The sequence below is a fragment of the Thermorhabdus hydrogeniformans genome (genome assembly GCF_049310025.1).
Classification (GTDB): Bacteria; Bacillota; Thermosediminibacteria; order Thermosediminibacterales; family Tepidanaerobacteraceae; genus JBJYKD01.
Map to the genome: position 1 here is coordinate 1 of NZ_JBJYKD010000003.1, position 115,343 is coordinate 115,343.

Below are 115,343 nucleotides of genomic sequence, written 5' to 3' on the forward strand. Positions count from 1 at the left end.
CTTTCCAAAACATTCCTTATGAAATTTTCAAGGTTCGGGAAAAGAAGTAAAAAAGTAGGGTTTCTACACTAGAATCAATTTTTCTTTGATAAAAAATACAGAGTTCTGTAAATTGGACATAACACCTGGGGGTTGATGAAAATGAAAATATTTCCTTTAGAGTCATTAAGCTTAAATGAAGCCAGAGAGCTTCAATTTAAATTGGTAGATATAATTGTGCGGAATTTTACCGGGTCCGAGTTTTTAAGTGCGGGCGACGTTGGAGTCGTGCCCGGCCTGGGCAGGCCAAGGACCACTGCCAGGGTGGAAAAGGTCATATCAGAATTCTTCGGGGCTGAAGATGCGGCGCTGGTCAGAGGGGCGGGGACCGGTTCCATCCGCTTTGCCCTCCAGGCTCTCTTAAAGCCGGGGGATAAAATCCTGATCCATGATGCGCCCGTTTATTCCACTACCGCCACCACTATTGAATATATGGGCCTTAATACCGTGAAGGTTGATTTTAACGATGAGGATAAAGTATTAAAGGCTGTAACCCCCGATATTAAGCTGGTGTACATCCAGCATTCCCGACAGAAGATTTCGGATAAATACGATATGTATGAGCTAATAAGGGCTATAAGGAAAATTTCCAATGTTCCAATAGTTACCGACGAGAATTACACTGTACTGAAGACAAAGTATATCGGTACCCAGGTAGGAGCCACGGCCTCATGTTTTTCCATGTTTAAACTCCTGGGCCCCGAGGGCGTGGGGTGTGTTGTCGGAGATAAAGGCGTCATTGCAAAAATCAGGGAGATGAACTATTCCGGCGGCGGGCAGGTGCAGGGGCACGAAGCCATGGATGCGTTGCGGTCTATGGTATATGTGCCCGTCATGATGGCCATACAGAGCGAGGAAATAGATAAGGTGGCAGATGCCATCAACAGTGGGAAAATCAGCGGCGCAAAAGCCGCACATATCGCCAATGCCCAGTCCAGGACCATCCTTGTGGAGCTTGAGGAACCCATTTCTTCAAAGGTCGTTGAGGAGGCCGATAAGCTCGGCGCCGCATCCTACCCCGTAGGGGCGGAATCCAGGTACGAGATAACACCTATGTTTTACAGGGCATCCGGGACATTTATTAAAGATAACCCCAGAATGAAAGACTATCTGATAAGGGTAAATCCTATGAGAGCCGGAAGTGAGACTGTATTGAGGATACTAAAAGAGGCTATAGAGAAAGCCAGGTGATAGTGTGTTTTTAGAAGTTACTTTGAAGAATAATCCGGCGCTCATAGATGCAGCAGCAAAACTCCACAGGGAAGGATTGATTGAACCCAACACTTACTGTATCGACCTGGATATGGTCAGAAAAAATGCGGAATTGCTTTCAAATACGGCCCAAAAATACCGTGTAAATCTGTATTTTATGACAAAACAGTTTGGAAGGAATCCCGTCGTCTCCAGGGCCATTATGGATTCAGGCATAGAAAAAGCTGTGGCTGTGGACCTGGACGAAGCCAGGCTACTTTATAAAAACGGCATAAAGATAGGGCACATAGGCCATCTGGTCCAGGTACCAAGGTCCGGTATAAAAGAAGCCCTTGGCATGAACCCCGATTTTATCACCTGCTTTAGCACAGATAAGGCCAGGCAAATAAACGATGCCGCGAAGGAATTGGGCCTCGTCCAGAATATACTGCTCAGGGTCGTAGACGATGGCGACTATATTTACCCGGGCCAGGAAGGCGGCATAAAATTAAGGGACCTTGAAAGGGCGGCCCTGGAGATAAAAAAACTGGATAATATCAAAATCAAAGGTGTAACCTCTTTCCCGTGCTTTTTGTATAACTACAAGTCGGGCGGGATAGAGCCTACTAAAAACTTATTTACAATTAAAAAGGCTGCAGACATATTAAAGGGTCTGGGGTTTGATATTTCACAGATTAATGGGCCCAGCGCCACATGCACATCTTCCATACCGCTTTTAAAAGAGATGGGCGTAACCAGCGGTGAGCCGGGTCATGCCCTGACGGGAACCACTCCGCTTCATGCGGGCGGCACGGAACCTGAAGTGCAGGCCATGGTTTACGTGACAGAAGTCTCCCACACGGCAAAAGGTAAAGCCTATGTTTTCGGCGGCGGATTTTATTCAAGGTCGAGGATGAAAAAGGCCTACATTCCCGGTAAAAACCTGGTGCTGAATGTAAAAGGGATTTCCCCGGAATCCATTGACTATTACGCTGCAGTGCTGGATGGCGGCAATGAACTGGAGGTAGGCGATACCGTAATATTTTCTTTCAGAACCCAGGTATTTGTGACCAGATCAAAAGTTGCGGTGGTAGAGGGCATACAGGAAGGCAATCCAAGGCTGGTGGGAATTTTTAATCATCTGGGAGATGAGATAAAGTGAAAAGGGCAATTTTGCTGGTTATTGACAGCCTGGGTGTGGGAGAGATGGACGATGTGTATAAGGTGAGGCCTCAGGACAGAGGGGCTAACACCTTAAAACACGTGGCGGAGGCCGTTAAAAACTTCAGGTTGCCAAACTTAGAAGCCCTGGGTGCAGGGTATCTTGTGGATTCAGACAATATTAAAAAGGTAGAAAATCCCCTGGCCAGCTACGGAAAGAGCATACTTGCCCACTTCGGCGCCGACACCTATCAGGGTCATCAGGAGATAATGGGGAGCAGGCCTAAAATGCCTGTGGTCAAACCCTTCATCCATTATATAGACAGGGTGGAAAAGGCTTTAAAGGAAAAGGGTTACGAGGTCAAAAGGCCGTACCCGGCTCACCCGCTTCTCCTTGTAAACGGTCTTGTTACAGTGGCGGACAACCTGGAAGCGGACCCCGGGCAGAACTACAACGTTACCGCTCCGCTGGATTATATATCCTTTGAGGATGAACTTGCTGTAGGCAGGTTGGTAAGGGAAAACGTGGAGGTCGGCAGGGTAATAGTCCTGGGCGGCAGAGGCATAACGGTGGAGGATATATTGCATGCCGTGGAAGTAAAAGACGGAGATATAATCGGAGTCGATTGCCCGAAGTGCGGGGTATATAAAAGAGGCTATATGGTAAGGCATCTGGGCTATGGTGTGAACCCCGATGCCCAGGTTCCCACGCTATTGAAAAAGGCAGGGTTTGCGGTATCCCTTATAGGTAAAATGGCCGATGTAATTGAATGTGAGGGGGCAGACTATCACCCGAGAGTAGAGACCGATGGAGTGATGGAACTGGTGCTGGAAAAAATGAAAAGTCAACCGGGCGGCCTTATAGCGGCAAACGTCCAGGAAACGGACCTCGCCGGCCACTCCCGGGACCCAGAAAAATACGCCGAAAAACTCATGTCGGTCGATGAATACCTGAGAAGGGTTTTGGATGAGATGAAGGAAGAAGATATGCTTATAATCACCGGCGACCATGGGAACGACCCTACCATCGGGCACAGCCATCATACCAGAGAAAAGGCGCTGTTGCTGGTATACGGGAAGAACTTCCGTTCTGTCGACTTGGGGGAAAGAAAGACACTTTCGGATATAGGTGCGACAATAGCCGAATTCTTCGGGATTAATAGCCCGGAGAACGGCGACAGCTTTTTAAAAAATATTTGCTGAAGGGGAAGTTTCAATGGATAGGGATATTATGGAAAGATTGGAAATACTTTTAGAGTCAGGGCAAATTACCAAACAGGACGTGGAAAAAACCGTTCTTGCGGTTGACATTGTAGAAAAAAAATTCGGAATCAAAGTGGAGAATGAAGTGGGCGGCATGTTCGTCACTCACCTGGCGAAAGCTTTGACCCGCATTGCCGCCGGTGAAGGAATAGAGGAAACCACGGCGGAAGTAGAAGCCGCCGTTAAAGGCAATCAGGAACTAGTTAGGGAATCACTGTCTTTGTTTGAAAAAATTTTGGGAACCAGAGATATCCCGGAAGGGGAGATAAACTTTATTGCCATGTATTTAAATTTACTTTTGAAAACTTAACTTCAACTTGCGGGAGGTGGTGATAAGAGATTTTCCGGTTTTAAACTCAATAAAAAATATTTAGAAAGGAGTTGTTGTAGCATGCCTATACGTATAGTTGTGGGCGGTCTCAACAAAGACGTTATTGAAAGGGCTGCCCGGGCAGCCGGAGGAGATAATGTAACCGTCACGGCCATGTCGGATTTTGAAGCGGCCAAGAAGATAAAACAGGGCCAGGCAGATTACTATTTTGGCGCCTGCAACAGCGGCGGAGGTGCGGCTCTTTCGATCCCCATAGGTATACTGGGATATGCCAACTGCGCGACAGTGGCCAAAGCGGGCGGCAGGCCGAAGGCCGAGGAAATCGAAAAACTGGTGCAGTCGGGCAAGATAGCCTTTGGCATGTCCGTGGAAGCCATTGAGGAAGCTGTGCCGTTGCTGGTGAACAGCATCCTCAAAAAACACGGCATTAAAAAAGAATAGATGAATGGAAAGGGGAAATGATTTATGGCGGTAAAACTGGGTATTGTGGCCCTTCTTTGTGCTCTGACTTCACTGGCGTCTCATTTCGGGCGGGCTGTATTTCATGATGGCATACGCCCCATTATGCCGGAGTATTATGAAGGGCGGATGAAAAGGGCTGAGATGAGCTCGATAGCCTTTGGATTGAGCGCGGGCTTTATAGTGTCGGTAGGTTTTGCTTTTACCCTGTCTTCGAATTTGCTTAACCCGTGGCTGTTGTTTTTGCCAACGGATATTCTGGGCGTTGTAGCACCATACTCCTGGCTTGCGGCGCTTTTGGGTGCCGGCTGGGGTATCGGGGTGACAGCATTTTTTGGCGCTTTGAATACCCTGTTTAAAGCAATGCCGATTAATATGCTGGATGCCCTTGGAGCATTGTCTTCACCCGTTATCGCCGGGTTCGCACTCTTCCCGGTGCTGGCCATATTTTCCCAGTTTGGGTGGAAAAAAGGCGTCATTACTCTTATCCTTGAATTAGTCGCACGGCAGCTGGCCGCATTAAAAATTATCACAGTTGGCGGCACCCCCATTTACGCGGAAGCTCTGGAAATGTTTGTGGGTGTAATCATGCTGGTCATTTTCGCCGTAGCCAAGGACATGAAAGCACCAGAGGAGAATGTTTCCGGTGAAAATATATTTGAAGCAAATACCAGACGCATATTTAATTCACTGCCCTTATTGATGGTCATCGGCGGTCTAGTATCCTTGATCAGTAATTTGAGATGGTTTGCCGGTTCTGAAGTAGACTTCCAGCTGTTGCACCAGATATATGAAACCGGAAACACGGCCCAGCTTTTCAGCGTGGCCGCAGCGGACTTCGTTAGGGGTCTGGCCTTTCTCCCACTGATAGTTACGACTTCTCTGGCCTCGGGTGTTTACGGTGTGGTTGGTCTCACGTTTGTTTATCCGGTTGGCTACTGGCTTGCTCCAACCCTTTTTGGTGAAAGCTTTTTCGGCCATGTGATGGCTTTTGTGCTGGGAGCTTTAATGATTCTGATTGAAGTCTCGGCTCTGCGCCTGGTGGGTAAGGGCCTGGAAAAATACCCTTCCATCCGCGAAGCTTCCGATAACATCCGGACAGCTATGAACAATGTTCTGGAAATTGCGCTGTTAATCGGTTCAGCTATGGCGGTGCTCAATATGAATCCTGCCGGAGTGCAGGGCCAGAACTGGCTGGCCTTTGCCTTGTTTGCTTCCCTCTATATGATTAACGAAACTCTAGGACGTCCAATCATAAGGCTTGCTTCGGCGCCTCTGGCCGCTATTATAACGGGAATCTTAGTGAATGTTTTCTACCTGCTTCACCTGTTATAAAAATAAAAAAGTTGCGGGGAGGAGTAAATTTCTCCTTCCCTGCTGTTTTTTAAAGGAGGTATTAACGTTGGTCAGGAAAATTCGCACGGTGACAGGTGACATCGATGGATCTGATATAAAAAAAGTCATGGTCCACGAACACCTGGCCTTTGATTTATCCCGTGTGCGGGGTGATAATACATCGATACTGGGCGATGAAGAGACGCTGCCGGCTATATGTGAAGAAATGCAGCAGCTTAAGGAATACGGTTTCAACACCATTGTAGAGCTGACGAACATGGGTATGGGAAGAAACCCTCTCACTCTTCAACGGATGGCGCAAACAACCGGCTTCTTTATAGTGGCGGGTACCGGCTTTTATAAAGAAGATTTTTACCCGAAGGAAGTTTTTGCGATGAAAGATACAGAACTCATTGATAAGTTGACGGCCGAGATTCTCGAAGGCATAGATAATACAGGGGTTAAAGCAGGCGTTTACGGCGAAATCGGTACAAGTTTCGGCCGCATTACTCCCGCCGAAGAAAAAGTTTTCCGCGCGGTAGCCAGGTCCCATAAGATAACGGGAGCTCCTATCAGCACTCACTGCGAATTGGGGACGATGGGCCTTGAGCAAAGAAAAATATTCGAAGAAGAAGGGGTGTCGCCGGACCGGGTGTCTTTCGGCCACCAGGATTTAAATGAGGATATGTCTGTACAGCTGGAACTCTTAAGGTGGGGCGCCTATATACAGTTTGACACCATAGGCAAGGCGGGGTATCGTTCCGATGAAGCCAGAATTCATAATTTGCTGCACCTTTTGGATAAAGGTTATGAGAATCAAATAATGCTTTCCTGTGATATTACCAGGAAATCGTATTTAAAAAAATTTGGCGGCTACGGTTATACTCACTTGCATACAAACTTTTTAAGCGAACTGAAAAAACGGGGTGTGCCCGGCGGGGTGATAGAAAAAATGACAATTGAAAATCCGCGCAGGTTTCTGGCTTTCATACTCTGAGAAATTTTACCCCGCGGGTTTTATGAAAGATTATACCGGCAAGAAGTTTCGCTTTTCTTTGCCCGTATATTTTTTTGTAAATCTTGAAGGGAAAAAGCTGCACGTGTTGAATATATTTTTAAAAAGGGTGCATTACAAATAAGGAGCTTGAGCTATGTATCGCCCCTTCCTTTTTATTGTTGTTTTTTTAATTCCCGGAATTGTGACCGCCGGCTTTATAACGGCTCCGGGGTTTTTCTTATTTTTGGCGTCGGCAAGTCTGGTTTCATGTGTAGCTGTCGGTGAAGGGAAAAAAAGGGTTGTTTTTGCAGCGGCTTTCATATTTTTCTTTGGGGCATATTACTTCGGTTACAGAGCGGAAAAAGCATCGGGAACCATTATAAATTATGCAGGAAGACAGCAGACCATTGTCGGCGTGGTGTGTGACGTGCCTGAGGTTGAAGCCGATAAAATTACATACGATATAAAAACATTATACCTCGTTCATGGTAACACATATCAAACGGTATCGGGAAAAGTACGGCTTTCAGTATTGAGGGACTTCAAGCGAAACATGGCATTTGATTACGGGGACCTTGTGAAGTTTTCGGGAAAACTGAAGTTGCCACAGGTCAAGAGGAACCCCGGAGGTATGGACTACAGGGCCTATCTTCTGCAAAAGGGCATATCAGCCACAATGTTTTCGAAGCAGGCGGAAAAGCTGGGAGTTTACAGGGCAAACCCCTTTATTAAAGCCGCTTATTTCCTGAGAGAAAGGTTGACTGCTTTTTATAACAAGAATTTACCCCACGACCTTTCGGCACTTCTTGCCGGCATAGTTATCGGGATTAAGGGAAGCATGCCAAAAGAGACGATGCGCGCTTTCAGCGATGCCGGCGTAATCCATGTGCTGGCGGTTTCGGGGTTGAACGTGGCCGTCATATACGGCGTACTCCAGAGATTTTTTGACATTTTTTATGTTCACCGCCTTTTTTCCTTTATTGCCGGAAGTTTTGCCATTATTTTTTACAGTTTTATGGCAGGGCTTTCGCCTTCGGTGATCAGGGCCGCCGTTATGGTTGGAGTATTGATGCTGGGGCGTGTGGCGGGAAGAGAAAGCGATCCCCTGAACAACCTTTGCCTGGCTGCTGTGGTATTGCTCCTCTTGAATCCTCTAAACCTGTATTCCATAAGCTTTCAGCTGTCTTTTTCCGCCACTCTGGGAATAATACTTTTTTACAATACTTTTCAAAGGCTTCTTTCAAAGCTCCCGGGGTTTTTGCGTGATTCACTGGCGGTAGTACTGTCTGCCCAGCTTATGGTATGGCCCTTTTCGGCTTATTATTTTCACAGGGTGTCTTTAATCAGTTTTGTTTCGAACCTGGCGGTGGTCCCACTGGTAAGCCTTGTTTTACTGCTGGGTTTTGTAGCGGGTTTGCTCGGTATGCTCCTGCCGCCGGCTGGAGTGGTTGTTGTCAAAATGGCGGGAGCGATACTGCTGGCCGTGGATAGACTTACATTATTTTTCTCCGAACTGCCCGGTGCCGCTCTCGCGGTGCCGGAGTTTCCGCCGGCTGTTTTTGTATTTTACTTTTTATCACTGGCGTTGATATTTGACATGCCGGCAGGGGCTTTTGGTATAAAAGGCAAATTAAAAAAGACGGCCGCAGCTGTTTTGTTATCGGTGACCGTATTGTTGATAATTCCCATGAATACCGGCCTGGAGGTGACTTTTATTGATGTCGGCCAGGGGGACTCAATATTTATCAAAACTCCCGGTGGTAAAACGGTTTTGATCGACGGCGGGGGAATGCCGCTCTATTACACAGGCGATTTTGATGTGGGAAGAGACGTGGTGGAGCCCTTTCTGTACGGCAGGGGTATAGGCCGCCTTGACCTTGCCGTCTTTACCCATTTTGACGACGATCATGCCAGGGGCCTTTTGTCCATACTGGAGGATATGAAGGTGGGGGCGGTGATGTACGGCATGCACGACAATTCGGATATTTACAACAAAATGAGAGAAATTGCCCGGCAAAGAAAAATAAAAATTTTACAAACCGCGAGGGGAGACAGGTTTAACCTTGGAGGCGCCGTTTTTGAAGTTTTGAATCCGCCCCGCAACACCAGATTTTCAAACTCGGACAACGACAATTCGGTGGTCTTAAAAATGGCATATGGAGGAATCAGTTTTTTATTCACCGGTGATCTGGGATTTTATGGCGAGCGGGATTTGATTGATTCCGGCTGTGATTTACGGGCTGTGGTACTAAAGGCCGGCCATCACGGCAGCGCAACCTCTACCTCCGAGGAGTTTCTGTCTCGCGTAAGACCCGCCGTAGCGGTGATTTCGGCTGGCAGGGACAACGCTTTTGGCCATCCCTCGGCTAGAGTGCTTGATCTTTTGAAAAAGTATGATGTCAAAGTTTTAAGAACCGACCTTCAGGGAGCCATAACCTTTAAAGTCGTCGGAAAAAATGTTAAAATATTTACATCAATCCCCGAGGAGATGTGACCCATGGGAAGCCTCAGCCTGTTTTACGGAGAGGAAAAACTTCCGATAAGAGAAGAGATCGAAAGGATAAAAAAAGAAATTGTACCGGATTACCTGGAAGCCGTAAATTACATTGCTCTTGACGGAAAGACGGTTACGGAAGACGAAATAATCAATGCGGCGACCACTGTGCCAATGCTGGAAAAGAACAAACTGGTGGTGGTGTACGACGCCCGGTTTTTTGAGGGCGGGAGTAATGAGAAGGAGGCTGAAGCGGAAGAAAGGGGCCGGCTGTTAAGTTTTCTGGAAAATATTCCGCCTTACACCAGCATTATTTTTACCTGTGAACAACCCGATAAAAGAAAAAAAATATTCAAGCTCATCCAGAAAAGCGGAACAGTCAGGGAGTTTTCCGCTCCGTCCCAAAAAGACAAAGCCCTGTGGATACAAAAACGGGCCCGGCTCTACGGCAAACAAATTGATTTATCCACTGCTTATTATCTTGCGGGCAATACCCGGGACCTGTATCAGACCGATGCTGAACTTAAAAAAGTCGCTGCGTTTACGGGAGAAACGGAAAGTATACAAAAAAAGGATCTGGAGCTTATTTCTTCTAAATCCATTGAGAGCAACATCTTTGAAATGATGGACTTTGTCGGCATGAAAAAGGCCGCCCGGGCCATTAAAGTTTTAAATGACCTGATATTGCAGGGCGAAAAAGGAATTGTCATTTTATTTATGTTGTCCAGGCACATCGCCCAACTGCTCTCGGTCAAGGCCATGGAAGGCGCCGCTTTCCAGGAACTGAAAGATAAGCTGGGCCTTCACCCTTTCGTATTGAAAAAGGCGGTCGAACAGGCAAAAAATTTTTCGGTGGATGAGCTAAAAAGGGCCTTAAATTTATGCCAGAAAACGGACCTGGACATAAAAATGGGAAAAATCGATGAAAGGACGGGCATTGAATTACTGATAATGTCAATAGCTAAATTGTGAAACGCCATGGGGCGACTAAAAATTAAAGCGGTCACCTTTTCGAAAAGAAAAGGTGACCTTTGCTTTTTACTGATACCTGGAAGGTTGCTGCTGGTATGCAGGGGCCACGGGTTTTGCCGTATGCTGGCCGAATTCCTGGTTGTAGGCCGAAGTCCTGTATTGGTCCTGCTGCCCCCTGGCCGGCGCCGCCGCCTGGACCGTATGCTGGCCGAACTCCTGCCTGTAGGCGGAATCTCTGTATTGAGCCAGATCGGGCCTGGCGGGGGTTACCGGTTTTGCCGTATGCTGGCCGAACTCCTGCTGATATGCGGCATTTCTTGCCTGGGGGGTGCCTGTGGCATATGACGTCTGACTCGCCTGCTGCTGGTACTGAGGCCAGGTTTGCTGTCCGGCATAAGCCGTTTGACCGGTCCTGCGCTGCGCTTCCATCTGAGCTACATTAGACGCCAGAACGCGAGTTGCCGAAGTCAGCTGCTGCAGCTGCCTGGAAAAATCGTTGCACATTCTCTGCATCATGCTAAGCTGTTCGGTGGCTTTTTGTTCAGCCTGCTGTAACTGCTGAAGCTTTTGAGTTGTAGTCGACTCAGAGGAAGAAAGCTGTGAAAGTTGTGCTGCATTATTTTGCTCCGCGCGGGAAAGCTGATTGATCATCTGGGTGAAAGAGTTTAAATTCTGCTGCAACTGTTGAAGCTGCTGTTGAAGCTGATTTACCTTATCCAAGCCAACCACCTCCAGGTATTTTTAGAGATTAGATATTCTAATCTCCGTTAATAGTTTTTCTTTATAGCGGTTAAATTAAACTGGGAAAAAATAAAAAACGCGTAAGCGACGGCTTACGCTGTTTAACTTACTGCAATATTGGACGCTGAAAGTCTTTTGTAAAGACTTGACTTTTTGCGGGCTGCGGCGTTTTTGTGGATGACGCCCTTGGAAGCTGCTTTGTCTATAATTTTTATGGCGTTAACCATAGCGGTTTTTATGTTTTCGGCATCCCCTGTTTTTAAGGCTTCGCCAAATTTTTTTATGGCCGATTTCATTTTGGATTTTACCAGGTTGTTGCGGAGCGTCCTCTTTTTGGCCTGACGCGCCTTCTTTTTGGCTGATGCTATATTTGGCAAACCTTTTCACCCCCTTAAAAATGCTATGCCTATTTTATCATTTAGTTCCCCAAAATGCAAGGGAAGGCAAAAAGATTTCAGTTCTGTATATTATAAAAATCTTAAGGTTAATATAATAAAAGAATATTGATTGGAGGTGATAAATCATGATTGGCATGATTATCAGGTTTATCGTATCGGCGCTGGTTTTAATGCTGATCAGTTTCATCTTACCCGGATTTAAAGTGGCAGGCTTTACCGGAGCCCTGATTGCCGCCATAGTTATAGCGATTCTGGGCTTTATAGTGGAAAGCCTTCTGGGCAATAAGATCTCTCCGCAAAACCGCGGTATTGTGGGCTTTATCACGGCAGCCGTGGTCATTTATTTTGCACAGTTTCTGGTTCCGGCTATGAATGTTACATGGTGGGGAGCTTTGCTGGCGTCTCTTGTGATAGGAATAATTGACGCCTTTGTCCCTACGGAGCTTCGGTGAGGAGGGGTAAATTATAAATATACGAACCGATCTCGCCATCGAAGCACGAGAACTTACCGGGGGCGAGGAGATTCCCGGCGTGCTGGTGGATACGGAAAAGTCAGATGAGATGGTAATAAGCCGTGTCAGGATAGAAAACGAATCCGGAGCGAAGGCCATGGGAAAGCCCGTGGGGTATTACGTTACCCTGGAGGTGCCCAGGCTTAAAGAAAAAGACCCGGAACTTGCCGAGGAAGTCAGTAAAAACCTGGCCGACGAGCTGAAAAATATGATAAATCTCCCGGTGGAAGCAACGGTTCTGGTTATCGGCCTGGGTAATTGGAACGTTACCCCGGACTCTCTGGGGCCAAAGGTGGTGGAAAGACTCATAGTAACAAGACACCTTATAGATATCATGCCGGATAAATTCAATACCAAAAAGGGCATTCGGCCGGTGTGTGCGCTGGCGCCCGGTGTGCTGGGGATAACCGGTATTGAGACCGGAGAAATAATCAAAGGTCTTGTGGAAAGGGTTAAACCTGACCTGATAATAGCAATAGACGCCCTTGCGGCCCGGAGCATGGAACGCATAAGTACCACCATACAAATTGCCGACAGCGGAGTTTTCCCCGGTTCCGGCGTCGGAAACAAGCGCATGGGGATTACCAGAGAGACGGTAGGGGTGCCGGTTATAGCAGTGGGGATACCTACGGTGGTCGACGCCGCCACGATGGCCAGTGACACCCTGGATATGCTCATCGGGCAGTTTACCAGGCAGGCAAAACCCGGAAGCGAATTTTACAAGTTGCTGCAGGAAATGGATAAGGAGGAAAAATATCGCTTAATCCAGGAAGTCATGTACCCTTTTGTGGGCCAACTGGTGGTAACCCCCAAAGAGATAGATTCTTTAATCGAAAACACCGCCAGGACTCTGGCCGGAGGTCTGAATCTGGCCCTTCACCCCGGAATATCTTACGATGAAGTCAGCACATTTCTTCAATGAGCAATGAGGCAAAAAGGCCTCATTTTTTTTGTTTTTAATGAATATGTTTAATGGGAGGGTGTGATGACCTTGATAAAATTTAAAGTCATAAAAGTAAAAAGATACGTCCTGTATTTTATGGCGGCTTTGCTGATCACATGCCTGGCAGCGGTCTTTCTCAGGGTCGACAGAGACAGCGACGTCATACCGGCCTTCGGTTGGATTCAGTTGTCAAGAACGGAAAGGAGTATAATCGAGAACCTGAGGGTAGATGTCTTAAAAAGATTCCTGTCGTGGGGGTTGCCTGTTTTTGACATTTTTGATGACGGGGATTCGAGTATTATAAATTTTTCTTTACTGGTTGAGGGCGTTTCGCGCCTTGCGACCAGCGTCGATATATACAGCCCCAGGAGCTATTTTTCTCTGCAAATACCTTTAATCAGTCTGATAGAAACGCAGATGACCATCACTCCAGGGGTGGAGGTTATGCCCGACGGTACAGGCGTGGAAAACGAACACGAACCGGTTAAAAATCCTCCGGTGGAGCCGCCGCCAGACATGGAAAAAACCGAGGTTGAAAAAATCATCCCCGTGCGGGGCAAGCCTCTGGTGCTTATTTATCATACCCATACCACAGAGTCTTATATGCCGTCAAAAGCTTTTAATTATAACCCGCGGGATAAAGCTTATCATACCGACGACCTCAACTACAGCGTGGTAAAAGTGGGCGAGGTGCTGGCCGGGGAGCTTAATAAACTTGGGATTCCAACCATACAAAATAAAACGGTTCATGACGTGCCTACATATATGACTTCATATTCCAATTCGATGAAGACAGTCCAGGAAGTGCTTAAAAAAAATCCTTCCATTAAAATAGTATTAGACATCCACAGGGACGCGCCCGTACCCGACCCTCAGAGATCCAGGGAACTCACCACGGTAAAGATTGAGGGGAAAACCTATTCCAGGATAATGTTTGTAATCGGCAGCGACAAAATCTTCCCCCACCCTTACTGGAAAGAAAACTATCGTTTTGCCCTTATGCTTAACGATAAGCTGGAGGAGCTATACCCCGGCATATCCAGGGAGATTGACCTGAGGGAACAAAGATTTAACCAGCACCTGTCTAAAAAGGCCGTTCTGGTCGAGATAGGAAGCCACGGCAACACCATGGAGGAATCCATCGAATCGGCAAGGGCCTTTGCAAGGGCTCTGGCGGAAGTGGTTAAAGAACTTTCTATCCTGAATTAAAAAGAAAATAGTGGACAACAATAAAAAAGATTTAACATGCATGAATCCCAGGCAAGCCTCGATGCTGCCGGAAAAACTCGCGGGTGGGCGACGATAACGCCGCCCCAGCTCAATCTTGCTGAACAATAAAAAGAATTTTTACATTTGATCCGAATTAATAAAGAGGGGTTGCCGTGATATACAAGGATTTGATTACATTGATAATCGTGTTTCTAATAATCCTGGTGCTGGGCCTCCGGATTGCCGAAGAAGGGGTTTATTCCACAATGGGGCTGGATGTCGGGCCGAGAAGTTTTGCTTTTGAAATACGCGATGACAGGAGTTACGGAATAAGCATTTTGGGGAAAAAAATCAATTTGCGCTCGGTATACAGGATAGGCGATTTTTACGCCGACAGGGGGCGTATTAGCATTGAAATAGCCGGCAGGAAATACTCCTTTTGCCCCATGGTAAAGGCCGGGTTCCCTCCAATGCGCGGCCATAATCTTGATAAAAACTTCACCAAAATGTATAATTGAATTTAAATGAGCTTCAGCTTTATTAATGGGGAGGAACCTTAATGCCCATACCTCGGGAAAGGATAAGGAATTTCTGCATCATCGCTCATATAGACCACGGGAAATCGACGCTGGCCGACAGGCTCCTGGAATATACCGGAACCATTTCAGAGCGTAAAATGGAAGACCAGGTGCTGGACAAAATGGAGCTGGAGAGGGAAAGAGGCATTACCATAAAGGCCAAGGCGGTCAGGATGATTTATCGAGCCGACGACGGCCAGGATTACCTTTTGAATTTGATAGACACCCCAGGCCACGTGGATTTTACTTATGAGGTTTCAAGGAGCCTTGCTGCGTGCGAAGGGGCATTGCTGGTGGTGGATGCCACCCAGGGCATAGAGGCTCAAACTCTTGCCAACACCTATCTCGCCCTGGAAAACGATCTGGAAATCATACCGGTCATAAACAAAATAGACCTGCCGAGCGCCAACCCCGAGGAAACCAAAAGGGAAATCGAGGAAATTATCGGTCTTTCAGCACAGGAGGCCATTTTAACTTCGGCCAAAGAAGGTATAGGCATAAAAGACGTTCTGGAGGCTGTGGTAAAGAAAATCCCCCCGCCCAAAGGCAGGGTCGAAGATCCGCTCAGGGCTCTTATATTCGATTCTTTTTACGATTCTTATAAAGGGGCGGTGGCATATGTGCGGGTTATGGAGGGCGAAATTTTTCCCGGAAAGATAATTAAAATGATGTCTACAGGCAAAACTTTTGAAGTTACTGAAGTGGGCGTATTTAAACCCGATATGGAACCGATAGAAAGTCTGCGGGCGGGAGAAGTGGGGTATGTGGTGGCCAGTATAAAAAACGTTACCGACAGCCGCGTGGGGGATACCATTACCGACGCCGAAAGGCCGGCCGAAAAGCCTTTACCCGGTTACAGGAAGGCAGTCCCCATGGTTTTTTGCGGCATGTACCCCGCCGATGGTGAGGACTATGAAAAATTGAAGGACGCCCTGGGAAAATTGCAGTTAAACGACGCCTCGCTGTTTTTTGAACCGGAGACGTCGGCCGCCCTTGGGTTCGGCTTTCGGTGCGGATTTTTGGGCCTTTTGCATATGGATGTCATACAGGAGCGGCTGGAGCGGGAATTTGATTTAAATCTCATCACCACAGCACCCAGCGTTGTTTATAAAGTGAAAAAAACCAACGGCGAGCAGCTGGAGGTGGATAATCCTACCAATTTTCCCCATCCCACCGAAATAGAATACATCGAAGAACCCTATGTGGACGCCTCAATAATGCTGCCCACCGAGTACGTGGGGGCCGTTATGGAGCTTTGCCAGGAAAAGCGCGGAATTTTCAGGGACATGCAGTACATCAATGAAAAAAGGGTAATCCTGCATTACGAAATGCCTCTTTCGGAAATTATATACGACTTCTTCGACCAGCTGAAATCCCGCACAAGAGGATATGCCTCTCTTGATTATGAGCTGTCGGGATACAAAAAATCCAATCTTGTGAAGCTGGACATTTTGATAAACGGTGAAGTGGTGGATGCGCTGTCCTTTATAGTCCACAAGGACAAGGCATACAGCAGGGGCAGGCAGATGACAGAGAAGCTTAAGGAAGTTATACCCAGGCACCTGTTCGAGATTCCCATCCAGGCCGCCATAGGCGGGAAAATCATAGCCAGGGAAACGGTGAAAGCCCTCCGGAAAAACGTGCTGGCCAAGTGCTACGGAGGAGATGTCACCCGAAAGAAAAAACTTCTGGAAAAACAAAAGGAAGGGAAAAAGAGAATGCGCCAGCTGGGCAATGTGGAACTGCCTCAGGAAGCTTTTATGGCGGTATTGAAGATGGATTAAAATGGAACCAATCGCACTGTACATTCACATTCCTTTTTGTGTTAAAAAATGCGCATACTGCGATTTTAATTCTTATGCGGCACCGGAGCTAATGCCGTCGTATCTTTCGGCTTTAAAAAAAGAGATGGCCGGCTATAAAGCAGCAGGCTACGCCGTAAAGACGGTGTACATGGGCGGGGGTACCCCCACCATTTTGAGTAAAGAAGATCTTGCCTCTTTAATCCAAAATATTCATTCCAGTTTTTATATAGCCCCCGGCGCGGAATTCACAGTCGAAGCAAATCCCGGCACGTTGACGAAGGAAAAACTTTTACTTCTAAAGCATATGGGCGTCAATCGATTGAGCATTGGGCTTCAGGCCTATCAGGACAGGCTCTTGAAGGTCATGGGCAGAATTCACACGGTGAAGGATTTTGAAGAAAGCTTCGCCCTCGCAAGACAGGCCGGGTTTGACAATATCAATGTGGATGTCATCTTCGGTCTGCCCGGGCAGACGCTTTTCGATTTCAAAGAAACCCTGAAAAACCTTGTAAGGCTTTCTCCGGAACACATATCCTGTTATGCGTTATCCGTAGAAGAGGGGACGGAATTTTACAATCGCCTCGAGCAGGGGAGGCTCTTTTTACCCCCGGAAGACGAAGAAAGGGCCATGTATCACGAGGCTGTGACTTTTCTAAAGAGCCGGGGATTTGTTCACTACGAAATATCAAATTTCGCAAAACCCGGCAGGGAATCAAGGCATAACCTGGCTTACTGGCGGTGCGAGGAATACCTGGGGGTGGGGGCGGGGGCCCATTCCTTTCTGAATGGCGAGAGGTTTTACAATCGCAGTTCTTTAAAAGAATATATCGATTGTCTGGAAAGCGGCCTGAGTCCGGTGGAGGGAAGAGAGGTTATGGATATGGAAGCCCTCCAGGCTGAGTTTTGTTTTTTGGGACTGAGGCTTACAGAAGGAATAAGCAAGACCGATTTTAAAATCCGGTTTGGTCGGGATCTCAAAGAAGTTTATGGGAAGGCCATACAGAGGTTAAAGGACTCCGGCCTCCTTCAGGAAGACGGCGAACGCTTTAGGCTCACCTCAAAGGGCCTTGATCTGGCCAATGAGGTGTTCATGGAATTTTTGCCCTGAGATTCTTGACAAAAAAAACCCCAAGTGATATTTTTTAAATTAGAATTTTAGCACTCTTGGGTTAAGAGTGCTAATGAGGTGTTGTGCAATGATTTTGGATGAGAGGAAAATAAAGATCCTTTCGGCTATCATAAACGACTATATAGCAACCGCCGAGCCGGTGGGTTCCAGAACCATTGCCCGAAAGTATCGTATGGGCATAAGCCCAGCCACCATAAGAAACGAGATGGCGGATCTGGAAGAGCTGGGTTATTTATCCCAGCCCCACACTTCCGCCGGACGGATACCTTCCAATAAGGGTTACAGGTTTTACGTAGATTTTTTGATGCCGGTGAAAAAACTCAGTGAACATGAGCAGGCGGTGATAAGACAGGTCTTCAAAAGGCGCATAAAAGAACTGGAGGATTTAATTGAAGAAACCGGCCAGGTGATATCCAGACTCACCAGCTATACCGCCATCATACTTGGCCCCCAGCTCGAGACCAGCAGGATAAAGCATATCCAGTTAATCCGCCTGGAAGAGGGAAAAGGGCTGATTATAATAGTTACAAATTACGGCACCATCAGCCACCACATTATAGAGATACCGCAAAACCTGACGGATTCGGACATCACCCGGATCTCAAATTTGCTGAACACATATCTTGCTGATAAAACCTTCTCTGAGATAACTCCTGCACTTCTGGCTTCTATTAAAGAGGAGATGCTGGAATACGAGGGGGTTTTAAACATACTCCTGGAAATACTGCTGGAAAACCTTGATGAAGCGAAAGAGAGCACAAAGGTGTATTCCACCGGGAGTTCCAAAATGCTGGAGTTTCCCGAATTCAGAAACGTGGAAAGGGCGAAAAAATTCCTGTCGCTTTTGGAAAAACACGACCTTATTACAAGGGCCATTAAATTTTCAGCCAGGCCCAATGCCATTACGGTAACCATAGGCAACGAAAATCCCTGGAGTGAGTTCCAGGAATTCAGCATAATCACCGCCAGCTTCTCCATTGAAGACAAGAATCTGGGCATATGCGGCGTCATGGGGCCAACCCGAATGGAGTATTCAAAAGTTATATCAATCCTTGAAAAGGTATCAGATTATCTGACAAAAACCCTTTCCAATCTTTTATAAAATAGACTCAAATCCCGTGGATAAATCCATAGAAGTTTAGGCGTGAACCCGATTTCTGCAAAGTAAAATCGTATTGCTGACTTATACGGTGAATCCCTGCCGGAACAGGCAGGTTTTCACTATGCCTTTGTAGCAGTTGTAAAAATTTAAGGAGGTTGTTAATTTGGCATTTAAAGACGGCAATAACCAGGAAGTCGATGAGAGACTGGCGGCGCTGATTACCAATTCCAACGCCATAAGAGCGGTTGCATCGGCGGTAGAAGGCACCATCGGGCCAAAAGGTCTTGATATAATGCTGGTTGACCGGTTTGGAGAGGTTACCATTACCAATGATGGCGTCACCATACTAAAGCAGATGGATGTGAATCATCCGGCGGCAAAAATGCTCATAAATATAGCCAGGGCCCAGCAGGAAGAAGTGGGTGACGGAACCACCACAGCCACCATTATGGCTGGAACCCTGGTATCCGAAGGAGTTAATCAGATTCTGAAAGGAGTGCCAGTGGCCAGGGTTATCGAAGGGATAAAATACGGAGTGAAACGGGCCCAGGAAATATTGGAGAGTAAAATCATACCCGTAAAGGACATAAACGATCCCGCTTTAAAGAGCGTCGCCCTTATAGCAGGAAGGGAGCACGAGGATATCGCTGAACTTGTAACCCAGGCGGCAAAACTCATAGGTGAAGAAAAACTCAAGGAAAAGAATTTCAAGTTGAAAAACACTGTTATGGCCAGGGCGGGAGCCGAAAATGAGGTCTTTATGGGCATAATAATTGATAGGGAAAAAATGAACAAACAAATGCCGGGGGAAATCAACGACGTCAGGGTCCTGTTGATAGATGACGCCCTGGAGGCGGAAGAGATAGCTCCAGAAGCCCTCAGGACGGAAGCGGGTTTTAACCGGTATCTTCAGCTGAAAGAAGAGTTCAGGAAGAATCTGCAGAAGTTAATAGACCTGGGCGTGAATTTGATACTGGTGGATAAAAACGTCAGTGACGAGGCGGAAGAAATATTGACAGATGCGGGAGTTATTGTGCTCGAAAGAGTTTCCAGGACTGACCTGGAAAAGGTTTCGGAACACACCGGCGCCCGCATTATAAAGCGGATTGGCCTTAAAAAGCCCATTGAAGATATAAAGAACTATATAGGCAGGGCTGAAAGGGTTTACGAAGATGAAAAGCTCGAGCAAATAAGGATAGTGGGCGGCAAAGGCAAACCGATGGCCACCATTCTTGTGGGAGCCGCTACCGAGGAAATCGTGGGTGAAAGGGAGCGCATCGCCAAAGATGCCGCCTCTTCGCTGCAGGCCGCCGTACGCCACGGGATGGTTCCGGGAGGCGGCTCTATAGAAATAGCCATATCCCGGGAAATGGAAAAAGAGAGAGACAAGATAAAGGGCATGGCTTCTTACGGTATAGATTGTGTTATAGCGGCACTGAAGAGACCGCTCGGCCAGATAGTATACAATTCCGGGTTTAACCCGCTGGAAAAGATAGAGGAAGTCATATATACCCAGGCCCAAAAAGACAGCTGTTCTATCGGCATAAACTGCGATAATGGGGAACTGGCCGATATGCTGGAGCTGGGGGTGCTGGACCCCGCTCTGGTTAAGCTTCATGCCATCAAAGCCGCGGGAGAGGTGGCCGAAGCCATACTGAGAATCGATACAATCATAAAAAAGCGGGATGAAGGCGCCCCTATTCAGAAGACAGGTCAGGATGCGACAGGCGGTGTAGGAGAAATGGATTTTTGAACTTTAAAGAGGTGATAGAAATTGACTGAGATGTCGGATAGGGAAGCAAATAAGGAAAAATGCCCGCAGGAGGAATGTCCGCAGGCGCCGACGGAAAAATTGAATGAAATGCCTTTAAACCATGCGGAAGGCGGCGTTCAAGCGGGCGAGAGCCAGGAACCCGAAGCTCAGACAGAAGGCGGCCTATCGGAGCAGGAACTCCAGAACAGGATACAGCAGCTGGAAAAAAATTTGGAGGATAAGCAAAAGGAGGTTGAAAAATATAAAAACCTGTGGCTGAGGGTTCAAGCCGATTTTGACAACTTCAGAAAGAGAACTCAAAGGGATATCCAGGAAATACATCTTTACGCGGGGGAGCAGTTAATTAAAGACCTTTTACCTCTTGTGGACAATTTTGAAAGGGCTCTGAACTCCATAGAAGACAAATCCAGTCCCATTTACAAGGGGATAGACCTCATATATCAGCAACTAAGGAAAATGCTGGAGAAGTATAATGTGAAGGAAATCGACGCTCAGGGCAAACCCTTTGACCCAAAATTCCATGAAGCTGTCATGATGGTCCAGAGCGATGAATACGAAAGCGAAACGGTAGTGGAGGTCCTTCAAAAAGGTTATTTATATCATTCAAAAGTGATCAGACCAAGTATGGTCAAAGTTGCAAAAAAATAGCTGAGGTGAATCTATAATGGGAAAAATTATAGGCATTGACCTTGGTACTACGAACTCTGTGGTGGCGTATATGGAAGGAGGTCAGCCTGTCGTAATACCAAATGCGGAAGGTTCGAGGCTTACTCCTTCTGCCGTAGCCTTTACAAAAGACGGTCAGCGCCTGGTAGGTCAGCTGGCAAAACGCCAGGCCATTACCAATCCTGAAAGGACTATCCTTTCTATAAAGAGGCACATGGGCACCGATTATAAAGTTCATATAGACGGCAAAGCTTACACGCCGCAGGAAATATCGGCGATGATATTGCAAAAATTAAAACAGGATGCCGAAAGTTACCTTGGTGAAAAAATAACTCAGGCGGTTATTACCGTACCCGCTTATTTTACAGACAGCCAGCGCCAGGCTACCAAAGACGCGGGCAGGATCGCCGGCCTGGAGGTGCTGAGGATCATAAACGAGCCTACCGCCGCGGCCCTTGCATACGGTCTGGATAAAGGAGAGGACCATACAATACTCGTATTTGACCTGGGCGGCGGTACCTTTGATGTATCCATTCTTGAACTGGGCGACGGCGTTTTCGAGGTCAAAGCCACCAGCGGCAATAACCGCCTGGGGGGCGACGATTTTGACCAGCGCATCATCGACTATGTTGCAGATGAATTCCAGAGAGAGCACGGCATAGATCTCAGAAAAGACCGCATGGCTCTCCAGAGACTCAAAGAAGCGGCAGAAAAGGCCAAGATTGAACTCTCAAGTATGCTTTCCACCAATATCAACCTGCCGTTTATCACAGCCGACGCCAGCGGCCCCAAGCACCTGGATATTACTCTTACAAGGGCGAAATTCGAGGAATTGACGCGCGACCTGGTGGAAGCCACCATGGGGCCCACCGAGAGAGCTTTAAAAGATGCGGGTCTTAAGCCTGGGGATATAGACAAGGTCATCCTTGTGGGAGGTTCTACAAGGATACCGGCGGTTCAGGAGGCCATCAGGAAATTTATTGGGAAAGAACCCCATAAAGGCGTTAATCCGGACGAAGTGGTGGCCATGGGTGCAGCCATTCAGGCCGGAGTTCTGGCGGGAGAAGTTCATGACGTGGTGCTGCTGGATGTAACTCCGCTGTCCCTCGGAATAGAGACGCTGGGCGGCGTATTCACCAAGATAATCGAGAGAAATACCACCATCCCCACTTCCAAGAGCCAGATCTTCACCACCGCCGCCGACGGACAGACGGCCGTGGATATCCATGTACTGCAGGGAGAAAGGCCAATGGCAGCCGACAACGTCACACTGGGGCGGTTCCAGCTTACCGGAATACCTCCGGCGCCAAGGGGAGTACCCCGCATCGAGGTAACCTTCGATATAGACGTTAACGGAATAGTCCACGTCTCGGCCAAGGATCTGGGTACCGGCAAAGAGCAGAAAATCACCATCACATCTTCTACGAACTTAAAGGAAGACGAAATTCAGAGAATGATTAAAGATGCCGAGAAATACGCCGAAGAGGATAAAAAGAGAAAGGAAAAGGTAGAGGCTAAAAACCACGCGGATTCGCTGATTTACCAGTCGGAAAAAATGCTCAATGACCTGAAAGATAAGATAAGCAACGAAGAGGCCGACAAAGTCAGGAAAGAAATAGACAACGTGAAGAAAGCACTGGAATCCGATGATGTGGAGAAAATCAAGAAAGCCACCGACGACCTTACAAAGGCTTTTTATGACATTTCTTCCAGGCTATACCAGTCCACCGGGTCAAACCCCGGTGCCGGGCCGAACTTCAGCGCCGGCGGGCCGAATCAAGGAGGGGCTGGGCCATCGGCCAACAGCGGCCGGGATGAGAAGGTAGTGGACGCCGATTATAAAGTAGTGGACGACGACAAAAAATAGGCGGCTCTTTCGGGCTGACTTAAGTGGAGTGATGCCCATTGGCCAAGAAGGATTATTACGAAATCCTGGGAGTTAGCAGGGATGCATCGGAAGAGGAGATAAAAAGAGCATACAGGAAACTGGCCCGCCAGTATCATCCCGATGTAAATAAAGACGACAAGGACGCAGCTGAAAAGTTCAAGGAAATAAACGAGGCCTACGAAGTATTGAAAGACCCTGAAAAGCGGGCGAGGTACGACCAGTTCGGCCATGCCGGAGTTGGCCAGGGCGGCTTTGAATCCGGAAATTTCGGCGACTTTGGAGATTTTGGGAACTTTGGCGGCTTTGGCGGAGATTTCTTTGAAGACATATTCGAAAACTTCTTCGGCGGCGGTTTCGGCCAGTCCAGGCGCCACGCTCCCGTCCGGGGGGCCGATGTCAGATACGACCTGGAGATTTCCCTGGAGGAAGCCGCCTTGGGGGCGGAGAAGGAAATTGAAATTCACCGGATGGAGAGGTGCGACAGATGTCAGGGCACAGGAGCAAAACCCGGGACCAGGCCGAGGACCTGTCCGGCGTGCGGAGGTAGCGGCCAGGTTAAAAATGTGCAGAATACCGCTTTTGGAAGGTTTGTAAATATAACTACATGCTCCAGGTGCAGAGGACAGGGGGTCATTATTGAAGAGCCGTGCCCTCAGTGTCATGGCAACGGCCAGGTAAGGGTCGGCAGGAAGATAAAGGTCAAAATTCCGGCCGGCGTGGATACAGGTTCCAGGCTCAGGATGAGCGGCGAAGGCGAACCCGGGGAGCGGGGAGGGCCGCCGGGAGATCTTTACGTAATCATTCGAGTAAAACCCCACAAACTTTTTACACGCCAGGGGGACGATTTGATATACGAGGCGCCCATTTCGTTTGTACAGGCGGCTCTGGGCGATGAAATTGAGGTGCCTACTCTTGAAGAAAAGGTCAAGCTAAAAATCCCGGAGGGGACACAACCGGGCACCATGTTCCGTATTAAAGGAAAAGGAATACCGCATTTGAGAGGTTACGGTCGTGGGGACCTGCACGTGAGGGTTAATGTTGTGATACCAAAGAAATTGAACGAAAAACAGAAAGAAATCCTTAGAAAATTTGCCGAGGTAAGCGGTGAAGAGTTGAAGCAGCAGCCGCGGGGGTTTTTTGACAAAATGAAAGACGCCTTTGGGGTGTAACCGGGAGGAGAAAATGAACTGGGTCGAAATTAAAGTGAAAACTTCTACCGAGGCTGTCGAAGCGGTGGCAAACATATTTTATGAAGCGGGTGTAGCCGGGGTGGTCATAGAAGACCCGAGGGATTACCTGCGCCCCCAGGACGAAAATGACTGGGATTATGTGGAAATCCCTGAGGGCCTAGATTTCGAAGAAGCCATAATAACCGGCTACCTGGTGGTAGACAGCAGCCTGGCAGAGAGAGCCCAGGAGATTCAGAGAAGGATAAGGCAGCTGCCCGATTACGGTCTCGACATAGGAAAGGGCGAAATAAAATGTACTACCGTTTCGGAATCCGACTGGGCCAACGCCTGGAAAAAATACTACAAACCAACCCATATAGGCAAAAAACTGGTAATAAAACCTTCCTGGGAAATCTATGAGCCAAAGGCGCAGGAAGTGGTGGTGGAACTGGACCCAGGTATGGCTTTCGGTACAGGTACCCACGAAACCACCATGCTATGCCTGGAACTTCTTGAAAAATATATCAGGAATCAATGTACGGTGATTGACGTGGGCTGCGGCTCCGGGATTCTTTCCATTGCGGCAGGTAAGCTGGGGGCGAGCCGGGTAATAGCCATCGACAGAGACGAGATGGCGGTAAAGGTGGCCCGGGAGAATGTGGACAGAAATAATTTGAATGCCATAGTTCGGGTGGTAAAGGGCGACAAATTGAAAGGCGTAAATACCAAAGCCGACATCATCGTGGCCAACATCATTGCGGATGTGGTGATAGAATTGAGCCGGAGCGTTCCTCTACATCTCAAGGAAGGTGGCATTTTTTTAGCTTCGGGTATAATAAAAGACAGGAAGCTTTCCGTTATTGAGGCCCTGGAAAAAAACGGCTTCGATCTGGTCGAAGAGGCGGAAAAAGGCGAATGGGTTGCGCTGGCTTCAATGCAGGCCCCCATCGGGAATTGATGGGGGTGAATTTTATGCCCAGGTTCTTTATTTCCCATGAGCCCGAATTATATGAAACGGTGATAATATCCGGAGATGACGCCCGCCATATTGTCAGGGTCCTGAGATTAAAGGAGGGGGACAGCCTCAAACTCTCCGACGGAAAAAATACAGAAATCATCGTCATAATGGAAGATGTGGATTATAAAAATCTAAAAATAAAAGCGAGAGTAATTGAGAAAAATAAGATGGAAGGCGTGAGCCCCGCCGTAACCCTATTTCAGGGGGTGCCGAAGGGAGACAGGTTTGATCTGATTGTTCAAAAGAACACCGAAATCGGTGTTTCCAGGTTTGTACCTGTCATCACTCAAAGGACCGTGGTGGAGCTGTCCGGAGAAAAACCCGCCAGGCGCCGAGAGCGATGGCAGAGAATCGCCAGAGAGGCGGCCAAGCAATGCATGCGCCTGGATATACCAGAAGTGAGCACGCCTGTGGATTTTGAAAAAAGCCTGGAAGAGATAAAATTCCACCAACTGGCCGTAGTGCCGTGGGAAGAAGAAAAATCCGCCTCCTTGAGGGAACTGTTGCAGAGTCTCGGCAAAAAAAACATATCCAAAATCGCCGTATACATCGGCCCCGAGGGAGGATTCTCTAAAGAAGAGGTTGAAAAGGCGAAAAAGGCCGGGGCTTTTACGGTGAGCCTGGGCCCGAGGATTTTGAGGACCGAGACTGCTGGCATTGTGGTATGCAGCATTTTAATGTATGCCCTTGGCGATTTGGGAGGTCTGAAATGCCGAAAGTAGCTTTTTACACCCTGGGATGTAAGGTAAATCAATACGAATCCGACGCCATGGCCGAGCTTTTTTCAAGGCGCGGCTATGAAATCGTCGATTTTGATTCTGAGGCCGATGTATATATAATAAATACCTGTGATGTGACAAACGAGAGCGCAAGGAAATCGAGACAGATCATAAGAAAAGCATCACGAAAAAACCCCCGCGCGAAAGTTGCGGTGGTGGGCTGTTACGCCCAGCTGGAACCCGATGAAATATCCCGAATACCCGGGGTGGACGTTATTGTGGGCACCAGGGACCGCCACCGAATCGTGGACCTGGTGGAGGAATCCATCAAAAAGGGCGAACGGGTCGTAGCGGTAAAAGACATCATGAATGAGCGGTCTTTTGAAGAGATTGCCTTTAAGGGCTTCAGACACAGAACCAGGGCGTTTCTCAAAATCCAGGAAGGTTGCAATATGTTCTGTTCCTATTGCATTATACCCTACGCCCGGGGCCCCGTCCGGAGCAGGCCGCTGGAAAGCATTATTGAAGAGGCCCGGAACCTTGCAAGAGAAGGTTTCAAGGAAGTGGTGTTGACCGGCATCCATCTCGGGCTTTACGGTCAGGATATGAAAGGCCGGGGCGCGCATCTCTTTGATGTGATTTCTGAAATTTCCAGAATCCATGAAATTAAAAGAATAAGACTGAGTTCCATAGAGGCCGTCGAGCTGACCGATGATTTTGTTACAGGGCTTTCTCGGATAGAAAGCTTTTGTCATCACTTTCATGTCCCCCTGCAAAGCGGCAGCGACGAAGTGCTCAAACGCATGAACAGGCGTTATACCGTCGGGCAGTTCAAAGAAAGGGTGGAATTTATCCGGCAGGTGATGCCGGACGTTTCTATAACCACCGATGTGATAGTGGGTTTTCCCGGGGAGACCGAAGAGGATTTTGCAAGGACCGTCGATTTTATAAGAGAAGTTGAGTTTTCAAGGCTTCACGTATTCCCCTTTTCCCCGCGAGAAGGGACGCCGGCGGCGCGGATGCCCCACCAGGTGACAAAAAGCGTAAAGGAGAAAAGAAGCCGCAAACTCACAGATTTGAGCCGGGAGCTTGAAAGAAAATTTCGGGAGCGTTTCCTGGGCAGGGTTATGGAAGTATTGTTTGAAGAAAAGGTCGAAGGTGATATTTATGAAGGCCTGACCGGAAATTACATCAGGGTTCTGGCGCCGTCTTCTCAAAACCTGCACAACAAATTGCTGGATGTGATTTTAAGAGAAAACCGGGAAGACTGCGTTTACGGTGATATTTTGGAAAAAAATTTACGCGAAGCAGGAAATTGAGGAAGCAATGTGGAATTTATATCTTGTTTGAAATTGATAAGAAGGAGGTGGAAGACGTGGACTGCATATTCTGCAAGATTGCCGGTCATGAAATACCGGCCGGTGTAGTTTACGAAGATGACGATGTGATAGCCTTTAAAGACATTAACCCCCAGGCGCCCATCCATCTCCTGATCGTCCCAAAAAAGCATGTGGCATCCATAATGGAAATCAATGCTGGCAATGAAGATGTTATAAGTAAAATTGTGAAAGCGGCACAAAACCTGGCCCGGCAAAATAATATAGATAGTAAGGGTTTCAGGCTGGTGGTCAATACCGGGAACGACGGAGGGCAGACCGTGAATCACCTGCATTTTCACCTCCTGGGCGGCAGGTTCATGACATGGCCTCCAGGTTGATGTTGACGCGGGAAGGGTTTAGCTTTATAATTAATTATATTTATCAGTTAACAGATAAGCGGTGCAGTAGAAAGAGCAGCGGAGGGAGGGAGTAAGTGATGGCGGAAATAAGAGTGGGGGAAAACGAAACGCTCGACAGCGCACTAAGAAGATTCAAGCGTCAGTGCCAGAGAGCCGGAGTTCTTTCGGAAGTCAGAAAAAGAGAACACTATGAAAAGCCAAGTGTGCGCAGGAAGAAAAAGTCTGAAGCAGCCCGACGGAGAAAATATCGTTGATGCCGAGGAGAGATTGATGTGTCTCTGAAAGATGTGTTAAACCGGGATATGAAAATAGCGCTCAAAGAAGGTCAGAAGGAAAGGCTTTCGGTGATCCGAATGGCCAAATCCGCTATTTTGTACGCCGAAAAAGAGAGAATGCATGAATTGGATGACGGAGAAATCATAGAAGTCTTGTCCAGAGAAGTAAAAAAGCGCAAGGATGATATGGCCGAATACGAACGGCTTGGGAAAAAAGACGTCGCTGAAAGTTTGGCTCGAGAGATTGACATTTTGTTGAGTTACCTCCCTCAGCAATTAACCGATGACGAAGTGGAAGAGATTGTTCGTCAGACCATTTTTGAAATCGGCGCGAACAGTTTAAAGGATATGGGCAAGGTCATGAACGCCGTCATGCCAAAGGTTAAAGGCAGAGCTGATGGCAGGGTGGTAAATACAATCGTTAAAAAGCTGCTTCAATAAAAACAAAAGAGCTTGGTGTCTTTTTGATGCCAAGCTTTATTATTAGGTGGGGACAAGGGTATGAAACCGAAAAGCATTTTTTTCCTGGCAGTGTTATTTTTTCTCATCGCCGGTGTTTATGTACCGGCCGTGGAAAATCAAAGCGATGCCGTGTATGTGATCCCCGTTAAAGGCGTGATAGACAGAGGCCTTGCAAAATTCGTCGAAAGGGGGATAGTGGAAGCACGAAGGGCAGAGGCCAGAGCCGTCATCTTTGAGATCGACACACCGGGAGGTGAAATTTACTCAGCCCGGCAAATAAGCGACGCCATATTGAATTCTCAGCTTCGCACCGTAAGCTTCATTAACGATGAAGCCACTTCCGCGGGGGTACTGGTGGCCATTTCGGCGAAAACCGTCGTCGTCGCCCCCGGGGCCACCATTGGCGCCGCGGAACCCAGGCCAAAGGAAGAAAAATATGTTTCGTACTGGACATCCATATTAAGAAATGTGGCGGAAAGAAATGGAAGAAACGGGGAAATAGTGGCCGCCATGGCCGATTCCGATACAGTTATAGAAGGCCTGAAGGAAAAAGGCAAGATACTTTCTCTAACCGCCCGTCAGGCGCTGGAATGGGGCCTCGCCGATAAAATGGCGCGGGACAGGGCCGAACTGCTCGCTTTGGAGGAGTTAAGGGGTGCCAGGGTTATTGAACCGAAGCCCACCCTGGCGGAAACGATAGCCCAGCTGGCCACCAACCCTTTCGTTTCCCCCGTGCTTCTCACCGTGGGCATCGTCGGCGCCGTCACGGAAGTTTTAACCCCGGGCTTTGGATTCCCCGGAGTCATAGGGCTCATCGCCTTCAGCCTGTTTTTCGGCGGGAACCTGCTGGCCGGAGCCGCGCAATACTGGGTCCCGGGTCTCTTCGTGCTGGGGATACTGCTGCTGGCAATCGAGACGTTTGTGCCGGGGTTCGGGGTTTTTGGGCTGGCGGGGATTATTTGTATAGCCGGCAGCATTATCATTGCTTTTCCCGATCCAGGGCAGGCGCTCGTTTCCCTTATTATTGCCGTCATAGCCAGCGGCTTTATTATGTATTTCGTGGCCAGATACCTCGTTAAAACGCCGGCCTTCGACAGACTCATTCTTGGTACGAAGCAGGATAAAAGCCAGGGGTATGTGGCGTCTCATGAAGATCTTTCGATATACCAGGGGAAAAAAGGTACTGCGCTCACACCGCTTCGCCCGGCTGGGGCTGTGGACTTTGACGGCAGGAGGCTGGATGTGGTAACAGAAGGTGAGTTTATCCCCGCGGGTTCCCCTGTGGTCGCCGTTAAGGTGGAGGGGAGCAAAATTACTGTAAGGTTACTTGGAAAGGAGAATAAATGATGGGAGCGTTGGTTGGATTATTGCTGATTTTGGTACTCATATTTATTGCCCTGGCGGTTATTTTGAGTTTTGTGCCACTGGGCCTGTGGATTTCGGCCCTGGCCGCCGGAGTAAGGATAGGTATTTTTAATTTAATCGGCATGAGGCTCAGAAGGGTGCCGCCAGCTAAAATTGTTAACCCCCTTATAAAGGCGGTAAAAGCCGGGCTGGATGTGGGGGTAAATAAGCTGGAAGCTCATTTCCTGGCGGGCGGCAATGTTGACAGGGTGGTCAACGCCCTTATTGCCGCCCAGAGGGCGGAAATTCCCCTCACCTTTGAAAGGGCGGCGGCCATAGACCTTGCCGGGCGGAATGTGCTCGAAGCCGTCCAGATGAGCGTAAACCCGAAAGTGATAGAAACTCCGGTGGTGGCTGCGGTGGCCAAAGACGGCATAGAGGTAAAAGCCAAGGCCAGGGTAACGGTGAGGGCCAATATCGACAGGCTGGTAGGTGGAGCCGGCGAAGAGACCATCATTGCCAGGGTCGGCGAGGGTATTGTGACAACGGTGGGATCCGCCGAAAGCCACAAAGCCGTGCTGGAAAACCCCGATTCCATCTCCCGCACTGTGCTCAACAAAGGCCTGGATTCCGGCACCGCATTTGAAATTCTTTCCATTGACATAGCCGATGTGGATGTGGGAAGAAATATCGGCGCCCAGCTGCAGATGGACCAGGCCGAAGCCGACAAGCGTATCGCCCAGGCGAAGGCCGAGGAGAGAAGGGCCATGGCGGTGGCCAAGGAACAAGAAATGAAAGCCATGGTCCAGGAGATGAGGGCGAAGGTGGTGGAGGCGGAGGCCGAAGTGCCCAAGGCCATGGCCGAGGCCCTTAGGCAGGGCAAGCTGGGAGTGATGGACTACTACAACATGAAAAACATCATGGCTGATACTCAGATGAGGGACGCAATTTCAAGACTCGGCTCCAAGGATGAGCCCGGTCAGCAAGAAAAGAGCAGGTGACTGACATGAATTTTGACACCCTCCTTATGCTGTTTATTTTATTCATCCTGGGGCCCGTAGCGAAAGGTTTACTGGAGGCCCGTAAATCCCGAAGACAGTGGGAAGAAAGAAAAAGGCAGGTGCCGGATCTGACTGAACCGCCGGCTTTTAAAGGGATGGAACATGCACCCCGGCCGCTGAAATCCGAATTTCGCAAGAGCCGTGCGGGCAATGCCGGCAGGCCGGAAAACTTCACCTCTGACGGCATGCCCGCGCCTGCCGGAATAATTGAAAAGTCCCCGGAAGACATGCCGCCGGACGTCGCTCTGCAGGAGCAGGGGGTTTATGGAGAGGGGGGAGCTTTTGGGCTGAAGGACGGCGAAATTTTGCGGAAAGAAACCTTTACGCCGGAGTGTTTTTTAAAAAAGGAGAATTTGCTTTTGGGTTTTGCTTTAATGGAGATCCTTGGGCCTCCCAGAGCCGTATCAATGGCAAGGTCTTTAGGGGAAAAAAATTAAGCCCGCTCTGTCGGGCTTTTTTATTTTGTAATTAAAAGGTTTTGGGTGGAATAAATTTTTTAGAGAGATATTTTTAATTGCTTGTAGAAGGTGTTTATTATGGGTGACAACTTAAAGCGCAGGATTTCGGACGCCCTGGATCTGCCTAAAGATATAGTCCTGGACCTTCCCCGGATTGTGGTGACCGGCCGAATTGCCGTTTTTATAGAAAACCACAGGGGGATAGTGGAATACAATTCGGAGAACGTGCGTATCAATACCGCTGTAGGTGTGCTGGGTGTAAAGGGCGATGACCTGATTATAAAGTCCATAGTGGCGGACGAAATCACCGTGGAGGGGCGGTTAAAGGCCATAGAATTTGAGGATTGACGGAGGGAACAGGGGTGCTGCTAATTAGACTCTGGAATTATCTTCAGGGATATGTTATTATAAAAATAACGGGAGAATACGGCGAACGGCTTCTGAACCAGGCGGCTTTAAAAGGCCTTTACCTCTGGGATGTCAGGAGAGAGGGAAGGGAAGCCTTGACGGCCAAAATAAGCGTAAAGGGCTTTTTCTCCCTTTACCCTCTGGCGAGAAAAACCCGTTGCCGAATTTTTATTTTGCGGCGGGTCGGCCTTTTCTTTTTGACGTATAGATTGAAAAAGAGAAAAATGCTCTTGGCGGGTGCGATACTGTTCGTGGCGGCGGTTTATCTCCTGTCGTGCTTCGTCTGGAGTGTGGAAATAGATACGAGCGATGACGAGCTCAAAGGGGCCGTAAAAAAAGACCTGGAACGGTGGGGCTTGAAGGAAGGCGTTTTTAAATACACTATCGATAGAAAGAACTATACAGACATGATTCTCGCCAAATACAGAGAAGTGGCATGGGCACAGATACATGTCAGGGGTTCCAGGGTTGTTGTAGAACTGGTAAGAAAAGAACTCCCCCCGGAACTTGAAGAAAATATTCCTTGTGATATAATAGCTTCAAAAGACGGCATAATTGAAGAGATAATTGCGCTGAGAGGTGAACCCCTTGTAAAGCCTGGGGATACGGTGAGTGCGGGAGATGTCTTGATTACCGGAAGAGTGGCCATTAACCCCGGGCAGGTCCGGGGGGAGGAGGACGGTGAGACAGGCACCCTGCTGGTTCATGCCAGGGGCATTGTAAAGGCCAGGGTGTGGTACCAGAAGGTTGTAAGAATCCCCCTGGTGAAGATAGAAAATAAGTATACCGGCAATGTAAAAAAAGCTTTCAAGCTTCAGATAGGAGAGCGCGTATTGAGTTTTCAATGGGGAGATGTGGGATTTTCCCTGTACGAATCCGAGATTTCGGGCCAAAGGCTTCTGCTTCCGAGATTTCTCGGGGATGTGAGGCTTATTACCGTCATTTACAGGGAAGTGGAAAAGAAAAAAGAATTTCTGGGAGTGGAGGGTGCGGTAGAGGAAGCCGAAAGAGAGCTCTTAAAACAGCTCGGCACCCTTCCGGATGGCGTTAATGTTACACAAAAAAAGATGGACTTCACAGTAGATGCCGATAAAAAAGCCGTTATAGGCTCTATGACATTAGAAGTGATTGAAGACATAGGCAAAGAAAGACAAATCAATTGACAGGGAGGAAAAAAATTGGGAGAGAACCTGGCAGAGGCAAAAGTGACTGTTGATAACATCAACAGCCTTGCCTTTTTGTTTGGAAACCGGGATGAAAACGTAAGGTTTATAGAGGAAGAATTCAATGTCAGAGTTCTGACCCGCGGCGGCGATATTACCATACTGGGTGACAGAGAAAATGTGGAATCGGTGAGAAGGCTTTTCAACCGGTTGATAGAGGTTTTAAAAGGAGGAAATCAATTGACCTCGTCGGAAGTAAAGTACTTTGTGCGGCTGACAAAAGACGGGCAGGAAGAAAAGATCACCGATTTATATGATGATGTTATATGCTTTACTCACAGGGGCAAACCCATAAAACCCAAAACCATCGGGCAGAAACTATATATCCAGGCCATAAAGCAAAACGACATCGTATTCGGTATCGGCCCCGCCGGGACGGGTAAGACTTACCTTGCTATGGCCATGGCGGTGACGGCTTTTAAGGAAAAGGAGGTCAGCCGCATAATACTCACAAGGCCTGCGGTGGAGGCCGGAGAAAAGCTTGGCTTTTTGCCCGGTGACCTGCAGGATAAGGTGGATCCGTATCTTCGGCCGTTATACGACGCTCTTTACGACATTCTGGGCATAGAGTCCTTCCAGCGCTTCATGGAAAGGGGCCTGATAGAAGTGGCGCCTCTGGCCTATATGAGGGGCAGAACTCTGGACGATTCCTTTATTATCCTTGATGAAGCCCAGAACACCACTTCCGAACAGATGAAGATGTTCCTGACACGGCTGGGTTTTGGGTCGAAAGCGGTTGTAACGGGAGACCTTACCCAGATAGACCTTCCCAAAGGGGTTTATTCCGGGCTGGAAGAGGTCAGGGAAATATTGAGGGAAGTGAAGGGAGTAAAGTTTATTTATCTGAATGACAGAGACGTGGTGCGCCATGAAGTGGTTCAGAGGATAATAAAAGCCTATGAGAAATTTGAAGAGAGTCGCTCTTCAAAATAGGGAGTGGTTCTGTGGCTCTAAACAGAAGCTTCCAGCTGCAAAAATTCAAATTGCTGCACAACAGCACGGTCCAGAGGGTGGCTCTGGGGCTTTTTTTCTTTTTTGCGCTGACGATCCTGATTTTTGCAAGTTCTATTCCACAAAAATACAACATAAAAGTGGGAGATGTGGCACAGGAGAACATTGTGGCGAGAAAAGACGCCATAAACACTATAGCCACCCGGAAGCTGCAGCAGGCAGCAGCCGACGCCGTGCCCAAAAAATATACCCTTGACCATAATATAACGCTGGAAGTAAAAAGCGATATAACCCACATCTTTCAAACCATCAGAGAAGTGCGGTCGAGAGATTACCTTGACGATAGGGAAAAGGTGGAAACCTTAAAGAAACTGATATCAAAGGATCTGTCCGAAGAGACCTATCTTTCCGCCATAAAGATGGATGATACGGGCCTTAGGGAATTGGAAACCATTACAAAAGCCGTTATGGAAAAAATTATGGAAGACGGGGTCAAAGAAGACGCCATAGACAGGGCGAAAACCTATATAATCGAAGAATTTAAAAGCATAAAGATTCCGCAGGAAATGAAAAACATCGGGGAGGATATTGCCTTTTCGGTTATTAGATATAATATGGTTTACGACCGTGAAGCCACCGAACGGCAGCAGCAGGAAGCCATGAATGCGGTGGAACCCGTCAAAATAACCAAAAATCAAATATTGATAGAAAAAGGGACCACCATCACCAGTGAGCACATGGAGCTGTTAAAAGAACTGGGGCTGCTGGCCCAAGACAGGGTGTCCAATTTTAGTTTTATGCTTGGGACCATGCTCCTGGTTGGAATCCTGGAGGGGATTCTCTTTTTTTCAATATATTTTTACCACAGGAAACTGGCCTTCAATAATATGTACCTGTCCCTGATGGCTTTGATCATCCTGGCAACACTTGTCATTTCTCTTGGTGTAAAAACCATCTCAAATTACATGATCCCGCTGGCCGCCGGCAGCATGCTGATTTCCATTTTGATAAGCCCTTCCGTGGCTTTAATTTCAAGTTTTGTAATGGACATTGTTATCGGGGTCATGCTCGGCAACGACTTCACCCATTCCCTGGTGGCCTTTTTAGGAGCCGTAACGGGTGTGTTTTGCACCGTTAAAGTCGCCCAGAGATCCGACCTGACCAAAGCCGGCGGAATAATAAGCGCCGTTAATTTCGTGCTGATATTCGCACTGGGGCTTTTGAACAACAATTCGCTTTGGGATACAATGAGGCAGATTCCATGGGGTATAATCAACGGGATTTTGTCCTCTGTACTGGCCATCGGTACACTGCCCTTTTTGGAAAGCGTTTTTGGAATTACCACCTCCATAAAATTATTGGAGCTTTCGAATCCGAACCAGCCCCTTTTAAGGAAGCTCATGATCGACGCTCCGGGCACCTATCATCACTCCATAATCGTCGGCAATCTGGCGCAGGCCGCCGCCGAAGCGGTGGGCGCCGATCCTTTGCTAGCCCGGGTGGGCGCCAATTACCATGATATAGGAAAGCTGAAACGGCCTTACTTTTTCATAGAAAACCAGCTGACTGCAGACAACCCCCATGACAAATTAAATCCATCATTGAGTTCCCTTATAATTACTTCCCACGTAAAAGACGGGGTGGAGATTGCCAGGGAGTACCGCCTGCCTTTGAGCATACAGGATTTCATAGCCCAGCACCACGGGACAACCCTGTTATCGTATTTTTATAAAAAGGCCGGTGAAAATTCCGGCGAAAACAGGCTCGACGAGGACGGCTTCAGGTATGACGGGCCCAAACCCCAGACCAGGGAGGTGGCCATCGTCATGCTGGCCGATTCCGTAGAGGCGGCGGTCAGGTCCATGTCAAGGCCGACGCCCGGCAAGATCGATGGCCTCATACGCCAGATCATTAAAGACAAGCTGGCAGACGGCCAGCTGGATGAAAGCGATTTGACTCTGAAGGACCTGGACCGGATAGCAGCAGCCTTTTCCAGGGTGCTGACGGGAATATTTCATACCCGCATTGAATACCCGGACAAGTTAAAAGAACTGGAAAGAAGGGGAACAAAAGATGCCTGACATACTCATAAGCAATTTGCAGGATAAAATCGATGTGGGCGGGAGCACGGAAAAGCTCCTCAGGGAGGTTGTGGCATTTGCGCTTGCCGGGGAAAACGCTCCCGAAGACGTCGAAGTGAGTCTCGCTCTTGTGGATGATGAGTATATACAACAACTGAATAAAACTTACCGGTCAAAGGATGCCCCGACGGATGTGCTTTCCTTTGCCATGGGAGAAAAAGTTGCGGGAGAAGAATTTGACGGGGTACCGGAAGCGGAGAGGCTTCTGGGCGATATTGTCATTTCCGTGGAGCGGGCCAAAAGGCAGGCGGAGGAATTTGGCCATTCTTTCGAAAGGGAGTTGGCCTATCTAGCGGTGCACGGAACCCTTCACCTTTTGGGGTACGACCATGAAATCGAAGAAGAAAAACGAATCATGAGGCAGAAGGAAGAACAGATTTTAAAGGCTTTTGACCTTACAAGAGGAGAATTTTAAAATGGGCGGGTTTGATTCATGGCGGCGGGGTGAAAGAGTGTATAAAAAGCTAAGAAATTATTTTTTAACGGGCATAATCGTGCTGCTACCCATCACAGCCACCCTGTACATACTGTACTGGCTTTTTAAATTCGTCGACGGGTTCCTGGGCGGATTTTTCAAGGCATTTTTCGGAGTTTCGGTTCCGGGGTCCGGCGTGCTCTTTACACTGGTGATTATTTTAGTTTCCGGATTTTTGGCCACCAATTTCCTGGGGAAAAAAATGATAGGCTTTGCAGAGACGATAGTCTCTAAAATTCCCCTGGTTAACACCATATACACCACCATAAAGCAGATCGTAGACGCCTTTTTATATGCCAATAAGATGGCTTTTACAAAAGTGGTGATGGTGGAATATCCAAGGAAGGACTGCTATGCCCTGGGTTTTGTCACCGGGGAGTTTATTGTGAAGGACAGAAGGCTTTTATCGGTTTTTGTCCCAACTACTCCCAATCCAACATCGGGAATACTTCTCATATTCCCCGAGGAGGATGTAAACTTTTTATCCATTTCTGCCGAAGAGGGGATAAAGCTTATTATATCGGGAGGACTGGTAGGCGATAAAAAAATCAACATTGTCGGGGAAGAGGGGGAGAATGATGCGGAATAACCGCTGGATTTTACTGATATTGACGGCTTTGATGCTGATTATGCCTGCCGGTTGCGGCAAAAAGGAAAGCGGTGTTCAAACCGGGGACGAAAAATTAGATGGCAGCGCTCCGGCAGGTGTCAACGAAAAACAGCGGGAAACCGGTGAGCCGCCGGCGTCCATGGTAAAAAACCCCCTGACCGGCCTTGACATGGATGCGGAATTCGAGAATCGAAGGCCCATGGCGGTTATGGTGGAAAACGAGGCCGGTGCAAGACCCCAGTCGGGATTGGATAAAGCCGACGTTGTCTACGAAATCCTGGCCGAAGGAGGCATTACCAGATTTCTGGCCATTTATTTGGGTAAGCAGTGCGAGGAGATAGGGCCGGTCCGCAGCGCCAGACCGTATTTTGTCGATTATGCCACGGAATACGACGGGATTTACGTACACTACGGCGCAAGCCCTCAGGCGTATGCGGATTTGAAGAAGTTGAACGTAGATGCCATAGACGGCATTTACGATGGGGTTACATTCTGGAGGGATAAATCGAGGAGCAAGCCCCATAACGCATATACAAGCACCGAAAGGATATTGAAGACATCCGAAAAACGCGGTTTTTTAAAAACGACAAGGCTTAAGGTGTGGAACTTTACCGATGAAAGCACGCCGTCGAATGGGCAAGAATTGAGAAGTTTTAATCTAAAATACTTTAACAATTATTACGTCGGCTATGCATACGATCCATCGCGAAAGGTTTATAAGCGTTTTATAAACGGGAAGCCCCATACCGACAGGAGGACAGGCGAAACTCTTTTAGTCAAGAATATCATAGTGCAGTTTGCGGATAGCAAAGTGATCGACGAAGTGGGGCGGATGGATATAAAGACAACGGGTTCAGGCAAGGGATACTATATAAGCGAGGGGTTTTTTACAGAGATACGCTGGCAAAAGGGAAGTAGGGTCGGAAGGACAAAGTACACCCTGGCCGACGGGACGGAGCTCAGAATAAATCCAGGCAATACGTGGATTCAGGTAATGCCCCAGTGGGGGAAATTTGAAATAGAAAAAGAGCGGTGAGCTAAATGGGATTGTACAGGACTGAAGCCATAGTTTTGGGATACAGAGATCTGGGAGAAGCGGACAAAATACTGACCCTCCTATCGCCCCAGCGGGGCAAAATACACGCCGTAGCCAGGGGCGTTCGCCGGCCGAGGAACAGACTGGTGGGGGGGACGCAGCTTTTTTCTTACAGCAGCTTTCTGCTCATGGAAGGGAGGAATCTGGACATCGTAAGCCAGTGTGAGATTAAAGAGTCTTTTTACAGAATTCGAGGAAATTTAGACCTCATGGCTTACGGGCTGTATTTCGCCGAACTGCTCAGGGCTTCCACCCCGCTGGAGGATAAAAACCAGGAACTTTTCAGGTTTTTTTTAAAGACGCTGTACGTCATGCAGGAGTGGGAAGACCTGGAACTGTTCAGCCGCATTTTTGAGATAAAGTTAATGGCCATTCAGGGATTTGCACCGGAAATACAAAGGTGTGTAAGCTGCGGGGGCGCGCCCTCGGGTGTGGTGCGATTCAGTCCTCAACTCGGGGGTATTCTCTGCCGGAAATGCCTTAAAAAAGACGAAAAAGCCCTTTTCCTGGCGCCGGCCGCCCTGGAAGCCATGAAAAAAATGTTAAAAGAGACCTATGAAAGTTTAATAACTTCAAATGTTGAAGAAGACGTCAAGAAGCAACTGAAAAGCGCCATGCGTCCTTTTGTGCTGCATCATCTGGATCGCAAGCTCAAAACAATTCAGTTTATAGACGATATTAACAACCTTAAAGCCGGCGATCAAAGCACTGTTTAAGAAAAATTGCGGGGTGAACTGAAATGGAAGTTATATGGGAAGCCTTTAAAGGGAAAAATAAATATATCGCTTTTGCGTTGACGTTATTTATTCTGGGTGCCTTATCGGGATATTTTGTTTTCTGGCATAATCCTCAATTTGTCCTTTCAAACCTGGAAAAATTGTTGGGGAATATTTTGAAAATAGGGAGGGCCATGACGAAATCGAGCAGAATATATGTAACGGGTTTGATATTTCAAAACAATATTAAAGCCCTGCTTTTAATAATGTTCGGCGGAGCGGCCTTTGGAACGGTGCCATTTTTTTACATTTTGTTAAACGGATTTGCGGTAGGTCTTGTTATGGCCATGAATTTTTACCACGGAAAGACTCTGGCGTTTTTCCTCGCGGCGACAGCGCCCCACGGAATACTCGAATTGCCCGCCATACTGGTGGGGGGCGCCTTTGGGCTTAAGACGGGTGTCGACCTTATTTTTCCCCGGAGTCAAAATCGACTGGCTTTGCTTAGGGAAAACCTTCAAAAAAGCGTATTCGCCCTGACCTTGCTGGTTCCCGTTCTCTTCGTGGCCGCCTTCATCGAAGCCGTAATCACCCCGCACATCGCAAAATTCTTTATATAGATTTTTTGTTAAATATTTGTAAAAAAAGAGGAACTTTTTTCATTGATGTAGTAATATTAAATATAACTGCCTATTGAAGGGAGTGAGGGCAAATAGAATTAACGCCGAGGCAGGCTTTGATTGTGGATATTGTAAAAAAACACGAGCCCATCACCAGTGAGCAGATAGCCGAAAAGCTTAATTTGACAAGGGCAGCCTTGAGGCCTGACCTATCAATACTGACCATGTCCGGTATCCTGGACGCGCGACCCAGGGTGGGGTATTTTTATGCTGGCAAAAATACGAGAAACATTGTGGCGGAAAAAATACAGAGCATAAAGGTGGATGAAATAAAAGCGGTGCCGGTGGTCATAAAAGAAGAAACTTCCGTATATGATGCAATAGTGACACTCTTTCTGGAAGATGTCGGAACTCTTTTTGTGGTCCAGGATGACGGTAATCTCGTCGGGCTGATTTCCCGAAAAGACCTGCTAAAAATAGCCATAGGCAATGCGGATATACATAAAATCCCGGTGGGGATAATTATGACCCGGATGCCCAATCTTGTGACGGTCATGCCTGAAGAAAGCGCCTATGATGCGGCTTGCAAAATAGTTGATCACCAGGTGGATGCGTTGCCGGTGGTAAAACCCGAAGAGGATCAGGGCAAAATAAGATATAAAGTGATAGGAAAAGTTACCAAAACAACGATTACCAAGCTTTTTGTGGAGCTTGGCAAAAATTAGAAAGGAGGGGAATAAGATAGAAGAAAAAAAGAACAACCCTGTGGTTTATGCGGTTTCCGACTCTATTGGGGAAACCGCGGAACTCGTAACCAGAGCCGCCATGATTCAATTCAATTCGGGCCATGTGGATATCAGGAGAGTACCCTACGTCACCGATAAGGAATATGCCAGAGAGGTCATTGAAGAGGCAAAGTATATTGAAAACTGCGCCATAGTGTGCACCATCGTTTTGCCGGAAGTCAGGCGCTATCTTGTGGACCTGGCGCATGAGAATAATATACCCATCGTGGATCTGATGGGGCCGATGATGGAAACCCTTTCTAAAATAACGGATTTTAAGCCCCGACTGGAACCCGGCCTTGTACATAGAATAGATGAAGATTACTTCAGGAAGATGGAAGCCATTGAATTTGCGGTAAAGTACGACGACGGAAAGGACCCGCGCGGCCTTGCCCGGGCCGATGTGGTGCTTATAGGAGTCTCGAGGACGTCCAAAACCCCCCTGGCGCTGTATTTGGCTCACAAGCGGTTGAAGGTTGCCAATCTGCCGCTGGTGCCCGAAGTTGCTCCCCCGGAGGAATTGTTTCAACTTCCGCCCAGGACCGTCATAGGCCTTACCATAAGCCCTGAAAAGTTAAACGAAATCCGGCAGGAGAGGTTAAAAGCACTCGGATTAAGCTCAGATGCAAGTTACGCCAGCCTTGATAGAATTATGAAAGAGATAGAATACGCCGAAGGCATAATGAAAAAAATCGGCTGCCCAAGGATTGACGTTTCAAATAAGGCGGTGGAAGAGATAGCCACCAGAGTATTGGAAATAATAAGGAAAGGAGAAGATTGACATGGCTAAAAAATACGTCTACAGTTTCAAAGAAGGAAGAGCAGAAATGAAAAGCCTTCTCGGCGGTAAGGGAGCAAACCTGGCCGAGATGGTGCACATCGGGTTGCCGGTGCCCATGGGATTTACGGTTACCACCGAAGCTTGCCTGCGCTATTACGAAGAGGGTGAGAAAATCTCCGACGAAATACTGGCTCAGATCTTTGAGGCATTGGAAAATCTGGAAAAGGACATGGGCAAAAAGCTCGGCGACCCCCGGGACCCCTTGCTGGTGTCGGTCAGATCCGGGGCGGTTATCTCGATGCCCGGCATGATGGATACCATTTTAAATTTGGGTCTCAACGACCAGAGCGTGCAGGGGCTTGCCGGAGTTACCGGAAACGAGCGTTTTGCCTATGACAGCTACCGCCGTTTTATCCAGATGTTTGGAAATGTGGTGCTCGGCATTGAACATGACAAGTTCGAAGCCATCATAGATTCCGTTAAACAGAAGAAAAATGTTACCCTTGACACAGAACTGGAGGCTTCCGACTGGAAGGAAGTCATCAGGTCTTATAAAGAGATGATAAAGGAAGAAATAGACAGAGATTTCCCGCAGGATCCGAAGGAGCAGCTGTTGATGGCTGTCGAAGCCGTTTTTAAATCCTGGAACAACCAGAGGGCCAAAGTATACAGGAGGATAAATAAGATTCCGGACACACTGGGAACCGCCGTCAATGTTCAGACCATGGTCTTCGGCAACAAGGGAGACGATTCCGGGACGGGCGTGGCTTTTACGAGAAATCCATCCACCGGCGAGAAAAAGGTCTACGGCGAGTTCCTCTTGAACGCGCAGGGTGAGGATGTGGTGGCCGGCATAAGGACGCCGAAGAACATTTCCGAACTTGAAAGCGTCATGCCGGAAGTGTATGAGCAATTTACCAACGTATGCAAGCTTCTGGAAAATCATTACAGGGACATGCAGGATATAGAATTCACCGTTGAAAACGGAAGGCTTTATATGCTCCAGACCCGTAGCGGCAAGCGGACCGCCCAGGCAGCCGTTAAAATCGCGGTGGACATGGTGAAGGAAGGCCTCATAAGCAAGGAAGAGGCACTGCTGCGGGTCTCGCCGGACCAGGTGGTGTCGCTCCTTCACAGGAGAATAGACCCCGATGCCAAAGTGGAGATTATAGCCAAGGGCTTGCCCGCGTCCCCCGGAGCAGGTTCGGGCCATGTGGTCTTTGACCCCGATGAGGCAGAAGCCCTTGGGTCCCAGGGCCAGAAGGTCATCCTGGTGAGGACCGAGACGACGCCCGATGACATTCACGGCATAGTTATGGCCCAGGGAGTGCTAACCAGCCGGGGTGGAATGACAAGCCACGCAGCGGTGGTGGCGCGCGGCATGGGCAAGCCATGCGTATGCGGATGCGACGCTATAAGAATCGATCCGGAAAAAGAAGAATTTACGGTGGGGAATCTGGTCGTCAAAAAAGGTGACGTAATAACCATTGACGGCGCCACCGGGCAGGTCATGCTGGGCGACGTGCCGATGATAGACCCGGTGTTATCCGAAGAATTTAAGGAGCTCTTAAAATGGGCCGACGAAGTGAGAAGGCTTTCCGTCAGGGCCAATGCGGATACACCGCTTGACGCCAAAGCGGCCAGGGAATTCGGCGCCGAGGGTATAGGTCTCTGCAGGACCGAGCACATGTTCATGGCTCAGGACCGGTTGCCGGTGGTCCAGGAGATGATTATGGCCGAAACCAAAGAAGAAAGAGAAAAGGCGCTGGCAAGGCTGCTGCCCTTCCAGCAGGAAGATTTTGAAGGCATACTGGAAGCCATGGAAGGTCTGCCCGTTACCATAAGGCTTCTGGACCCGCCTCTGCATGAATTTCTGCCCAACGCCGAGGAGCTTATCACCGAGATTGCGGAATTAAAGGCCGGTGGAAATACAAAAGAGCTTCAAAAGAAACAGGAAATGCTGAAAAAAGTCAGGGCTTTAAGCGAATTTAACCCGATGCTGGGATTGAGAGGATGCCGCCTGGGGCTCATGTATCCGGAGATATACGCCATGCAGGTGAGGGCCATATTTAAGGCCGCCTGTAAACTTGCAAAACGAGGCGTAAAAGTGGAACCTGAAGTGGAGATCCCGCTGGTGGGCCATGAAAATGAGCTCAAAGTAATGAGGGAACTGGTGGAGAAAACCGCCGCAGCCGTTATGGAGGAGGAAGGCATAAATGTTCCCTACAGGATCGGAACGATGATTGAAATCCCAAGAGCCTGCGTCACCGCCGACGAGATAGCAAAACATGCGGATTTCTTCTCCTTTGGGACCAACGACCTGACCCAGACCACTTTTGGTTTCAGCAGGGACGATGCGGAAGCGAAATTCCTGCCCCATTACATAAATGAAAAAATACTGACGGAGGATCCTTTCATCGTCCTTGACAGAAAAGGTGTTGGGGCCTTGATGAAGATGGCGGTAAAATCCGGCCGTGAAGTGAACCCGGATCTTCTTGTAGGTATTTGCGGCGAGCACGGGGGAGAGCCCAGCTCGGTAGAATTCTGCCACATGATCGGGTTAAACTACGTAAGCTGTTCTCCTTACAGAGTGCCCGTGGCAAGGCTCGCCGCCGCCCAGGCTCAACTGAAAGAAAAGATAAAGTAATTAGATAAAGAGGCGAATACCGCCTCTTTTTTAATTGTGGATGCATGCGGTTGAGAGCAGCGTGCACTCAAATTTTGGGCGCTCCTGATTTTTGGGGTGCGAAATATAAAAACTACAGAGGAGAGAGGAAAAATAAAAAAAGTATAGAATAAATATATGAAATTTAAACGGGGGATGGTCTTAAATGAATTTTAGAGAAAGAACCGAGGAATTGGAAAGGAAGAACCTTTCCCCGTATGCGGTCTTAAGTTCGCAAAGTAAGGGCAGGCGGGTTCCTGAGGAAAAATGCAGCGTGAGGACCGATTTTCAAAGAGATAGGGACAGGATTCTCCATTCAAAGGCTTTCAGACGGCTGAAGCACAAAACCCAGGTGTTCATATCCCCGGAAGGGGATCACTACAGGACCAGACTCACTCATACACTGGAAGTGGCGCAAATAGCGAGGACGATAGCAAGAGCCCTGCGGTTAAATGAAGACCTGACCGAAGCCATAGCCCTGGGCCACGACCTGGGGCATACGCCCTTCGGTCACACGGGGGAGGATGTCTTAAACGGGCTGATGAAAGCGGGCTTCAGACACGAAGAGCAAAGCCTGCGGGTGGTTGATGTCCTGGAACAGGGCAAAGGGCTTAATTTAACCTGGGAAGTGCGGGATGGAATATTGAATCACACCAGCAGGGGCAGCCCCCAAACCCTTGAAGGCCAGGCGGTAAGGATTTCGGACTGGATCGCATATATAAACCACGATATCGATGATGCGCTAAGGGCCGGCATACTTGAACCGGACGACCTGCCGGCCGACATTATACAAATTCTGGGCAAAACGCATGCCGACCGGATAGATACCATGATAAAAGATGTAATTATGGAGAGCATTGATAAACCCTTTGTAAAAATGAGCCAAAGGGTGTATGAGGCGACCGCCGGTCTCAGGGAGTTCATGTTTAAAAAGGTGTACGTAGGTTCCAGCGCCAAGGCTCAGGAGAAAAAAGCGAAGATCATGTTGAAACTTCTTTTTCAATATTTTATGGACCACCCTGATTTTTTACCTCCGGAGTTTAACAAAATTGCTGAAAAGGAGGGAATTGAAAGGGGAGTATGCGACTATATTGCTGGCATGACCGACAGTTTCGCCCTGGCCAAGTTTAAAGAGCTGTTCATGCCATCTTCCTGGGCGGTCCTATGAAAAAAATTGTCAACAATTTTGCGCGTAAAAAGAAGGAATATTAGATATTAACGTAGAATAATGTGTATGGAAAAATAAATGGGAGGAGAAGAAGCTTTTTATCGTAATTTAAGGCTTTGAACTGGACTCCTCTTTTAAAGGCCGGGGAGATTTTTTTTAAGCCGGGTGATGCGGGTGGGGTTATATTCTGATGAGATAATCAGGGAAATTCAATCAAGAGCGGATATCGTAGAAATTGTTTCGGAGTACGTTTCTCTGCAAAAACGCGGCGAAAATTATGTAGGTCTTTGCCCTTTTCATTCGGAAAAAACTCCTTCGTTTAACGTAAGCCCGGGAAAGCAGCTGTTTTACTGTTTTGGATGCGGCATAGGCGGAAATGTGTATACTTTTTTAATGAAAAAGGAGAACCTGAGTTTTCCGGAAGCCGTAAGATGGCTGGCGGAAAGACTGGGTATAAAGCTGCCGGGCAAACTCGACCATGAGATGTCCGAGAAATTCAGGGAAAGGCTCTGCCTTCTACAGGTCAATCGCATGGCTGCGGAGTTTTTTCATCACAATTTGCTAAACACCGCAGAGGGCCGGCGGGCACTTCGGTATCTTGATGAGAGGGGAGTTACGGCCGATACCATTGAAGCCTTTTACCTTGGCTATGCGTTACCGGCTTGGGACGGATTAATCAGGTTTGCGAGGTCGAGGGGGCTGGAGGTGAGCCACCTCGAAAAGGCGGGCCTGGTTATACCGAGAAAGGATAACAGCGGATATTACGATAGATTTAGAGACAGAATTATTTTTCCTATAGAGGATTCGGCCAGAAATATTATCGGGTTCGGGGGAAGGGTGATAGACCACGGCGAACCCAAGTATTTAAATTCGCCGGAAACACCTGTTTTTTCCAAGGGCAAAAACCTCTATGCCCTGTCGAAGATAAAAAAAGACCCCGAACTGGATGTTATAGTGGTCGAAGGCTATATGGATTGCATTTCACTTCATCAAAGCGGATTTACCCAGACAGTGGCTTCTCTGGGCACAGCTCTGACCGGGGAACAGGCAAATACGTTGAAAAGGTTCTCAAAAGGAGTGGTCCTGGCTTATGATGCCGACAGCGCAGGCCAGGCCGCGACACTGAGAGGGATGGACATACTTGCCAGGGAGGGCTTGAGGGTCAAGATCCTCCGGCTGCCCGAGGGTAAGGACCCCGACGAGTTTATTCGCCTCAGGGGGAGGAAAGCCTTCCAGGAGCAATTGACAAAAGCCATCGACCTGGTGAGTTTCAAACTTGACCTGGCCAGGAATGGTCTGGATATCAAGACTCCCGACGGCAAGTTGCGATTTTTAAAGAAATCCGTAGAGATTTTGTCGGTGCTGAAAGACGAACTGGAAAGGGAGGTATATGTCCAGAAACTTGCAGAAGAATTAAATATCCCGGCTAAAACCATAAAGGATGAAATAAAGAAGAGAGAATTTCCAGACACTGGATTTAAGTATAAAAACAGGCAAACAAGGGATAATAATAAAGAATTTAGCAAAATATTACCAGTAAAGGGCTTTTATAAAGCAGAGAGGGATATCTTAAAACTGCTGATTGAAAATGAAATTGCCAGAAGAAAAATAATAAAAGATCTTGTTCCGGCACATTTTATCGGTAAAAATACCAGAAAAATCGCCCAGGTGGTTTTTGAGATCATAAACAGGGGCCAGAACGTAACGGTTTCGGACTTGTTCAACTATCTGGATGACGAGAGTGCCGCGGAACTTTCAAAAATTCTCGTGGAAAAAGTGGAATTTCAGAATGATGACATGATAGATTCCCTGATAAGGAAAGTCAAAGAGGGCTATCTAAAAGTTGCCATAAGACAGGTGCGCGAACAAATAAAAAAGGCGGAGACCGTCGGTGAAAGAGAGGAGACCATAAATCTTTTGAACACTTACCAGAAGCTTAAATCCGAAATGAATCAATTAAAGGCATATTTAACTCCAGGGAAGGGGGGAATATGATGGCAAAAGAAAAAAATCCGTCTGGCAGGGAAAATGAAAAGAAACCGCAGGGCGATAAAATGAAAGCGGTAAAGGAACTCATTGAAAAGGGCAAGAGAAACGGCGTGCTTACCTATAAAGAAATTATGGATACTCTCGAAGACATCGAAGACCTCGATGTAGACCAGATCGACAAAATCTACGAGTCCTTTGAAGAGATGGGCATTGAGGTAATCAACGATGCCGACGACATTCCTGAAGAAGTTTCACTGGAAGAAATTCCCGAAGAGGAAATAGATCTTTCGGTCCCCGAGGGTGTTGCGATAGACGATCCCGTCAGGATGTACTTAAAAGAAATAGGCAAGGTGCCTTTGCTTTCCGCGGAAGAGGAAATTGAACTGGCCAAGCGGATAGAAAAAGGTGACAAGGAGGCAAAAAGGCGGCTGGCGGAGGCCAATTTGAGGCTGGTGGTAAGCATTGCAAAGAAATACGTGGGAAGGGGAATGCTTTTTTTAGACCTCATTCAGGAAGGCAATCTGGGCCTCATCAAGGCCGTTGAAAAATTCGATTATCGAAAGGGATATAAGTTCAGCACGTATGCCACCTGGTGGATAAGACAGGCAATTACCAGGGCCATCGCCGACCAGGCCAGGACCATACGCATTCCTGTCCATATGGTGGAAACAATAAACAAGCTCATAAGGGTGTCAAGGCAGCTCCTGCAGGAATTGGGGCGTGAACCTTTGCCGGAGGAAATTGCCGAAGAGATGGAAATACCGGTGGAAAAGGTGCGCGAAATAATGAAGATAGCGCAGGAACCGGTCTCGCTGGAGACGCCCATTGGTGAGGAAGAAGATAGTCACCTGGGGGACTTCATCCCCGACGAGGACGCTCAGGCTCCGGCCGACGCCGCGGCCTACCTGCTTTTAAAAGAACAGCTGGAGGATGTTTTGGAAACTCTTACGCCGAGAGAGGAAAAAGTTTTAAGGCTGAGGTTTGGCCTGGACGACGGCAAACCCAGAACTCTGGAAGAAGTTGGTCAGGTATTTGGAGTCACCCGGGAGAGGATCCGCCAAATTGAAGCCAAGGCTTTGAGAAAGCTTCGCCATCCCAGCAGGAGCAAAAAGCTGAAGGATTTTCTCGAGTAGTTTTATTCAGTGGGGCTGTGTCTCCACTTTTTTATATACGTGGTTTCCTTTAATTAAATCATACGAATGTGTTTACCATTTTCTTTTTTCAAATGGCAAATTCATATACGGGCTGGTAAGAGGTCGAGAGATGGAGTTGGGAAAAAGACTTCAAACTGTTGCTTCACTGGTTCCAAAGGGGCATGTGGTGGCGGATATAGGGACCGATCATGCACATCTTCCCATATACCTGATAACAAAAGGGATAAGCCCGAAAGTCATCGCCACCGAAATAAGGTGCGGGCCGTACAAAAAGGCGCTTGAAAATATAAAAAAAGCCGGCCTTCAAAAAGTAATAGAACTTCGCCTGGGGGCTGGGCTTAAACCCATAAGCCCCGGTGAGGCAAGAACCGCCGTAATATCAGGAATGGGCGGCGAGGCCATCATAGAGATCATAAAGGAATCAAGAGAAGTGGCCCTTTCGCTGGATTTTTTGATACTTCAGCCCATGAGGAACCAGGCGAACTTGCGAAGAGAACTATTTCAAATGGGGTTTAAAATAGAAAATGAAAATGTGATTGCCGAAGGAAAAAGGTTCTACGAGGTGCTGGTGGCAAGAAAGGCTTGTCAGGGCCGCTATGATGAAATCGATGTTGTGGTGGGGCCGGTATTGCGCCTGCAAAAAAACTCCACAGTCACCGATTATATAAAAGAGAGGATTTCAAGACTTGAAAGTCTGATAGAACTTTTAAAAAAAATGGAGACAGAAGCGGGCCGGGCGGCTCTGGAAAAGTATCAAAAAGAGTTGAATATCTTAAGGGAGGTCATCACATGATTTCCTGTCAGACCGTTGCGCAAATAATAGAGAAACTCGCTCCGAAAAGACTGGCGCTGGAATGGGATAGTCCGGGGCTGGCGCTGGGGGACTTTTCAAAAAAGATTTCAAAAATTTTGCTTGCGTTGACGGTGACACCGGAGGTGATAGATTACGCTGCGGACAACGGCTTTGACATGGTGGTGTCCCACCACCCCCTTTTGTTTAAGCCTTTGAAATCCCTGAGATGGGATTTGCCTTCCGGTAAAATTATTTACAGGGCCGTAAAGCACGATATTGCGGTCTACTCGGCTCATACCAATCTGGATGTGGCGCAGGAGGGAGTAAACGACCTGCTGGCGAGGGTTCTGGAGTTGGAGAACGTGAGCGTGTTAAAGGAAACGGAACGGGAGGCATTGAAAAAAATAGTGGTATTTGTGCCCCGAGGATACGAAGAAGCCGTGAGAACCGCCATGGGGGACGCGGGGGCAGGCTTTATAGGCAATTACAGTCACTGCAGTTTTAATGTGGAAGGCGTGGGCACTTTTAAACCCCTGGAGGGAACAAATCCTTTTATAGGAAAAGCGGGCAGGCTGGAGCGGGTGGAAGAAACAAGGATTGAAACAGTCGTTCCCGAGAGCCTGGTAAAAAAGGTCATAAGTGCCATGCTCAGGGTTCATCCTTATGAGGAGGTAGCCTACGACATCTATCCGCTGGAAAACGCCGGCGGGACCTTTGGTCTCGGACGCCTCGGGTATCTGAAGAATTCAATGAGTTTGAGGGATTTTTGCGAGGTGTTAAAACGCAAACTGGGGGCCGGATTTTTACGAGTGGTTGGGGACTTATCCAGAGAGGTGTCAAAGGTGGCCCTGTGCGGCGGAGCCGGAGGTGATCTGGTCTCTGCGGCGGCTTTTTCGGGAGCGGACGTTTTTGTCACCGGAGACGTGAAATACCACGACGCAGAAGAAGCAAAGGCTTTAGGTCTTGCCGTTGTCGATGCGGGGCATTTTTCTACGGAAAATCTCATGATGGGGGTGCTCGCCGACTTTTTGGCCAGAGAAACAGCCCTTTTGGGCGAAAAAATAGAGATAAAAATATATCCAGCCCAAGATCCTTTCAGGATTTTATGAGAATAGGTGACTCCTATTCTCTTTTTTATTAAGAAAAAGGAGGGGTGAAAATGCTTGCCGACCAGTTGAACATGCTTTTTCAGCTGCAGGAGGCGCAAAGACTGCAGGAAAAACTGGAGATGGAGCTGAAGAATCACGCGGGTAAAAAGCGGCTGTGCGAGTTAAAAAGAGCCGTAGAGAGTCTGGAAGAACTTTATAACCGAAAAAATGAAAGGTATACCGTGTTAAAAAAAGAACTGGCTCTGGCAGAGCTTAAATCCAGAGAAATGGATGAGGAAATTCAGCAACTGGAAAAGAGAATATACAGCGGGGAAATACGGTCTGTTAGAGAACTGAAAAGGCTGCAGGAAAAACAGTGTATCGCCAGGAGAAAGGCCTTGGAGATCGATGAAAATGCATTGAAACTTATGGAAGAGATGGAGGATCTGAAAAAGACACTCGCCGGGGATAAAGAAAATATAATGAAAATTAAGAGAGAATTCGACAGGGAGCGATTGAAAACAAAACAGGAAATTGATAAAATAAGTGATGAATTAAAGAAAGTAATGATGGAAAAGGAAGAATTGTCAAAGAAGATTCCTTCAGAGCTATTGGACAAATTTGAAAAGATCAAAAAACAAAAAAAGGATCCTGTTGCCCATATCCATAACGGAAAATGCAGCGGATGCAGGATGGATGTTTCGGTCATGGTAGCCCAGGAGGTGAACCGTTGCGAGAAAATAGTTTACTGTGAAAGTTGCGGGAGAATACTTATTTAAATTTTCCTAAGGAGGTCTTATGAAAAAGATTACAGCGTATACCGATGGAGCTTCCCGGGGCAACCCCGGTGATGCCGGCATTGGAATTGTCTTTGTAGATGAAAATGGGAATGTTGTAAGAGAAATAGCTGAATACATCGGCCAGACCACGAACAATATAGCCGAATATACCGCCCTCATTACCGCGCTTAAGGAAGCCGTGGAAATGGGCTATGAGGTGATCGAGATCGTCTCCGACAGCGAGCTCATGGTAAAACAGTTAAACGGGGAATACCAGGTTAAAAATGAAGGGATTAAGCCTTTGCATAAGGAAGCCGGTGAGCTGTTAAAAGAATTTAGACAGTACAGTATAAGACATGTTCGAAGAGAGCAGAATAAAAGGGCGGACGAACTGGCGAACCAGGGGATCAATGAAGCCCTTGATGAGCAGGAAATTGATATATTATGATGTTATAAAAGCCCTTATAATTATGTTGATAAAGCAAGCTCCTGTACAAAGCATTGGTAAAGCATTGGTTTGAGCCCTTGACATTCAATTTCTTTGTGCTATAATGAAAGTCCAGTTGAAAATAGAAAAAAGTAATGAGTAGGTCGGATGGTCGCAAGCGTAAAGCTTGAGGAAAGTCCGAGCTCCACAGGGCAGGGTGCTGGGTAATACCCAGTGAGGGCGACCTCAAGGATAGTGCAACAGAGATATACCGCCCCTTGGAAGGTGGGAAGCATGATGTGTGAAGTTTAAAGCGGGGTCTTTTCCCGCATCCACATCAAAGGAGGCTCTTTACGAGCCCGCTTCCGGGGGTAAGGGTGGAAAGGTGAGGTAAGAGCTCACCAGCGGGAAGGCGACTTTCCGGCTATGTAAACCCCACCTGGAGCAAGACCAAATAGGGGAGCGTATACGGTGGCCCGCCGTGCTCCCGGGTAAGGTCGCTAGAGGTGTCAGGCAACTGGCATCCGAGATAGATGACCATCCTCGACAGAACTCGGCTTATAGACCTACTCGTTAAAAGCGCAAAACTCAAGGCGCGAGGCCTTGAGTTTTTTGTTTGTTTAATTCCTTTTCCGCAAGCTCGTTAAAAATTTCCGCTGCGCTTTTTTTCAGAACGGGGTGTACGAAATCCGGAGCGATTTGCGCGATGGGCCCCATCACGAAAATCCTGTTATGGACGTCGGGGTGTGGTACCTTTAATTCCTCTTCATCTATTACAAAATTTTCATAAAATATTATATCGAGATCTATATTTCTCGGGCCCCAGTGTATCGTTCTTTCTCTTCCCATCGCATTTTCGATTTCAAGCAGGGCGGTCAGGAGCTCGCGGGGTGAAAGCTCTGTTTCCACAAGACATGCTCCGTTCAAAAATTTATTCTGTTCCTTGTAACCATAGGGTTCGGTTTCGATTATGCTAGATAGCTTCAGTATTTTTATCCCCTTTTGCTGCTCCATCCTCCAAACGGCCTCAAGAATATTTTTTTTTCTGTCCCCTAAATTACTGCCGAGGGCGATGAACACCCTTGCCATTTTATCATCTCCAGCACGTTGATAATCCGCCGGTTTTCCTTTACGTCGTGCACTCTTACAATATCGACTCCTTTCAAGGCACACAGGGCGGTGACCGCAAGGGTGCCTTCCAGCCTCTCATCCGCCGGCAGGCCCCCCAGGGCCTTTCCAATAAAAGATTTTCTGGAGGCTCCGATGAGGAGCGGCTTTTTGAGGCTTTTAAATTCTTCAAGCCTTGCCAGTATCTCGAGGTTATCTTGATACCTTTTTGCAAAACCTATGCCCGGATCGAGGATTATCTTGCGGGGATTAACCTGGCGTGAGACAGCAAATTCCATCCTCTCCAGAAAATACCCGATTAATTCTTTGATCACATCTTCGTAATACGGGTTTTGCTGCATTGTGGCAGGAGTCCCCTTGATGTGCATCAGTATCAGAGGAGCGTCAAATTCAGCCACGACATCCACAAGGTGCTCATCAAACGAGAGTCCGCTTATGTCGTTTATAATATCCACTCCGGCTTCCAGGGCCATTTTCGCAACACTGGCCCTGTATGTATCCACCGATATGGGAACTTGAGGAAAGTTTTCCCTGATGATCTTAATTACCGGCATCACCCTTTTTAGTTCTTCCTCTTCGCCTACCGGCTCCGATCCGGGGCGGGTTGAAAGACCGCCTATATCTATTATGTCCGCACCGTTTTCAATCATCTCCGCCGCAGCCTTCAGGGCCTCTTCAGCTCTTTGCTTTCTCGAATTTTCATAGAAGGAGTCGGGGGTGGCGTTTATGATGCCCATTATGAGGGTTCGGTCGAAAATGAGTTTCCTGTGCCAGGGGCTTTCAATAAAATCGACTTTTTTTGTTTCAAAATAGCGCTTTAAGTCGTTTCCGACGGCTTTAAGCCCGAAGTAGGGCATTTTTTCGAGTTTATCCATCAGAGCTTTATAATGCTTCTCGGTCCCCAGAAGTATAACATCCGATTCGGGCACCTTGCAGTCCACGGCGTTTTTATGGACCACCGCATCGCCGCCAAGGCCCAACATCTCCTGTTTCAGGATATTGGCGGCTGGAGAAGGCACCCCGTAAAGTTTGAGCGGAATTATCCGGCACTTTTTTTTAAAGATGGGAAATGAAGCCGGGTGAGCGTTGACCTTTTTCATCTCTGCCTTTAAAAATTCCTGGCTCAGCTCTATCAACATCTTCCAAACACCCCTTTTCAACACATGCAAATGCTTCATGATTGTGAATGCTTTCAAAACTGGTGACTTCCACCCTGTACCATTCTATCCTGTTATCTTTTTCAAGCTCCAGAGCAACATCCCTGGTTACATCTTCCACAAACCTTGGATTCCTGTAGGCGGTTTCGGTAACGAACTTCTCATCGGGCCTTTTCAGCAGCGTATATATGGGGCAACTGGCGCTTTTTTCAGCGATTTCAACGAGATACTCAAACCATATCATTTTCTTAGATCTTACCTGTATCTCCACTATGGCCCTCTGGTTATGGGCACCGGCTTCGCTTATCTCTTTTGAACACGGGCAAAGGGTGTGCACCGGGACTTTCACACCCATGGTTATGGAAGAATGCGTCCCTTTCTCCGCCTTTATTATGGCTTCAATCTTAAAGGGAGAGGTGCTTCCGGAAACCGGAGAAGCCTTCCAAATAAAATAAGGCATGGTTATTTCTATATGACTGCTTTCGGCCTCGAGCCTTTCTTTCATATGAGTGAGAACATCCTCCAGGGCCTTGGGATGCAGCATTTCGAAATTATTTAATACTTCGATAAACCTGCTCATATGCGTGCCTCTGAGGTCGTGTTTCAAATTCACCGAAAGGCTCATTTTGGCCACGGTGTACTGGTAACCCTTTTGCCGGGAAAGTATCTTCAAGGGCCATTCAATGTTTTTTACGCCCACCTTCTTGAGGGGGACCATCCTTTCGTCTCTTTCACTCTGTACATCCTTCAATTCGTTCACCTCTGTAAATAACCCCGCATTTTTCCGTCTCCCACACCTGTATCTCATAAAGCCGGCAGTTTTTTCTTTTTACGCTATCCTTCAATCGTTCCCAAATCCATATTGCTATGTATTCCGCCGTAGGCTGCGATATTATCTGGTTTATATAGGAATGGTCGAGATATTTTAGAACGTTTTCTTCGACAACCTTTTTTAACTCTGCAAAATCCATTATCATGCCCTCATGGTTCGGGCTGCCCGTCAGGGTAACCACCAGCCTGTAGGTGTGACCGTGGAGCTGTTCGCACTTGCCGTGATATTTTACAAGGTTATGAGCGGCATCGAACTTAAATTCCCTTATTAAAAACAATCTCAGCGCCCCTTTCTTTCCTGTTTTTTCCGGGAGGCCTCCATCCGAACAAGTCAGGTTGTTTTTTTTTCATTATAACAGCAAGTCAGAAAAAGATAAAGTTCCAATTCTGGGGCGCGCAATATGTTACACAGGGGATATCGACTGCTTTCCCATCCCCTTACTGCGAATTCTAATTAAGATGTTATCACCGTATATATATCCAAATTATTCAGCAATTTGGGGCTGAAAAAGAAGGAATAATAGCTTTTCAGTAAAGCCGTTCAGAACGAACAAAATAAAAAGGCGCTTTGGTGCGCCATCATCTTGTTGAAGTTTAGCGGAGTCAGCTGTTAACTGGCTTTCTTTTCGGCTTTAAAATCGCTGTCCTTGTTTGCATTTTCACCTTCTGAAGCAGTTTTAGATTGTTTCTTTTCATCCTTGTGGACATAGTCGGTTATATGAAAACCTGAACCTTTAAAGACCAGTCCCACGTTATGGCTTATCAGACGCTTGACCGGCCCGCCGCAGGTGGGACATGTTTTTAAAGGATCGTCTTTTATCGACTGTTCCTTTTCAAAATCCCCGCATTTACTGCATCTGTACTCGTAAACAGGCATAGCATATCCCTCCGTTTTTTTGTGTTTCATAAAATTTTTTATACACCGATTTTTACATTTTGTCAAGGGCCGGAGAGCAACCGGTATAATGCATGGTAAGTTTATGTCTTTCAATAACGGTTCATTTATGTTTGTTTTAAGACGGGCGGTTTTGGGTGAAGTTATTTTTGGATGAAGTTTGGCTGGAGCTATTTATTCGAAGGAAGATTTGTGGTAAAATGAGTGCTGCCGTTATATGCTCCGACTTCAAGGGCATAATTTAGTGTGCGGTAAATGACTTGCTACACTTTAAACCGCAGAAAATTAAAAAAATGGGAGAGGATATATTTTGGCCTGCCAGGTACATAAATTCCGAGTATTTGACAAAAATCTTGTCCTCGACGTCAACAGCGGCACGGTAATGGAAGTGGACGATCTTTTCTATGAATTGCTGGATCATTACCCGGAAAAGCCAGCCGAAGAAGCCGTCCGGGTTCTTGGCAAAAGATACCCCGAGCAAGACATTATAGAAGCGATGGCTGAACTTGACCGCTTAAAGGAACAAAATCTTCTTTTTTCCGATGAGGATTTTTCTTTTGCCTTAAACTCACTTAAAAACAGGCAGAACGTTAAAGCCCTTTGCCTCAACGTGGCCCATGACTGCAATCTCAGGTGCAGGTATTGTTTTGCGTCCAGGGGGGATTACCGGGGAAAGAGAGGATTGATGACCGCGGAAGTTGGAAGAAAGGCCGTGGATTTTTTGGTGGAACGTTCGGGCGATCTGAAAAATCTTGAAATTGATTTTTTTGGCGGTGAGCCGCTGATGGCTTTCGATACTATAAGGGAGGTTGTCTCTTACGCGAGAAATCTGGGAAAAACTCAGGGCAAAGTATTTCATTTTACCGTCACGACCAACGCCACACTTTTAAACGACGAAATAATAGAGTATCTTCATGAAAACATGGACAATATAGTCCTGAGCATGGACGGACGTAAGGAAGTCAATGACTTTATGAGAGTGGGAACCGATGGTTCCGGCACTTATGATAAAATTGTGCCGAACATCAAAAAGCTCGCGGCCCTCAGGGAAAGAGACCATAAAGACTATTACGTGAGGGGGACTTTTACCCGCTACAATCTGGATTTTTCAGAGGATGTATTTCATCTGGCCGACCTGGGATTTAAAGAAATTTCCATAGAGCCGGTGGTGGGAAGGCAAGGGGAATACCTTTTAAAGGACGAGGATGCCGGGGCTGTTTACCGGCAGTATGAGAGAATCGCGGAAGAATTATTAAATAGAGGGGACGGCAGAAAATCTTTCAGGTTCTATCACTTTAATATAGACATTTATCATGGACCTTGTATATACAAAAGACTTTCCGCCTGTGGAGCCGGAAGGGAATACCTGGCCGTTACTCCCGGAGGAGAAATCTACCCCTGTCACCAGTTCGTTGGGCAGGAGGAGTTTGCCATGGGAAATGTGTTTGAAAAAATACTCGACGAAAGGGTTATCGAGTGCTTTAAAAATACTCATGTATTTTCAAAACAGAAATGTACCGATTGCTGGGCCAGGTTCTTATGCAGCGGTGGATGCAATGCCAACAACTATTTGATGAACGGCGATATGAACATTCCGTATGAAATGACATGCAAGCTGCAAAAAAAGAGAATCGAATACGCCATTTATCTGGGCATAAAGCGGGGGGAAGCCGGAAAAAAACCAATGAACATCATGTGTTAACCGGTCCCCTGCGCATTACGTCATTGTAATTCCGTTTTCGGGATGATATACTTAAGTTGGTTTATTGATTGTTTATAGCCTGAAAGCCTTGCGGGTAACGTATTGGTGCAGCTCTTTTTAAATTTTTCCGGGTCGTTTTCTAGCGCCATTCTGTTATGCGCATCTCAGGCGTTTGGTTTATGGTTCCGGCCGTTGAAAAACGAATAGTGAACGCCGCACTGAGATGAGGGCCGTAACAGAAAAGGGGCAAGATGTGTTCAAGGGGTGAACCTATGGGCAGGGTAAAATTGCCTGGTTTGTTGAAAGAGGTATGGATAGCACTGAAATATGTTCTTGATCCCAAAGTGCCGCTTTCAGGGAAAATATGGATAATATTTTCGCTTTTGTACCTCATTTCGCCGATAGATATTGTTCCCGACCCCATCTTTGGCGTTGGAGCGATTGACGACATCGCCATCATTCTTCTTATACTATCTTTTATGGAAAACAGACTTGCGAGATACTATGAAAACGAGAGAATTACTAATAATAAATCACGGGAAAAAGATTCAACAACTATCGATGTGGATTATGAGATAGTGGATGAAAGAAAAAAATGATTTTTTTACAGGAGGGATATTAAGTGAATGATAAAATCAAATTGATTACCCGGACTGCATTGCTGCTGGCGTTAACCGTGGCCTTTCAGGGAATAAAGCTGGGGCAATTCGTTACCGGTCCCTTGGTAAATGCGGTTTTATATATATCCGCTTATGCCGTTGGCTGGCCGGCGGGAATATTTATCGGCGCCGTTACACCGTGGATTGCTCTTCTTACGGGCATATTAAAACCGGCCCTGGCTCCCGCCGTTCCTTTCATAATGCTGGGGAATGCGTTGCTGGTGGTCGGTTTTTCACTATTAAATACCTTCAACTCCTATGTCGCCGTTTTATGTGCTTCTGTGGTAAAATTTTTGATTCTTTACGTGTCGACAAGGTTTCTGCTGCAATTAAATCCTGCCATAGCTTCTGCTCTGCAATTGCCGCAGCTTGTAACGGCCCTTATTGGCGGTGCGCTGGCGATGATCGTAATTTCGGCACTGAATTCCATTGACGTGGCGCCAAAACTGGGGAAAGTAAAAAACAGAATACATAAATTGTAAATTCTTACAAAATGCGACATTTTTTTCAAAATATAGTTATAACTTTAAGTAAAAATGGGATATCACCTCATAAAAAGTAGGATTATCAATTTTAATGAAGCAGATGGGATAAACAGGTAAAAAATATGTTTGAAGTTGCCGATGTGCTGTGATAAAATCTTTTTCGAATTAAAGCTGCAAAGGAGCAATACAATGACACAGTTTCTACACCGTTTATCCCACGAGATAAATGCTTTGAAAAAGGAGTTGAACAGCAGACTGGAGGTTAACCAAAATTTGAATAACCGCGAAGTTTATATGCTGAGCGTCAAACTGGATAAGCTTATTTTTGAGTACCAGATCACATCTTGCAAAAAGAATTATTTAAAGAAAAACCGCGTTTAGCGGTTTTTTGTTTTACATCACAAAGGTGAATATTGCCCCCGCCTTTTGAAAAACTAAACATAGTAAGATTATATTGATATATTGACTGGAGGTTATAAAATGGCTTATGTGATAAACCGTGAATGTATAGCCTGCGGTTCGTGCGAACCCGAATGCCCCACCGACGCCATTAGCGAGGGCGAGATTTACAAAATAGACCCCGAAAAGTGCATAGAATGCGGTGCTTGCGCCGATGTGTGCCCGGTTACAGCCATTTCTCCCGAAGAGTAAAAAGTCCTTGTTTTACAAGGGCTTTTTTAAAAACATTTTTTGACAGGCTTTTGCCGCTCATATATAATTTATTTAGAAAAGTGAAAGCGAGGTGCCCTCAATTGCTTTACAAATTGGAGGATGTGGATAAACTCTCCCGGAGCGATATTAGGAAGTTGTATTCCGAATACGTTAACCCAGGGCTTGCTTCTATGATGGGCCTTTTGAACTTCGACAAGTATTTCGTAAAGGCCGAAGGATGTCACGTATGGGATTCCGACGGAAAAAAGTATGTGGATTTTTTGGGGGCCTATGGCGCCCTCAACCTGGGCCATAACCCGCCGGAAATACTGGAGGCGCTGGAAAAGGTAAAAGAACGGCCCAACCTGCTTCAGGCTTCTCTGAGTACATATGCGGCGGTGCTGGGGCACAATCTCGCCCGGATAACCCCGGGCGGCCTGAAACATAGTTTTTTTTGCAACAGCGGCACCGAGGCGGTGGAAGGTGCTCTAAAGGCCGCCAGGGCTGCTACGGGAAAGCAGAAAATAATATCCTGCGAGGGGTCTTTCCACGGCAAGTCGATGGGATCTTTATCCGCCACCGGCCGGGAAAAGTATCAGGCTCCTTTTTTGCCGCTGGTCCCCGCATTTGAAAAGGTGCCTTACGGGGATCTTTCAGCCCTGGAGGAAAAATTAAAGACAGGAGATGTGGCGGCCTTTATTGTTGAGCCCATTCAGGGTGAGGGGGGGGTTATAGTACCGCCCCCGGGGTACTTAAAAGGCGCCAGGGAGCTTTGCAGTCGCCATGATGCGCTTTTAATTATCGACGAGATTCAGACCGGCTTTGGGCGAACCGGAAGGCTGTTCGCCTGCGAAGAGGAAGAAGTGGTCCCTGACATAATGTGCGTGGCAAAGTCTCTGGGTGGCGGGGTCATGCCAATCGGCGCTTTCATCACCACGGAAAGTGTGTGGGACAGGGCATTTGGAGGCATGGAAAAATGCCTGTTACACACATCGACTTTCGGCGGGAACACCTTCGCATGCGCCGCCGGCATAGCGGCCATCAACGCCATAGTGGAAAACAACCTGCCTCAAAGGGCGAAAGAGCTTGGAGATTACATGCTTTCGGGTTTAAAGGCGCTTAAAGAACGTTTCAATATAATAAAGGATGTCCGCGGGCGGGGTTTGATGGTTGGCATTGAATTTGAGACGGGAGGCGGCAGCCTTTTAAACAGAGTGACGGGTGGTGTCGTGAGTAAATTTTACAGAGAATTTGCGGGAGCCATGGTGGCGGGAGAACTGTTAAACAATCATCGGATAATAACGGCGTATACATTAAACAATCCCAATGTCATCCGCCTCGAACCCCCTCTTGTCATAGAGAGGGAGGATATAGACATAATGCTGGGCGCTCTGGAAGAAATATTCAGGAAAAATAAAAGTCTTTTCAACCTTACTTTAAGTACAGTCAAAACGGCAGCAGGTTCACTTTTTTCAAGATAGGTGAAAAACATGCCAATTTATTCGCGCTATAAAAACCTTCGCCGCACCCGGGAAATAGCCAATGTGTTTATAAAGCACGGATTCGGCTATATTATAGACCGCACAGGTCTCTTTGATTATTTGCCGCTGAAGAGGATAAAGGACGACAGAATTGATGCAAAACTGCCGGTTGGCTTAAGAGTCAGAAAGACCCTGGAGGAACTGGGGCCCACTTTTATAAAGCTGGGCCAGATGCTGAGCACGCGGAAAGACCTGCTGCCCGAAGACATCCTGGAGGAATTGGAAAAACTCCAGGATGAAGTAAAACCCTTTGGCAGCCAGGAGGCCAGGCAGATAATTTCGGAAGAACTGGGTAAACCACCTGGCGAAATCTTTGACAGCCTTTCCGAAGAACCCATAGCTGCCGCTTCTATCGGTCAGGTTTATAAGGCCACTTTAAAGAACGGCCGCGAAGCAATAGTCAAAGTAAAAAGGCCTGACATTGAAAAAATTGTTGAGAAAGACCTGGAAATTCTATTAGACCTGGCCGGATTTCTGGAGCACCGAACGGAATGGGCCCGAACTTACGGAATAGTCGACATGGTGGAAGAATTTGCCGATACATTAAGAAGAGAAATGGATTTTGCCAGGGAGGGAAGAAACGCCGAAAGGCTCAGGAAATACTTCGCGGGATCAAGAGAAATTTATATCCCCGAAGTTTTCTGGGAGTGGACCACTTCAAAGGTATTGACGATGGAGTACCTGGAGGGTGTAAAGATCTCCGAGGTAAATGCCGCTTTAGAATACGACTTTGATAGAAAAAACATTGCCGAAACTCTCGTAAGAAGCTACTTTAAACAGATCCTGCAGTTTGGCTTTTTTCATGCGGATCCACATCCCGGCAATATCCTGGTATTAAAGGACGGCAGGATAGGATTCCTGGACTTTGGTATGGTTGGAGTCCTGAGCGACGAAATGAAAGCTCTGGGGACCAGGCTGGTGTTTGCGGTCATCCGGAAGGATGTAGATGCCGTAGCCGACGCGCTTCTTGAGATGGGGATAGCGCAAAAAAAAGTTAATGTGGATGAATTGAAAAAGGACATATCCCGTATGATTTTGAAATACTACGACGCGCCCATCGAAGAAATACGCATCGGTGAAACCATGACCTTGATGTTGCAGCTGGCGCGCAAGTACCAGGTAAAAGTGCCTTCTGAAATAGTGATTCTGGCGAAAACGCTAATAACACTGGAAGGGATTTTGGCGGCTCTGGCTCCCGATGTCAATATGGTTGAACTTGCCAGACCTTATGTAAATGAAATCTTGAGGGAAACCTATTCTATCAAAGGGCTGAAGAACGGCATAGCACGATCCATCGAAAAGCTGAAAGACTACGGATGGGGGCTTCCCCGTCATTCTTTAAAAGTACTTGAGATGCTGGAGCGCGGGGAACTGGAACTCATCTTAAAGCATGAAAAATTGGATCGGCTCATCAGCAGGCTGGATATCATAAGCAACCGCCTGGCCTTCAGTATAATTGTCGCGAGCCTCATCATAGGCTCGTCCATGATGGCAAATCAGAGTCGCAGGCTTTTTATGAAAATCCCGCTGGCCGAATTGGGTTTTGTTATAGCCGGGTTTCTGGGATTCTGGCTCCTGATATCCATAATGAGGTCAGGAAGGCTCTGACTTTAACATTCCAGGTGCAGGTACAGCAGATTTTCTTTGTTGCTGAAAAATCTGAGAATCTTCACCCGGCTTTCTGGGTCTATTTTCCTGCCGCATTTAAGACAAAAATATCCCCCCTTATATAAATAACCATCGAAAATGTCCACCGGTAGATTACCGTATTTTTGCCAGCTTTTCCAGCCGGTCTTGCACAGATTTTTCCTTTTTTCATAATCGGCGTACACCCAGCGAAGCAATTTGTGAAAGTGAAAGGGATATTTGGTATAAGATACGTAACTTTGGGGCAGCCCCAGGGATACGGCGTAGTCGGCAAATGTCTCTTCCACCTTTTCCTGCAGGACGCCTTCAATCTTGGCGTTTTTCCACTTGTATTTTTTCATTGTAAGATAATCTCTCAGATCGTCAAAGATATATCCCCGGCATACTTCAATGGGTTCGTCACAGGGTATGGACAGTTCGCGAAAAAAATTATCTATTATTTTTACGACGTGTTTTTGATACAACTTTTTTTTGAAATTATCCGGGGTATAGAGAGACAACGGAATAAAATCAAATTTAAAGAATCTTTTTTTATCATAGTACAGGCCGATGCAGGTACCTCCCACAAGGCTTCCGCTACCGGCGTCGTCTATTTGCACCATTGAATCAACCCCTAAGGCTATTATGGCAATTTAGAAATAAAAAAACCGCCTTGCGGAAAGCGGTTTATGGAAAGTTTTATAAAAAATGGTCGGGGCGGCGGGATTTGAACCCACGACCTTTCGGACCCGAACCGAACGCGCTGCCAAACTGCGCTACGCCCCGACATAAGATATTATACTATAAATCACCCGCGATTTCAATTTTTTTTTTGCACCTTGACACAATTTTTTCGCATACAGAAATTGACAGGGGGTAACATAAAAAAGAAACAGCGAAATCAACAGTTTTTATGATGCTCGACATTTTTTTGCAGGAATTTTTTAATGGAAATAGAATTAAATTAGCTGCTATTAAATACAAGGAGGTATTGGTTTTGAGTAATTTTTTCACACAAAGAGTTTTGTCCAACGGCATTAATTTCTATACTCATTCTACCGAGAAATTCAAAACCACAACTTTTTGTCTTTTTGTTCATCAGAATCTAAGGAAAAACTTAGCGACCAGGACGGCGCTGCTGCCCTTTGTTTTAAAAAGGGGAACCCAGAGTTTTCCTACTTCCAGGAAATTGAGCCTGTATCTTGAAAGCCTTTATGGCGCCGACATGGGAGGGGACATTTTAAAGAGAGGAGAAACCCACATCCTGCAGTTTTTCATGGAGATGGTAAATCCGGGATTTTTAAGTGCTGGAGAGGATGTCCTGGACAGAGGCCTTTATGCTTTTAAAGAAATGGTGCTCAACCCTTTAATTGAAGATGATGGGTTCAAAAAAGACTATGTGGAACAGGAAAAAGATGTTCTGAGAAGAAATATAGAGTCTCTCTATAATGATAAATTGAATTATTCCATAGAACGCTGTTTCCAGGAAATGTGTAAAGACGAACCATTCAGCGTATACAAGTACGGGAATATAGAAGACCTTGAAGCCATTGATAACCGGAACCTCTATGAATACTATCGCTACTGCCTGCGGCATTGTCCCATAGATATTTTCGTGCTGGGAGATGTCCGGGAGGAAGAAATCTACGAAAAATTTGACAAAATATTTTCTTTTGAACGCGGGGATGAACTGCCTGTCAAAGCGGTGTCGGCTGAAAAAGAAATTTCAAAAGAGAGATTTGTGGAGGAAAAACAGGATGTAAACCAGGGCAAACTTTCAATGGGATTCAGGACCAACACGAGGTACGGAGATGAAGATTTCTACGCCCTGATGGTCTATAACGGTATCCTGGGAGGGGGACCTCATTCAAAACTTTTTCAAAATGTGAGGGAGAAGGCCAGCCTTGCCTATTACGCCTTTTCAAAACTGGAAAAGACCAAGGGATTGATGCTTATCAGCTGCGGCATAGAATTTGCGAACCTTGAGAGGGCCATTGAAATCATAAACAGGCAACTGGAAGATATAAAGCGCGGCGAGATTACGGATTACGAATTTGAGAGCACCAGGAAAACCCTTATAAATTCGTTGAGAGAAGCCACCGACAGCCCGGCTATGATAATAAGCCTGTATCTGGACGGCATCATCAACGGCATCAGGGAGTCGGCGGAAGATATTATCAAAAAAATTCTTGAGGTAAAAAAAGAAGATGTGGTTAAAGTGGCCCAAAAAGTCAAACTTGACACTGTGTTTTTCTTAAACAAAAAGTAAGCTGAAAGGTGGATTTGAATGGATTTATTTTTAGGAGAAAAACTTTTTTCAAGGCGATCAAGAAACGGCCTCTGGACGTATGTTCTGCCCAAAAAGAATTTCAGCAAGGTTTTTGCTCTTTATTCCACTCATTACGGCTCTATCGACAGCGAGTTCATTGTGCCGGCTACCGGGGAACACTTAAAGGTGCCCGAAGGCATTGCACATTTTCTCGAACATAAAATGTTTGAAATGGAATACGGTAACGTGTTTGACAAGTTCGCCGAACTCGGAACATCCTCTAATGCTTTTACAAACTATACCAGTACGACATATCTTTTTTCCGCCACTTCGAATTTTAAACAGAATTTAAAACTTTTGCTGGAATTTGTAGATACGCCTTATTTTACAAAGGAGAACGTAGAAAAGGAAAAAGGCATTATAACGCAGGAACTTCGGATGTATGAAGACGACCCCGAATGGCAGGTGCTTTTAAATTTGTTACGTTGTCTGTACCATAACCACCCCGTGCGAATAGATATCGGTGGAACCGTTGATTCCATTCAGAAGATCGATGTGGAAACTCTTTACAAATGTTATAACACCTTTTACCATCCCAGCAACATGCTGCTGTTTGTCACGGGGTGTGCGGAGCCGGAAGATGTCTTTAACCTGGTGGATGAACATGAGAAAGAAAAAAATTTGGCTCCTCAAGCCGAAATAAAGAGGTTTTATCCCGAGGAACCGGATACCATAAACATGCCTTCCGCAGGAGTAAATCTCGATGTGGCCGAGCCCTTGTTTTTAATGGGATTCAAGGACGTCGATGTGGGATACGACGGCTATGATCTTTTAAAAAAGGAAATAACCACGGCCATATTGCTGGAAATCCTGCTGGGAAAAAGCTCCCAACTGTACGAGCATCTGTATGAAGAAGGGCTCATCGACGACAGGTTCAGCTTCAGTTTTGAGGGTCAAAAGGATTACGGTTTTTGCACCATAGGGGGAGAGACGAGAGACCCGGAAAGGCTCCATCACGAAATTTTGGACAGCATTTCTTCAAGCAAGGAGAATGGCTTAGCACCGGAAGACCTGGCCAGGGTTAAGAAAAAATTTTTAGGCGATTTTATACAGGGGTTTAATTCCCTTGAATTTATAGCCACATCTTTTGTCACTTATTATCACAAAAAAATCAACCTGTTCGATTATATAAAAGCTTTACAGGAGATAACCCTAAACGATGTGACCCGGAGACTCCATGACTTTTTCGACTTTTCAAGACATGCAGTTTCTGTGGTTATGCCGAAAAAATGATGGATTTTTTCCATCATTTTTTTTTAAATTTTTTATTTCGCTGGAAGGAATTTTAAAATATTCCTAGAATAGTTTAAGTGGTATAAAGTGGTGGAAAGTGGGTTATAGAGTACTAAAGTGGAGTGAAAAAAATGTTCATGGGACAGTTCCAGCATTCCCTTGATTCGAAGGGACGGCTGATAATTCCATCCAAATTCAGAGAGCTCCTGGGAGATAGTTTCATCCTGACAAAGGGTTTGGATCGCTGCCTGTTTGTATATCCTAAAGATGAATGGGCAATGCTGGAACAAAAATTAAAAACCCTCCCTTTTACCCAAAAAGACGCCAGGGCGTTTATAAGATTCTTTTTTTCTGGCGCAGTAGAAACCGAAATAGACAGACAGGGGAGGATTCTTATACCGCCCCCGCTCCGAGAACATGCACGCATAGATAAAGATGTGGTCATCATAGGGGTTTCAAACAGGGCTGAAATATGGAGCCAGGAGGAATGGGAGGCATACAGCAGAGAAGCCGCGGTATCTTATGAGGAAATAGCCGAAAAACTCGATTTAGGTATTTAGGTGAAGGCGTATGGCTTATTATCATGAATCGGTGCTTCTAAACGAATCGATAGACATCCTGGCCCCGAAGCCGGGTGGAGTTTATATTGACGCCACACTGGGCGGTGGAGGGCACTTCAAGAAAATTTTGGAAAAAATAGGTAATTCCGGGCTTGTTATAGGAATCGATCAAGACGAGGATGCCATTTTGAACGCTTACAAGCAGTTCTCCGACCATGCGGGCAATGTAAAATTTGTCCACGATAATTTCAAAAACTTGAATAATATAATCAAAGACCTGGGAATAGAGGGCATCGATGGAATCATTTTCGACCTGGGCGTATCTTCTCATCAACTGGATGAGGAGTCCCGTGGCTTTTCATATATGAAAGACGCTCCTCTTGATATGAGGATGGACAGGCGTTTAACAACAACCGCTAAAGATGTGATAAATCAAATGCCACAGAAAGAATTAAAAAAGATCATACGGGAATATGGGGAAGAACCCTGGGCAGGTCGAATAGCGGAATTCATTTGCGAGAGGCGAAAAAAAGAAATAATAGAGACTACGGGGCAGCTTGTGGAAATCATCAAGGATGCCATCCCGGCGAGGGCCAGGCGTAAAGGGCCCCATCCCGCCAGGAGAACTTTCCAGGCTCTCAGAATTTATGTAAATGATGAGCTTAATCTTCTGCGCTCCAGCATAATTGATGCTGCCGGGCTGCTGAACCCCGGCGGAAGGATTTGCGTCATTACTTTCCATTCCCTTGAAGACAGAATCGTAAAAAATACTTTTAAAGAACTGGCAACGGACTGCATATGTCCAAAGGATGTCCCCATATGCACATGCAATAAACGGAAGGTCCTGAAAATTTTAACATCAAAGCCCGTTTATCCTTCAAAAGAAGAGATACAGAAGAATCTTCGGGCTCGCAGCGCCAAATTAAGGGCAGCGGAAAAGCTACCGGTTCTAAAACGCTGAAGGGGTGAATAAAGTGGTATTAGCTGAAAGAGATATAGAAAGGCGCAGATTGTACCGTGAAACATTGCAAACATATGAAAAACCTGTACACAGGGAAAAGGTTCGTCCGCACAAAAAAGGCCGTTATATTCTGGTTCTGGCACTGGTGGCTTTGATGGCCATAATACTGCTTTCAAGGTTTTCCATGATAACCGAAAGCCAGTACAGGATAGAAAAGCTGAAAAATGAGCTCAAAAACATAGAAGAGCAAAACCAAAGGCTCAAGGTAGAAGTGGCCAATCTAAAATCTGTAGCCAGGATTGAGGATATTGCCAAAAACAAATTGAATATGATAGAACCGGACAGCCATCAGATCGTTTATCTCAACGAGAATTAAAGTTATGCGGGGGATTTAGATGTCGGTCCCAGTAAAGGTCATTAAAAGGAGGTTAGTAATACTCCTTTTATTTTCATTAATATTGAGCTTCAGCTTAATGGGGAGGGTTTTCTGGATACAGTTTGTCCGGAGCGATGAATTGAGGGAGAGGGCGCTGGACCAGTGGACAAAGGATATTCCGGTGGAACCGAAAAGAGGCACCATATATGATAGGAACGGAAACCCCCTGGCCATTAGTGCCACAGTAGATTCAGTTGTGGCTAGCCCCCAGGATATCAAAGATATTGAAAAGACGGCCACGCTTTTATCGACGGCCTTAAACATGGATAAAGAAAGTTTAATTCAGGTCATTTCGGAGGCCAAAAGCAAGAAAAAAGCCACCATTTTTATAAAACGCAAGATAAGCGACGAGGAATCCGAAGCGGTTCGAAAATTAAACCTGAAGGGAATTTATTTTACAAAGGAAACCAAGAGATTTTATCCAGAGCGAAATCTGGCATCCCATGTCCTTGGATTTACGGGCATTGACAGCCAGGGTCTCGACGGCGTGGAATTGATTTATGATAAGTATTTGAGGGGTGTTCCCGGCAGGATCGTATCGGAAACGGATGCCTTGAGTAGAAAACTTCCCTTTGGGGTAGAAAAGTACATACCTCCGGAAGATGGGCTTAACCTTCAGCTGACCATCGACAAGGTTATACAGCATATTGCCGAAAGGGAACTGGAAAAGGCCCTGGTAGAACATGGAGCAAAAAGAGGCACCATCATAGTTATGGACCCCAGGACCGGAGAAATACTGGCCATGGCAAACAAACCGGACTATGATCCAAATGATTTTAAAAAGTATCCGCCGAAATTGTGGCGGAACAGTGCTGTCTCGGATGTGTATGAACCGGGGTCGACTTTTAAGATAATAACAGCGTCCGCCGGTCTTGAAGAAGGCGTAGTTCGGCCCGACGATAAATTTTTCGATCCCGGGTACATAATCGTGTCGGGGGTCAGGATCGGTTGCTGGCGCCATGGAGGCCACGGCAGCCAAACGTTTGTCCAGGTAGTAGAAAATTCGTGCAATCCGGGTTTTGTAGAAGTAGGTATGAAACTGGGCAAAGACAGATTCGTAAAGTATATTAGGGGGTTTGGTTTTGGAGATACCACCGGCATTGATTTGCCGGGGGAAGCCCGGGGAATCTTTGATCCTTCAAAAATAGGCCCTGTGGAACTGGCCACAATCTCATTCGGGCAGGGCATTTCCGTGACGCCGATTCAATTGATAGCGGCGGTATCAGCGGTGGCAAACGACGGCAAGCTCATACAGCCTCACGTGGCAAAGGCCATCCTGGATAAAAACGGCAAGGTGATTCATGAATTTACGCCCAATGCGGTAAGGCAGGTCATTTCGCATGAAACCGCACAGGAAATGAAGAAAATCCTGGAAAGTGTTGTTACCAACGGCACCGGCGGTCGGGCAAAGATTGAAGGCTATAAAGTGGCGGGGAAGACCGGCACGGCTGAAAAATACGCCGCAGGTAAGTACGTGGCTTCTTTTGTAGGGTTTGCCCCCGCCGACGACCCCAGGCTCGCCGCACTGGTGATCATCGATGAGCCCATGGGCGGGACCATATACGGCGGGCAGATTGCCGGCCCGATATTTAAAAAGGTCATGGCGGACTCTTTAAATTATATTGGAATTAAGCCCGAAATGCCGCCGGAAGAAGACGGCCTTACGGTCAAGGTGCCCGATACCAGGAACCTCTTCGTGGAAGACGCCAAAAAAATCCTGGAGCAAAATGGGCTTTTAGCGCGGGTGGAAGGCGACGGCTATGTGGTGTGGGATCAGGTCCCGGCACCGGGTGCTGAAGTCAAGAAGAATTCCACGGTGATTTTAAAAGTGTCCGATTCGCGGACCAACAAAGACCCGGTAACGGTGCCAGACTTAAGGGGCAGGACAGTAAAGGAATCCAGCGACATATTGAACGCCGTCGGGCTGAATATAGAAATAAACGGCACCGGGTTTGCCGTAAAACAGACCCCCCCTCCCGGCGTTGAAGTGGGCCTCGGCACCACCGTAAAGGTGCAGTTCGATCAGATGGAATAAAACCTAAATTTCCGAAGATAATATTGAGGATAATATTAAAGTAAAAGAAGGGAATTTCAATGAAAATAAAAGAACTCGTTTCAAAGCTGTCAGGAATTTTATCTATAAACGGTTCAACCAATGCGGACATAACTTCTATAGTCTACGACTCCCGGAAGGCCGGAAAGGGTTCACTTTTTGTGGCCATAAAGGGCATGAGCGCCGACGGACATGAGTTTATTCCCCAGGCCCTGGAAAAAGGTGCGGTTGCCGTGATAGGCGAAAGGGATTTAAAGTTGGAAAACGCCGTTTATATCAGGGTGGCCAGCAGCCGGCGGGCTCTTGCGCAAAGTTCCGCATGGTTTTACGGCTACCCCGCCAGGAAATTAAAACTGATCGGTGTTACAGGCACCAACGGCAAGACCACAACCACATATCTCGTAAAGGCCATGCTGGATGAAGCCGGTATTAAAACCGGAGTAATAGGCACCATAGGAAACTGGATCGGAAATAAATTACTTCCGGCGGAACGGACCACCCCCGAATCCCTGGAGTTAAACCAGCTTTTCAGTCAAATGCTCGAGGAAGGTGTCGAATATGTAGCTATGGAAGTATCGTCTCATTCTTTAAAACTTTCCAGGGTGGACGGCATTGAGTTTGAAGTGGGCATTTTTACAAATCTTACCCAGGACCATCTGGATTTCCACAGGACTTTTGAAGACTATTTTAATTCAAAAAAGAAGCTCTTCGACTTTTCAAGAAAAGCAGTGATAAACGCTGACGATGAAAGCGGGCAAAAACTGATAAAACTGCTGGACATCCCGGTAACCTCATATGCTATCGAAAATAAAGCCGATCTCAAGGCTGAAAACGTAAAAATAACAGCCGGAGGAGTGTCTTACGACCTGATGGTGGGGAGCAGGAGAGTGCAGGTTTCTTACCGTGTTCCAGGCAGATTCAGCGTGTATAATTCGCTGGCGGCCATAGCCGCCGGACTCGCCCTGGGGCTTTCTCCGGATACCATGACAAAAGCTCTGGAAAAGGTGGAAGGTGTGCCGGGGAGGTTCGAAGTTGTTAAAAGTGGGCAGGATTTCACGGTTATAGTAGATTACGCCCATACGCCCGACGGCCTGGAAAATGTATTAAAAACCATAAAAAACTTTTGCACGGGGAGGATAATAACGGTTTTTGGCTGCGGCGGCGACAGGGATAAAAAGAAGCGCCCCATAATGGGGAAAATAGCTTCGGAGCTTTCAGATTATTGTATAATCACTTCTGACAATCCAAGAAGCGAAGATCCGGAGGCCATTATCGGAGAGATAGAGAAGGGAATAACGGCGGGAAATTACGAGATAATTCCGGACAGGAAAGATGCCATCAAAAGGGCCATAGAAATTGCCGAAAAAAACGATGTGGTTTTAATAGCCGGAAAGGGGCATGAGAATTACCAGATATTAAAGGATAAGGTTATCCACTTTGACGATAAAGAGGTGGCAGCAGAGTTTTTAAGAAAAAGGGGATCATGAGATGAAATTCAAAAGGATGATAGACCCCGACAGCGCATCTGGATAATAACATCATGCAAGAGTCAGGATGCGCACAGAAAATTGTAACAGAATGTGATATAATTCTGGTAAAAGCATCTCGGATATACCGTGCAAGAAACGGCACAGCTTATAATTTGGAGGGTCTTTAATTGAAAGCGGAATTCACTGCAGCTCTTATTTCCTTTATCATAGTGGCGGTTATGGGAATTCTCACGATACCGACGCTGGCCAGGCTCAAGTTCGGCCAGACTGTAAGGACCGACGGTCCGAAGCGGCATTTCAAGAAGATGGGAACTCCTACGATGGGGGGGATCATGTTCATACCCGCCATTGCCATATCAACTCTGATTATTTCCGGCGGGTCCGCCAATGTTCTTATGGCAATCCTCTCTATGACAGGATTTGCTATGATAGGATTTTTCGATGATTATATAAAGATAATTAAAAAAAGATCTCTGGGACTTCGGGCAAACCAGAAATTAATGTTTCAATTAATATTATCCATGACTATGACCTTTTATGCCTATAAATTTTTTCCAAAAACCGGTACGGTTTTAGCTCCATTCTTTCCAGGGGGTATAGAAACGGGCCTTTTATTTATACCATTTACCATATTTGTCATCCTGGGAACCGTAAATAGCGTGAATTTGACAGACGGACTTGACGGGCTGGTTTCCGGTATAGTGGCCATAATAAGCTTTTTTTATACGTTGATCTGCCTCTTTTTAGGCTTAAAAGACCTGGCTATTTTTGCAGCCTCGATAGGCGGGGCCTGTATAGGGTTTTTGATATACAATCATTACCCGGCCAGGGTATTCATGGGTGACACCGGGGCTCTGGGGCTTGGGGGAGCGCTGGCGGCTATGGCAGTACTGTCGGGAACACAGTTTTACCTGATCTTTTTTGGTATGATTTTTATTATAGAAACTCTTTCCGTGATCCTGCAGGTCATTTTTTTTAGAGTTACCGGCAGGAGGATTTTCAAAATGAGCCCCATTCACCACCATTTTGAACTGATGGGGTGGAGCGAACAAAAGGTGGTTTTGGCCTTCTGGTGCTTTACACTGTTGACCGGTGTAATGGGGCTTGCGCTCTTTGATTTGACCGGTTTGCCATGAAAAAGAAAGGGGAATGGTTATGGAGCTTAAAGGGAAAAACGTATTGATAATAGGGCTTGCCCGGAGCGGCATAGCGGCCGCCGTGGAGCTGGCTAAACTCGGAGCAAAAATCGTAGCCAGTGACGTAAAGCCGAGAGAGGAAATAAAGGACGCCAGAGCCCTGGAACAATATGGGGTGAATCTGGTGTGCGGAGGGCATCCCGTTGAACTGCTGGAAAACTGCGACCTCATTGTGGTAAGCCCGGGTGTTCCCGCCGATATTGAGATTCTAGAGGAAGCCCGGAAAAGAGATATACCGGTAATAAGCGAACTGGAGCTGGGTTACTGGTTTTCCAGGTCCCCCATTATAGCCGTTACCGGGACCAACGGTAAGACCACCACTACCACTCTGATCGGAGAGATATTGAAAAACGACGGCAAGAACATCTCTGTGGCGGGCAATATAGGCATACCCCTTGTAGGGGAAGTGGATAAAGACGGCCGGAAGGATTATATGGTGGTGGAAGTCAGCAGTTTTCAACTGGAAAACATAATGCATTTTAAACCCAAAATCGGCGTAATATTAAATATCACGGAAGACCATCTAAACAGGCACAAAACTTTTGAAAATTACGTGGAAGCTAAGGCCAGGATTTTTGAAAATCAGGATGAAAAGGATTTTGCCGTATTGAATTTCGATGATCCCACGGTGGTATCCCTGGCCAGGAGAGCCAAAAGTAAGGTCGTTTTTTTCAGCCGCAAGCAGGAACTGGCAAGAGGTGTTTATGTAAAAAACGGTGTCATTGTGATAAAGGAAAATGGTGAAATACACCCCATATTAAAGGCAACGGAACTGGGAATAAAGGGTGCCCACAATTTGGAAAACGCCCTGGCTGCCGTTGCGGTGGCATGGATCGTAAAGGTAAATTTAAACAATCTGGCGGAGACCCTGAAGGATTTTCACGGCGTGGAGCACCGGCTCGAATACGTCGCCACCATTGACGGTGTGAAATACATAAACGATTCCAAAGGCACAAATCCCGATGCCGCGCAAAAAGCCATCGAAGCTGTGGAGGAGCCCATAATACTGATAGCGGGCGGTTATGACAAGAAGAGCGATTTCACCGGATTTGTGGACTCTTTTAAAGGCAGGGTGAAAAAAGTAATACTGATAGGAGCCACCGCCGAAACCATAGAGAAGGCCTGCAGGAAGCAGGGTTTTTTCAATACGGAAAGGGCCGGTTCCATGAAGGAAGCAGTAGAGCTTGCCAGGCGCTCTGCTGTGCCTGGAGACGCGGTTCTGCTGTCCCCGGCCTGCGCCAGCTGGGATATGTTCCAGAATTTCGAGGAACGCGGGAGGGCCTTTAAAGAGGCGGTGTACGCTTTAAAGAGCTAGGAGGGGGTGAAAATTCATGAAATATAAAAAACCTCCGGACTTTGCCATCCTTTTTTCTACGCTGATATTGCTTTGTTTTGGGATTATAATGGTTTTCAGCTCCAGCAGCGTATGGGCGCTATATCAGCATAAAGACAGCTTCTATTTTTTGAAAAGGCAGATGGCATGGGCTTTTTTGGGGTTCCTGGCCATGATTTTTTTCATGAATTACGATTACTGGAATATAAAAAGGCACGAAAAAACCGTGGTTTTTGTTATGTTTGTCCTGCTGGCCATAGTTTTAATCCCGGGCATTGGCATTGAAATCAACTATGCCCGTCGATGGATCGGCGTTGGCTCCCTGACGGTACAGCCTTCCGAACTGGCAAAGCTGGGAATGGTTATATACCTTGCGTGCGGATTGGAGCGAAAGCAAGATAAGATAACCAATTTCTTCAGCGGGGTGGTCCCATTTTTGATAGTCACGGGGATTGTGTGCGGCCTCATTCTGGTGGAACCCCATTTGAGCGCGGCGGTGCTGATTGGGCTCAACACCATGATAATGCTGTTTGTGGCAGGCAGCAGCATTTTGCAGCTATTAGCCCTGGGGGCTGGCGGATTTGCGGGGGTTGTGGCGGCCATCTTAAGCGCACCTTACAGAATGAGGCGTTTTTTATCTTTTTTGAACCCGTGGGAGGATATACGGGACACGGGGTATCACATTATACAATCCCTGTATGCCCTTGGTTCAGGCGGATTGATCGGGGTCGGCCTGGGGCACAGCCGACAAAAGTTTTTTTACCTGCCGGAACCTCAAACCGACTTCATATTTGCTATAATAGGAGAAGAACTGGGTTTTTTGGGAGCTTCCTTTGTTATGTTGCTTTTTATGTTTTTCATATGGAGGGGTTATAAGACGGCGCTCTCGGCTCCGGACCTTTTTGGCAGGTTCCTGGCTGCCGGACTTACGACTCTCATAGCCCTTCAATTTTTGATCAACATCGCCGTTGTCACGGCGTCTATGCCGGTAACGGGGATGCCCCTGCCGTTTATCAGCTATGGAGGCTCTTCCCTCACGATTACAATGACAGAGGTGGGCATTTTGCTCAATATTTCAAGGTATACGGAGGCAAAATGAAATGCCTGTAAAAAAATTCCTTTTAGCGGGGGGAGGCACCGGCGGTCATATTTACCCGGCCATAGCCATAGCCTCCCGCCTGAAACGCGATTTTCCCGATGCAAGAATTTTGTTTATAGGGACGGACAGAGGCCTGGAAAAACAGCTGGTGCCCAGGGCGGGCTTTCCATTGGAGAAGATCAGGGTGAAAGGTTTTAACCGCAAACTCTCTCTGGACACCCTTGTTTCTATTAAAGAGATGGTCCTGGGCGGATTGGATTCAATAAAAATTTTAATGCGTGAAAAACCGGATCTTGTAATCGGGACCGGAGGGTACGTGGCTGGCCCCGTTATATTTTTTGCGGCCCTTTTAGGCTTGCCTACTATTATTCATGAGCAAAACGTCAAACCGGGCGTCACCAACAGGATTCTTTCGCGGTTCGTGGACAAAGTGGCCGTAAGCTTTCCGGATTCGGTGAAATACTTTCCAAAAGGCAAAACGGTTTTGACGGGAAACCCCGTAAGAAGCGAAATCGCTGCCGGTGACCGCGCCGCTGCTTTAAAAAAATTCGGTCTTCGTTCCGAACTGCCGGTGGTGCTGTGCTTCGGCGGAAGCCAGGGCGCGGCCAGGTTAAATGAGGCAATGCTTTACGTCATAGAAAAGATTAAAAATTCCAGAAAGTTTCAGGTTATACACGTCACCGGCCAAAAACACTACAGCGGTTTTACCCAGATACTGGAAAATAAAGGAATAAGAATCGATGAACTGGAGCATATTAAATTAAAACCGTATATTTACGAAATGCAGGATGCGTATGCAGCCGCCGATCTGGTTATCTCGAGGGCCGGCGCCATCAGCATTTCCGAGATAACCCTGTGCGGCAAGCCGTCGATTTTAATACCGCTGCCGACGGCGGCCGACCGACATCAGGACTACAACGCGAACTTTTTGGAGAAAAACGGCGCTGGAGTGGTTATATACGATAGAGAACTTACGGGAGAAAAATTGTTGGGTGTAATTCGGGAGCTGGTATTTGATAAGGAAAGGCTCTCAAGAATGTCGGAGGCCAGCAGAAGTCTGGCCAGGCCGGAAGCTCTGGAAAACATTGTAAACGAGATAAAGAATCTTATAGACTAAAATTATTTACTTCATTTTTGCAGTATGTTAATATGATTTTGTACAAGCAATTAAACTGTAACAGGCGGAGATGGTGTAACATATCATATTTATATACCCACCCTATTGGTCTTACGGAAGGAGAGAAGCAATTTGACAGGCAATTATAATCGTATACATTTTATCGGTATAGGCGGAACAGGTATGAGCGGGATAGCAAAAATAATGATGAACCTCGGCTACGAAGTTTCTGGCTCCGATCTTAAAGCTTCGGAGGCTTTAAATCGGCTGAAAAGCTCGGGAGCCAAAGTGTATATAGGCCATAAGGCCTCCAATGTATACGGAGCCGACCTGGTAGTAATGTCTTCGGCTATCCCGGCGACCAATCCCGAATATATAATGGCGAAAGAATCAAACATCCCCATAGTTCACCGGGCGGATATGTTGAGCCTTCTGATGGCTCCCAAGAAGGGCATTGCGGTAACGGGCGCCCACGGAAAGACCACCACCACTTCCATGATTTCTTTGATTTTGGAAAAAAACGACTTCGATCCTACGGTCGTAATCGGCGGAGAGTTAAACGACATTGGCGGAAACGCCTCTTTGGGTCATGGAGATTACCTTGTGGCAGAGGCCGATGAAAGTGACGGTTCCTTTTTAAAATTAAATCCTTTCATAGCCGTCGTAACCAACATTGAGAACGATCACCTGGATCATTATAAGAACATGGATGCAATGAAGGAAGCCTTTAAAAAATTTATCGGAAATATAAAAGAAGGCGGTTTTGCAGTCCTGGGTAGCGACAATGAAAATGTTAGAGAAATAATAAAAGAAGTGAATAAAGAGCATTATACCTTCGGTTTAAATTACCCGGCGGATTATATGGTTAAAAACATCAGGGCTTACGGCATGGAATCCAGCTTTGACGTATACTTCAGAGAGAAATTTTTGGGGCGGGTGGAACTTCATGTTCCTGGAATGCATAATATATATAATGCGACGGCGGCCGTAGCTGTGGGAGATAGGCTGGGTATAAATTTCGACGGCATGGTACGGGCCTTAAAAATGTTTAGAGGAGTTCAGAGAAGGTTTCAAATTGTCGGCGATGTAGAGGGCGTAAAGATAATCGACGATTACGCACACCACCCCACGGAAATTAAAGCCACTTTAAAGGCTGCAAAATTATGCAATCCCAGAAAAATTTATGCCATTTTCCAGCCTCATAGATATACAAGGACCCGGATACTGGCAGAAGAGTTCGGCGGTGCCTTTGAGAATGCGGATGAGGTAATACTCACCCGCATCTACAGTGCTGGAGAAGCGCCGATTCCCGGCGTCACGTCGGAATTGATTTACAATGCTCTGATGCGAAATGGAAAGCAGGTGACATATATAGAAGAAATGGAGGCTATTCCCGATTATATTCTACCCAAACTGAAGCCGGGGGATTATGTTTTGACCATAGGAGCTGGAGATATATGGAATGTGGCCTGCAACATCGCCACCGGGTTGCAGAAAACTTTTTTAAAGGGAGGTAACAGGTGATTTCTCGGAGGTGAACTTAGTGGGGGCATATATTATAACCGGCGGCATCAGCCTTTCCGGCGAAATAAAAGTCCAGGGGTCAAAAAATTCCAGCCTTCCAATCCTGGCATCAACCGTATTGAGCGGGAAAAAAAGCATCATAAGGGATGTACCGATACTTAGAGATGTGGATGTAATGACGAATATACTGGAGCTGCTGGGAGCCGAGATTAAAAGAGATGAGCACGTCGTGGAAATCGATACGCAAAAGGTGGAAACTTATAAAGTTCCGGAACATCTGATGAGGGAGATGCGTTCGTCTATAGTGCTCATGGGAGCCCTGCTCGGGAGATTCGGGAAGGCGATAGTATCGTACCCCGGAGGATGCGAAATTGGCCCCAGACCCATCGACCTTCATTTGAAGGGTTTTAACTCGATGGGGGTCACTCTAAACGAAAGGCACGGTTTTATTTTTGCTGAAGCGAAAGAACTCAGGGGAGCGGATATACATCTGGATTTCCCAAGTGTGGGAGCCACTGAAAATTTAATGCTGGCGGGAACCCTGGCAAAGGGTAAGACGGTTATCAGAAATGCCGCAAAAGAGCCGGAGATCGTGGATTTGCAGAACTTTTTAAATAAGATGGGCGCTCATATTAAAGGAGCCGGCACCGACACGATAAAAATAGAAGGATGCCGGATAACAGATCTAAAATCGGTGGAGGACCATACGGTAATACCCGACCGCATAGCCGCGGGAACTTACCTGGTGGCGGGAGCCATCACAAGGGGACAAGTGACAGTAAAAAATATATTTTTGGAACACATGGAACCCATCCTGGCGAAGTTAAGAGAGGTGGGCTGCAAAGTTGAATGCGATGATGATAGGATTAAACTCTATGTGGATTCTCCCCTCAAGTCGCTGGATAGTTTGAGGACCCTTCCGTATCCCGGATTTCCCACGGATATGCAGGCGCCGATCATGGCCCTCCTGACTACGGTTGAAGGTACTTCAATTCTTACGGAGACCGTTTTTGAAAACCGTTTTAAGCACGCGGAAGAGCTCAGGAGAATGGGAGCGAATATCACCGTAAACGGAAATACAGCCATAGTGAAGGGGGTTAAAAAATTAACCGGCGCCATTGTAGAGGCCAAGGATCTTAGGGCCGGCGCGGCACTGGTTTTAGCCGCACTGGCGGCTGAAGGCGAGACCCGTGTGGAGGGTGCCCAGCATGTGGAAAGGGGTTATGAAGAATTAGACAAAAATTTAGCCCTATTGGGCGCAAAAATTGTCAAAAAAGATTAAAATAGTTTAAAATGTTTTATTTTAGTTTCTTTTTATACTTGATAAAAGGACAAGTGGTAGCATGGTTAGGAGAGATTGGGGACAGGAACCTTTTTACATCCCAAGAAAAAACAAGAAAATTAGCACAAAAAGACTATTGTTGTTGCTTCTATTTTTATGTATAATAGCAGTAATGCCGGTGGCCTATGGCCCTTTTTTTGCTGTTAAAAATATAGAAGTAACGGGGAACCGGAGCATTTCTTCGTCCGAAATAATAAAAAGCGTAAGCTATTTATACGGAAAAAGCCTCTTGATGGTAAGACAAAAAGAGGTGGTGCATAGGATTATGGATTCGGTCCCCGTGCAAGAGGTGAAAGTAGGTTATAAATTGCCTCACACTCTTATTATAAAAGTAAAGGAAAGAGAAATAGCCGCTGCACTTCCTTATCTTAGCGGGTTCGCACTTATAGACTCCCATGGAATCGTCGTCAAACTGGAATCCAGCTTGGAAAATTACTCAATCCCGGTGGTTACAGGACTCAATGTGACGAGCGCCAGAGTTGCCGACCGGCCGGTGGTGGACAAAAATCCCGATGCCTTTAGAATGCTTTTGAGTCTTGTTAGCAGTTTGTCGACCTTTTCAGCAGAGCTTTCGGAAATTCACGTTGAGAGTGATGCGGGTTCAAATAATGGTTGGACGTTTTACCTGTATACTCTGGATGGTTACCAGATTTATCTTGGAGACTTTGAGGAAAAAAAGATTCCAATGATAAAGGATATCCTTGATGATATTAGAAAAAACGGAAGGGGTAAGGGGATACTTGATATGAGCCATGAAACGCCTGTGTTCAAACCGCTGGAAAAGGCAACAACAAAAGATGGGGTGGGAGGTTAAACCATGAAAAACACCGCAAAGGCCCATTTTCTCATTGCTGCGGTATGTTTCGTGCTGGGGATGATGCTGGTTGCACAATTCAGGAGTGTTCAGATAAACGGCGGAGCCGTCACTTCCCTGCAAAGAGTTGAAAAACTAACATCAGATCTGAAAAATGCAATGGATGAAAAAGAAAAGCTGCAAAAAGAAGTAGTGGAATTGAGAAACAGGATAGCCGAATATGAAAGCTCGGTTTCAAGGGTCAGCGATATAACCGAAGCCATGCAAAAGGAACTGGAAAAAGCCCGGATGACAGCAGGATTGCTGGCCGGGTCGGGGCCCGGTGTCGTGATTACTCTGGACGACAGCAATGTGCCCAGGCAACCGGGGGAAGATCCGAACTTATTTTTGATTCATGACGAAGATTTGTTAAAAGTGATAAACGAATTGTTTGCGGCGGGTGCCGAAGCCGTTTCCGTCAACGGTCAGAGAATAATAGCCAACAGCGAAATCAGGTGTGTCGGTCCCACCATTATAATAAATTCCGTAAGACTTGCACCACCCTTTGTTGTGGAAGCGATAGGAGATCCGGACACACTGGAGAGTTCTTTAAAAATGAGAGGCGGAGTTATCGAATCCCTGGAGGTTTTCGGAATTCAAGTGAACATCAAAAAACAGGATAACATTAATATGCCGGCGTACAACGGTCCCATTCAATTCAAGTATTTTAAGCCGCAAAAGGCGGGTGAGAAGCAATGATTTATCCTTTGATAGGTTTGGCATTGGGTTTACTGGCGGGTATTTTATCTCCCATCACGGTTCCCTATTTATATGCCCCCTACATGTCCATAGCCATTCTGGCGGCGCTGGATTCGGTTTTTGGAGGGCTCAGAGCCATCGAAGAAAATAATTTTGACATGAACATTTTTATAACCGGTTTTTTCAGCAACGCCCTGCTTGCCGGATTTCTGGCTTATTTTGGGGACAGGCTGGGCATTCCCCTTTACTTCGCGGCGATATTTGCCTTTGGTGTCCGCATTTTCCAGAACCTTGCCATACTTCGCCGTGGAATAATCAGCCGAATTTTTTCTAAAAAATAGTCGACAGTTTGAAAGGGAATTTTATTTATTTGTTGAATTCTATAAGTGGAAGAACCTGTCCAAGGGGGATGGGAGGTGCAATTTTGGGGAGAAACCATATCGTGGCCAGCCTGGATCTGGGAACATCCAAGACCTGTTGCCTTATCGGAGAGATAACCCGCTCGGGTGACGTAGATGTAATAGGCTACGGTATTTCGCCCGCATCGGGAATCAAGAAGGGGATAATAACAAATATAGACACCGTTGTACAGAGCATAGCAAAAGCTGTGGAACAGGCTGAACAGATGGCAAATACCAAAATAAGCCATGTGGTCATAGGATTGTCGGGGGGCAGTATTGCACTGCTGAACAACAGGGGAGTTGTGGCTATCCCCCGGAGCGAGAAAGAAATAACCCCTCAGGATGTTGAAAGGGTATTACAGGCAGCCAAAATAATGGCCATACCATATGATAGGGAAATTATAGATGTGATTCCCAGAGAATTTATTGTGGACGGCTGTGACGGCATCAAGGACCCTGTAGGAATGGTGGGCACGAGATTGGAAGTTTCTGCCTGTATTATAACGGGGCTTTTAACGGCAATTCAAAATACAATAAGGTGTGTCCAGAAAGCGGGCCTTTTGATCGAAGGTATGGTGTTAAAGCCGCTGGCCGCCGCCGAAATGCTTTTGACCGCCGATGAAATGGACATGGGAGTTATTCTTGTGGACGTGGGTGCCGGAACCACAGAAATCGCCGCATTTCAAGAGGGCTGTATAATAGCTTATAGCTTGATCCCTATCGGGGGAGATTACATTACGAACGATATCGCCATAGGTTTGCGGTTGCCTTTTTCCCAGGCTGAGGAAATAAAACGAAGATATGCCTGTGCAAGAGTTTCGCTGGCTTCAGATAAACCCGAGATTGAGATAAAGAGCATAGGCGATACTTCCGGCAGAAAAATCTCCCAAAAAGAACTGACATTCATTGTGGAACCACGCATTCAGGAAATACTTTCATTTGTGATGGGCGAAATAAAAAATTTTAATTTGAAGTCTCCCATGCCCGCCGGGGTGGTATTAACCGGGGGGGGTCTGATACATATCAAGGGTTCCCTGGAAATGGCTCAACAGTTTTTCGGCCTCCCGGTGAGACTTGGCGTAACCGACGCATACGATAAAGAGCAAATTTTCACGGTGGCGCTGGGGTTGCTTTACTACAGGCTGAAACACAAGACCTTTGAAAACAAAAGCCTGGCGAGGGAGTCGCCGGCTTTCGGATTTCTTGAAAAGGCCAGGAGATTATTAAAAGAGTATTTTTGATGAGTGTTAGGAGGTTATAATGTGCTTGATTTTGACGTCGATCTGGAGCAATTTGCCAATATAAAAGTCATAGGCATTGGCGGTGGAGGCAATAATGCCATAAACCGCATGATCGATTCGGGCCTTAAGGGAGTGGAATTCATTTCGGTCAACACCGACGCCCAGGCACTTTACCTGTCCAAAGCCGATAAGAAAATTCAGATAGGAGAAAAACTTACCAAAGGCCTGGGGGCGGGTGCCAACCCCGAAATTGGTAAAAAAGCCGCCGAGGAGAGCAAAAGCGAAATAGAGGAAGCCCTGAAAGGTGCGGATATGATTTTTGTGACGGCGGGTATGGGCGGCGGAACCGGGACCGGAGCCGCACCGGTTATCGCGGAAGTTTCCCGGAGTCTTGGGATTCTTACGGTCGGTGTGGTCACAAAGCCCTTTGCCTTCGAAGGTAAAAAACGCATGGCAAATGCCGAAATGGGTATCGCCAACTTGAAAAACAATGTGGATACATTGATAACCATCCCCAACGACAGGTTGCTTTCCATTGCGGAAAAAAAGACATCTATCATTGAAGCTTTCAGAATGGCCGATGACGTTTTGAGGCAGGGCGTCCAGGGAATTTCGGATCTGATAGCCGTACCCGGCCTCATCAATCTGGACTTCGCCGATGTGAGAACCATCATGATGAATACTGGTTTGGCCCATATGGGCATTGGGAGGGGAAGCGGCGAAAACAGGGCGATCGAGGCTGCAAAGCAGGCCATATCCAGTCCTTTGCTGGAGACTTCCATAGAGGGGGCCAAAGGTGTGCTTTTAAACATTACCGGAGGAGCCAATCTGGGCCTGCTGGAAGTAAACGAAGCTGCAGAGCTTATTTCGGCGGCGGCGGACCCGGAGGCCAACATCATATTTGGTGCGGTGATCGACGAAAAACTCCAGGATGAGATAAGGATTACCGTAATAGCGACAGGATTTGATCAACCCAGGGAAAAGTCCGGGGAAATAGAGGAATTTGAAATAGGGCCCTTTGCGGAAGAAGACCTGGACATACCGGCATTTTTGAGAAGAAACCGAAAGAGGTAGAGCGCTTTAAACGGGCGCTCTTTTTTTATGGTTAAATCACGAAATGACATTTTTTTAAATTTCCGGGTGCTAAAATATATCATAAAAGACAAGAATGAGGAATATAGATTTTTTGTAGACTGGTGATATTGTTCTGGAGGAACACATGGTCATTTACTTTGATGTGGTGTTGTTGATTAATCTCATGATGAATTTTCTTATTTTGTGGCTTGTGGCCGTTGTCCTGAATTTAGAGAAAAGATTTTCGAGGCTTTTTGCGGGGGCGGCCGTTGGATGCCTGTTTTTGCTGGCCGTTTTATCACCCGGGTTTGCATTCCTGGAATCCACGGCGCCAAAAATTGCACTTTCCGCCGCCATATTGGTCGTGAGCTTCTGGCCTTTCGGCTTGAAGGATTTTTTAAAAATACTCGGTTTTTTTTATCTTATTTCCTTTATGGTGGGAGGGGGGGCTTTTGCATTTTTTTACTTTTTTAAACTGAAAGACGCGTTTTTCAAAGGTTACCTTTTAGTAAATAATATTTCAGTACCGTGGTGGATATTACTGGTTTCTTCGTCATTAATTTTATTATTTTTTAAATACATGTGGCCTCTTATATATCAAATACTTTCCAGAGACAAATTGCTGGTGCCTGTAACCGTAATGTTTGATAAGAAGCGGTTGGAGTTAAAAGCATTAATTGACACCGGCAATGATCTGCATGATCCCATAAACGATTATCCTGTCATCATAGTGGAGTTTGGCGCTGTGAAAGACCTCTTTAACCCGCCTCTTCGGGAAGCCCTGGAAAAAGGGACAGAGGAAAGCCTGAGGGAAATAGGGGACGTTATATCAGATTCGGGCTGGGCTTCACGTTTAAGACTTATACCATTTGAAAGTATTGGAAAAAGCAAAGGTATGATGGTTGGTTTTAAACCCGATCTGGTGGTGATTAATTTTAATAACAGAGTTTTCGAAATAAAAAATGCCGTTATAGGGATTTATCAGCGGGTTCTGTCACCGGACGGCGCATACTGCGCCCTGCTCAATCCCGATATTTTACTATGAATAAAAAATGCTGGAGGGGAAAGCTTATGATTGGGCCAAAAAAAATTAATTTTAAGCTCGCAATCGTTCGATTGTTGAAATGCTTCTGCATATTGAAAAGATCCGCCGTGTACTATATAGGCGGAAGCGAGGCGCTGCCGCCGCCGCTGACGGTTGACGAAGAAAGCCTCCTGCTAAGTAAACTTGAGGGGGGCGATACGGGAGTAAAAAGCATCCTCATCGAGCGCAACCTCAGGCTGGTGGTTTATATAGCCAAGAAGTTCGAAAACACGGGCATAGGCGTGGAAGATCTGATTTCAATAGGCACAATTGGCTTAATAAAAGCAATAAATACCTTTGACCCCAACAAAAAAATAAAACTGGCAACATATGCCTCAAAATGTATTGAAAATGAAATACTCATGTATATGAGAAGAAACAATAAGACCAGGGTGGAAGTCTCCTTTGACGAGCCTCTGAATATTGACTGGGATGGAAATGAACTGTTATTATCCGACATTCTGGGGACGGATAATGACATGATATATAAGTGCATAGAAGAGGAAGTGGACAAAGAACTTCTGGACGCGGCTATGAAACGCCTTTCAAAGAGGGAAAGATGCATCATTAAACTGCGCTTCGGCCTGAACGGAGGGATCGAAAAGACACAGAAAGAGGTGGCGGATCTACTGGGGATATCTCAGTCTTATATTTCGCGACTGGAAAAAAGAATAATAAAAAGGCTCAAAAAGGAAATGGTCAGAATGATGTAAAAATGTAGGGATATGTATAAAAACCTCCCCGGCTGGTAAGACTTTTAAATGAAATCTCGGAGAGACAGGGGGAGGTTTATGATTTTAAATAAAGTTGAAATCTGTGGAGTTAATACTTCAAAGCTCCCGGTACTTTCCAGCAGCAAAATGAAAGAACTTTTTCAACTCGTTAAAAAAGGCGATAAAGAAGCGCGGGAAAAACTGATAAATGGCAACTTGAGACTGGTCCTCAGCGTAATCCAGAGGTTTAATAACCGGGGAGAGTATGTTGACGATCTGTTTCAGGTAGGCTGTATCGGCCTCATGAAGGCGATAGATAACTTCGATTTGAACCAGAATGTAAAGTTTTCCACTTACGCGGTTCCCATGATAATAGGCGAAATCCGCCGGTATTTGCGGGACAACAACCCCATAAGGGTAAGCCGATCCCTCCGGGATGTGGCGTATAAAGCGCTTCAGGTCAGGGATAACCTGGTAAACAAGAATTCCCGGGAACCTTCCATAAGTGAGATAGCCAGAGAGATGAACGTCCCCAGCGAAGAGATAGTATTTGCGCTGGACGCCATACAGGAGCCCATTTCCCTTTTTGAACCCATTTACCACGATGGGGGAGATCCCATATTTGTAATGGACCAGATCAGTGATGAAAAAAACCAGGACGAAAACTGGCTCCAGTGCATATCAATAAAGGAGGCCATGCAAAAGTTAAATGAAAGAGAAAAACGCATTCTTAGCCTCAGGTTTTTCGAGGGGAAAACACAGATGGAGGTCGCCCAGGAAATTGGCATATCCCAGGCTCAGGTGTCGAGGCTGGAAAAAGCAGCCCTGAAACACATGAGAAAGTATATATAGTTTTATGTATTAACCTATATTGAGGGGTGACAGTATAATGATAAAGTTTATTTATAGATCCATTATGGTGGTTATTGCCGCTTTAATCTTGAGCAATTTCTATTTTGCACCGAGAAGCGTGGTGGCTTATAACACCAATAATTTGACTTCGGTAAGCAGGACGGTATACCGGGATTTTTTGAAACTGGCCCAACAGAATTAAAGTATGTATAAAAAGGCCTTTTTTAAAAAGGTCTTTTTTTTATCACATTTTGGCCCGGACCGGAATATAATTAGTTATAAATAGGAAAAGCCATGGGGGGGGTGTATGGTTTGATCAAGACATCAGACTTGAGGCAACGGGAAGTCATAAATATTGTCGATGGAAAAAGGCTTGGCTTTGTGAGCGACCTGGACATAGATCTGGAGGAAGGCAGGATAAAGTCCATCATAATACCCGCTCAAAACAAGTTAATCAGTTTTTTCAGCCATGGAGGCGATTATATCATACCCTGGGAGCAAATTAAAAAAATTGGCTCCGATGTGATTCTTGTGGAACTGAGAGAATTTGTAAATGCCAAGAAAACCGAAAAGAACAATAACTTTTAATTTGTCGAAAAAAACATTATACATTATAATAGTATTGGGGAGGTGAACCGGGTGAAATGCCCCTTTTGCGGCTATCTTGACAGCAAAGTTGTGGATTCAAGACCGACGGAAGAAGGAAGTATTATCAGGAGGCGCAGGGAATGCCCTTCTTGCAAAAAAAGGTTTACAACTTACGAAAGGGTGGATGAACTGCCGCTCATGGTGATAAAGAAAAGCGGGAACCGGGAGGTCTTTAATCCCCATAAGATAATAAACGGACTTATAAAGGCATGCGAAAAAAGGCCGGTGCCGCTTGAAGTTTTGCAAAATATAGCCTACGACGTGGAAAAAGAATTGAAGAATTCCATGGAACAGGAAGTTGAAAGTGGAAAGATCGGCGAAATGGTGATGAAAAGATTAAAGGAAGTGGACGAGGTGGCTTACGTCAGGTTTGCTTCGGTTTATAGACAATTTAAAGACATAAACTCGTACATAGAAGAGATTAACAAACTAAAGAACAATAAATCATAACTACCGGGAGGAAATTAAATGCCCTGGGAAAGTAGCAGAAAAATAAAAGAACTTGCGGCGGATGAAACATCTTTTGTACCCGTGAAGAGTTTCGGATCGGTTCCGGTCAACGTGGCACTTGTATTTCCAAATTCATATAGTCTGGGCATGTCGAATCTGGGGTTTCATTCCATGTATTACCAGATTAACTCAAGAGACGATTCTCTCTGTCACAGGTCGTTTCTTTCGATGGGGCCCACCGATTTTTCCGGCGCGGTGGTCATGGAATCTTACCAGCCTGTCAACCTTTATGACATCGTGGGTTTTTCCGTTTCCTTTGAAATGGACTACATCCACATCCTGAAAATTTTGGACAACTCCCGCATCCCGGTTTTTTCCAAAGACAGGAAAAGCCCCCTGGTCATGGCCGGCGGCCCGGCGGTTACCTTCAATCCCGAACCCCTGGCGCCATTTGTTGATTTTTTTGTAATCGGCGAGGGCGAAGAGATCATTCATGAAATTATTGACAGATACAATGCTCTCAGGAATTTGCCAAAAGAAGAAATTCTGGAGGGCCTTTCCCGGATCGAAGGGGTTTATGTTCCTTCCTTTTACGATATCGAATACGATGAAAAAGGTGGGGTTTCAGATTTCAAGACCAAAGGCCCGGCGCCTCCACGCGTAAAGAGGCGCTGGATAAGGGACCTCGACCGTTACAGCACCGAGTCGGTTGTTCTAACTCCTCACACGGAATTTAAGGATATGTTCCTGCTGGAGGTTTCGAGAGGCTGTGGAAGGAACTGCAGATTTTGTATGGCAGGTTACTGCTATCGTATTCCCAGGGTGAGATCGCTGGAAAAAATTATGGAAAGAGCAGAATTCGGAGCAAAATTCAAAGAAAAGGTAGGCCTCGTGGGTGCGGCCGTCTCCGATTATCCCCGCATCGATGAACTTTCGGAAGAATTCATGAAAAGGGGTATTAAATTTTCCGTGTCTTCCTTGAGGGCCGATACTCTGCGGGAACCGCTGGTGAAAGGGCTCGCCTTCAGCAACCACAGGACTTTAACCATCGCCCCTGAGGCCGGTTCTCAGAGGCTCCGGAAAGTAATTAACAAGGGCATTACCGAAGAGCATGTGTTAGATTCGATAAAAATGGCCCATAAATACCACATTGAAAATATAAAACTCTATTATATAGTTGGCCTCCCGACCGAAACCGATGAAGATATAGATGAGATGATCGGCTTTTTGAGTCAGGTCAAGAAATTTATGAAGAGCATTGGAAATAAAACCGGTCATCTTTCCATCAGCGTGAACCCCTTTATACCCAAGCCTTTTACCCCTTTCCAGTGGTTTGGAATGGAATCCGTTGAAATAATCAGTGCCAGGATAAACAAACTCCACAACCGGTTAAAATCCCAGGGGATAAGGGTTTTGTTTGAAAGCCCCAGGCTTTCAGAGATCCAGTCGGCCCTTTCGCGGGGGGACCGCCTGACGGGTTTTTTGCTCCACGAAATTTACAGGCGGGGGGGCAAAGCCCAGGCCTACAGGAAGGTCCGGATTGACAATAAGGGCGTAGAATTCTATGCCCACAGATCTCTGCGGGAGGAAGACACCCTGCCGTGGGATCATATAGATATCGGTTTAAAAAAGGGATTTTTTGCCAGTGAATGCAGAAAAGCGGTAAAGGGTGAACCCACCCGCAGATGCGACGGTGAAATTTGTAAAGTCTGTAATATTTGTCAGCTTAAATAAAAACAGGAGGTTTGCAAGTTGACTTTTGAACTCAGGGAGCGGTGGGGAGTACAATTTCTGATAATCCCCTCTTTTGAAAAGACGGGTCTTGTGAAACACGGCTTTTCCACCCGCATAGGGGGGTTCAGCGAAGGCCATTATAGATCCCTGAACCTGGGGTTAAAAAAAGACGACGACAGGGAGTCGGTGCTGCGAAATTACAGCGTTTTCTGCGGTGCGCTTGGTATTGATGTTGAAGATCTGGTGGTATCTGACCAGGTGCACGGCAACGAGGTTTACGAGGCAACGGCCGTCGACAGGGGCAAAGGGATATGGAGGCCTTCGGACATAAAAAATAAAGACGCGCTTATGACAAGGACAAAAGGTGTGGCCCTGGTCACTTATTATGCCGACTGCGTCCCGCTGTTTTTTTTGGATGTAAAAACACCGGCGGTGGCTCTCGCTCATGCCGGATGGAGGGGGACCGCCAAAAAGACGGGCCAAAAGACCGTTTCCGAAATGGTGAGGAAATTCGGCTCCAGGCCCGAAGATATTCTGGTTGGCATAGGCCCGTGTATAAGAAAATGCTGTTACGAAGTGGATGAACCGGTGGTGAAGGAATTTAAGGAGGCTTTTGACAGCTGGGAGACCTTTTTTGAATACAAGGAAGCCGGCCGCTGGATGCTGGACCTTGTTCTTGCCAACAGGATGCAGCTGGAAGAGGCAGGAATAAAGCCTTCAAATATAGCTGTTAGCGATTTCTGCACATCCTGCCGGAACGATCTTTTCTTTTCGCACCGGGCCGACCGCGGAAAGACCGGGAGCCTGGCGGCCATTATTGAACTGATATAGAAAGTTACCATCTGGGGGAGGATTTATGACGAAAGAAAAAATCCTTATAGTTGATGATGAACCGCATATACTGGAACTGGTTCGCTACAATTTGGAAGCCAGCGGATTTAAGGTGATCGAAGCGATGGACGGCAAGACGGCCATCGAGTTAACAGAATCACAAAGGCCGGATTTAATCCTGCTGGACCTGATGCTGCCGGGCGTTGACGGTCTGGAAGTCTGCAGAATTCTCCGAAGACAGAGCAGCACCCGGGACATACCCATCATTATGCTCACTGCAAAGGGCGAAGAAATTGATAAGGTTTTGGGGCTCGAGATAGGTGCCGATGATTATATTACCAAACCCTTCAGCCCGAGGGAATTGACGGCGAGGATAAAAGCGGTTCTCCGCAGATCCTCGCCCGAAAAAAAGGAGAACGTCATTAAAGCGGGCGGCCTGACCATAGATGTTGAAAAATACGAGGTTACGGTGGAGGGGGAAAAGCAGGAATTCACACCCAAGGAGTTTGAGCTTTTAAAACTACTGGCTTCCAACCCGGGCAAAGTTTTTTCCAGGGAATATCTTCTGGAAAATATCTGGGGTTACGATTACCTCGGGGATACCAGGACGGTGGATGTGCATATCAGGCACCTGCGACAGAAGATAGAAAAGGATTCCGACAGGCCGGTGTATATAGAGACCGTCAGGGGGATCGGATACAAGTTTAATGAACCGGAGTGATTTTTTTGCAAAAGAGACTCGCCAAAAAACTTTTTGTACTGGTTGCTGTGTCCATCGGAATAGTGAGCCTTCTTTCTTTTTCAATTTTTCAAAGCTATTTTCTGAAAAGCAGAGTAAGCGATGTTTTTTCAAGCGCGGTACTGGTAAAAGACATCGTTGAGCGGGCTGTGGCCGGCGGCCACCCAATTGACCAAAAGGAGGTTGTATCTTTATCTCGAAACATAGGAAAGGATATTGTGGTAATAGAAAACGGGATAGTAATAGCTAGTTCAGAAAGTCCGGAGAACGCGGGCGAAAGGGACCGGTTTTATTTCAGGTTCACTCCAGGCCGGGAGCATACGGTGAGAGTCTCTTCTGTTCGGGAGATGTGGAGCAGCGGGAAGATATTTGCCGTTGTCCGGGCAAGTTTTCCTGAAGGTAACTCCGGGATAATCGCCGTTTCGACGCCATTTCTGCCGGTTAAAAAATTGGTTTCGAAAATAATTTTGACGGTTTTTCTGGGTTCGATACTGGGGGGACTGGCGGCTTTATTTCTGTTAAAAAAGTTTTCATCGGCACTAGTGAAGTCTATAAAAGACATGATCGATGTGGCCAGGGCCATTTCAAGTGGCAATTTTTCCGGGTCAATCAGAGTTGAATCAGACGATGAGCTGGGGCAGCTGGGCGAAACCCTGAATACCATGTCGGGAAAGCTGCGGGAAACACTAAATGAACTGGACGACAGGACCACCAAGATGGAAGCCATATTGAGCAGCATGGTTGACGGAGTTGTGGCGGTGGATACTGGCGGCAGGATAATGCTTTTTAATCCGGCGGCGGAAAAAATTTTTGAAACAAGCGAAAAGGAAGCTCTGGGCAGGCACCTCATAGAAGTCGTAAGGAATTACGAATTAAATGAAATAGTAAGCGAAGCCCTTGTAAGCGGGGAAACTTCGTTTAAGGAACTGGTACTCCTCCCCAGCGAGCGAATTCTCAGGGTGCATGTAAGCCCTTTTAAAGACAAAAACGGCAGGATTCTGGGCATAGTAGCCGTAATCCGGGACATTTCAGAGCTGAGAAAACTGGAAAAAATGCGCTCGGATTTTGTGGCGAATGTTTCACACGAACTCCGCACACCTCTCACTTCCATAAAAGGTTTCGTCGAGACCCTCCTCGACGGAGCTTACAGAGATCCGAACCTCTCCAAGAGATTTTTAAAGATTATAGATTTTGAAACCGGAAGGTTACACAGGTTGATAAGCGACCTTCTGGATTTGTCCCAGCTGGAGACCAACCAGATAAAACTTCGAATGGAGGATGTTGACATTGCGGGTGCGGTGGATGAGGTGATGGTTATTTTTAACGAGCGCATAAAAGAAAAGCACCTGGAATTTTCAACCCGTTTTCAGGAAAACCTGCCCAAGGTAAAGGCGGATCCTGACTGGCTGCGTCAGGTGTTTATAAATCTTATAGACAACGCCATAAAATACACCCCCTCCGGCGGAAAGGTGTGGATCGAGGCTGAGGAAAAGGGCGAATTCGTGGAAGTAAAGGTCTGTGACACGGGTATAGGAATCCCCGAAGAGGACTTACCCAGGGTTTTTGAAAGATTTTATCGAGTAGATAAGGCCAGGTCCAGGCAGCAGGGGGGGACCGGTTTGGGGCTCTCGATCGTAAAACACATTATAAAATCACAGGGAGGGGATATAAGGGTTGAGAGTAAAAAAAACGAGGGAAGCAAGTTTATTTTCCTGCTAAAAAAATCCGCTTAACATATTTTTAAGATTAATATAATAGAACCTTAACAAAACAGGCTTACAATTTTGATGTAAGGAGGCGAGTGAAAATAGAAAAGAAAATAGAAAATAAGATATATACCGAAGGTTTAAATCTGTTTTACGGAAATTTTCAGGCCTTAAAAAATATAAAGATAGAGTTGAAAAAGAATAGAGTTACCGCCCTTATAGGCCCCTCCGGGTGCGGGAAATCAACTTTTCTGAGGACTTTAAACCGGATGAACGATTTGATAGACGGGGTGAGCATTGAAGGCAAGATTATCCTTGATAACAAAAATATATACGACCCTGATGTGGATGTGGTGGACCTGAGAAAAAGAGTGGGCATGGTATTTCAAAAGCCGAATCCCTTCCCCATGTCGATTTATGACAACGTTGCCTACGGCCCCAGAATTCACGGCAACAGGGATAAAAAGAAGCTGGATGAAATAGTGGAAAAAAGCCTTAGAGGAGCGGCGCTCTGGGATGAAGTAAAGGACAGGCTCAGGGACTCAGCAATGGGCCTCTCGGGCGGACAACAGCAGAGGCTCTGCATAGCCAGGGTCCTTGCCGTAGAACCGGAAGTGGTATTGATGGACGAACCATGCTCGGCACTGGACCCAATATCGACCATGAAGGTAGAGGAATTGATTGAACAGCTTAAAGAAAAATACACCATAGTAATAGTAACTCACAACATGCAGCAGGCCGGGCGCATTTCGGATTATACGGCCTTTTTCCTGGCGGGCGAACTCGTGGAGTTTGGCCCGACGGAAGACCTCTTTTACAACCCGAAAAATAAGAAAACCGAAGACTATATAACCGGGCGTTTCGGTTAAAGGGAGGGGCAAAAATGACTACTGTGAGAGCGTCTTTTGACAGAGAGCTCAGAGAACTGCAACAGGATATACTGAAGATGGGCGGTATGGTGGAACAGCAGATATACAACGCCGTGGAGTCCCTTGTCAAAAAGGATGAAAAACTGGCGAATAAAGTCATAGAAGACGACGATATAGTGGATGATATGGAACACCGGATAGAAGACAGGTGCGTCAAGCTTATAGCCAGGCAGAATCCGCTGGCTAAGGATTTAAGGGTCATATTTACGGGGGTGAAGATAGCCACCGATTTGGAGAGAATGTCCGATAACGCTATAGACATCGCCAGGACCACCATAAGACTCCTGGGCCAGCAGTATATTAAGCCTTTAATCGATATTCCCCGAATGGCGTATTTGACAAGGGAGATGGTGAGGACGGCCCTGGACGCTTACATCAACCAGGATGTGGAAGCGGCGCAGAAGGTGTGCGACGCCGATGATGAAATCGACCATCTCTATTCCCAGATCTTTCGGGAGCTCCTGGTAATTATGATGGAAGATCCCCGGACCATTTCTCAGGCCACACAGCTGTTGTTTGTCGGCAGGTTCCTGGAGCGGATCGCCGACCACGCTACAAATCTGGGTGAATGGATAATATATCTGGTTACCGGGGAGAAAAAGGAACTGAATAATTAAGTTTAAAAAGGACTTAATAATAAACGGCCGGTGTGGCAAACGCTACGGCGGCCGCTTTTTATTTTTTATTTGGACTTAATGCACTTTTAGTGCCAGTATTAATGCCTATCACCGGCGGCACTATCGGGAAAATATGATATCGGGCTGTTCGTCGTTTCGGAACGGTATTCAGAACAGTATAAAACTAAAACTCCCAGGGCATTATAAAAAAAGAAATTTCATCAAAATGTGAGGTGTTTAGAGTGCCTGTCGGTGTTATCCTGCTGCTGGTAATAGCGGTGCTTATTTATTTTGGTCTGTTGCAGAGGGTTTTAGACAGGATGCACATGTCCGATAAGCTGGCTTTAATTTTTATCGGAGCCATGATATTGGGAACATTTATACCGAACATACCGCTTGGAATGGGCCTTTCCATAAACCTGGGAGGAGGTGTGGTGCCGATAGTTATCGCCGTCTATCTCATCGCCACATCAGATACGGGCCGGGAAAAAATGCGGGCCATTGCCGCTTCAATAATTACGGGTATAGTCATCTATGCCGCCGGGAGGCTCTTGCCGGCAGAGCCGGGGACCATGTTTATAGACCCGATCATAGCCTTCTCCATCCTGGCGGGTATTATCGCTTATATATTCGGCAGGTCGCGCAGGGGGGCTTTTGTTGCCGGTATATTCGGTATCATTTTAAGCGATATTTTTTACGCCCTGGGAGCCACCACAAGGCCCGTGGGGACCACCATCGGTGGAGCCGGCGTCTTTGATGCGGCTGTACTGGCTTCGGTTATCGCGGTGGCTCTGTGCGAAATTGTCGGGGAAACCCGGGAAAAACTCCAGGGAGGCACCGCTAAAGCCAAAAAAGAGGCTAGAGAAAACCCCGAGATGGCCAGCATGCTTGCTGAGGACAGAGAAGAAGGTGAAGACAATGATAATGAGAGCAATCCGTAAGTTGACCGTACTTTCTTTGGCGTTATTTCTCGCCATGGGCGTGTATATTTCCGATGTAAAGGCCGAAGAAGAAAAGGAAGAGGGTTTTTTTACCGTTTATGAAGAGGGGTCGAATAAGAAGATATTTGTCACCGGCATGGTGGTGAATGTTGGAGACCAGTATCTTGATGAGGATAACAAAATGTACGAAATCGTTAAAGTTTCCGGGGACACAGCTTACGCCCGCTTCAAAGAAAGGGTCGACATCGAACAGGCGCTTGATTTACCGGAAGCAATGGCCATGGCCAGGGGGATACAGGACGATTATAACACAGTGAAGGTCTCGGATCTTAAAAAAGAAAAAGTTGTGGGCATCTACCATACCCACAGCGACGAATCTTACATCCCCACCGACGGCAAACCCAGCATCCCTTACAGAGGAGGGATTTTTAAAGTTGGAGATTCTCTGGCCGCGGCTCTAGAGAGAAAGGGGATTAAAGCGGTTCATTCCTACCGGCCTCACGATCCTCACGACTCCATGGCTTATCAGAGATCCCGTCGTACCGCTATGGAAATTTTAAAGAAAGGTCCAGACGCCGTAATAGACGTACACCGGGATTCGGTACCAGCCGAAGAATACCATGGCAATGTGAACGGCGAGTCCCTGGCGAAGGTCCGGCTGGTGGTAGGGAGACAGAACCCTCAGATGAGCGCCATCAACAATTTCGCATGGCAGTTAAAAGCCAACGCCGACAGGAAATACCCGGGTCTCATAAAAGGGATTTTTTACGGGAAAGGCAGTTACAACCAGGACCTTTACCCGCGGACAATTCTAATTGAAGCAGGCACCTATACCAATTCAAGATATAACGCTCAGGAAGGCGTCGATTATATGGCGGATGTAATAGCCACCACTTTGTACGGCCCGGATTACGCAAAAAAAGTTACCCCCGGGGGAGGAACCACCACTCAAATCCCCGGGGAAAACAGGGGAGCTTCAAGGGCGCTCCTGTGGATAATAGGCATTGGAGTTGTGGGCTTTATAGTTTACCTGCTCATCAGCACCGGTGGCATCAATGAGCTTTCGGCAAAAATGAAGCGCTTTATAGGTTCAGAGTTTGTAAACTTTTTGGGCAATGTGAATAAACTATATTCGAGAAATGCAAAGAAAGACAAAAACGGTGACCAGCGAGAAGACGGCAGCAAAAATGATGAATGATGAATTTTTGATGTCAAAATACCTTACGGTAATAGCAGCAGGTGTTACAATGGGGACCCTGGCCCGGATATATATGCTCCGGGCGGATTACAGGCAGTACCCCAGCTACCCCCAGGGTTACCTGATTCACATCTCGCTGGGGTTGATTGCGGCGTTTTTGGGAGCGGTAGCGGTGCCGGCGCTGGTCGCCAGGGAATATACGGCAGTAACCTTTTTGGCCTTAGCGGCTCAGCAATTCCGGGATATCCGGGAAATGGAGCGAAAAAGCCTTGAAAACATCGAAGATACGGAACTGGTCCCGCGGGGGGCGGCTTACATCGAAGATATAGCAAAGGCTTTTGAATCCAGAAATTACCTGTCCATTTGGACCGCGCTGGCCACCAGTTTCGTTCTCCAATTTTTTAAAAATATCGGGGCATCAATAATTACTGGTATAGGGATAATGTTGATTTTAAGCCTTTTCGCAAAAAGAAAACAGATAAAGGATATCGCCGTGGTGAGACCCGCAGAGGTTCATTTTGAAGATACCCTTTTGTGTATTGAAAATATCGTTGTGATGAATGTGGGCCTTCCCGAGTCCAGAGAAATTTTTGAAAAAAAGGCTCTGGCCGTGATGATAGAGCCCAGGGATGACAATGCCCGCGCCACCCTCGCCAATCTGGGGCAGCGCCAGGCCATAGTCCATGATGTGGCGGCTCTTCTGGGGGTGAAAAGGGATATCACCGATGTGGATTTTGTCCCCCTTGCCAGGCTTGATCTGGAAACGGGAAAAGTCGGCCTTGTAATAGTGCCTATGGAACATGACATCGAGAGCCTTATCCAGGCCATAAATAGGGTCCCGGTTTTGGAAAGTTGCAGGAGAAAACCGCTGGAATCCTGGGCTGGCAGAAAGGCAGCCGATTAGGTGAAGGGTATGGATAACATAGGGATAAAAGAGGTCATCCTGGCCGTCGTCACTATAAATAAGGAGCAGACGGCCTCGGGAGTACCGGTGTTCTACGCGCGAGATGAAAAGGAAAGGAATAAGATAGCCCTGTATCTGTGCAAAATACTCTCGGCCATGGCTCATGATCTGGAAAATGGTTCCTACATCATCGTCCGACACTGATGGGGGATTAAATTTGAAAGTTATATATTCCTGCTACTGGGGCAGCTACCTTGCTGTGGTGGCTGCTTCGTTGCATCTAGGTAAGATAAAAGCAGGACAATTTAAAGATGAAGAAATCTTAAAACTGCCCAGATTTAACGGTATCACATACCCGCAGTTGGGAGAGCTTTTTTATATGGGGACCGACGACCTGGGCCGCAGGATTTATGTCATGGGTTCCAAAAGTACCGGCCGCGTTATAGAGAGGACGTTGAACGGCCTTGCCGAAATATACGGCCTTGGGAAGAACTCGGTGGATTTTGTTGATCTGAACGCCCACAGCAATTTTTATATATCGCTGGGCAGCTGTTTGATTCATAAATTCAGGCTGGAAAAAACGGGTCTTGCTCTTGTTCTGAAAGGAATAAGGAAAAGCATGAATGGGCTGGAAAATACCGTGCTGAAAGTGAAAAACGAGCCCGACTATACAAAAAAAGGTTAAAAAAGGATGATGGTATGAGGATTTTTTATTACTGCTACGGGAGCGCCCATTCTTCTGTGGTAGCTGCTTCCATTCACCTCGGTTTTTTGCCTGCCGACCGGGTTCCCCCTCCCGATGAATTCAGGAAATTGCCCCATTACGACAGAACCAATTCTTTTGAAATCGGGACTCCTTTTTTTATGGGAAAAGACGAGTACGGTTCCGAGATATTTATAATAGGCATGACCAGCCAGAGGGAGCTTGTCAAGAAGGCCATTGTTAGTTTTTTAAAACACTCGGGGGTAAATACATGCGATTTAATGATGGTAGACACTCTGAGAAATGTAAATTTAAAAACCAAGATCGGGGGATTTATGTCGCGCAGGTTGGGGCTTGTAAAACTGGGGAGGCCGCTAACCATACAGGGGATACGGGAAAAATACTTTGAATTTGTCCAACTGGTTGACAGCGTTAAAAAAGCCGAAGGCCTGAGTTTAAACAAAACTTGACTTCCAAATCCTTTTTGGTAATAATATTAGTAGTAGGTAATATAAGTTACTATAAAAAATGAGGTAAAAATGGGCAAAAAGGCTGTAATAAAAGCTGTTCAACCGCATAGCATCGCCGCCAGCATAGGTCTTTCGCCCGGTGACGAGATCTTGAGGATAAACGGCCGGTGTTTCGGCGATTTTCTGGACTACAAATATTTAATCACAGAAGAGAAACTCGATGTGGAAGTCAAAAATAAAAATGGTGCCGTAAATCATTTCACGGTACATAAAAATTTTGACGAGAACCTGGGTATTGAATTCGAAAATCCTTTAATGGATGATATTATTCGCTGCAGGAATAGATGTATATTTTGTTTTGTGGACCAGATGCCACGCGGTTTGCGAAAATCCCTTTACGTTAAGGACGATGACTATCGGCTTTCCATTGTCAACGGCACATTTATTTCGCTCACCAATCTTTCTCAAAAGGACTTCCACAGGATTGTTACCCTGGGGCTCAGTCCGCTCTACATATCGGTACACGCTACTTCCGCAGAAGTGCGCAGGTTCATGCTGAAAAACCCGCGTTCGGGGGAGATTTTGGAAAAGCTTAAGTTTCTGGCGGACCACGGCATCTCGGTTCACACCCAGCTAGTACTGTGTCCCGGCATAAACGACGGGAAAGTGCTGGATCAAACCCTTGAGGACCTGGCGGCCCTGTGGCCTCACGTCCAGTCGATCGCCGTTGTACCCGTAGGCCTTACCAAATTTAGAAAAGGCCTTTTCCCTTTAAGACCCTATACCCGCCAAGAAGCCTCCCGTATTTTAGACCGCGTGGAGCATTTTCAGAAAAAATGTCTTGCCAGGTACGGTACACGGCTGGCCTTTGCCGCCGATGAATTTTATATTAAGGCTGATAGAGCCATTCCCCCCTATGAAACCTATGAAAAATTTTACCAGCTGGAAAACGGCATAGGCCTGATGGCCCTTTTGAAAAAAGAACTGGAATACTGCATGAGACGCCTGCCGCCGGGGCTGGCCGTCAGACGAAGGGTGGCGGTAGCCACGGGCGTTTCTGCTTATAAATTCTTAATAAAAGAACTTTCGCCTCTTAATGCGGTCAAAAATCTTGAATACAAGATTTATCCTATTGTAAATGATTTTTTCGGCCATACGGTTACGGTGGCCGGCTTAATTTCGGGAAGGGATTTAATAGGCCAGCTAAAGGGGAAGGATCTGGGCGATATCCTGCTGATTCCCGAAGTTATGTTGAAGGATAGACGGTTTTTCCTGGACGACGTGACGGTAAAAGATGTTAAAGATTCTCTCGGCGTTAAAGTTTGCGTGGTAGGCATAAATGGCACGGATTTTGTGAGAAAAATGTTAGGCACAAACTGGAGGAAAGGGAAATGAGCTTCACGGTGGCCATTGTGGGCAGACCCAATGTGGGTAAATCAACTCTTTTTAACAGAATTATAGGCAAGAGAATATCCATAGTTGACGATAAACCGGGTGTCACGAGGGACAGAATTTACGGCCGCACCGAATGGAACGGCAAGAAGTTTACCGTGGTTGACACCGGCGGCATAGAACCTTCCGCAAAGGATGTAATCTTGAGTCAAATGAAACGACAGGCCGATTTTGCCATAGAAACCGCCGATGTCATACTTTTTTTGGTGGATGCGAAAGATGGATTGACCCCCGCCGATGAAGATGTGGCCGGGTTGTTGAGAAGAAGCGGCAAGCCAGTCATACTGGTGGTGAATAAAGTCGATAACTTTGAGATGAGGCATGAACTTTACGAGTTTTACGAACTGGGTTTCGGAGAACCCATTTTTATATCGGCAATCCACGGCCTTGCCATAGGTGATCTGCTTGATAAAGTGACCGGCTTTATAAAAGATGAAGGGGACTTTGAATACGATGAAGATACGATAAAAGTGGCGGTGGTGGGCAAGCCCAATGTGGGGAAATCCTCCCTGGTCAATGCCATTCTTGGGGAAGAAAGGGTCATCGTAAGCGAGATACCGGGCACCACCCGGGACGCTATCGATACTTTCTTCGAAGTAGAGGGTAAAAAAATGGTCCTTATTGATACGGCAGGCATGAGGAGAAAAAGCAAGGTCAAAGAAGACATAGAATTTTACAGCAATGTGAGAGCGATAGCCGCTATTGAGCGTTCCGATGTGGTTCTGATGGTCCTCGACGCCACCCAGGAAATATCCGAACAGGACAAGAGAATAGCGGGGATGGCTCATGAATCGGGGAAAGGCATCATAATTGTCGTCAACAAGTGGGATCTGATAGAAAAGGATGACAAGACGGTTAACCGCTACCGCGAAAAGATAAGGAACGAGTTTGCATTTATGCAGTATGCGCCCATAGTATTTATCTCGGCCAAGACGGGGCAGAGGGTGAGGCGTATCCTGGAACTTATAAATTTCGTGATGGACCAGTATACTTTCCGGGTCAAAACCAGTATGCTGAACGAGCTGGTGGAGGAGGCTACGGCCCTGGTGGAGCCTCCCAGCTTTAAAGGGAGGAAATTGAAAATTTATTATGCAGTCCAAACGGGCATAAAGCCGCCAACATTTGTGTTTTTCATAAACGACCTGGAGCTTTTTCATTTTTCTTATGCCAGATTCCTGGAAAACAAATTGCGGGAAACCTTCGGTTTGGAAGGGACCCCTGTGGTAATAAAAGCAAAAGAAAAAAAGGAGGTCGCCCGATGACGTATTTGGCACTGCTGGTAAGTTACCTTTTGGGTTCGATTTCCACCGCTTATCTTGTGGTTAAATTTATAAAGGGAATAGACATAAGAACCGTTGGCAGCGGGAATGCCGGAGCCACCAATGTTCAGAGGGTTCTGGGCACGGGGCCTGCCGTGGTTGTCTTTATTCTGGATGCTTTAAAAGGTGTCCTGGCGGTGGCGGTCGGGAGGCTTTTGGGTGGAGAAATTCTGGCTCTCTGGTGCGGTATCGCGGCGGTGGTGGGCCATGACTGGCCCCTGTTTTTCGGCCTCAGAGGAGGCAAGGGAAGTGCCACAACTTTCGGGGTTATATGGGCCGTCATGCCCAATATCGCCTTAATAATAAGTACTTTCGGCATACTGGTCATAGCGCTGACACGATATGTATCACTGGGTTCAATTCTGGCTGCACCGGTTTTTCCGCTGCTCGTCATGGTCGGCGGCAAATCGCGATATCATGTAATTTTTGCATTGATTTTGATGGCTATGACCCTTTTTAAGCACAGGTCCAATATAAAAAGGTTGGTGGAAGGCAGGGAGCCAAAACTCGGTCAGAAAGTGAAAAGAGTAAAATAAGGAGGAGGTTATTTTAAAAATGAAAGTGGCGGTGATAGGCGCCGGGAGCTGGGGAACGGCGCTGGCCAACGTCCTGGCGGATAACCGTATAACCACTTCTCTATGGGTCCGCAGGCCGGAACTAGCGGATAAAATAAAAGAATCCCACGAGAATCAGGATTATCTTCCGGGGGTTAAAATCTCCGAGGAAATACATATTTCTGTGGACCTGGAGGAGGCGCTGTATAAAGCGGATATGGCGGTGATGGTGGTCCCTTCCCATGCGATGAGGGCGATGGCGAGAGAAATTAAAAAATATTTAAAATATACTCAAATCGTGGTAAGTGCAACAAAAGGCCTGGAAATCGGTTCCCACCACCGCATGTCTCAGATTCTGATGGAAGAACTGCCCGAAAGATTCAAACAGAATATTGCTGTGCTTTCGGGGCCCAGCCATGCTGAGGAGGTCATAAGGCGCTTGCCTACCACCGTAGTGGCCGCTTCGGCGAATAAGCCGGTGGCGGAAAGCGTCCAGGATGTTTTTATGAATTATTACTTCAGGGTTTACACAAATCCCGATATCACGGGAGTTGAACTGGGCGGGGCGTTGAAGAATATTATTGCTATCTGTTCGGGAATTTCCGACGGTCTGGGATTCGGGGATAATACAAGAGCGGCTTTAATGACCAGGGGAATTGCCGAAATTACAAGGCTCGGGGTGAGACTGGGCGCAAATCCTCTCACTTTTGCAGGGCTTTCGGGAATAGGGGATCTCATCGTAACCTGCAGCAGTATGTATAGCAGGAACCGAAGGGCAGGAATGGAAATTGGTCGGGGTAAAACGGTGAAGGAAGTGGTGGAGTCGACAAAAATGGTTATTGAGGGTATAAATACCACCAAAGCGGCACATTTGCTGTCAAAACAGCTGGAAATAGAAATGCCCATTACGGAACAGGCTCATGCTGTGCTTTTCGAACAAAAAAATCCGAAGGAAGCCGTTGCCTGTCTGATGAGGCGCGAGGGAAAACATGAAATCGAGGAAGTCGTTTTCCAGAAGACTTTTGAGCGGTAAAGACGTGGTTTATCCACGTTTTTTCATTTTTAAGGTAATATTCGAAAGACCTCGTCATATATATATACTGTATATTATTAAAGTGAACTACCCCTCCTCTAGGAAAAGCCGGTGATTCCGCAGCAAAAGATAAATTTCTTTGCAAAGAATCATTTAAAAATAAAAAATGAAAGGGGGGGAAATAAAAAGGAGGGAGCGTAATGGAAAAATTTGACCTTTTCAGGGATATTGCGGAGAGAACCGGAGGAGACATTTATATAGGAGTAGTGGGACCCGTAAGAGCGGGCAAATCCACTTTTGTCAAAAAATTTATGGAATTGCTGGTCATTCCAAATATGACCGATCCAAATGAAAAACTAAGGGCTAAAGATGAACTTCCTCAGAGCGGGGCCGGCAGAACTATAACCACGGCGGAGCCGAAATTCATCCCCAGCGAGGCCGTTGAAATTACCTTTAAAGACAACATCAAGTTCAGGGTCAGGCTTGTGGACAACGTCGGGTTCACCGTAAGGGGAGCACTTGGGTATGAGGACGAGAACGGCCCCCGGATGGTTTCCACGCCGTGGTACGACAAAGAAATACCTTTTCAGGAAGCAGCTGAAATAGGTACTCGCAAAGTAATCGAGGAACATTCTACCATAGGCCTTGTCGTTACCACCGACGGCACCATCACCGAAATCCCCCGGGAAAATTATATCCAGGCCGAGGAAAGAGTAATTAATGAACTTAAAGCCATTGGAAAACCCTTTATCATCGTATTAAATACGGCAAGACCAATGGATGAAAGGACTTTCGATCTTAAAGAAATCCTGGAGTCCAAATACGATGTGCCGATTATACCGGTTAACTGCCAGGAATTGACCGCTGAAGATATATACGCCATTCTTGAAGAAGTGCTCTACGAGTTCCCTCTTATGGAAATAAACATTCGCATGCCAAAGTGGATTGAGGTTCTCGATAAAGACCACTGGCTCAGAAAACAATTCGAAGAAGCGGTCAGGAACACAGTCAAAGACATCCACCGTCTGAGAGACATGGAGAAAACCCTGGCGGTCTTCAACACCTTTGACTTTCTGGAAAATGTACATCTAAAGGAAATGAACCTCGGCCTTGGGACGGCTGAAATCATTATGGAGGCCAGGAAAGAACTGTTTTACAAGGTGTTGAGCGAAATGGCTGGCATGACCATAAGCGGAGATCATCACCTGATGAAATTGATGAAAGAACTCACTCAGGCCAAAAAAGAATACGACAAGGTTGCAAAGGCGCTGGAAGATGTTAAAAAAATCGGTTACGGGATCGTTCCTCCCCAGCTGGATGAGCTGACCCTGGAAGAGCCGGAGATCATAAGACAGGGTTCAAAATTTGGTGTCAAGCTGAAAGCCGTGGCTCCGTCTATACACATGATAAGGGCCGACATACAGGCAGAAGTTTCGCCCATAATAGGAACCGAAAAGCAGAGCGAGGAGCTCATCAGCTATTTGATGAACGAGTTCGAAAACAATCCGTCCAAAATCTGGGAGACCAACATATTCGGCAAATCCCTCAACGATTTGGTGCGTGAAGGCATCCAGAACAAATTGTACCATATGCCGGAATCGGCCCAGAGCAAACTCCAGGAAACGCTGCAGCGCATAGTCAACGAAGGCAGCGGTGGTCTGATATGCATTATATTATAAAAAAGGCAAGACTTGAAAAAGTCTTGCCTTTTTTGTGGGCCTGTGCTATAATGTCTCCCGTAAGCGAATAATTGTGTTTGATACAAGAACAAAGCGAGGTGGGGATAAATTTGACCAACCGGGGTGGTTTTTATATCATCAAAGATGAGATACTGCCCGAAATAGTCCGCAAGACCGTAAAGGCCAAAGAGCTTTTAAAAAGCGGCAAAGCACGGACCGTTAACGAAGCCACGGAAATGGTGGGGATGAGCAGAAGCGCTTTTTATAAATACAAGGATTTTATATTTCCATTTTATGAGGCCAGCCTGGGGAAAATCATCACCATTTCGCTCATACTCGAGCATCAGCCGGGTGTTTTATCGGGCATTTTAGACGAGATAGCAAAAGCCAGGGGAAACATCCTGACCATCAACCAGAACATCCCTATCCAGGGTCTGGCAAATGTGACCATATCTTTCGAAACCGGAAGCATGGTTGAGAATATAGAAGACCTGATGGAAGTTATACAAAGCAAGACCGGCGTTCAAAAAGTGGAAATCATAGCCAGAGAATAATCAATTTACAGGAAAGGGAGATGAATTTGATTCAAATAGGACTTTTAGGACTTGGCACGGTTGGGACGGGAGTGGTGGAGCTCATTGAGAAAAACATGGATACAATATGCAGAAGATTGGAGGAACCTATAGGTGTAAAAAAAATCCTTGTAAAAAATTTAAATAAAAAAAGGCCTTTTTTTGCAGAAGGGAAAATCACCGACAAGATCGAAGACATTCTTGAAGACAGCGATATTTCCATTGTCGTCGAAGTGATGGGAGGAGAGGAGCCCGCTTTTACATATATCAGGCGAGCGTTAACTCTTGGCAAGCATGTGGTTACAGCCAATAAAGAGGTTATATCAAAACACGGCAGGGAACTCCTGGATTTGGCCCAAAGCAAAAATGTCAACCTGTTTTTTGAGGCCAGCGTTGGCGGGGGGATTCCTATAATCCGCCCCCTGAAACAGTGCCTTGCCGCCAATGAGATCCTCAAGGTGATGGGCATATTAAACGGCACAACCAACTATATTTTATGTCAGATGGCCGAAAAAAATAAAAGCTTTGAAGAAGCTTTAAAAGAGGCTCAGGAGGAAGGTTACGCGGAAAGCGACCCCACCGCCGACATCAAAGGCATGGATGCAGCCAGAAAACTTGCGATTTTGTCATCCATCGCCTTCAATACGCGTATAACCCCCGACCAGGTGTATACCCAGGGTATCGACGGGATAGACCTTGTCGATCTGGAATATGCCCGGGAGCTGGGCTATAAAATCAAGCTTGTGGCCGCCGGAAAAAGGCATAAAAGCGGTATAGAGGTTTGCGTAACCCCGGTGCTTTTAAATCAAAGACATCCCCTGGCCGGTGTGGGAGGAGTCTTTAACGCCATACTTGTAGAAGGCGATGCCGTCGGGCGGGTAATGTTTTACGGCCAGGGCGCCGGCAAAATGCCTACGGCCAGTGCGGTGGTAGCCGATATAATGGATGTCGTGAGAAATAAAAACTCCGGCAAGATGTATTGCACCTGCTATAACGAAGATAAAATACTGGACCCGGGAATGGCTACCGCCAGGTTTTATATCAGGTTAAGGGCCGACGACAAGCCGGGGGTTTTATCAAAAATATCCGGCGCCCTGGGCGACAATCAAATCAGCCTCTGGAAAGTCTTCCAGAAGAACACCGTCAACGGTACGGCCGAAATCGTCATGCTCACATACGATGTGCCTTTCAGAAATCTCATCATAGCGCTTGATAGAGTTAAATCCTTTCAGCAAGTAAAAGAAATAGCAAGCGTTATAAGGGTAGAGGAGGAAATGTAATTGAGCGGAAAAGGTGTCATAGAAAGGTATTATTCTTACCTTCCCGTAAAGGATCCCCGGAACATCGTTTCCCTGGGCGAAGGCAACACTCCGCTTATCAGGGCCAAAAATCTTGAAAATTACCTGGGGATAGATGCCGAAATTTATTTAAAATACGAGGGTGTAAATCCCACCGGTTCATTTAAAGACCGTGGAATGACGGTGGCGGTTTCAAAGGCGGTGGAGGACGGCACCGATGCCATTATCTGTGCATCCACCGGCAACACATCTGCTTCTGCTGCCGCCTATGCGGCAAAAGCGTCAATAAAAAGCGTGGTACTAATCCCCGAGGGGGCCATAGCCATGGGAAAACTGGCCCAAGCCATTGCCTACGGAGCTAAAGTGATAGCCGTCAAGGGTAATTTTGACGTGGCGCTGAGGATGGTGAAGGAAATTTCATCCAAAAGGCCCATTACGCTGGTCAATTCCATAAATCCCAATAGAATAGAAGGCCAGAAGACCGCGTCTTTTGAAATATGTGACGACCTTGAGGAAGCTCCGGATTTCCTGGCTATTCCCGTGGGGAATGCCGGCAATATCACAGCTTACTGGAAGGGCTTTAAAGAGTATTTTTCTTACGGCAAAATAAAAAAGCTCCCCAGAATGCTGGGTTTTCAGGCGGCTGGAGCGGCTCCCATAGTGGAAAACAGGGTCATAGACAACCCGTCTACAATAGCTACTGCCATCCGCATAGGTAATCCTGCCAGCTGGAAATTTGCCGTTGAAGCCGCGGTCGAATCCAGGGGCAAGATAGACAAAGTGACCGATGAAGAAATACTCAATGCCTATTCTCTGCTTTCAAAACAAGAGGGGATCTTTGCGGAACCGGCTTCTGCTGCTTCTGTGGCCGGAGTAATAAAGTATTGCCGGGAACACGGCTTCGAAAAAGGCCAAAAGATTGTCTGTGTGCTTACGGGACACGGTCTCAAAGATCCGGACACAGCTATAAAAAACGGGATTGCCCCGACCGTTGTGGAGGCCAGTATGGATATTCTGGAAAAGGAAATATTCGGGTAGGAGTGGTATTATTATGGTTCGGGTCCGAGTTCCGGCCACCACAGCCAATTTTGGTCCGGGTTTTGATTGCATAGGGGCGGCAATGGGGTTGTATAACTATATCGATATGGAGTTTTCGTCATCCACGGAAGTTATTGTATCAGGTGAAGGTGAAATGGAAATATCAAGAGACGAGACAAACCTGGTATACAGAGCCGCCAGACGGGTTTTTGACGAAGTGGGTATAGACAGGCCCGTAAAAATAACCCTGGAAAACAATATTCCGATAGCCAGGGGACTGGGAAGCAGCGCGGCGTGCATTGGAGGAGGAATGATGGCCGCCAACCGCCTGGCGGGGGATTTGCTATCCTTTGAAAAAATTCTGAATATGGCTGCTGAAATGGAAGGCCACCCGGATAATGTGGTTCCGGCTTTAATCGGAGGTTTTACTCTTTCACTGAAATGCGGCCCCAGAGTAATATATAAAAGTTTTTGCATACCATGCGAACTCCGGTTTGTGGTGGGTATACCGAACTTTCATCTTAAGACGGAAGATGCCAGGAGGGTTCTGCCGAAAACCGTTGATTTTGAAGACGCCGTATTCAATATAGGAAGAGCCGCTTTGCTGGTGGCCGCCGTTTCAAAGGGCGATTTTCTAGACCTAAATATATTCTGTCAGGATAGACTGCATCAGCCTTACAGGAGTGCGCTTATCCCCGGTATGGAAGAAATCATAAAAATCGCTCCCGAAAAGGGCGCACTGGCCTGTTTTTTGAGCGGCGCTGGCCCGGCCGTGGTGAGTATTGCCTTTCAAAACAGGGCTGAAGAACTCGGGAAGGACATGGTGGGGATTTTTAAAGAGAAAGGCATTGAGGCGGACTATAAAGTAATACCGCCTTCCAATGAAGGTATAAAAATTTATTAAAAATGCACCGTAAAAGGACTTGAAAATACGTGCTCAATCCTTTATAATAAATAATGTCTAGAGACGGTGTCTGGGTGTGGCGCAGTTTGGTAGCGCGCTAGAATGGGGTTCTAGAGGCCGGGGGTTCAAGTCCCCCCACTCAGACCATTAAAAGCCAGTAAGGATGCAGATGTTAAGCATCCTTATATTTTTTTATATTAGCAAACAAAGTGCAGATTGCTAATATTTTGCTAATATGTTTAACTATTTAGTAAATCGTCTATTTTATTGGCTGCCTCTTTTTGTAGTGTAGGCAGTACGTGAGAATAAGTATCAAGAGTAATAGATACAGATGAATGCCCTAGGCGTTCCTGGACAACTTTCGGATGTACTCCCTGCTGAAGTAGCAGAGTGGCATGGGTATGCCGGAGATCATGAAAGCGGACATTATCGGGCAAATTTAGTTTTTTTAATAGTTTTTTGAAACCCTGGGACAAATAATCGGGATAAAAAGGCGTGCCGTCGTCCCAGCAACAAACTAGATTGTTATCTTTATATTCCTGCCCGAGATGCAGCTTATTTTCAAGCTGTTTTTTCCGAAGCGCTCTAAGCGCTTTAACTGTTATATCAGGTATTGTCACTGCACGGACCCCTGCGTTAGATTTCGGATTTTTTTCCAATATTTTACCATCGGGAGTTTTAACGATACTTCTGGTTACGGTGATGATATTATTTTGAAGGTCCACGCTGTCCCAATACAGCCCCAGTATTTCACCGCGACGCAAGCCGCATGTGACAGCCAGAAGAATAGGAACGTATAAAGGCGTATCCTTAGCCCCTGTTAATAATTCATTTACTTGTTCCGAAGTTAGTATTTGCATATTTTGTTTTGTCTTTTGGGGCGGAGTGACAGCATCACACGGGTTGTGGGCAATAAGCTGCCATTTCACTGCTGTGTTGAGAGCTATGTTCAATATGGCATAGAAATACCTTACACTGCGAATAGAAAGATTTGTTTCCCTGGAAAGATGGGATATAAAAGCCTGAATATCTGCGGGCCGGAGTTTTTCAAGTTTAATATGGCCTAAATACTCTTTTATGTGATTCACGGCATCAATATAGGTTGCAAAAGTTGTTTGCGCTACTTTTATTTCGGCATAATCTTTCAACCATTTGGTTAGATATTCTTCGAGGGTCAGATTTTGCGAGTCAGCATACATCCCTTTTTCCAACTGTGCTACATATTCAGCCATAGCTGCTTCGGCTTCTTTGCGTGTCTTAAATCCACCTACCCATTTGTATTTAGGTTTTCCTTCCACCATACCCATATAAAGGACAATGGTCCATGTAGACCCTCTTTTCCTGATATGGCCTCTCATATTGCCATCCTCCTAAACATATGTTTGTAAATAAAGTTGAAAGAAAAAGCGGTTGCCCGCTTTAATTTTCTCGTAAAGCAGGAATTATCCAAATATCATCAGCCACCTGGTCAAAGTTTAACTTATCAACCCCGTCCCAATTAATTTTTTTGGCAGTTTCGCCTTTAAGATAAACTTTCATAACAACTTCTTCCGAGGTATTTCCATATTTATCTTTAAGGGGAAAATAGACACATGTAACTGCTTCTTCAATAGGGATATTAGATGTAAAAATTTTTTGAAATACTTCCGCCGAATCTCTTAGCATTCCTAACCGTATGTATTTTGTTGTTAAATTATCAGAACCCCTGAAATGAATCTCCACATTTTTCTTTTTTTGATCATCAAGCAGACTATTTACCACAACATATTTTAGTCTGCTACCTAAATAATCCTTTGCAGCTTGTTCCAGGGTTTCGACAGCAGGATCTTTTTGCGACTCATTTTCGACATTGGATTTATTAATTCCGGCGTTAGATTTATCAATAGTTATTTTTTCTATATTAATCGAATTATTAGTTTCAGCTTTTACGGGAGCGGTAGAAGAATTATTATTTTCTTTTGATGAGTTATTAGATGTTGGTGAATTATTGTTATTTGTCTCAACAGGAGGTTTTTGCTGAGATACTTGAGTAACAGGTTTTTGAGTTTGACCCTGCTTATATCCTTCCTGAACGGGTGGAGACAAGGCACCACCAGCGATATCTAAAATAATAGCAATAATAGCCAGCACTGCGATCTGTTTAAAAGTTAGCCCTTTTTTAGCAACTAATCGCACAATCAACATGACGAACGATGCTATAATACCCAGAGTTCCCAGCAGGATTAAAAAGCTGCCCATATTGAGCACCTCCATATTTTTATCTATCGGGTCACAATTAGACATAATCAGTTTTACTAAACCATTAAGTTAGTTTTCTAACATATTCTCATATTCTTCGCTTAATTCAGTAATAGCAATATTTCCTTCGATAAGTGATTTTGACAGTTCTTTCCGAAATTCAACCAGTTCTTGAGTAACACCAAAGATTTGAGAGAGAGAATAGTCACTTTCACCTTTGGCAAGATAAGATTCAAATACGCCAATGGGCATTAGAAAATATGCCGCAAATGCTTTGGCTTGTCCTTCGTTTTTCTCAACGATAATTGGATCTTGTAAAGCAGTATTACCATAATGATATCTATGCGCGGTTTCATGAAGAAGATATTCGCGATAGAGACTGTTTTTCAGAGCATGTCCAATGAATATTACTTTTGAACCATTATCTTCGTGATAAAGACTTTTTTTGAGGTATTTCGTTATTTCAATGCTTATTCCTTCGCTATAAATAATCTGCTCTATAATATCTGTCGGCACCGGAAAATCTTTGACCTGGTATTTTTGTAAAAGCTGGTTAGCTTTTTCGGCCATGTTGAGATACATCAAAGATCCCCTTTCTAAGTTGTCCACAAATTATTCACATAATTATCCACAGAAAAAGTTGATTTTTTATCTCTAATCGAATATAATATTATTAAATCAGGCATGCGCCAGAAAAACTCAAGGGGGTGGAAAACGCCCCAGCAGGTTTATAACCTGTGGGATCCTTGAGCTGGGGGCCTGGTTATTTTATTTGCTTTATCCACGGGTAATCATCGAGGTACTTTTTTAAAAATTCATTAGGGAAAATTTTCAATCCGTAACTTAATAATTTACCTTTTCTTCGATATAATTTTTTTTGCAATGTCATCACAAATCGTTCATCAACGTAACCTAAAGAGTCTTTCTCAAATGCTTCAGCTAAAGAGCTTGCGCAAGCATCAGCAAATTGAAGCATTTTCCTTTGACTAGGTTCAAATACACTAAAACTTGTAATAACATACTTCCTAATTTGACATTCACTATCATTAAATAAGGTTTCCATATATTCTTTTAAATCTGGATAGGAAATATTGGACCTGTTACTAAAGATTATATCTACTGTTCCGTTATTATCCCCAACGTACCAACTAATCCGTTCAAGTAAATACCTACAGGCATAGTTATAAAGCAATTTTCCTTGCAATTTCTCATTTTCCATATCATAAGTATTCACTATAACATTTGTGTAAACAAAATCTTCTTTTGAAAGCCTATCGATAATATATCGCTTTTTACTGACATTTTTATTTCTTAACTCTTTCCAATGTAACGGTTTACCAGATGAAATGCCAATTTTACTTTTTATTTCATCAATTGTTTTACTAATTTTTATTTCCATTTCTTTTTCAACAATAACAGCTGTTAATATGAACCATACAGTACCTTTTTTTATCCCTTCATCTCCAGATTCATCTATATATGCTAAGTATTTTTTGCTCAAAATATGGCCCCCTATTTTTGGCTACGCCTATTTCTAATTCTCTTTTTCCTCTTGCATTCAGCCTCTGAAAGAAAACCTTTGAATTTGATATAATACAAATGGAGGGATGCGGGTGTATGCATATTACCATGAACATTTTGAAATAAATACATGGAGCGACGTGGTTAAAGTCACATGTGTATGTGGCAAAGACTTTATATGGTCTGTCAAAAAAGGTGCGGGAGTGCCTCATAGGTGCCCTCATTGTAAAGAACGATGGATTTTAGGTTATGTTGGTAATATTCTTAGCCTGACTAGGGTAAAAACCGGTGCAAAAATTGTTATGCATTTAGAAAATAAAGATGCTTTATCGATTATTACCGATCTATTTGAGAACGATAAGCCGAAGATTTTGAAAGAGTAGTTTGTACTCTTGTTTTTTTGACTTTTATGATGCTGCTCCAGTGACCGGCTTTTTCTCCAGTTTCCAGTTTTTCTTTCTTTACTTTCACTTTTCCAAACAATACCTGTTTTACTCTCTCTAAAAGCTTTTGTTCCGGATTGTTTTTACCGAATAATGCAGTAATATATTTTTGCCATCTTATGGGATTAATTTCCGAAGCATTGAGAGAACCTAAAAAGTTCTTACTGGCGTTTTTAAAGCGGTATACTTCAAGAGAGGTTGGTTGTTCGCAAAGAACGGGGCCTAAATATGTTTGTAAAATTCTTATGTTTATAATTTCCTGCTTCTTATGTTCAAATATTTCCGCACTTTCCTGATGGTTGGAAGCGCCGGGTAAAATCAAAAATCTTGTTATACATTTACTGCCTACTTTTAAAGATTTACCTGTATTATTGTTTGATATTATAAAGTTCGTTTTTAACCCCGGTTGATTGCATAGTTCACATCGGTCTGTAAAATCTACTGAATCTTCACCTATAATGTCATCCAGGTCCCATTCTTTACATGCATCATCGTAATTATTACTCAAGCTATTCTCTAGGAGCCTTTGCCTTACTAATGGGAAATCCCTTTGGTTAAGTTCCTTTTCCTCATAAAACTCAGGGTTCTTATGCCTGGGATTAAAAAATTTATATTTCCCCAATTTGTCGCTCCTTTTTCAATTTATTCTCTTGAGTAAATTTGCTCCCGCACCTCTAATTTATTATCAGTCTGTCCCCTCTTTCTTTTTCTGTTCCCTCCTCGCCTTCAACCCCTGCAAAAATATCTTCAGGTTTTCCTTTTCCTCATCCGTCATCCCCTTTAAGTCATAAAACTGCAATGTAATATCCGGACCCAAGTCCCGCATGATGGCCATGATTTCATCGTCGAGGGTGGGGTCTTTGTCTGTAGAGGCAGGGGTGGGGGTGTCGGGTTCGATGTAGCCAATCATTTGTAATAACTCATCTAGAGGTAAATTTATCGCTTCGGAAATTCTTTTTACCGTATCTAAAGTAGGCTCTATATTTTTCCCGCTACGTGGATCTTTGCCCTCTTCTAGCTTTGCTATATATGCATGACTTAAACCGCATTTATCGGCAAACTCTCGCAAAGATAAATTATTTTCTTCCCTATACTTTTTGATAACTTCCCCTAACGTCATTGTTTTCACCAACTTTCAAAGGTTCAATTATATTTTATTGTAATCTATGGAATACAGCAAGAAAATATACAAAAATTTTTTGTATCACATAGTTGACAAATCAAGAGTTAGGTATTATAATAAGACTGTAAACCATGGGAGACATAAAGGGCAGGAGGTGGTAACTATGATGAACAAATTGAAGCAGATAAGAAAGCAAAAAGGCATTACTCAAGAGGAACTAGCAAAAGCGGTCGGTATAACTAGGCCGTATTTATCGGACATAGAACGAGGGGTAAAAACTCCTGGCGGCGACATAATCATAAGGATTGCAAACTATTTGAAATTGCCGGTTGAAGAAATTTTTTTTACGGTCGATGTCAACCATGGTAAACATGAGAAAACCGCATGAAGAAGGTGGATCAATTGAGCTTTGATTATCTCGACCACTACACAATGAAACAAAACAGACTGAAGGTATTAAAAGCAAGTAATTATCAATGTGCGATATGCGGCGGTAAAGCAACTGAAATTCATCATAAAGACGGCTCGGTTAGTAATCATGATATAAAAAACTTAATGCCGGTATGTCACAAATGCCATATGAAGTTTCACTCGCAAAAAAGGAAAAAACCTGAAATAAATCCAGAGGCTATTGAATATTTGCTGGCTAAAAACGGTTTAGACAAAAAAGACTTGGCGAAATTAATCGGTATGACACATACTGCAATATCCACGATTTTGAAAAGGAAAACCACTAAAAATAGCACCATCAAAAAAATAGCTGATGCCCTTAGATGTCCTATAGAAGCCATATTGGCTAAACCGTATGAGATATCATTCGATGACATAGAAGAAGCTGAAATATTAAGAGATGTAATAAATGATAGAGTAAATAGTCTAAGTGATGACCCGAATATCCAGAGGTTATATAAAGTCTGGCTCACTAAAGATTTGAGGGAGCATTTTAAAGTTAAGAGTTACTCCTTAATAAGAGGTGAAATGCTTGAAGAAGCTATCGTCCTAATTAAAACATGGGAACCTGGTGGTTTCAAAAAGAGCGAGAAGCAAACACAACAAACCGCCTGAAAAGAAAAATCTGCAATGGAGGAAGAGCAATGAGAAACTATCCCGACGTCATGACTATTCCCCAGATGGCTGAATTTCTACAAATCGGTCGTTGCAAGGCATATCGGCTAGCCAAAACGCCCGGTTTTCCGGCCGTAAACTTAGGCAAGCGTGGAATACGGATATCAAAGCAAGCCCTCCTAAAATGGATGGAAAAACCGTTAGCAAAAGAAATCATGTCACAACCAACATTGAAGCTAATAGTAGGAGGAGGTGAACACAATGCAACGGTGTGAATCCTGCGGCCGGAGACTGCGCCGGGACGAAGGTAAGGTCTGCCGGCTGTGCCAGGGAAAAATGTTAAAGCTACTTAGGGCACTTAGACAAAGAAAAGCAAGTAGGTAAAGAAGATATTCAATTTTCAAAGGTCCATAGCTACATGATAAACTTAACAAACTTCAATTAGAAATAAAACATGGAAACTACTACTATTTTTCGAGAAAGGAGGTAGTGAGGTGGAAATAAGCACCGTAATTCGGGAGGCCCGCCTGGCAAAGAAAATGAGCCGTGCGACCCTTGCCAGTAAAATCGGCCTCAGCCCCAGAACCATAGAAGCATATGAGGCCGGCAAACAGATCCCGCCTGCGGACGTGGCCATGGCCATAAGCCGGGAGTGCAGAGTACCTTGGCTGACCCAGCTATACTGCCGGAAATATTGCCCGATAGGTCAGAAGTACAGTTACGAAGTCCTTGAGGGTGTAAACCTTGATCCACAAAGTGTGGTTCTAAAGCTGGCAGGGGAATTTGACGAAGCCAGGGCCGTTCTGGGCAGGATGCAGGAACTGGTGGTTAATAAAAACAGCCGGGAGGACTTCTCAGAAGCCGAATGGCGAGAGTTCATCAAATGTTTGGAGGAATTCCTGGATGTGGAGCATGTAGTCGAATGCCTAAAGATTAGTCTCGGATATTGGACCGATGTGGGAGACCTCATAAGGGCCCATAATGACAAGTGCTGGCAGAGAGGTTACGTACAAAAGAAAAAGACGGCTTTGCAAGCCGCCAACTAAATCCACCTAGCCCCATTCTATCACGAATAGGTGGGGTAGTCAATTGAGAAAGGAGAAGAAATTATGAAAACCGGCAAAACATTACAGGAACTGGCGGTGGAATTGGCCCGCCAGAACAGGGCAAAACGGGATTTTATCCTTGACACTAGAAACCTGAGAATGGTCATTGACGATGAAAAAATACCGCAGCTTGATATGCTCAAAAACATCGGAGAACACAAGGACATAGAACGATTCGGCATAAATGACATTGCGCACCGGCAAATCGGGCAGCATTTAGGAATCCCAGCAAAGTATTACGACCGCATGAGAACGGAATTTCCTGAACTTCTTGCCACAAACGTTAGTGCATGGTTTCAGCGCCAGCCATCAAGGAGGATGGTCAGGACACTGGATGGCACCGCAAGAGCTTTTCTGAGCGACAGATATCGTCGCATCGACAATTACGAGATAGCAGAGGCTGTATTGCCGATAATAGGCGAGATGAAAGATGCACGGGTTGAAAGCTGCGAGCTCACGGACAGAAAAATGTATATCAAGGTTGTAAATCCACGCCTGGAAGCGGAAGTTCAGAAAGGCGACATCGTCCAGGCAGGAATCATGATTACAAACAGTGAGGTCGGACACGGTGCGGTATCTGTTCAGCCGCTTATATACCGTCTGGTCTGCGAAAACGGCATGGTTGTAAATGACGCAGGCCAGCGGCGGTATCATATCGGCAGGGTTAATGACAGCGACGAGATGTATGAGCTATACAGGGACGAAACGCTGGAGGCAGATGATAGAGCATTTCTCATGAAAGTGCAGGATACGGTCAGAGCAG

119 protein-coding genes, 2 tRNA genes, 1 other RNA gene and 1 pseudogene (1 of these 123 running past the window's edge) are annotated in these 115,343 nt (G+C 46.2%); 108 read left to right on the plus strand and 15 right to left on the minus strand.

Annotated elements, in window-relative coordinates; genetic code table 11:
- Positions 1-141 precede the first annotated feature (141 nt).
- From ACKX14_RS01845 to holA, 9 genes are all read left to right on the plus strand, one after another.
- On the plus strand, positions 142-1,230 hold the full coding sequence (locus ACKX14_RS01845) for an aminotransferase class V-fold PLP-dependent enzyme (RefSeq protein ID WP_422444083.1): 1,089 nt from the start codon (positions 142-144) through the stop codon (positions 1,228-1,230).
- 4 nt (positions 1,231-1,234) lie between these two features.
- Positions 1,235-2,392 carry a YhfX family PLP-dependent enzyme gene (locus ACKX14_RS01850; protein ID WP_422444085.1) on the plus strand — a complete coding sequence of 386 codons (1,158 nt, stop codon included), beginning with the start codon at positions 1,235-1,237 and terminating at the stop codon, positions 2,390-2,392.
- Complete coding sequence (locus ACKX14_RS01855; protein ID WP_422444087.1) at positions 2,389-3,594, plus strand: phosphopentomutase; 1,206 nt, start codon at positions 2,389-2,391, stop codon at positions 3,592-3,594. Before ACKX14_RS01850 ends, ACKX14_RS01855 begins: the two co-directional genes overlap by 4 nt.
- Positions 3,595-3,607: 13 nt before the next feature.
- Positions 3,608-3,964, plus strand: a complete 357-nt coding sequence (locus tag ACKX14_RS01860) for a PRD domain-containing protein (RefSeq protein WP_422444089.1) — start codon at positions 3,608-3,610, stop codon at positions 3,962-3,964.
- Between the two features lie 81 nt (positions 3,965-4,045).
- Complete coding sequence (locus tag ACKX14_RS01865) at positions 4,046-4,426, plus strand: DUF2620 domain-containing protein (protein WP_422444091.1); 381 nt, start codon at positions 4,046-4,048, stop codon at positions 4,424-4,426.
- Positions 4,427-4,450: 24 nt separating this feature from the next.
- Entirely contained in the window at positions 4,451-5,779 is a 1,329-nt protein-coding gene (locus tag ACKX14_RS01870) for a YhfT family protein (RefSeq protein WP_422444093.1), read from the plus strand.
- A 67-nt stretch (positions 5,780-5,846) separates the two neighbouring features.
- Positions 5,847-6,776 (plus strand): phosphotriesterase family protein, encoded by a 930-nt coding sequence (locus ACKX14_RS01875; RefSeq protein WP_422444095.1) that lies wholly within the window; start codon positions 5,847-5,849, stop codon positions 6,774-6,776.
- 154 nt (positions 6,777-6,930) lie between these two features.
- A complete protein-coding gene (locus ACKX14_RS01880; RefSeq protein ID WP_422444097.1) occupies positions 6,931-9,270 on the plus strand; it encodes a DNA internalization-related competence protein ComEC/Rec2 in 2,340 nt (779 codons plus the stop codon).
- Between the two features lie 3 nt (positions 9,271-9,273).
- Complete coding sequence (gene holA / locus ACKX14_RS01885; protein ID WP_422444099.1) at positions 9,274-10,242, plus strand: DNA polymerase III subunit delta; 969 nt, start codon at positions 9,274-9,276, stop codon at positions 10,240-10,242.
- A gap of 66 nt (positions 10,243-10,308) precedes the next feature.
- On the opposite strand, the gene ACKX14_RS01890 is transcribed toward holA, so the two are convergent.
- A complete protein-coding gene (locus ACKX14_RS01890) occupies positions 10,309-10,962 on the minus strand; it encodes a hypothetical protein (RefSeq protein ID WP_422444101.1) in 654 nt (217 codons plus the stop codon).
- Positions 10,963-11,084: 122 nt separating this feature from the next.
- Entirely contained in the window at positions 11,085-11,360 is a 276-nt protein-coding gene (gene rpsT, locus ACKX14_RS01895; RefSeq protein ID WP_422444103.1) for a 30S ribosomal protein S20, read from the minus strand.
- A 146-nt stretch (positions 11,361-11,506) separates the two neighbouring features.
- On the opposite strand from rpsT, the gene ACKX14_RS01900 reads away from it, so the two are divergent.
- From ACKX14_RS01900 to rnpB, 40 genes are all read left to right on the plus strand, one after another.
- Positions 11,507-11,833 carry a phage holin family protein gene (locus ACKX14_RS01900; protein ID WP_422444105.1) on the plus strand — a complete coding sequence of 109 codons (327 nt, stop codon included), beginning with the start codon at positions 11,507-11,509 and terminating at the stop codon, positions 11,831-11,833.
- 10 nt (positions 11,834-11,843) lie between these two features.
- Positions 11,844-12,815 (plus strand): GPR endopeptidase, encoded by a 972-nt coding sequence (gene gpr, locus ACKX14_RS01905; RefSeq protein ID WP_422444389.1) that lies wholly within the window; start codon positions 11,844-11,846, stop codon positions 12,813-12,815.
- Positions 12,816-12,878: 63 nt separating this feature from the next.
- Positions 12,879-14,045 carry a stage II sporulation protein P gene (gene spoIIP / locus ACKX14_RS01910; RefSeq protein WP_422444107.1) on the plus strand — a complete coding sequence of 389 codons (1,167 nt, stop codon included), beginning with the start codon at positions 12,879-12,881 and terminating at the stop codon, positions 14,043-14,045.
- 173 nt (positions 14,046-14,218) lie between these two features.
- On the plus strand, positions 14,219-14,563 hold the full coding sequence (locus ACKX14_RS01915; RefSeq protein WP_422444109.1) for a histidine kinase: 345 nt from the start codon (positions 14,219-14,221) through the stop codon (positions 14,561-14,563).
- Positions 14,564-14,604: 41 nt separating this feature from the next.
- Positions 14,605-16,407, plus strand: coding sequence for a translation elongation factor 4 (gene lepA / locus ACKX14_RS01920; RefSeq protein WP_422444111.1), 1,803 nt, complete (start codon positions 14,605-14,607; stop codon positions 16,405-16,407).
- A 1-nt stretch (position 16,408) separates the two neighbouring features.
- Complete coding sequence (gene hemW, locus ACKX14_RS01925; RefSeq protein ID WP_422444114.1) at positions 16,409-17,536, plus strand: radical SAM family heme chaperone HemW; 1,128 nt, start codon at positions 16,409-16,411, stop codon at positions 17,534-17,536.
- An 88-nt stretch (positions 17,537-17,624) separates the two neighbouring features.
- Positions 17,625-18,659, plus strand: coding sequence for a heat-inducible transcriptional repressor HrcA (gene hrcA / locus ACKX14_RS01930; RefSeq protein WP_422444116.1), 1,035 nt, complete (start codon positions 17,625-17,627; stop codon positions 18,657-18,659).
- 163 nt (positions 18,660-18,822) lie between these two features.
- Positions 18,823-20,412: a TCP-1/cpn60 chaperonin family protein gene (locus tag ACKX14_RS01935; protein ID WP_422444118.1), complete on the plus strand. Its 1,590-nt coding sequence runs from the start codon at positions 18,823-18,825 to the stop codon at positions 20,410-20,412.
- Between the two features lie 30 nt (positions 20,413-20,442).
- A complete protein-coding gene (grpE, locus tag ACKX14_RS01940) occupies positions 20,443-21,081 on the plus strand; it encodes a nucleotide exchange factor GrpE (protein ID WP_422444391.1) in 639 nt (212 codons plus the stop codon).
- 16 nt (positions 21,082-21,097) lie between these two features.
- Positions 21,098-22,966 carry a molecular chaperone DnaK gene (gene dnaK, locus ACKX14_RS01945; protein WP_422444120.1) on the plus strand — a complete coding sequence of 623 codons (1,869 nt, stop codon included), beginning with the start codon at positions 21,098-21,100 and terminating at the stop codon, positions 22,964-22,966.
- 38 nt (positions 22,967-23,004) lie between these two features.
- Positions 23,005-24,156 (plus strand): molecular chaperone DnaJ, encoded by a 1,152-nt coding sequence (gene dnaJ / locus ACKX14_RS01950; protein WP_422444122.1) that lies wholly within the window; start codon positions 23,005-23,007, stop codon positions 24,154-24,156.
- A 13-nt stretch (positions 24,157-24,169) separates the two neighbouring features.
- A complete protein-coding gene (prmA, locus tag ACKX14_RS01955; RefSeq protein ID WP_422444124.1) occupies positions 24,170-25,114 on the plus strand; it encodes a 50S ribosomal protein L11 methyltransferase in 945 nt (314 codons plus the stop codon).
- A 14-nt stretch (positions 25,115-25,128) separates the two neighbouring features.
- Positions 25,129-25,896 carry a 16S rRNA (uracil(1498)-N(3))-methyltransferase gene (locus ACKX14_RS01960; protein ID WP_422444126.1) on the plus strand — a complete coding sequence of 256 codons (768 nt, stop codon included), beginning with the start codon at positions 25,129-25,131 and terminating at the stop codon, positions 25,894-25,896.
- Positions 25,884-27,212 (plus strand): tRNA (N(6)-L-threonylcarbamoyladenosine(37)-C(2))-methylthiotransferase MtaB, encoded by a 1,329-nt coding sequence (mtaB, locus tag ACKX14_RS01965; RefSeq protein ID WP_422444128.1) that lies wholly within the window; start codon positions 25,884-25,886, stop codon positions 27,210-27,212. The genes ACKX14_RS01960 and mtaB overlap by 13 nt, the downstream gene beginning before the upstream one ends.
- A 56-nt stretch (positions 27,213-27,268) precedes the next feature.
- The gene (locus tag ACKX14_RS01970; RefSeq protein ID WP_422444130.1) at positions 27,269-27,610 is read left to right on the plus strand and encodes a histidine triad nucleotide-binding protein; all 342 of its coding nucleotides are present in this window, start codon (positions 27,269-27,271) and stop codon (positions 27,608-27,610) included.
- A gap of 98 nt (positions 27,611-27,708) precedes the next feature.
- Positions 27,709-27,885 carry a 30S ribosomal protein S21 gene (gene rpsU, locus ACKX14_RS01975; protein ID WP_422444132.1) on the plus strand — a complete coding sequence of 59 codons (177 nt, stop codon included), beginning with the start codon at positions 27,709-27,711 and terminating at the stop codon, positions 27,883-27,885.
- Between the two features lie 18 nt (positions 27,886-27,903).
- Complete coding sequence (locus ACKX14_RS01980; RefSeq protein WP_422444134.1) at positions 27,904-28,347, plus strand: GatB/YqeY domain-containing protein; 444 nt, start codon at positions 27,904-27,906, stop codon at positions 28,345-28,347.
- Between the two features lie 60 nt (positions 28,348-28,407).
- A complete protein-coding gene (locus ACKX14_RS01985) occupies positions 28,408-29,715 on the plus strand; it encodes an NfeD family protein (protein ID WP_422444136.1) in 1,308 nt (435 codons plus the stop codon).
- A complete protein-coding gene (gene floA / locus ACKX14_RS01990) occupies positions 29,715-30,713 on the plus strand; it encodes a flotillin-like protein FloA (RefSeq protein ID WP_422444138.1) in 999 nt (332 codons plus the stop codon). Before ACKX14_RS01985 ends, floA begins: the two co-directional genes overlap by 1 nt.
- 5 nt (positions 30,714-30,718) lie before the next feature.
- Positions 30,719-31,210 (plus strand): hypothetical protein, encoded by a 492-nt coding sequence (locus tag ACKX14_RS01995; protein WP_422444140.1) that lies wholly within the window; start codon positions 30,719-30,721, stop codon positions 31,208-31,210.
- A 99-nt stretch (positions 31,211-31,309) separates the two neighbouring features.
- On the plus strand, positions 31,310-31,579 hold the full coding sequence (yqfC, locus tag ACKX14_RS02000; protein ID WP_422444142.1) for a sporulation protein YqfC: 270 nt from the start codon (positions 31,310-31,312) through the stop codon (positions 31,577-31,579).
- Between the two features lie 14 nt (positions 31,580-31,593).
- Positions 31,594-32,802 carry a sporulation protein YqfD gene (yqfD, locus tag ACKX14_RS02005; RefSeq protein ID WP_422444144.1) on the plus strand — a complete coding sequence of 403 codons (1,209 nt, stop codon included), beginning with the start codon at positions 31,594-31,596 and terminating at the stop codon, positions 32,800-32,802.
- 15 nt (positions 32,803-32,817) lie between these two features.
- Positions 32,818-33,795, plus strand: coding sequence for a PhoH family protein (locus ACKX14_RS02010; RefSeq protein WP_422444146.1), 978 nt, complete (start codon positions 32,818-32,820; stop codon positions 33,793-33,795).
- An 11-nt stretch (positions 33,796-33,806) separates the two neighbouring features.
- The gene (locus tag ACKX14_RS02015) at positions 33,807-35,894 is read left to right on the plus strand and encodes an HD family phosphohydrolase (protein WP_422444148.1); all 2,088 of its coding nucleotides are present in this window, start codon (positions 33,807-33,809) and stop codon (positions 35,892-35,894) included.
- Positions 35,887-36,369, plus strand: coding sequence for an rRNA maturation RNase YbeY (gene ybeY / locus ACKX14_RS02020; RefSeq protein WP_422444150.1), 483 nt, complete (start codon positions 35,887-35,889; stop codon positions 36,367-36,369). The genes ACKX14_RS02015 and ybeY overlap by 8 nt, the downstream gene beginning before the upstream one ends.
- Before the next feature lies 1 nt (position 36,370).
- A complete protein-coding gene (locus tag ACKX14_RS02025) occupies positions 36,371-37,018 on the plus strand; it encodes a DUF502 domain-containing protein (protein WP_422444152.1) in 648 nt (215 codons plus the stop codon).
- Positions 37,005-38,075, plus strand: a complete 1,071-nt coding sequence (locus ACKX14_RS02030; RefSeq protein ID WP_422444154.1) for a DUF3048 domain-containing protein — start codon at positions 37,005-37,007, stop codon at positions 38,073-38,075. The genes ACKX14_RS02025 and ACKX14_RS02030 overlap by 14 nt, the downstream gene beginning before the upstream one ends.
- Before the next feature lie 5 nt (positions 38,076-38,080).
- Positions 38,081-38,851 (plus strand): DNA repair protein RecO, encoded by a 771-nt coding sequence (gene recO / locus ACKX14_RS02035; protein ID WP_422444156.1) that lies wholly within the window; start codon positions 38,081-38,083, stop codon positions 38,849-38,851.
- Positions 38,852-38,874: 23 nt separating this feature from the next.
- On the plus strand, positions 38,875-39,471 hold the full coding sequence (locus ACKX14_RS02040; protein ID WP_422444159.1) for a stage II sporulation protein M: 597 nt from the start codon (positions 38,875-38,877) through the stop codon (positions 39,469-39,471).
- Positions 39,472-39,563: 92 nt separating this feature from the next.
- Positions 39,564-40,196 carry a transcriptional regulator CcpN gene (gene ccpN / locus ACKX14_RS02045; RefSeq protein ID WP_422444393.1) on the plus strand — a complete coding sequence of 211 codons (633 nt, stop codon included), beginning with the start codon at positions 39,564-39,566 and terminating at the stop codon, positions 40,194-40,196.
- Positions 40,183-41,037 carry a pyruvate, water dikinase regulatory protein gene (locus tag ACKX14_RS02050; RefSeq protein WP_422444161.1) on the plus strand — a complete coding sequence of 285 codons (855 nt, stop codon included), beginning with the start codon at positions 40,183-40,185 and terminating at the stop codon, positions 41,035-41,037. The genes ccpN and ACKX14_RS02050 overlap by 14 nt, the downstream gene beginning before the upstream one ends.
- Before the next feature lies 1 nt (position 41,038).
- The gene (ppdK, locus tag ACKX14_RS02055) at positions 41,039-43,684 is read left to right on the plus strand and encodes a pyruvate, phosphate dikinase (RefSeq protein ID WP_422444163.1); all 2,646 of its coding nucleotides are present in this window, start codon (positions 41,039-41,041) and stop codon (positions 43,682-43,684) included.
- A 184-nt stretch (positions 43,685-43,868) separates the two neighbouring features.
- Positions 43,869-44,870, plus strand: a complete 1,002-nt coding sequence (locus tag ACKX14_RS02060) for a deoxyguanosinetriphosphate triphosphohydrolase (RefSeq protein WP_422444165.1) — start codon at positions 43,869-43,871, stop codon at positions 44,868-44,870.
- Between the two features lie 168 nt (positions 44,871-45,038).
- Positions 45,039-46,865: a DNA primase gene (gene dnaG / locus ACKX14_RS02065; RefSeq protein WP_422444167.1), complete on the plus strand. Its 1,827-nt coding sequence runs from the start codon at positions 45,039-45,041 to the stop codon at positions 46,863-46,865.
- A complete protein-coding gene (gene rpoD / locus ACKX14_RS02070; RefSeq protein ID WP_422444169.1) occupies positions 46,865-47,992 on the plus strand; it encodes an RNA polymerase sigma factor RpoD in 1,128 nt (375 codons plus the stop codon). The genes dnaG and rpoD overlap by 1 nt, the downstream gene beginning before the upstream one ends.
- 130 nt (positions 47,993-48,122) lie before the next feature.
- Positions 48,123-48,806, plus strand: coding sequence for a tRNA (adenine(22)-N(1))-methyltransferase (locus tag ACKX14_RS02075; protein WP_422444171.1), 684 nt, complete (start codon positions 48,123-48,125; stop codon positions 48,804-48,806).
- Entirely contained in the window at positions 48,803-49,915 is a 1,113-nt protein-coding gene (locus ACKX14_RS02080; protein ID WP_422444174.1) for a Nif3-like dinuclear metal center hexameric protein, read from the plus strand. Before ACKX14_RS02075 ends, ACKX14_RS02080 begins: the two co-directional genes overlap by 4 nt.
- Positions 49,916-49,965: 50 nt before the next feature.
- Positions 49,966-50,673, plus strand: coding sequence for a zinc ribbon domain-containing protein (locus tag ACKX14_RS02085; RefSeq protein WP_422444176.1), 708 nt, complete (start codon positions 49,966-49,968; stop codon positions 50,671-50,673).
- A gap of 19 nt (positions 50,674-50,692) precedes the next feature.
- Positions 50,693-51,121, plus strand: a complete 429-nt coding sequence (locus ACKX14_RS02090) for a ribonuclease HI family protein (RefSeq protein ID WP_422444178.1) — start codon at positions 50,693-50,695, stop codon at positions 51,119-51,121.
- A 135-nt stretch (positions 51,122-51,256) separates the two neighbouring features.
- Positions 51,257-51,677: RNase P RNA component class A (gene rnpB / locus ACKX14_RS02095), an RNA gene on the plus strand.
- A gap of 11 nt (positions 51,678-51,688) precedes the next feature.
- Here rnpB and folK read toward each other — a convergent pair.
- From folK to ACKX14_RS02120, 5 genes and pseudogenes are all read right to left on the minus strand, one after another.
- On the minus strand, positions 51,689-52,189 hold the full coding sequence (folK, locus tag ACKX14_RS02100; protein WP_422444180.1) for a 2-amino-4-hydroxy-6-hydroxymethyldihydropteridine diphosphokinase: 501 nt from the start codon (positions 52,187-52,189) through the stop codon (positions 51,689-51,691).
- Complete coding sequence (gene folP, locus ACKX14_RS02105; RefSeq protein WP_422444182.1) at positions 52,153-53,367, minus strand: dihydropteroate synthase; 1,215 nt, start codon at positions 53,365-53,367, stop codon at positions 52,153-52,155. Before folP ends, folK begins: the two co-directional genes overlap by 37 nt.
- 10 nt (positions 53,368-53,377) lie before the next feature.
- A pseudogene (gene folE2 / locus ACKX14_RS02110) lies at positions 53,378-54,136 on the minus strand (GTP cyclohydrolase FolE2); the annotation flags it as partial.
- Positions 54,117-54,494 (minus strand): 6-carboxytetrahydropterin synthase QueD, encoded by a 378-nt coding sequence (gene queD, locus ACKX14_RS02115; RefSeq protein WP_422444184.1) that lies wholly within the window; start codon positions 54,492-54,494, stop codon positions 54,117-54,119. The pseudogene folE2 and the gene queD, both read right to left, overlap by 20 nt.
- A gap of 332 nt (positions 54,495-54,826) precedes the next feature.
- A complete protein-coding gene (locus ACKX14_RS02120) occupies positions 54,827-55,093 on the minus strand; it encodes an FmdB family zinc ribbon protein (RefSeq protein ID WP_422444186.1) in 267 nt (88 codons plus the stop codon).
- A gap of 328 nt (positions 55,094-55,421) precedes the next feature.
- On the opposite strand from ACKX14_RS02120, the gene scfB reads away from it, so the two are divergent.
- The 7 genes from scfB (at position 55,422) to ACKX14_RS02155 (ending at position 61,757) form a co-directional block, all read left to right on the plus strand.
- Positions 55,422-56,813, plus strand: coding sequence for a thioether cross-link-forming SCIFF peptide maturase (gene scfB / locus ACKX14_RS02125; protein ID WP_422444188.1), 1,392 nt, complete (start codon positions 55,422-55,424; stop codon positions 56,811-56,813).
- 272 nt (positions 56,814-57,085) lie between these two features.
- On the plus strand, positions 57,086-57,412 hold the full coding sequence (locus ACKX14_RS02130; protein WP_422444190.1) for a YkvA family protein: 327 nt from the start codon (positions 57,086-57,088) through the stop codon (positions 57,410-57,412).
- A gap of 23 nt (positions 57,413-57,435) precedes the next feature.
- The gene (locus ACKX14_RS02135; RefSeq protein ID WP_422444192.1) at positions 57,436-57,954 is read left to right on the plus strand and encodes an ECF transporter S component; all 519 of its coding nucleotides are present in this window, start codon (positions 57,436-57,438) and stop codon (positions 57,952-57,954) included.
- A 192-nt stretch (positions 57,955-58,146) separates the two neighbouring features.
- Positions 58,147-58,338 carry an aspartyl-phosphate phosphatase Spo0E family protein gene (locus ACKX14_RS02140; RefSeq protein WP_422444194.1) on the plus strand — a complete coding sequence of 64 codons (192 nt, stop codon included), beginning with the start codon at positions 58,147-58,149 and terminating at the stop codon, positions 58,336-58,338.
- Between the two features lie 99 nt (positions 58,339-58,437).
- Complete coding sequence (locus ACKX14_RS02145; protein WP_422444196.1) at positions 58,438-58,608, plus strand: 4Fe-4S binding protein; 171 nt, start codon at positions 58,438-58,440, stop codon at positions 58,606-58,608.
- A 59-nt stretch (positions 58,609-58,667) separates the two neighbouring features.
- A complete protein-coding gene (locus tag ACKX14_RS02150; protein WP_422444395.1) occupies positions 58,668-60,089 on the plus strand; it encodes an aspartate aminotransferase family protein in 1,422 nt (473 codons plus the stop codon).
- 9 nt (positions 60,090-60,098) lie between these two features.
- Positions 60,099-61,757 (plus strand): ABC1 kinase family protein, encoded by a 1,659-nt coding sequence (locus ACKX14_RS02155; RefSeq protein WP_422444198.1) that lies wholly within the window; start codon positions 60,099-60,101, stop codon positions 61,755-61,757.
- Positions 61,758-61,759: 2 nt separating this feature from the next.
- Here ACKX14_RS02155 and ACKX14_RS02160 read toward each other — a convergent pair whose 3' ends face one another.
- Positions 61,760-62,398 carry a hypothetical protein gene (locus ACKX14_RS02160; RefSeq protein ID WP_422444200.1) on the minus strand — a complete coding sequence of 213 codons (639 nt, stop codon included), beginning with the start codon at positions 62,396-62,398 and terminating at the stop codon, positions 61,760-61,762.
- Positions 62,399-62,484: 86 nt separating this feature from the next.
- Positions 62,485-62,561 (minus strand) — tRNA-Pro (locus ACKX14_RS02165).
- Positions 62,562-62,772: 211 nt separating this feature from the next.
- On the opposite strand from ACKX14_RS02165, the gene yfmF reads away from it, so the two are divergent.
- From yfmF to ACKX14_RS02395, 46 genes are all read left to right on the plus strand, one after another.
- Positions 62,773-64,044, plus strand: a complete 1,272-nt coding sequence (gene yfmF / locus ACKX14_RS02170; protein WP_422444202.1) for an EF-P 5-aminopentanol modification-associated protein YfmF — start codon at positions 62,773-62,775, stop codon at positions 64,042-64,044.
- 18 nt (positions 64,045-64,062) lie between these two features.
- Positions 64,063-65,337, plus strand: a complete 1,275-nt coding sequence (gene yfmH / locus ACKX14_RS02175) for an EF-P 5-aminopentanol modification-associated protein YfmH (RefSeq protein WP_422444204.1) — start codon at positions 64,063-64,065, stop codon at positions 65,335-65,337.
- Positions 65,338-65,468: 131 nt separating this feature from the next.
- Positions 65,469-65,897, plus strand: coding sequence for a division/cell wall cluster transcriptional repressor MraZ (mraZ, locus tag ACKX14_RS02180; protein ID WP_422444206.1), 429 nt, complete (start codon positions 65,469-65,471; stop codon positions 65,895-65,897).
- Positions 65,898-65,907: 10 nt separating this feature from the next.
- On the plus strand, positions 65,908-66,858 hold the full coding sequence (gene rsmH, locus ACKX14_RS02185; protein WP_422444208.1) for a 16S rRNA (cytosine(1402)-N(4))-methyltransferase RsmH: 951 nt from the start codon (positions 65,908-65,910) through the stop codon (positions 66,856-66,858).
- A gap of 13 nt (positions 66,859-66,871) precedes the next feature.
- Entirely contained in the window at positions 66,872-67,234 is a 363-nt protein-coding gene (gene ftsL / locus ACKX14_RS02190; protein WP_422444210.1) for a cell division protein FtsL, read from the plus strand.
- Positions 67,235-67,253: 19 nt separating this feature from the next.
- A complete protein-coding gene (locus tag ACKX14_RS02195; protein WP_422444212.1) occupies positions 67,254-69,329 on the plus strand; it encodes a stage V sporulation protein D in 2,076 nt (691 codons plus the stop codon).
- A 59-nt stretch (positions 69,330-69,388) separates the two neighbouring features.
- A complete protein-coding gene (locus ACKX14_RS02200) occupies positions 69,389-70,834 on the plus strand; it encodes a UDP-N-acetylmuramoyl-L-alanyl-D-glutamate--2,6-diaminopimelate ligase (protein WP_422444214.1) in 1,446 nt (481 codons plus the stop codon).
- Positions 70,835-71,004: 170 nt separating this feature from the next.
- A complete protein-coding gene (gene mraY, locus ACKX14_RS02205; RefSeq protein ID WP_422444216.1) occupies positions 71,005-71,973 on the plus strand; it encodes a phospho-N-acetylmuramoyl-pentapeptide-transferase in 969 nt (322 codons plus the stop codon).
- A gap of 19 nt (positions 71,974-71,992) precedes the next feature.
- Entirely contained in the window at positions 71,993-73,348 is a 1,356-nt protein-coding gene (gene murD, locus ACKX14_RS02210; RefSeq protein ID WP_422444218.1) for a UDP-N-acetylmuramoyl-L-alanine--D-glutamate ligase, read from the plus strand.
- Between the two features lie 16 nt (positions 73,349-73,364).
- Positions 73,365-74,465 (plus strand): stage V sporulation protein E, encoded by a 1,101-nt coding sequence (gene spoVE, locus ACKX14_RS02215; RefSeq protein WP_422444220.1) that lies wholly within the window; start codon positions 73,365-73,367, stop codon positions 74,463-74,465.
- 1 nt (position 74,466) lies between these two features.
- On the plus strand, positions 74,467-75,582 hold the full coding sequence (murG, locus tag ACKX14_RS02220) for an undecaprenyldiphospho-muramoylpentapeptide beta-N-acetylglucosaminyltransferase (protein ID WP_422444222.1): 1,116 nt from the start codon (positions 74,467-74,469) through the stop codon (positions 75,580-75,582).
- 183 nt (positions 75,583-75,765) lie between these two features.
- The gene (gene murC, locus ACKX14_RS02225; RefSeq protein WP_422444224.1) at positions 75,766-77,106 is read left to right on the plus strand and encodes a UDP-N-acetylmuramate--L-alanine ligase; all 1,341 of its coding nucleotides are present in this window, start codon (positions 75,766-75,768) and stop codon (positions 77,104-77,106) included.
- Positions 77,107-77,125: 19 nt separating this feature from the next.
- On the plus strand, positions 77,126-78,388 hold the full coding sequence (murA, locus tag ACKX14_RS02230; RefSeq protein ID WP_422444226.1) for a UDP-N-acetylglucosamine 1-carboxyvinyltransferase: 1,263 nt from the start codon (positions 77,126-77,128) through the stop codon (positions 78,386-78,388).
- A gap of 178 nt (positions 78,389-78,566) precedes the next feature.
- Positions 78,567-79,262 (plus strand): cell division protein FtsQ/DivIB, encoded by a 696-nt coding sequence (locus tag ACKX14_RS02235; protein ID WP_422444228.1) that lies wholly within the window; start codon positions 78,567-78,569, stop codon positions 79,260-79,262.
- Between the two features lie 3 nt (positions 79,263-79,265).
- Positions 79,266-80,000, plus strand: a complete 735-nt coding sequence (locus ACKX14_RS02240; protein ID WP_422444230.1) for a DUF881 domain-containing protein — start codon at positions 79,266-79,268, stop codon at positions 79,998-80,000.
- Positions 79,997-80,341 (plus strand): small basic family protein, encoded by a 345-nt coding sequence (locus tag ACKX14_RS02245; RefSeq protein ID WP_422444232.1) that lies wholly within the window; start codon positions 79,997-79,999, stop codon positions 80,339-80,341. Before ACKX14_RS02240 ends, ACKX14_RS02245 begins: the two co-directional genes overlap by 4 nt.
- A gap of 83 nt (positions 80,342-80,424) precedes the next feature.
- Positions 80,425-81,642, plus strand: a complete 1,218-nt coding sequence (gene ftsA, locus ACKX14_RS02250; RefSeq protein WP_422444234.1) for a cell division protein FtsA — start codon at positions 80,425-80,427, stop codon at positions 81,640-81,642.
- A 21-nt stretch (positions 81,643-81,663) separates the two neighbouring features.
- On the plus strand, positions 81,664-82,716 hold the full coding sequence (gene ftsZ / locus ACKX14_RS02255; protein WP_422444236.1) for a cell division protein FtsZ: 1,053 nt from the start codon (positions 81,664-81,666) through the stop codon (positions 82,714-82,716).
- A gap of 145 nt (positions 82,717-82,861) precedes the next feature.
- Positions 82,862-83,761, plus strand: a complete 900-nt coding sequence (gene spoIIGA / locus ACKX14_RS02260) for a sigma-E processing peptidase SpoIIGA (RefSeq protein ID WP_422444238.1) — start codon at positions 82,862-82,864, stop codon at positions 83,759-83,761.
- Positions 83,762-83,787: 26 nt separating this feature from the next.
- Positions 83,788-84,513: an RNA polymerase sporulation sigma factor SigE gene (sigE, locus tag ACKX14_RS02265; protein WP_422444240.1), complete on the plus strand. Its 726-nt coding sequence runs from the start codon at positions 83,788-83,790 to the stop codon at positions 84,511-84,513.
- Positions 84,514-84,591: 78 nt separating this feature from the next.
- A complete protein-coding gene (sigG, locus tag ACKX14_RS02270) occupies positions 84,592-85,365 on the plus strand; it encodes an RNA polymerase sporulation sigma factor SigG (protein ID WP_422444241.1) in 774 nt (257 codons plus the stop codon).
- 37 nt (positions 85,366-85,402) lie between these two features.
- Entirely contained in the window at positions 85,403-85,567 is a 165-nt protein-coding gene (locus tag ACKX14_RS02275) for a hypothetical protein (protein WP_422444243.1), read from the plus strand.
- A 110-nt stretch (positions 85,568-85,677) separates the two neighbouring features.
- On the plus strand, positions 85,678-85,953 hold the full coding sequence (locus tag ACKX14_RS02280) for a YlmC/YmxH family sporulation protein (protein WP_422444245.1): 276 nt from the start codon (positions 85,678-85,680) through the stop codon (positions 85,951-85,953).
- Between the two features lie 51 nt (positions 85,954-86,004).
- Positions 86,005-86,463: a transcriptional regulator NrdR gene (gene nrdR, locus ACKX14_RS02285; protein ID WP_422444247.1), complete on the plus strand. Its 459-nt coding sequence runs from the start codon at positions 86,005-86,007 to the stop codon at positions 86,461-86,463.
- Between the two features lie 18 nt (positions 86,464-86,481).
- The gene (locus tag ACKX14_RS02290) at positions 86,482-88,197 is read left to right on the plus strand and encodes a radical SAM protein (protein WP_422444248.1); all 1,716 of its coding nucleotides are present in this window, start codon (positions 86,482-86,484) and stop codon (positions 88,195-88,197) included.
- A gap of 18 nt (positions 88,198-88,215) precedes the next feature.
- Complete coding sequence (gene pgeF, locus ACKX14_RS02295; protein ID WP_422444250.1) at positions 88,216-89,028, plus strand: peptidoglycan editing factor PgeF; 813 nt, start codon at positions 88,216-88,218, stop codon at positions 89,026-89,028.
- A 25-nt stretch (positions 89,029-89,053) separates the two neighbouring features.
- Positions 89,054-89,749 (plus strand): response regulator, encoded by a 696-nt coding sequence (locus ACKX14_RS02300; protein WP_422444252.1) that lies wholly within the window; start codon positions 89,054-89,056, stop codon positions 89,747-89,749.
- Positions 89,750-89,754: 5 nt separating this feature from the next.
- The gene (pnpS, locus tag ACKX14_RS02305; RefSeq protein WP_422444254.1) at positions 89,755-91,500 is read left to right on the plus strand and encodes a two-component system histidine kinase PnpS; all 1,746 of its coding nucleotides are present in this window, start codon (positions 89,755-89,757) and stop codon (positions 91,498-91,500) included.
- A gap of 98 nt (positions 91,501-91,598) precedes the next feature.
- Complete coding sequence (gene pstB, locus ACKX14_RS02310; RefSeq protein ID WP_422444397.1) at positions 91,599-92,342, plus strand: phosphate ABC transporter ATP-binding protein PstB; 744 nt, start codon at positions 91,599-91,601, stop codon at positions 92,340-92,342.
- A 14-nt stretch (positions 92,343-92,356) separates the two neighbouring features.
- A complete protein-coding gene (phoU, locus tag ACKX14_RS02315; protein WP_422444256.1) occupies positions 92,357-93,019 on the plus strand; it encodes a phosphate signaling complex protein PhoU in 663 nt (220 codons plus the stop codon).
- 242 nt (positions 93,020-93,261) lie between these two features.
- Positions 93,262-93,960, plus strand: a complete 699-nt coding sequence (locus ACKX14_RS02320; RefSeq protein ID WP_422444258.1) for a DUF1614 domain-containing protein — start codon at positions 93,262-93,264, stop codon at positions 93,958-93,960.
- Complete coding sequence (gene spoIIP / locus ACKX14_RS02325) at positions 93,938-95,158, plus strand: stage II sporulation protein P (protein ID WP_422444260.1); 1,221 nt, start codon at positions 93,938-93,940, stop codon at positions 95,156-95,158. The genes ACKX14_RS02320 and spoIIP (ACKX14_RS02325) overlap by 23 nt, the downstream gene beginning before the upstream one ends.
- Positions 95,148-96,062: a YIEGIA family protein gene (locus ACKX14_RS02330; RefSeq protein ID WP_422444262.1), complete on the plus strand. Its 915-nt coding sequence runs from the start codon at positions 95,148-95,150 to the stop codon at positions 96,060-96,062. Before spoIIP (ACKX14_RS02325) ends, ACKX14_RS02330 begins: the two co-directional genes overlap by 11 nt.
- Positions 96,063-96,071: 9 nt before the next feature.
- On the plus strand, positions 96,072-96,266 hold the full coding sequence (locus tag ACKX14_RS02335; protein ID WP_422444264.1) for a capping complex subunit for YIEGIA: 195 nt from the start codon (positions 96,072-96,074) through the stop codon (positions 96,264-96,266).
- Positions 96,267-96,279: 13 nt separating this feature from the next.
- Positions 96,280-96,747 (plus strand): DUF3189 family protein, encoded by a 468-nt coding sequence (locus ACKX14_RS02340; RefSeq protein ID WP_422444266.1) that lies wholly within the window; start codon positions 96,280-96,282, stop codon positions 96,745-96,747.
- Positions 96,748-96,761: 14 nt separating this feature from the next.
- Complete coding sequence (locus ACKX14_RS02345; RefSeq protein WP_422444268.1) at positions 96,762-97,235, plus strand: DUF3189 family protein; 474 nt, start codon at positions 96,762-96,764, stop codon at positions 97,233-97,235.
- Between the two features lie 69 nt (positions 97,236-97,304).
- Positions 97,305-98,630 carry a DUF512 domain-containing protein gene (locus tag ACKX14_RS02350; protein ID WP_422444270.1) on the plus strand — a complete coding sequence of 442 codons (1,326 nt, stop codon included), beginning with the start codon at positions 97,305-97,307 and terminating at the stop codon, positions 98,628-98,630.
- Positions 98,627-99,949, plus strand: coding sequence for a ribosome biogenesis GTPase Der (gene der, locus ACKX14_RS02355; protein ID WP_422444271.1), 1,323 nt, complete (start codon positions 98,627-98,629; stop codon positions 99,947-99,949). The genes ACKX14_RS02350 and der overlap by 4 nt, the downstream gene beginning before the upstream one ends.
- Positions 99,946-100,542, plus strand: a complete 597-nt coding sequence (gene plsY / locus ACKX14_RS02360) for a glycerol-3-phosphate 1-O-acyltransferase PlsY (protein WP_422444273.1) — start codon at positions 99,946-99,948, stop codon at positions 100,540-100,542. The genes der and plsY overlap by 4 nt, the downstream gene beginning before the upstream one ends.
- A 19-nt stretch (positions 100,543-100,561) precedes the next feature.
- Entirely contained in the window at positions 100,562-101,593 is a 1,032-nt protein-coding gene (locus ACKX14_RS02365; RefSeq protein WP_422444275.1) for an NAD(P)H-dependent glycerol-3-phosphate dehydrogenase, read from the plus strand.
- 200 nt (positions 101,594-101,793) lie between these two features.
- Entirely contained in the window at positions 101,794-103,272 is a 1,479-nt protein-coding gene (spoIVA, locus tag ACKX14_RS02370; protein WP_422444277.1) for a stage IV sporulation protein A, read from the plus strand.
- Positions 103,273-103,382: 110 nt separating this feature from the next.
- Complete coding sequence (locus ACKX14_RS02375) at positions 103,383-103,826, plus strand: ACT domain-containing protein (RefSeq protein WP_422444279.1); 444 nt, start codon at positions 103,383-103,385, stop codon at positions 103,824-103,826.
- 29 nt (positions 103,827-103,855) lie between these two features.
- Positions 103,856-105,124 (plus strand): homoserine dehydrogenase, encoded by a 1,269-nt coding sequence (locus ACKX14_RS02380; RefSeq protein ID WP_422444399.1) that lies wholly within the window; start codon positions 103,856-103,858, stop codon positions 105,122-105,124.
- A complete protein-coding gene (gene thrC, locus ACKX14_RS02385) occupies positions 105,125-106,180 on the plus strand; it encodes a threonine synthase (RefSeq protein ID WP_422444281.1) in 1,056 nt (351 codons plus the stop codon).
- A gap of 13 nt (positions 106,181-106,193) precedes the next feature.
- Positions 106,194-107,084: a homoserine kinase gene (gene thrB, locus ACKX14_RS02390; protein ID WP_422444283.1), complete on the plus strand. Its 891-nt coding sequence runs from the start codon at positions 106,194-106,196 to the stop codon at positions 107,082-107,084.
- 70 nt (positions 107,085-107,154) lie between these two features.
- Positions 107,155-107,231 (plus strand) — tRNA-Pro (locus ACKX14_RS02395).
- 92 nt (positions 107,232-107,323) lie between these two features.
- On the opposite strand, the gene ACKX14_RS02400 is transcribed toward ACKX14_RS02395, so the two are convergent.
- The 4 genes from ACKX14_RS02400 to ACKX14_RS02415 form a co-directional block, all read right to left on the minus strand.
- Positions 107,324-108,442 carry a site-specific integrase gene (locus tag ACKX14_RS02400; protein WP_422444285.1) on the minus strand — a complete coding sequence of 373 codons (1,119 nt, stop codon included), beginning with the start codon at positions 108,440-108,442 and terminating at the stop codon, positions 107,324-107,326.
- A 61-nt stretch (positions 108,443-108,503) separates the two neighbouring features.
- Entirely contained in the window at positions 108,504-109,322 is an 819-nt protein-coding gene (locus ACKX14_RS02405) for a hypothetical protein (RefSeq protein ID WP_422444287.1), read from the minus strand.
- Positions 109,323-109,391: 69 nt separating this feature from the next.
- Positions 109,392-109,904 (minus strand): ImmA/IrrE family metallo-endopeptidase, encoded by a 513-nt coding sequence (locus tag ACKX14_RS02410; protein ID WP_422444289.1) that lies wholly within the window; start codon positions 109,902-109,904, stop codon positions 109,392-109,394.
- A gap of 181 nt (positions 109,905-110,085) precedes the next feature.
- Complete coding sequence (locus ACKX14_RS02415; RefSeq protein WP_422444291.1) at positions 110,086-110,823, minus strand: DUF3800 domain-containing protein; 738 nt, start codon at positions 110,821-110,823, stop codon at positions 110,086-110,088.
- A gap of 112 nt (positions 110,824-110,935) precedes the next feature.
- On the opposite strand from ACKX14_RS02415, the gene ACKX14_RS02420 reads away from it, so the two are divergent.
- Positions 110,936-111,226, plus strand: a complete 291-nt coding sequence (locus ACKX14_RS02420; RefSeq protein ID WP_422444293.1) for a hypothetical protein — start codon at positions 110,936-110,938, stop codon at positions 111,224-111,226.
- Here the strand turns inward: ACKX14_RS02420 and ACKX14_RS02425 are convergent.
- Together ACKX14_RS02425 and ACKX14_RS02430 are read right to left on the minus strand one after the other, a co-directional pair.
- Complete coding sequence (locus ACKX14_RS02425; RefSeq protein ID WP_422444294.1) at positions 111,180-111,908, minus strand: hypothetical protein; 729 nt, start codon at positions 111,906-111,908, stop codon at positions 111,180-111,182. The two genes, ACKX14_RS02420 and ACKX14_RS02425, sit on opposite strands and share 47 nt — an antisense overlap.
- 63 nt (positions 111,909-111,971) lie before the next feature.
- A complete protein-coding gene (locus ACKX14_RS02430; RefSeq protein ID WP_422444296.1) occupies positions 111,972-112,406 on the minus strand; it encodes a helix-turn-helix domain-containing protein in 435 nt (144 codons plus the stop codon).
- A gap of 166 nt (positions 112,407-112,572) precedes the next feature.
- Here ACKX14_RS02430 and ACKX14_RS02435 point away from each other — a divergent pair, with 166 nt between their 5' ends.
- From ACKX14_RS02435 to ACKX14_RS02455, 5 genes are all read left to right on the plus strand, one after another.
- Complete coding sequence (locus ACKX14_RS02435; protein ID WP_422444298.1) at positions 112,573-112,797, plus strand: helix-turn-helix transcriptional regulator; 225 nt, start codon at positions 112,573-112,575, stop codon at positions 112,795-112,797.
- Positions 112,794-113,474 (plus strand): helix-turn-helix domain-containing protein, encoded by a 681-nt coding sequence (locus tag ACKX14_RS02440; RefSeq protein ID WP_422444300.1) that lies wholly within the window; start codon positions 112,794-112,796, stop codon positions 113,472-113,474. The genes ACKX14_RS02435 and ACKX14_RS02440 overlap by 4 nt, the downstream gene beginning before the upstream one ends.
- Before the next feature lie 29 nt (positions 113,475-113,503).
- Positions 113,504-113,749, plus strand: coding sequence for a helix-turn-helix domain-containing protein (locus tag ACKX14_RS02445; protein ID WP_422444302.1), 246 nt, complete (start codon positions 113,504-113,506; stop codon positions 113,747-113,749).
- A 219-nt stretch (positions 113,750-113,968) separates the two neighbouring features.
- Positions 113,969-114,520 carry a helix-turn-helix transcriptional regulator gene (locus ACKX14_RS02450; protein ID WP_422444304.1) on the plus strand — a complete coding sequence of 184 codons (552 nt, stop codon included), beginning with the start codon at positions 113,969-113,971 and terminating at the stop codon, positions 114,518-114,520.
- A 63-nt stretch (positions 114,521-114,583) separates the two neighbouring features.
- Positions 114,584-115,343, plus strand: the 5' portion of a protein-coding gene (locus ACKX14_RS02455) for a DUF932 domain-containing protein (RefSeq protein ID WP_422444306.1). Its footprint extends 341 nt past the window's final position; only the first 760 of its 1,101 coding nucleotides appear in the window; its start codon is at positions 114,584-114,586; its stop codon lies off the right edge, out of view.

Bases quoted from the DNA above. Each gene is read 5' to 3' on its own strand.
- ACKX14_RS01845 (WP_422444083.1), top strand. From the start codon at position 142: ATGAAAATATTTCCTTTAGAGTCATTAAGCTTAAATGAAGCCAGAGAG.
- ACKX14_RS01860 (WP_422444089.1), top strand. From the start codon at position 3,608: ATGGATAGGGATATTATGGAAAGATTGGAAATACTTTTAGAGTCAGGG.
- ACKX14_RS01865 (WP_422444091.1), top strand. From the start codon at position 4,046: ATGCCTATACGTATAGTTGTGGGCGGTCTCAACAAAGACGTTATTGAA.
- ACKX14_RS01870 (WP_422444093.1), top strand. From the start codon at position 4,451: ATGGCGGTAAAACTGGGTATTGTGGCCCTTCTTTGTGCTCTGACTTCA.
- ACKX14_RS01880 (WP_422444097.1), top strand. From the start codon at position 6,931: ATGTATCGCCCCTTCCTTTTTATTGTTGTTTTTTTAATTCCCGGAATT.
- holA (WP_422444099.1), top strand. From the start codon at position 9,274: ATGGGAAGCCTCAGCCTGTTTTACGGAGAGGAAAAACTTCCGATAAGA.
- ACKX14_RS01900 (WP_422444105.1), top strand. From the start codon at position 11,507: ATGATTGGCATGATTATCAGGTTTATCGTATCGGCGCTGGTTTTAATG.
- spoIIP (WP_422444107.1), top strand. From the start codon at position 12,879: ATGACCTTGATAAAATTTAAAGTCATAAAAGTAAAAAGATACGTCCTG.
- lepA (WP_422444111.1), top strand. From the start codon at position 14,605: ATGCCCATACCTCGGGAAAGGATAAGGAATTTCTGCATCATCGCTCAT.
- hemW (WP_422444114.1), top strand. From the start codon at position 16,409: ATGGAACCAATCGCACTGTACATTCACATTCCTTTTTGTGTTAAAAAA.
- hrcA (WP_422444116.1), top strand. From the start codon at position 17,625: ATGATTTTGGATGAGAGGAAAATAAAGATCCTTTCGGCTATCATAAAC.
- grpE (WP_422444391.1), top strand. From the start codon at position 20,443: ATGTCGGATAGGGAAGCAAATAAGGAAAAATGCCCGCAGGAGGAATGT.
- dnaK (WP_422444120.1), top strand. From the start codon at position 21,098: ATGGGAAAAATTATAGGCATTGACCTTGGTACTACGAACTCTGTGGTG.
- prmA (WP_422444124.1), top strand. From the start codon at position 24,170: ATGAACTGGGTCGAAATTAAAGTGAAAACTTCTACCGAGGCTGTCGAA.
- ACKX14_RS01960 (WP_422444126.1), top strand. From the start codon at position 25,129: ATGCCCAGGTTCTTTATTTCCCATGAGCCCGAATTATATGAAACGGTG.
- mtaB (WP_422444128.1), top strand. From the start codon at position 25,884: ATGCCGAAAGTAGCTTTTTACACCCTGGGATGTAAGGTAAATCAATAC.
- rpsU (WP_422444132.1), top strand. From the start codon at position 27,709: ATGGCGGAAATAAGAGTGGGGGAAAACGAAACGCTCGACAGCGCACTA.
- ACKX14_RS01985 (WP_422444136.1), top strand. From the start codon at position 28,408: ATGAAACCGAAAAGCATTTTTTTCCTGGCAGTGTTATTTTTTCTCATC.
- floA (WP_422444138.1), top strand. From the start codon at position 29,715: ATGGGAGCGTTGGTTGGATTATTGCTGATTTTGGTACTCATATTTATT.
- ACKX14_RS01995 (WP_422444140.1), top strand. From the start codon at position 30,719: ATGAATTTTGACACCCTCCTTATGCTGTTTATTTTATTCATCCTGGGG.
- yqfC (WP_422444142.1), top strand. From the start codon at position 31,310: ATGGGTGACAACTTAAAGCGCAGGATTTCGGACGCCCTGGATCTGCCT.
- ybeY (WP_422444150.1), top strand. From the start codon at position 35,887: ATGCCTGACATACTCATAAGCAATTTGCAGGATAAAATCGATGTGGGC.
- ACKX14_RS02025 (WP_422444152.1), top strand. From the start codon at position 36,371: ATGGGCGGGTTTGATTCATGGCGGCGGGGTGAAAGAGTGTATAAAAAG.
- ACKX14_RS02030 (WP_422444154.1), top strand. From the start codon at position 37,005: ATGATGCGGAATAACCGCTGGATTTTACTGATATTGACGGCTTTGATG.
- recO (WP_422444156.1), top strand. From the start codon at position 38,081: ATGGGATTGTACAGGACTGAAGCCATAGTTTTGGGATACAGAGATCTG.
- ACKX14_RS02040 (WP_422444159.1), top strand. From the start codon at position 38,875: ATGGAAGTTATATGGGAAGCCTTTAAAGGGAAAAATAAATATATCGCT.
- ppdK (WP_422444163.1), top strand. From the start codon at position 41,039: ATGGCTAAAAAATACGTCTACAGTTTCAAAGAAGGAAGAGCAGAAATG.
- ACKX14_RS02060 (WP_422444165.1), top strand. From the start codon at position 43,869: ATGAATTTTAGAGAAAGAACCGAGGAATTGGAAAGGAAGAACCTTTCC.
- dnaG (WP_422444167.1), top strand. From the start codon at position 45,039: ATGCGGGTGGGGTTATATTCTGATGAGATAATCAGGGAAATTCAATCA.
- rpoD (WP_422444169.1), top strand. From the start codon at position 46,865: ATGGCAAAAGAAAAAAATCCGTCTGGCAGGGAAAATGAAAAGAAACCG.
- ACKX14_RS02075 (WP_422444171.1), top strand. From the start codon at position 48,123: ATGGAGTTGGGAAAAAGACTTCAAACTGTTGCTTCACTGGTTCCAAAG.
- ACKX14_RS02080 (WP_422444174.1), top strand. From the start codon at position 48,803: ATGATTTCCTGTCAGACCGTTGCGCAAATAATAGAGAAACTCGCTCCG.
- ACKX14_RS02085 (WP_422444176.1), top strand. From the start codon at position 49,966: ATGCTTGCCGACCAGTTGAACATGCTTTTTCAGCTGCAGGAGGCGCAA.
- ACKX14_RS02090 (WP_422444178.1), top strand. From the start codon at position 50,693: ATGAAAAAGATTACAGCGTATACCGATGGAGCTTCCCGGGGCAACCCC.
- folK (WP_422444180.1), bottom strand. From the start codon at position 52,189: ATGGCAAGGGTGTTCATCGCCCTCGGCAGTAATTTAGGGGACAGAAAA.
- folP (WP_422444182.1), bottom strand. From the start codon at position 53,367: ATGTTGATAGAGCTGAGCCAGGAATTTTTAAAGGCAGAGATGAAAAAG.
- ACKX14_RS02120 (WP_422444186.1), bottom strand. From the start codon at position 55,093: ATGCCTGTTTACGAGTACAGATGCAGTAAATGCGGGGATTTTGAAAAG.
- ACKX14_RS02130 (WP_422444190.1), top strand. From the start codon at position 57,086: ATGGGCAGGGTAAAATTGCCTGGTTTGTTGAAAGAGGTATGGATAGCA.
- ACKX14_RS02140 (WP_422444194.1), top strand. From the start codon at position 58,147: ATGACACAGTTTCTACACCGTTTATCCCACGAGATAAATGCTTTGAAA.
- ACKX14_RS02145 (WP_422444196.1), top strand. From the start codon at position 58,438: ATGGCTTATGTGATAAACCGTGAATGTATAGCCTGCGGTTCGTGCGAA.
- ACKX14_RS02155 (WP_422444198.1), top strand. From the start codon at position 60,099: ATGCCAATTTATTCGCGCTATAAAAACCTTCGCCGCACCCGGGAAATA.
- ACKX14_RS02160 (WP_422444200.1), bottom strand. From the start codon at position 62,398: ATGGTGCAAATAGACGACGCCGGTAGCGGAAGCCTTGTGGGAGGTACC.
- yfmH (WP_422444204.1), top strand. From the start codon at position 64,063: ATGGATTTATTTTTAGGAGAAAAACTTTTTTCAAGGCGATCAAGAAAC.
- mraZ (WP_422444206.1), top strand. From the start codon at position 65,469: ATGTTCATGGGACAGTTCCAGCATTCCCTTGATTCGAAGGGACGGCTG.
- rsmH (WP_422444208.1), top strand. From the start codon at position 65,908: ATGGCTTATTATCATGAATCGGTGCTTCTAAACGAATCGATAGACATC.
- ACKX14_RS02195 (WP_422444212.1), top strand. From the start codon at position 67,254: ATGTCGGTCCCAGTAAAGGTCATTAAAAGGAGGTTAGTAATACTCCTT.
- ACKX14_RS02200 (WP_422444214.1), top strand. From the start codon at position 69,389: ATGAAAATAAAAGAACTCGTTTCAAAGCTGTCAGGAATTTTATCTATA.
- murD (WP_422444218.1), top strand. From the start codon at position 71,993: ATGGAGCTTAAAGGGAAAAACGTATTGATAATAGGGCTTGCCCGGAGC.
- spoVE (WP_422444220.1), top strand. From the start codon at position 73,365: ATGAAATATAAAAAACCTCCGGACTTTGCCATCCTTTTTTCTACGCTG.
- murG (WP_422444222.1), top strand. From the start codon at position 74,467: ATGCCTGTAAAAAAATTCCTTTTAGCGGGGGGAGGCACCGGCGGTCAT.
- murC (WP_422444224.1), top strand. From the start codon at position 75,766: ATGAGCGGGATAGCAAAAATAATGATGAACCTCGGCTACGAAGTTTCT.
- ACKX14_RS02240 (WP_422444230.1), top strand. From the start codon at position 79,266: ATGAAAAACACCGCAAAGGCCCATTTTCTCATTGCTGCGGTATGTTTC.
- ACKX14_RS02245 (WP_422444232.1), top strand. From the start codon at position 79,997: ATGATTTATCCTTTGATAGGTTTGGCATTGGGTTTACTGGCGGGTATT.
- spoIIGA (WP_422444238.1), top strand. From the start codon at position 82,862: ATGGTCATTTACTTTGATGTGGTGTTGTTGATTAATCTCATGATGAAT.
- sigE (WP_422444240.1), top strand. From the start codon at position 83,788: ATGATTGGGCCAAAAAAAATTAATTTTAAGCTCGCAATCGTTCGATTG.
- sigG (WP_422444241.1), top strand. From the start codon at position 84,592: ATGATTTTAAATAAAGTTGAAATCTGTGGAGTTAATACTTCAAAGCTC.
- ACKX14_RS02275 (WP_422444243.1), top strand. From the start codon at position 85,403: ATGATAAAGTTTATTTATAGATCCATTATGGTGGTTATTGCCGCTTTA.
- ACKX14_RS02290 (WP_422444248.1), top strand. From the start codon at position 86,482: ATGCCCTGGGAAAGTAGCAGAAAAATAAAAGAACTTGCGGCGGATGAA.
- ACKX14_RS02300 (WP_422444252.1), top strand. From the start codon at position 89,054: ATGACGAAAGAAAAAATCCTTATAGTTGATGATGAACCGCATATACTG.
- phoU (WP_422444256.1), top strand. From the start codon at position 92,357: ATGACTACTGTGAGAGCGTCTTTTGACAGAGAGCTCAGAGAACTGCAA.
- spoIIP (WP_422444260.1), top strand. From the start codon at position 93,938: ATGATAATGAGAGCAATCCGTAAGTTGACCGTACTTTCTTTGGCGTTA.
- ACKX14_RS02330 (WP_422444262.1), top strand. From the start codon at position 95,148: ATGATGAATGATGAATTTTTGATGTCAAAATACCTTACGGTAATAGCA.
- ACKX14_RS02335 (WP_422444264.1), top strand. From the start codon at position 96,072: ATGGATAACATAGGGATAAAAGAGGTCATCCTGGCCGTCGTCACTATA.
- ACKX14_RS02345 (WP_422444268.1), top strand. From the start codon at position 96,762: ATGAGGATTTTTTATTACTGCTACGGGAGCGCCCATTCTTCTGTGGTA.
- ACKX14_RS02350 (WP_422444270.1), top strand. From the start codon at position 97,305: ATGGGCAAAAAGGCTGTAATAAAAGCTGTTCAACCGCATAGCATCGCC.
- der (WP_422444271.1), top strand. From the start codon at position 98,627: ATGAGCTTCACGGTGGCCATTGTGGGCAGACCCAATGTGGGTAAATCA.
- plsY (WP_422444273.1), top strand. From the start codon at position 99,946: ATGACGTATTTGGCACTGCTGGTAAGTTACCTTTTGGGTTCGATTTCC.
- ACKX14_RS02365 (WP_422444275.1), top strand. From the start codon at position 100,562: ATGAAAGTGGCGGTGATAGGCGCCGGGAGCTGGGGAACGGCGCTGGCC.
- spoIVA (WP_422444277.1), top strand. From the start codon at position 101,794: ATGGAAAAATTTGACCTTTTCAGGGATATTGCGGAGAGAACCGGAGGA.
- thrB (WP_422444283.1), top strand. From the start codon at position 106,194: ATGGTTCGGGTCCGAGTTCCGGCCACCACAGCCAATTTTGGTCCGGGT.
- ACKX14_RS02400 (WP_422444285.1), bottom strand. From the start codon at position 108,442: ATGAGAGGCCATATCAGGAAAAGAGGGTCTACATGGACCATTGTCCTT.
- ACKX14_RS02405 (WP_422444287.1), bottom strand. From the start codon at position 109,322: ATGGGCAGCTTTTTAATCCTGCTGGGAACTCTGGGTATTATAGCATCG.
- ACKX14_RS02410 (WP_422444289.1), bottom strand. From the start codon at position 109,904: ATGTATCTCAACATGGCCGAAAAAGCTAACCAGCTTTTACAAAAATAC.
- ACKX14_RS02430 (WP_422444296.1), bottom strand. From the start codon at position 112,406: ATGACGTTAGGGGAAGTTATCAAAAAGTATAGGGAAGAAAATAATTTA.
- ACKX14_RS02435 (WP_422444298.1), top strand. From the start codon at position 112,573: ATGATGAACAAATTGAAGCAGATAAGAAAGCAAAAAGGCATTACTCAA.
- ACKX14_RS02440 (WP_422444300.1), top strand. From the start codon at position 112,794: ATGAAGAAGGTGGATCAATTGAGCTTTGATTATCTCGACCACTACACA.
- ACKX14_RS02445 (WP_422444302.1), top strand. From the start codon at position 113,504: ATGAGAAACTATCCCGACGTCATGACTATTCCCCAGATGGCTGAATTT.